Consider the following 115,343-nt stretch of genomic DNA (forward strand, 5'->3'; position numbering starts at 1 on the left):
CGTCCGGACAGTGACCCCGGACGGACGGGTGATCATCCTGAACGACAGGTCGACGACCACGGAACCCGACCTGTCGAAAGATTCCACCAACGGCCCGATCACCGTCGGATCGAGCGACGGTTCGGACGTGAACTGGCGAGTTCTCACGACGGTCCGCGACGGCACGACCACGACTATCGGTGTGCGACTGACGGATAACGAGCAGACCGTCGACGACTTGGTCGGTCTGCAACTCGGCATCGGCCTGGTTGTCCTGCTGATCCTGGGCGGCGGAGCGTATTTCGTGGTTCGTCGGAGCCTTCGTCCGCTGGTCGAGGTGGAGGAAACTGCCGCTGCCATTGCCGCCGGCGACCTTCATCGACGCGTTCCGGAGCGTGACGACCGCACCGAGGTCGGCCGACTGTCCGTGGCGCTCAACGGAATGCTCGCGCAGATTCAACACGCATTTGCGGCGACCGAGGCTTCGGAGGAATCAGCACGGCGTTCCGAGGAGAAGATGCGTAGATTTGTCGGCGACGCGAGCCACGAGTTGCGCACACCCTTGACGACTATTCGTGGATTCGCCGAGCTGTATCGCCAAGGGGCCATGACCGATACGGAAACGCTGATGAACCGGATCGAGGGCGAGGCGTCGAGGATGGGACTTCTGGTCGAGGATCTGCTGATGCTGGCCAGGCTCGACGAACAGCGACCGCTCGAGAACGCGCCGGTGGATCTGCTTGCAGTTGCGGCTGATTCGGTGCAGGCGGCGCGTGCGATTGCACCGGATCGAACTGTCAAACTTCAGATGACCGGCGGCCCAGGGCTGCCCGAGGTGCACGGTGACGAGGCCAGAGTGCGTCAGGTCGTCGCCAATCTGGTGGGCAACGCGATCAAACACACCCCGCCGGATGCGCAGGTCACCGTTCGTGTCGGTACGACCGAGAACTCCGCGGTGGTCGAAGTTTCGGATACCGGTCAGGGTTTGAGTGACGAGGATGCCGCGCGTATCTTCGAGCGTTTCTACCGCGCGGACACCTCTCGCACCCGCGAGACCGGGGGCGCCGGTCTCGGCCTGTCCATCGTCTCGGCTTTGGTTGCAGCGCACGACGGAACCGTCGGCGTCGAGACGGCCCTCGGGCAGGGAACGACGTTCCGCGTCGAATTGCCGCGTGACCCGAAGGACGACTGACGAGGACTTACGGGCGCTGTTTCTCAGAAGTAGGTGTGCACCGTGCCGACGACGCGGTATTCCGAGTCGACCTCGGGAATCAGTGACCACTTGTCGAAAGTGGTGCACGGATGCGAGATTCCGCAACCGAGCAGATCGCCGACGGTCACGTCGAAGTCAGCCGGAACGTCGACGTACGCGTGCTGGTCGTTGAGCGCGGTGATGGTCAGTTCTCGCGCCGAGCGGTTGGATCCGTCGCGTCGGCGCCACAGGACGATGGGAAAGCCTGCGTCGGAACCGACGTCGCGACGCCCGAAACCCAGGATCGCGCGGCCGGGTTCCGGAATCGACAGCACGACAGCCCAGACTTCTGCGGCTCCCTGCAGAGTTCGCGGACCGTCCGCCCACGGCGAAGTCTCGGCATAGAGACCGTGATCATGGGTGATGTAACAACCACTGCGCAGTACGACGCGTACGCCGTTGTCGAGCGCCCACCGGCCGGCCAGTTCGCGCACCACGAGATCGTGAAATGCACTGCCGCCGAAAGTGACCAGCGGCCGCGGAGCCTTCGCGGAGTTGTTCTCGAACAGGTTCTCGGCCGCACAGATTTCCGTGAACACCCGCGCGGATTTGAGATACGAATCGACGGAGATACGGCGGGCGGCTACCGAGGCTCCTGGCATCATGCCCTCGAACCCCTCGACTCCGGTGAGAATCAAGGAAGGAGCCTGCGACGCTGCGCGTGCAACATCGAGTGCCTGCTCGACGGTGCGAGCGCCGGCGCGCCCGCTGTCGTAGCCCAACTCGACGAGAACCCGGATACGGCTGGCCGGTGAGACTTTCGCGATCAACTGTTCCATCAGCCGGACGCTCTCGACGGAGTCGACGAGGGTGGTGACGAAGAAATCGGGATCGGTGGCCTGGGCGTCGCAGATCCACCGAATGCCGGCGGGATCGAGAACCTGGCTGGCGATGACGATGGTGTCCACACCGAACTCACGCAGGATGCGTGCCTGCGCAACGGTTGCCGCCGTCATAGCCCATGCCCCGGCGTCGAGTTGCCGACGAACCAGTTCGGGGCTCATCGTGGTCTTCGCGTGGGGCGCCAGGTCCACATCGTGATCGGAGCAGAACTGCGCCATGAGGTCGATGTTGTGCGCGATCGCTGCACGGTTGAGTGTCATCACCGGCAGCAGGAGGTTGCCGTCGAGTGCCGAGATCCCCAGCGGCTCGAGGTCGGAACCGTCGCGACCTTCGAGGTCGGTGCCGAAGGCCTTGTGCTGCCAACCGATCGGGGGGTTCGCGAAATCCGTCATGGCATCGATTGTGCCGTTGATTGCAGACGATGTGTTCATGTGTGGTGACTTTCTGTCAGAACTATGCAGGTCAGAAGGTGATTCGGCTACGAGCGGCGTACCGGGCGACCGGGCAGCGCGTCCTCGACCACGACACCGCCTTCGACGACGGGTACTCCGCCGACCAGCACGCGGCTGATTCCGCTGGAGGGACGGGTGCCGTCGATGTAGGTGGCGTTGTCGGTGATCCGCTCGGGATCGAAAACGAGGATGTCGGCGTCGCTACCGGGGCTGATCCGACCTTTCGTCGCCATCGAGGGAACCGACTCCTCGAGGATCTGCGCGGGGATCAACGAGCAGCGCGCGATGATCTCCGACAACGACAGCAGTTGACGCTCGCGATACAGCGTACGAATCGCACGTGCGTAGGTGCCGGCGCCGCGGGGATGACCGAGTGCTTTTTCGGGCAATGGCCACTGCAAAGCATCGGCGGGTGTACGGCCGGGCCAGGTCAGTGGCATCGCGTCGCTCGCGATGGCGGCGCGATCGAAAGTCATCGCCCGTTCGAGGAATTCGCGCTGCACGGTGTCGTTTTCGTCGAGGAACTCCACCAGTACCAGCCCACCGGGGTCGGTGGCCCGAAGGTGTTCGAGCTGTTTGCGGTCCGCGATACGTTCACCGGTGGGCACGAATGTCAGCGACCGTGGTGTCAGATTCATCAGGTGCAGCTTGTCCGGATCGAGAAACGCAGCTCCGACGGCCGTCGACCCGGAACCGTACGGATACGCCTCCGTCGTGACGCGTGATCCGGCTGCCTGGACCTGCGCCACCACCGACAGCGCGTGGTCGACGTGCATCCCCGAGGTGCTGTTGACGTGGCAGTAGTGCATGTGTGCACCGGTTTCGGCTGCTGCACGGGCGATTTCGACGGCGCCGTCCACCGGGCTCGACGGATCGGCCGAGATGAGCGGGCGCGCATGGGTGTAGGTGGGGACACCGGCTCGGGCCGCGAGATCCGCCACCTGCAAGTACTCCACCGGATCGGATTTCGGGGCGTACCCGACGACGACGCCGATGCCGAGAGCGCCTGCGGCCAGATCGTTTTCGAGGAGTTCGAGAATGTGTGCACGCTGGGAGGCGGTGGGCTCGCCCTGCCAGCTCGGGGAACCGAGATGGTGCAGGAGAGTCCTGATGTCGCCGTCGGGATCGGCTCCCGAGAGCTCGATCATTCGGGCGTGCGCCCACGACGTCGCGTAGCCGTAGTTGATCGGGCGTCCCTCGGCACCGGCTCGCGCATATGCTTTCGCGACGGGAATGACGCCGGCCTCCAGCTCGAGGGCCGTCGTGACTCCGTCCAATGCTTGAAGTCGCTGCTCGGCGATTTCCTGCCCGTGGCTGTGCAGGTCGATGAATCCGGGGCAGATCACCTGACCGGTCACGTCGATCGTCTGCCGGGCTTCGATCGCGTCGTGACCCCACGCGGAGACCTTGCCGCCGGTGATCGCGATACCCCGAACCTCGTCGGTCCCCGATGCGGGATCGACGACGCGGCCGCCGGTGAACACGATGTCGTGGACCTGCATCAGCGCTGCACTCCTGTCGTTGGTCGAACCGCCTGGCCCGGCGAATGTCCCGATGGTTTCACGGCTCGGGTAGCGGAATCTGGTGTGAACGTCCCAAATGGAGGCCGACTCACCGTTCGACCGGACAAGAAACGAATGCAGCCGAGTGTGAAGGTGAAAGCGAAGTTATCAATTCGGCCGATTGAGATCGATGGAGGACAGGAATGCACGTCTATATTTCGGTGGACATGGAGGGTATCGCGGGTATCGCGACGCTCGATCAGACGATCCGTGGCGGTGGCGGCTACCACCGTGCGCAGATGCTCATGACCGCCGAGACCAACGCTGCGATCGCGGGTGCGTTCGACGCCGGTGCGACGAGCGTCCTGGTCAACGACAGCCACGGAACGATGGACAACCTGCTTCACGCAGACCTGGATCCACGGGCGCGTCTGATCTTCGGAACACCGAAGATGCAGTGCATGGCGGAGGGACTGACGTCCGATCACGACGTCGCACTGTTTGTCGGCTACCACGCACCTGTCGGCGGCCCCGGCGTTCTGGCGCACACGTTCTCGAGCTTGTTCGCCGACGTCCGCCTCGACGGTAAGTCCGTCTCCGAGACCGACGTCAACACCCTCTATGCCGCCACGCAGGGCGTTCCCGTCGGGTTGGTGACGGGTGACGACATCATCTGTGGCCTGGTGGATGCGGCCTCGCCGACAACCGAGACCGTCGAGGTCAAGAAGGCGCACGGATGGTCGGCAACCAATTCGCTGCCGCCTTCGCTGGCGTGCGAGCAGATCCGAGCAGGCGCCGAGCGTGCAGTGCGCAAGGCCGACACACTGAAGCCGGTCGAGCTGCGTGACGAATGGACCCTCGAGATCGTTCACCCCACCACGACGGGAGCCGAACTCGCCGAGGCTGTTCCCGGCTCGCGACGGATTTCGGACCGCACGATTTCGCACACGCTCGGTAGCGTCGACGACATTCTCGGTCTGATCACTGTCAATGCTCGGCTCGCAGCCGCAGGTGTCTCGACGATCATCGCAGTCGCCAATCGCACGTAATGAAGTAGCGACTCTATCGCGAAATGCCGCCGACGCCGTGTGCGTCGGCGGCATTTGTCATCTCCTGGGGCAGAACATGTTCCGAACAACCAAACGTTGCTTCGGGTATTGGTGAAACGGACCAATGCGGTAGACGTGTTCGCTGTCACACTTCATCAGTCTTTCAATGTTCCAGTCCATGCGGCACAAGACAATTCGGGAGGCTTGATGAAGGCGGAACGCGTCACAGTGGAAGAATCATCGCGGAGGGTCGACGGTTCGGTTCGAAACATGATGGACAACAAGTCGATTCGTCGCACGACCACCGTTACAGTGGGGCTGCTCAGTACTATCTGGTTGATCGACATGGTGGATCGCGTCATGATCGGACTTGCGCTTCCGATGATCGGCGACGAATTCTCGCTCAGCAGTACGCAGTTGGGTGGCGTGGTCTCGGTCTTCGCGATCTTCTACATGCTCGGGCAGGTTCCCGGCGGAATGTTGGCCGACCGCTTCGGACCCAGGCCGCTGTTGATCGTTGCTTTGATCCTGTGGTCGGTGTTCACAGCATTGACAGGGTTCGCGTGGGGGCTCATCTCGTTGATGGTCATGCGTGCGATGTTCGGCATCAGCCAGGGGCTCTTTCCGGCGGCGTCGTTCAAGGCTTTGGCTGAGCGGACGCGCCCGAAAACCAGAGCGACCGCGATGGGTTTCATGCTCGGTGCCAACAACCTGGGCCCCGGCGTCGCGCCGCTGATCATCGCGCCGGTCCTCATGGCCGTGGGGTGGCGTGACGCGTTCTGGCTGGTGGCGATCGTCGGCGCCGTGATCGGCACGGTGGTGTGGTTGGTGCTGCCGGCGCCGTTGGATACGGAAATATCGGAAGATCCGGAGGCTGCGCTGCAACCCCTCGCGAGTGAGCATTCTCGCGCCGCGGTGTTCAAGTCCGCGTCGGTGTGGAAGTTCGCGATTCTGTTCTGTCTGGCCAACATGTCCGCGTACGGGCTGATGACCTGGGTGCCGAGTTATCTGCTCAACGACAAGGGACTATCGCTGATCGACACGGGAATCTTTGCCGCGATCCCCTTCATCGTCACGGCGCTGGCCACGATTGTGGGCGGGCGGTTGGTGGACAAGTACTTCCACGACCGGGCTCGGATTCTTCTGGTTCCGTGTATGGCCACGTCGGCCGTCCTGTTGTTCCTGATGACGACTGCTGACACCGTCGCGATGTTCACGTTCTACGAGACCTTGGCTCTCGGCATCAGCGGTCTGTGCTCGATGTCGATCTTCGCGATGCCGTTGCGGGCACTTCCCTCCGAATTCCTCGGTTCCGGAATGGGTTTGATCAACGGGTGTGGTCAGTTCGCCGGTTTCATCACTCCGCTCGTGATGGGATGGATGGTGGACCAGTTCTCGTACATGGCTGCATTCGGAGTCCTGGTCGGAGCGACGAGCGCTGCCGCATTGGTGGCCATGATCGTTCCGCAGACCCCGGCGAAATTCTGAGAAGGAGACCGAAGATGTCGGCAACGGACGGCACACGAAAGATCGAAGACGACGTCGTCACCGATTTTTCCGAGAAGATGAGTTACGGGGCCTACCTCGGACTCGACACCCTTCTGGATTCGCAACACCCGGTGAGCGAGCCCGAACACCATGACGAACTTCTGTTCATCATTCAGCACCAGACCAGCGAGTTGTGGCTCAAGCTGTTTCTCCACGAGATACGGGCGGCCAGAGCGGCGATCGTTGCCGACGACATCCGCGTCGCATTCAAGCGGATCGCACGCGTCAAACACATCCAGGCCACTCTCACCGAACAGTGGTCCGTGCTGGCGACACTGACACCGGCGGAGTATGCGGAGTTCAGGGGCGTTCTCGGCAACTCCTCGGGATTCCAGTCGTACCAGTACCGCGCCGTGGAATTCGTGCTCGGAAACAAGAACGCGGGCATGCTGAAGGTGTTCGAATCGGATCCGTCCGCCCATCGATTGTTGGAGACCCTGCTCGGGGAGCCGACACTGTACGACGAGTTCTGGCGGTACTTGTCCAGGCAAGGTTACGACGTTCCGGCGTCGGCTCTCGAGCGAGATGTCAGCGCGCCCTACGTGCGAAACGACGAACTGATTCCGCTGGTCAAGGCAATCTACGAGAACGTCGAGCAGCACTGGACCGCGTACGAGGCGTTCGAGGAGTTGGTCGACCTCGAGGAGAGCTTTCAGCTGTGGCGGTTCCGGCACCTTCGGACCGTGCTGCGAGTGATCGGCATGAAGAAGGGGACCGGCGGTTCGAGTGGCGGTGCCGGGTTCTTGCAACGTGCGCTGGAGTTGAGCTTCTTCCCCGAACTGTTTGCCGCCCGAACCGAGATCGGAACCTGACGCACCTGCTTGTTGCACCCAGCTGTTCGTGACACACGACGAATCCGAGCCCGAAGGACAGGAGTCTTGGACAAGATCCGACAGGGTCGCTTCGACCAAGCTTGACTGCGAAGTTGCAAGTCGGTGACAGGAGAGCGTCGGAGTGGACAAGAAATCAATGGTGGCGGACCTGGCGGCGTTGGTAACCGCCGAGTCGCCCAGTTCCGATCTCGGCGCAGTCGATGCATGTGCGGACGTGGTGGCCGAAATCGGCGAACGTCATCTTGGAAGCGCTCCCGAACGTATCCGCATCGACGGTCGCCAGCACTTGCGCTGGTCGTTCGGCGCGGAGCCGAAGGTGATGCTTCTGGGCCATTTCGACACCGTCTGGCCGCTCGGAACGCTCGCGGAGTTGCCGTGGTCGGTCACCGACAACATCGCCACCGGACCCGGAGTCTTCGACATGAAGGCCGGCATCGTTCAGCTCTTCCATGCGTTGGCGTCTCTTCCGTCGCTGGACGGGGTGGTCGTGCTCCTCAATTCCGACGAGGAAATCGGCTCCCCGACCTCGCGCGCACTGATCGAGGACCAAGCACGTCAGGTCGACGCGGTGCTGGTCCTCGAAGCCGCGGCCGACGGCGCGGTGAAGACAGCGCGCAAGGGAATGTCGCTGTACTGCGTCGACATCGAAGGACGCGCAGCACACGCCGGACTGGAACCAGAGCGAGGCGTGAACGCTGTCGTGGAACTCGCACATCAGATTCAGGCCGTGGTGGAGCTCGCGGACCCGTCGGCAGGAACGTCGGTGGTGCCGTCCGTGATCAGTGGCGGTACCACCACCAATACCGTTGCAGCGCAGGCGAAACTGTGGTGTGACGTTCGCATGTGGTCGGCGAAGGAACAGGAACGCATCGATCGTTCGATCCGCGCACTGACGCCGGTGCTGGCCGAGAGTCGAATTTCGGTGTCCGGAGGACCCAACCGTGGGCCCTTGGAGTCCGTGTCGTCGGAGAAGCTGTACTTTCTCGCTCACCAGGTCAGCAGCGAGAACGGGCTGGGAATGCTTCGCGACTGCGCTGTGGGCGGCGCCTCGGACGGAAACTTCACTGCCGCAGTCGGAACTCCCACGTTGGACGGCCTCGGCGCCGTCGGCGGTGGTGCCCACGCAGCGACAGAACACGTAGAGATAGATCAGATGATCCCGCGCGCCACCTTGTTGGCCGGTCTGGTGACTCGAATCCTGGAGGGAGGACTGTGACGATGACGTCGCCGAACAATGTCCAACGCAAGACCGTTCAACCATTCGGAGGTGTATCGCCTTCACGGATGCGGCAAGCTATCAGCCAGGCCGAGCAGGCCGCTCTGCTTGCATGTGTGACTATCGAAACCGTCACCGGACATGCCGAGTTGGAACAGGTATTCGGTCTGTTCGAGAAGGTATGGCAGCCGGAGAGCGGTAACCCTCCCGTCCATCGGGACATGATGAAAGCGCTCGCGCACTCCGGTAACTACGTCGCCGGCGCTTTTCGTGGCGGAGATCTGATCGGCGGCTCGGTCGCATTCTTCGAGGAACCGCAACATCGTTCGTTGCATTCACACATCACGGGGATCCTCCCGAACGTGCAGAACGGGCACATCGGCCTCGCGTTGAAACTGTTCCAGCGAGCATGGGCACTGGAACGGGGAATTCTCCACGTGCGGTGGACTTTCGACCCGCTCGTCGCGCGCAATGCCTACTTCAACGTCTCGAAACTCGGTGCGTTCCCGATCCAGTATCTGCCGCGTTTCTACGCGCCGATGAACGACAGTCTCAACGGCGGCGCAGACAGCGACCGGTTGCTGATCGACTGGGAAATCGGTAGCAGCAAGGTTTCCGACGTCGTCGCCGGTTCGGGAGAGGTCCCGACTCCCGAGTCGTTGGGAGCCAGCGAACTGTTGTCCATCTCCGAAGCCGGCCTGCCCGTGTTGAAGTCGACGAAGAATCGTTTCGTCACGGTGGCTACACCGAATGACGTGTACGCACTACGTAAGTCGGATCCGGCGGCAGCGAACGACTGGCGTCTGGCAGTCCGCGAGACTCTCGGCGGTGTGCTCGCCGAGAACGGAGTGGTTCTCGCTGTCACCAGGACCGGAAAGTATGTCCTGGACCGTGCGCCGGGAACACAGGCAGGCAGGACAACAGCGGAGGTTACCTCGTGAAGATCGACGGAGTTGAATTACGCCGGGCAGCACTGCCGTTGAAGGCGCCGTTCCGGACCTCGTTCGGCACGGAGACCACCAAGGACGTGCTGTTCGTCAAGGTCGTCACCTCCGAGTCGGAGGGCTGGGGCGAGTGCGTAGCGATGTCCGAGCCTCGCTACTGCTCCGAATACACGGACGGCGCCGCCGAAGTACTTCGCAAGTTCCTGATCCCGTCTCTGGGCGAACTCACCGATCCCGACGTGCACGCACTGAGCGCCGCGATGGAACAGTTCGCCGGACACCCGATGGCCAAAGCGGCCTTGGAAACCGCTTTCCTCGACGCCGAGTTGCGCGCCTGCGGGACGAGCATGTCTTCGTACCTCGGCGCAGTAGTCGATCGCGTACCGGCCGGTGTCTCGGTGGGTATCAAGAACTCGATCGACGAACTGCTCGAGGAGGTAGGCGGCTTCCTCGATGCCGGATACCTTCGGATCAAACTGAAGATCGAACCGGGCTGGGACATCGAGCCGGTTCGCGCGGTCCGCGAGCAGTTCGGCGAAAACGTACTCCTCCAAGTCGACGCGAACACCGCGTACACCCTGGCTGACGCGCGCCATCTCCAGCGGCTCGACGACTTCGACCTCCTGCTGATCGAGCAGCCGCTTCCCGAAGAGGAACTACGCGGCCATGCCAGGCTGGCCGAGATGATGCGGACGCCGGTCTGCCTCGACGAGTCGATCACCTCCGCCAAGGTCACCGCCGACGCATTGGCCATCGGTGCGTGCAGCGTGGTGAACATCAAACCGGGACGTGTCGGCGGCTATCTCGAATCGCGCCGTATCCACGACGTCTGCAAGGCCAACGGAATTGCCGTGTGGTGCGGCGGAATGCTCGAGACCGGAATCGGTCGAGCCGCCAACGTTGCTCTTGCCGCGCTCCCCGGATTTGTCCTACCAGGTGATACGTCGGCTTCCGACCGGTACTTCGCCGAAGACATCACCGAGCCGTTCGTTCTCGACAACGGTTACGTGAAGGTCCCGGAAGGACCGGGTATCGGCGTCGAACCGATCCCTGACCTGCTCGAAGCGATTACCACGTCGGTCGAATGGATCGGCATGGATCGGTTTTGACGAATCACTATGACACACTTCGTTCACAGGACGAAGGAGTGATAGACGTGGGCACCGTACGACCTCGCATCAGTTTGGTGCGGCTTCTCGAAGACGTGGGAACTACGGTGCTGAATCCGGTTGTCGGTGACCCGGAGGCGGTCGAGGAGATCGCTTCGGTGGTCATTCACGACCCCGACGACGACTCACCCTCGACGCCCGACTCCATGGTGCTGCTGGTCGGCATCACCGGCGGTGAACGTATCGCGGAGTCCGTCGCAGGACTGGCCGAGCGCGGAGTGCGAGTGGTGGTCGCGCGAGTGACCACCGAGGTCAGCGACGCAGACCGCGAATCCATCATGTCCTCGGGCGTCGTCGTGTTGACGTTGGCCCGCGGAGTCTCGTGGGTTCAGCTGACCAGTCTGCTTCATTCGGTGCTCTCGGCACGGAACGAAGTCGGGCACATCCATTCACGCGGGGGTGGTCCGGCGGGCGATCTGTTCGCCTTCGCCAACGCCGTCAGTGCGCTGCTGGACGCGCCGATCACGATCGAGGACCGAAGCTCGCGGGTCATCGCCTTCTCGGGCCGCCAGGAAGAAGGCGACGGTCCACGTATCGCGACCGTTCTGGAGCGGCAAGTTCCTGACCAGTACATTCGGGTGCTCGAAGAAGCCGGGGTTTTCGACCGACTCTATCGCAGCGACGATCCGGTGTGGGTCTCGGCCGAGACCCTCGGTACGAAAATGGGTCGTATCGCCGTGTCCATCCGGGCCGGCGACGAGTTCCTCGGCTCCATGTGGGTGGCAACCGGTGAGCCGATGTCCGAGGACCGGATGCGAGCCTTGCGCGATTCGGCCGGGTTGATCGCGCTGCAGATGTTGCGTTTGCGCGGCGGCGCGGACGCCGAACGTCGACTGCGCGCAGACCTGATCGCAACCCTTCTCGACGGTGGGACCGGTGCGGTCGACGCGATGAACCGCCTGGGTCTCGGAACCGGCCCGGCACTCGTAATGGCTTTGGGCCGAAGGTCTTTCGAAGGTTCGTCGAAACCCGATGACGCTGCCCACGTGGTGCGACTGACCGACGCTCTGGCCATGCACCTCGGCGCCGTCCACTCACAGTCGGCGGCTGCCTTGGTCAACGGGACCGGCTACGCAGTGCTGTCCGTTCGCGGGCATTCCCCGGCCGAAGCCGAACTGCAGGCGTTCCGTGTGGCTTCGGATTTCCTGGACCGTACCGGAGCGTCCGGCGACACGATCATCGGAATCGGTCGGGTCGTGACCAGGCCGGCACAGTTGAGCCGATCGAAGCGTGATGCCGAACATGCCCTCGAAGTGTTGTTGGCGGGACGAGCGTCGGGCAGCGTCGCCACTTTCAGCAGTGTCCACGTCGACGCCATTCTGCTGGAGATTGCGTCGGAAGCCGCAGCCGAAGGCTTTTCGGACCTGGGGCCCATCGAGGCGATCGCCAGCCACGATGCTGCTCATGCGACCTCGTTCGTCGACACTCTCGATGCGTGGCTCAACGCCTTCGGCGATGTCGGTGACGCTGCAGCGTCATTGCACGTGCACCCCAACACCTTTCGGTATCGGCTCAGTAAGCTCAAGGGTATGGCCGCGTTGGATCTCGACGATCCCAACGTCCGGTTCCGCTTGATGGTGCACCTTCGTCTGCGCGGTCCGCGCTAGCTCGAAAGCCGAAAAGTGCGGGTCGTGCTGATTTCTCAGCGCGACCCGCACTTCTGTCAGCGGGTACTGCTCAGCTGTCAGCGGGTACTGCTCAGCTGTTGCGGAGTGCTTCGACGGCGATGCGGCCGACGGTTCCGATCGAGGCGTCGATCTTCGGGGCGCGATGCGTGAGTTCGTGGGACTTGGTGAAGACGCCGACGGCGTAACGCTTGCCGTCGGGGTACGCCACGACACCGGCTTCGTTTCGTACCAATCCCAGCGTTCCGGTCTTGGCGGCGACGGTGACCTCGTCGGGGAACCCGGACGAAAGGCGGTGCGGCCAGACCTGCTTGCTCATGATCGTTCGGACTTCCTCACAGGCTGAAGCGGGCCCCGCTTCGTCCTTCCAGATTGCAGCCAGCAACATTGTGATCTCACGAGGAGTGCTGGAGTTGGAGCGAGCCGGATCCATGACGGAAATCGTCCGGAGAATTTCGATCGGGGGCATCTCCAGCAAGGTGCCCTTGTCGACGCCGAGGTCGTCGTAGACCGATTTGAACAGACCGCGGCAGTCACGAACCAGGTTGGTCTTCTCCAAACCGAGCCCACGCAGCGTCGCGACGATGTTGTCGAGTCCGAGACGCTCGTACAGGAAATCGGTGGCGGCGTTGTCGCTGAAGCTCATCATGAGCAGAGCGAGATCTCGCCAACTGGCCGTGACGTCGTCGGCGCAACCGCCGATACCGATGCCGCCGGAGCGGAACTCGGCGGTCACGGTGGCGTGCTCGGTCGGATCAAGGGTGCCGGCCGCAACTTCGCGGGCGTACTGCAGTACGACAGGAATCTTGAAAACGGAGGCGAGGATGACACCCTCGTCAGCGCCGTAGCCGAACTCTTCGCCCGAATCGATGTCGCGTGCGTGGACGAACGCATCGGTCTTCGCTTCGGCCAGTACAGCAGCGATCTCCTGCTGCGCGCTCTCAACGTACGTGGCGGTTTCGGTCATTCGAGAAGCCCTTTCGTCGGTATCCGTCTATCTGGGTTATTCGTGGATCTGACGATAGTGAGTCGACGACGGGGGGTCTTGTACGAATCGACGAAGGTTGGCGCACGGTTCGGTGCCGATACGCCGAATCAATCGATTGTCAGGGTGTTCCGGGGTCAGGACGCATAGGTTTCGAGGCGGCATCCGACCAGGTCGGCGACCTCGGTGCGGCGCTTGTCCGAGACCACACCGGCCAAGAGCAACGAGAACAACTCGTCGATACGATCGTTCAAATCGCTTCGTCGGGTGAGTACGTTCGATACCAGCTGAACGCCGGTGAACGCCGAGATCACCACGCGACCCACCGATTCCGGCTCCACGTCTTCGCGGATATCGCCTTCGAGCTTCGCGGTCTCGGCCAGTTTTCGAAGGTCGCGGATCCACGCGAGGTACGGGCCTTGCGAACCGTCGACAGAGGCCAATTCGAGGTTAAGCCGGACTCCCGCACGAACAATCGAGTCCGCGACGAGTTGGCGGCCCATCTCGTGGCACACCATGACGAGCTGTTCGAGTGCCGGTGCGCCCGTGGCGGCTACCGCGGAGAAAGCCGAGATCGAGATCTGGTGTTGCTCTTCCATGACGGCTTGGGCCAATTCGTCTTTGGACGAGAAGTGAAAATAGACCGCACCCTTGGTCATCCGTGCCGCGGACACGATGTCGTTCATGCTCGTGCTGCCGTACCCCGTGACTTCGAACCGATCAGCAGCGCCTTGAAGAATCTGTCGGCGACTGATCTTGGCACGTTCCTGCATTGCTCCCTTGTCCTCCGACTGTTAACACGTGAACTAGTTTTAGGGCCCTAGGTCCCGGACCGGCGCCCCACGGTAGCAGCGAAACTCGTGCTCGCGCGACAGCGCGAAACGGACTGTTCGGTGTGCAATCGCAGGTCACGGTCGGTAGGAGCGACAAATGCGACCGCCGCAGCCTCCGGGGGAGGCTGCGGCGGGGAGTCCAGTTATCGGCCAGCGAAATTCGGTCGAAGGTACGCGATCAACGAGTCGAGACGGTTGCCTCGAAGCCGAGGTCGCGCAGTGCCGACTTGAGTTTGGTCTGTGCCTCGTCGAGAGATTCGGGTGACGGCGAAGTGTCGGCGCCGCTGATGTCGAAGTTGCCCATGTCGTACGCGGGGAAGACGTGAACGTGAAGATGCGGAACTTCCAGACCTGCGATGAGGAGACCGGCCCGAGGTGCGTCGAACGCCTTCCTCACGGCCTGACCCAGGTTGCGTGCAACCGCGGTGACCTTGGCAAAGAGGTCAGGATCTACGTCCTGCCACTGATCGACCTCGGCGCGCGGTACGACAAGCACGTGACCTTGCGTGACCGGTGCGATGGTCAAGAACGCGACAACGTCGTCGTCCTCCCACACGAAACGTCCTGGTAGATCCCCGTTGATGATGGCGCTGAAGACTGAAGGCATACCCCGAGATTAGCCCGCGTCCGGTTGCCAGGAAACTCCCAGGCTGGACGCAGGTTCGTCGGAGCCGGCCCGACAAATCTAGGACGCATGACGACAGAAGCCATGCAGACCGCGGGCAGCACGGACGCAGGGGAGCTTTCCGCGACGACTGTAGTGCTGGACGTGGTCGTCCCGGTATACAACGAAGAGGCAGGCCTCGAGACGTGCGTGCGGCGCCTGCGCCGGCATTTACGCACACAGGTGCCATTTTCTGCACGAATTACCATCGCGGACAACGCCAGTGTCGACGGCACGTTGGCGCTCGCACGTTCCCTCGCCGAAGAATTCGACGACGTCCGGGTCGTCCACCTGGACGCGAAGGGTCGCGGCCGAGCATTGCGGCAGGTGTGGAGCGACTCCGACGCGGATGTGGTCGCATACATGGACGTCGACCTCTCTACCGACCTCAACGCCCTGATGCCGTTGATTGCTCCGTTGCTCTCCGGGCACTCGGACATCGCCATCGGTTCCCGGCTGGCACGATCGTCGCGCGTGGTGCGCGGCCCCAAGCGTGAGTTCATCTCGCGTAGCTACAACCTCATCCTCCGAAGCGCACTGCACGCTCGCTTCTCCGACGCCCAGTGCGGATTCAAAGCCATGCGCGTCGATGTTGCGCGGCAACTACTTCCGCTGGTGGAGGACACCGGGTGGTTCTTCGACACCGAACTGCTCGTGTTGGCCGAGCGAGCGGGCATGCGGATTCACGAGGTGCCCGTCGACTGGGTGGACGACCCGGACAGTCGGGTAGACATCGTCGCCACGGCAGTCGCCGACCTCAAAGGTGTCGTCCGTGTCGGACGAGCACTGTCGACCGGCTCGCTCCCACTGGCCGAGCTCAGGGCGAGTTTCGGACGTGAACCACTGGTTCCCGGAGTTCCTCGAGGAATGGTCGGGCAGCTCTCACGCTTTGCCGTGGTGGGAGTCATTTCGACGCTCGCGTATGCGCTGCTTTACCTCGCACTGCACTCGGTGATGGGTGCGCAGTGGGCCAACGCCGTCGCATTGCTGGTGACGGCAGTGTTCAATACCGCCGCCAATCGAGCCTTCACCTTCGGGATTCGCGGGTCGGAGGGATCCGCCCGTCACCAGATGCAGGGCTTGCTCGTGTTCGGGTTCGGTCTACTGCTCACCAGCGGATCGTTGTTCGTCCTCGACGTTGTGGCGCCTGACGCGTCCAAGCACGTCGAACTTGCACTACTCGTCATTGCCAATCTTGTTGCCACAGTGAGTCGATTCATCGCACTGCGCTGGGTGTTTCGCACCGCACAACCCGTAGGAGCTAATCGATGACCGCCACTGCAGAGAGATTGGCCGCACCGGTCCCGGCGCCGGAACCGCCACGTCAGGCGCGCTGGGAACCGTGGGCGCTCGGAGTGCTGTTGGTGGGCACCGGAGTCGCCTACATCTGGGGTCTCGGCGCCTCCGGTTGGGCCAACTCGTTCTATGCCGCTGCGGTACAGGCAGGTTCGGTGTCCTGGAAGGCCTTCTTCTTCGGCTCCTCGGACGCCGCCAACTCGATCACCGTCGACAAACCCCCGATGTCCCTGTGGTTGATGTCGCTGTCGGTTCGCATCTTCGGACTCAATTCCTGGGCGATGTTGGTGCCGCAGGCGCTGCTCGGTGTCGGGTCGGTAGCGCTGTTGTGGGGAACGGTGCGACGGTACTTCGGTGCGGCCGCCGGCCTCCTCGCCGGTTTGGTTCTTGCTCTCACTCCCGTCGCGGCGCTGATGTTCCGGTTCAACAACCCGGATGCCCTGCTGGTGCTCCTGATGATCGCGGCAGTGTGGGCGATGATGCGCGCGGTTCAGGATGGTCGCACCCGCTGGCTCGTGTTGGTCGGTGTCTTCTGTGGATTCGGTTTCCTGACAAAGCAATTACAGGTCATGTTGGTGGTACCGCCACTGGCGCTCACCTACCTGATCGCCGGTCCGCCTAAACTGGGTAAGCGGGTACTTCAACTGTTCGCTGCACTGGGCGGGCTGATCGTCTCCGCCGGATGGTGGTTGGCAATCGTCGAACTGTGGCCGGCCGACTCACGTCCGTGGATCGGTGGTTCGCAGAACAACTCGATTCTCGAACTGACGCTCGGCTACAACGGACTCGGACGCCTGAGCGGCAACGAGACCGGAAGCGTCGGCGGCGGCGGAATGCGCGGTGCTGGTGACGCTGCGACCGGTGCTGTCGGTGGTTTCCCCGGAATGGGCGAGGCCGCAGGTGGTATGGCAGCGGGAGGTATGGCACCAGGGGGCAGGGCAGGCGGTGGTATGTGGGGGAGTACCGGCATCACCCGATTGTTCGAATCTGCCCAGGGCGGCCAGATTGCCTGGCTGATTCCTGCCGCACTGATTCTTCTGGTGGCTGGAATCGTGCTGCGGGGCAAGGCGCCGCGCGTCGACACACAGCGCGCTTCATTCATCGTCTGGGGACTGTGGCTGTTGGTGACCGGACTGACCTTCAGTTTCATGGCGGGAATCTTCCACGCGTACTACACGGTTGCGTTGGCGCCGGCGATCGCCGCGCTGATCGGTTCAGGATCCGTATTCGCTTGGCGTCATCGTGACGTTCTCTGGGTTCGCCTCGTTCTGGCAGTGTCGTTGGCCGCAACCATTGCGATGGCGTGGGTACTGCTCGGACGTTCGCCTTCGTTCGTACCGTGGCTTCGCTGGGCGATTCTGGTCGTCGGCATCGTCGCTGCTGTGGCAGTGCTGATCCCGGCAGTGACGCGAGGTCGATTGGCTGCGGCAGTGATTCTCGCGGCGATCTTCACCGGTCTGGCGGGTCCGACTGCGTACGCGATCGACACGATCAACACTCCGCACACCGGTTCCATAGTTTCGGCCGGACCGAGCGTCGAAGGTGGAATGGGCGGGCCCGGCGGTGGTCGTGGAGGATTCGGCGGATTCGGTGGCATGGCTGACGGCGGTAACCGCCGGACGGACGGTACCGGGGCAGGAGCAGGGACAGGGGCAGGGACACTGGGGGTGCCGCCTGCGGGAATAGGTCAGATACCAGGGGGTGCAACAGTTCCGGGCGGCACCACATCGACCACTGACGGATCACGCGGCGCAATGGGCGGCGGAGCGGCCGGTGGTTTGCTTCAGGGCAGTACACCGGGAGCTGCGGTCGTGTCCACACTCGAAGAGAACTCCGATCAATTCACGTGGGTAGCAGCGGCAATCGGATCCAACAGCGCCTCGGGCTATCAGCTTGCGACGCAGTCACCGGTCATGGCTATCGGAGGCTTCAACGGGAGCGATCCGTCCCCGACCCTCGCGCAGTTCCAGCAGTACGTGGCAGAGGGCAAGATTCACTTCTTCATCGCCGGCGGGGGGATGGGTGGCGGTATGAACGCCGAAGGCACCGCTACCGCCATCTCGACGTGGGTGACCGAAAACTTCACCGCCACAACGGTGGACGGAGTGACCCTCTACGACTTGACGGTTGCAGGCTGAGCAACATGAACGCACGCCAGGTCCGCATCGGAGGTGCTCCCTCCGATGCGGACCTGGCGTGAAGTTGTATGCCCGAGGTTTGTCCTCAGGTTGTGAAGGTGGTGTTCGCCGGCCGCGGGTGCCGCTGCGGGTCGATCGACGGTGGTGGGATGAACCAGGGTTTGTTGTCGACGCCGATCCGGATCTCCCATTTGCCGACGAACCCGGATTTGCGATGCATCAACCGATGATGCGAACGGCACAGCAAGACCAGGTTGTTCATCACCGTCGGGCCGCCGTTGGCCCAGTGCCGGATATGGTGCGCATCCGTCCACGCCGGCACACACGTACAGCCGGGGAACGCGCAGCCTTTATCTCTCGCGATCAGCGCGACGCGTTGTTCGGCGCTGACCAACCGCTTCCCCGGTTTCGCATCGAGCGGCGCGCCGTGATCATCGAGCAGAACAGTGGACAGGAAGCAGTCGCACCCGAGGAGTCTGGTCTGCGATACCGACAGTGGTCCCAGCCACGGCATATGCCCGACATCGAGATCCGACACAGACCCGCCACCATCAGTGGGTGTCGCGGCGCAGTCCCGGTGCTCGGCCAGATCCCGGGCATTGATGTGAACGTTCACGTGCGGACGCTGACCACCATCCATACCGGTCTTGGCGCAGTCCAGATAGCGGCGGATCAGTTCGGTGAACCCGTCCGCGGTCCGCTTCGCCGCCGACCGAGCATCGGGGGTTCCATCGGGTGCCGGGGTCGGCATCGTCAGATTCGACAACGCCGACAACAACATTTCGCCGGTGAGGGCGTCGAAATCCCCACGCACCACCACCCGACCATTCAGCGTCGACGCGATGCGGAGTTCGTTGCGGTCGACGTCTTCGGCGGGCGGAATTTCATCGGATTCGAAGATTCGCTCCAACGTCGCGATGACGTTCCGCACCTTTGTGGTCGTTGCTTCCACACCTGACGCTGCAGCCAACAACAAGTCGATGCACTTCGGTAGCGCTTCCTCCGGCATTCCCTTCGGCGGCGACTCGCAGAACGCCACGATCAACACGGCGTGCTCGAACGAACAATCCCCGCAATCGAACCGGGCTGCCACTGCCGGAAACGGCCGCAGCGCCGCACCGAGGGCGGCGATCTTCTTCCCGTCCCGCACCTGCAACATCGTGTTCGCCGCCAACCACGCACCCACCCCGCGGCTCGCGATCACCTGATCATCCGGACGCAACGACAACTCGTCCACCACCGCCACCCGCACCGCTTCCAGGCGCAGAATCTCCGCACTCGCCTCGATAGCAGCAGCACGCAATTCCGCCGTGGTCAGCTGCCACAGACGTCCGCGTAACCCCACCGCAGAACCAGACACCACATCCGACAACAGAACACTCATTGAATCCCCCGATCCCCTACACAAAGCATACTCGAACATGCGTTCGAGTCAAGGATGGATTTCGGGGAGGCTAAGCGCTGATACTGTCGAGGTCGTGGACCAGGTCGCAGCAGGCGTCGAGTAATTCGCGATCATGGCTGATAAGTAGTACGCCGACGCCGGTTTCGGTGGCGCGACTCTTGATCAGCCGAACGAGCGCGGCCGTCGTGGCAGCGTCGAGCATCGCCGTCGCCTCGTCGCAGATGAGGTATTTCGGTTGTTGCGCCAGCGATCTCGCCAGGCAGGCTCGCTGCAGTTGGCCGTCGCTGACCTGGTGCGGTCTGCGCGACAAGAGATCGGGAGTGAGGCCCACTTCTGCTGCCAGTGCGGCCACATCGATTGTCCTACCGGCAATATCACCGGGTTGGCCGATGATCGAGGCGAGCGTCTGCCGAGGGTCGGTTGATGCGCGAGGTGACTGAAACAGCATGGACACCGTGCCGCGCAGTGCTGCGGGTACCGAGAATTTGGTACCCACAACGGGCGATCCGTCGATCCGCACTTCGCCTGACCACGGCGCGTCCAGTGAGGCGAGAATCCTTGCAAGTGTTGATTTTCCGGTGCCCGAAGGACCGGTCAGGCCGATCAGTTTCCCAGGCGGAATCTCGAGCGAGACGTTCTCGAGAACTGGCCGGTTGCGATGGTAACCGCTGGTGATTCCCAGAGCTTGCAGACTCATGTCAGCCCACCCTCCGCAATGTTCGGTATGTGCGTTCGCCGAGGGTCACCAGTTCGGTCGGGCCACCGGACTGTTTCGACTCCGGGCGTCGTAGGTGATAGACGCAGTCGTCGGGGAGGTCGGTGAGTTGCGGTGGCGAGCCCGGTATCGGATGCAAGCCGCGGGAAGGTAAGGCGCCGAGAAGGTCTCGGGTGTAGTCGTGGAGTGGATCCTGAAACACCAGGGCGGCCGGTCCGGTTTCCATGATGCGTGATGCGTACATGACGGCAAGTCGATCCGCGACTCCGCTGCGGGTAAGTGATGCAAGGTCATGGGTGATGAGCAGGACCGCCGCCCCGGCGTCCGCGCATTCTCGAAGTAGTTCCATGACGTGGTCGGTGAGTTCCCGGTCGAGGTTGGCGGTGGGTTCGTCTGCCACGATCACCGACGGATTCCCGGCCAGCGCACCGGCAATGGCAACGCGTTGTGCCATGCCGCCCGACAGTTCGTGCGGGTAGCAGTTCAGGGCCGAGGGGTCGAGTCCGACGCGAAGTGCCAAGGCGTCGCAAGTGTGATCGCCGCCGAGTGCGTCGATCGTTTCCTGTAGCTGCGATCTCGCGGTCCGGACGGGGGTGAGATGTGTTGCGGCGGATTGTGGAACGAGAGCCACGTACCGTCCGCGGAAGGGGGTGCCGGAGAAGACGTCGATCTCGACGTCCGGGGTACCGACGGTGACCGATCCGGTTCGAGAAGCGTTCGGCGGCAACATGTTCATGACCGCGGTGGCGATGATCGACTTGCCGCACCCGGATTCGCCGACCAGCGCGGTCACCGTGCCGGCTGGAACGTCGAGGTCGATGTCGCTCGCAGCGTGGACTACGGATCCGCCGCGCAGCGGGATCTTGACGGTGAGGGATTCGATGCGTAGGCCGGGGTTCACAGTCGTAGCTCCGAAGGTCGAGGGGGCGTGAGCATCGACCGCAGGGCCGAACCGGCGACTGCAACTGCGACGGTGGCGATCACGAGGACTGCGGCGGGGAATACCAGCGTCCACCAACCGCCGAGGAGCAGAGAACTGCGTGCCTCTTCGAGAAGCGTTCCGAGACTGGGCTTGTGCGGGGGTAGGCCGAAACCCAGGAACGACAACGTCGATTCGTGCCAGACGGCGTGGGGCAGCAGGAGAACGACTGCGATCAGGGCCTGCGGCGCCGTCGCCGGCACGAGGTGGCGCGTGATCACATGACGTCGACTTGCCCCCGCGAGAATGGCGGCGTCGATGTAGGGACGCTCACGCAGACTCAAGATCTCGGAGCGGATGATCCTGGCCACTTGCGTCCAGTGGGTCAGTGCGATCGAAAGCACGATGGCGGCGATGCTTCCACGGAACATCGCGACGATGACGATGCCGAGCAGTAGATGGGGGAGAGCGTTGACGGCGTCGGTGCCGCGCATGACGAACCTGTCGACCCAGCCTCCGACCAGTCCGGCCGTGGTACCGACGGCGACGCCGATCACCGTGGCGAGCAGTGCGCAGGCGAGTGCGATGAGAAGTGAGGTTCGAATCCCTGCAGCTATGCGCACGAACAGATCTCGTCCTGCCGAGTCCGTTCCGAACGGGTGATCGAAGGACGGGGCCAGGCGAGCCGCCGAGAAGTCTGTGACTCGGTCGTCGACGTCGGCCAACCATGGGACCAGCGCCGCGTACAGCGCAACGAGGATCAGCACGCCGAGGGCGATCTTGAAGCGTCGCTCAGCCATCGGTACTCACTCTCGGGTCGAGTACTGCAACCAGGACGTCGGCAAGTAATGAGCCGAGCATGACCGTCAATGTCGTACCGACGGTGAGGAACGCGAGAAGGGCCATGTCGAGGTCACGCGCAGACGACACGATGGCCCCGGCGATCCCTGGCCAACTGAAGACTTCTTCCACCAGAACTGCTCCGACTATCAGTTCGGGCAATCGCACGCCGACGATGTTGACGAACGGTGCCAGCGATGTGGGCAGTATGTGGCGTTTCGTGATGGTCGGCGTCGGGATTCCGCGCGCTACCGCGCCCGCGACAAACCCCTCGCTTTTCGAACCCACGACGGATTCTCGGACCGCGAGTAGGAGCCACGGCATCTGCGAGATGGCGAGGACCGTCACCGGCAGCACCAAGTGCCGGATCACCTGTCCCGGTGTGGGATCGGCACCCCCGTCGGTCAGTCCGGCGACGGGGAGCCAGCCGAGACTCAACGCGAAGAGGGCGATTGCCCCCAGAGACAAGACGAACGGCGGAAGTCCTTGGATTACGACGCTCAGCCCTGACACGGTCTTGTCCAGGATTCCTCCACTGCGGATTCCGGCGAGAACACCCAGGGCAAGCGAGGCGAGAATCGCAATGAGAAGTGAGATGCCCACCAGCAGCAGGGTCCATGGCAGACGTTCGGAGATGACTTGGGAAACAGGTTGATTGAACGACCTGGAAATCCCGAGATCGCCGGTGAATACTCCTTGGAGCCAATTCCAATACGTGCTGTACCAGGGGTTGTCGAAACCCATTTGGTCGGCGATCAGCGCTTTGTCCGCGTCGCTGGTCGTCATGTATCGCGTGCCTAGATAGCCGACCAACGGATCGAACGGTGAAATCGCAGCGGCAGCAAAGAGTCCAGCGGACACCACGACGATCACCGGCACGATGAACAACACCCGCCGACCGACCATCGTGAGGATGGCCTTTCGGCGGGAGTTGTCACGGTGGCCCTGCGTCGGCCGCGTGTCTGCCCGAACGTCGACCGCTGTCATTGCCCTCTGGCCCACGTCTGCAGTGACCACCACGGACCCCAGGTCACACCGTGTGAGTGTGGTTCGAGTACCGGCCCGGACATCTGCCAGTCGGAATCCTTCGAAATGTACGTATGGTCGAGGAACACGAGGATGACAAATCCGGGATCCTCGACGTACGCCTGCTGAACGTCGCGATACGCGGCGTCACGCGTTGCCTGGTCGAGGCTGCGGCGTCCTACTTCCAAGCCTGCGTCGACTGCTGGATTGGAGTAGTCGCTGGCGTTGTCGTAGATGCTGCCGACCCCGGGTGCGATGTACTTCGAGTTCAGCGCGTCGTACGCCTGCGTGTCGGGGTCGAAAGGTTCGTCTCCGCCACCGAGAAGTGTCGAATCCTGGTTGATTCGAGGGTCTATGCGGTCCCAGGAGAGCGCCTCGAGATCCACCTCGATGCCGACCGCAAGGGCGTCGGAGGCAAATGCCTGAGCAAGATCACGTCGAACGGTGTCGACGGAGTTGTACATGATCGTGAACTGCGCCCGCTGACCGTTTTTCGAACGGATTCCGTCGGCGCCTTCGATCCAGCCCGCTTCGGTCAGAATTCGCTCGGCCTCGGTCGGGTCGTAGGCGAAGGTTGCGTTCGGGTTGTACGAGTCGCCGTACACCTCGGGGATCGGAGTGGCGGCAACGCGGCCGTGTCCGCCCAGGACGTTGTCGATCATCGACTGGCGGTTGGCGGCGAGATTGAGTGCCATCCGCACGGCTTTGTCGCCTGCCACGGGATTGTTCGTCGGGAGTGAGAGGCCGCGCCAGTCTGCTGACTGGTGGGCCGTCACGGACATGTTGTCTTTGCCCGAAAACGTATTGGCAAGCAGTGGAGGGAGATTGGTGCCGTCGATCTCGCCGGACACCATGCGCTGGGCTCGGGTGTTGTCGTCAGGAACGTAGAGGAGAGTGAGTTTCTTGATCTCCGGTGCACCGTCCCAGTAGTTCTCGTTCGCCTCGAAGACCGCTCGATCCGGTGAGAGGTCGACGAGTGTGTAGGGACCGGTACCGACGGGCGCGGTGTTCAACGGCGACTCGGCGGCAAGCCCGGGTGTCGCGAGGGATTCCGACGGAACCATGCCGATCAGCATTTTCGTCAGCAGCGGCGCATACGAGTAGGCGAGGCGGAACTCGACTGTGCTGTCGTCGACGGCCACGACGTCGCTGATCATGTCGTACGACGACCGCGCTTCGGAGGCGGAAGCGGGATCGAGGATCGCCTTGTACGTGGCAACCACGTCGGCGGCGTCGAAGGTCGATCCGTCGGAGAAGGTGACCCCGTCGCGGAGTTTGACCGTCCAGACTGTCGCGTCGGCGTTGGCAGTGGGCATCTCCGCCGCCAGAGACGGCTCGAATCCCGGCATGCCGGTGCCTCCGGTGAGCCGGACGAGACCGTCGTACATCTTGGCTTCACCGGCGGCGCCGAAACCTGCGACCGGGTTGTAGCCGCCCAATTCGTAGCCGTCGGCCAGGACCAGGCCGTTGTCGTTGCCCGATGAGTCGGTGCCAGTCGGGCTACTGCACGACGTGATCAGAAGTGCGCCGATTGCGGCGGTTGCGGTGAGCGTCAGAACGCCTGGTTTGTGGAGTTTCACGGGTGTCCTTTCCTTGGTGGACAGGTGTCCGAAAACATCTGTTCACCTATTCAGGTATTCATATGATCGCATCTCGAAACGGATATTTCGCACAAAGGTCGAACGCTGGGACCTTGGCCCCGTCAGTGGCACTCCGAGAGCGCTGTTATCGCAGGCCGTAGTCTGTTCCCCGTGCGCGTACTAGTAATCGGCTCCGGAGCCCGTGAACATGCCCTCCTTCTCTCTCTTGCTCGCGATCCAGGTGTCACGGCCCTGATCTGCGCGCCTGGCAATGCCGGGATCGCAAAAATCGCCGAGCAGCACCCCGTCGACGTCGCTTCGGGTGACGCGGTTACCGCGCTGGCCCAGAAGGTCGACGCCGACCTCGTCGTCATCGGGCCCGAGGTTCCGCTGGTCCTCGGTGTCGCCGACGCGGTGCGTGCAGCAGGTATCGCCTGCTTCGGGCCGTCGGCCGACGCCGCCCGCATCGAGGGCTCCAAGGCTTTCGCCAAGGATGTGATGGCTGTTGCCGGCGTCAAGACCGCGCATAGCGAGATCGTCGACAATCCGGCCAAGCTCGACGAAGCGCTCGACCGCTTCGGGCCGAACTGGGTGGTCAAGGACGACGGACTTGCCGCGGGCAAGGGCGTTGTCGTCACGACGGATCGTCTCGCCGCACGCGACCATGCCGCGGAACTGCTCGAGACCGGACATCCGGTTCTCCTCGAATCCTTCCTCGACGGTCCGGAAGTTTCGCTCTTCTGCCTCGTCGACGGCGAAACCGTGATCCCGTTGCTTCCGGCTCAGGACCACAAGCGCGTCGGCGACGGAGACTCCGGACCCAACACCGGCGGCATGGGCGCGTACACCCCCTTGCCGTGGCTGCCCGACGAGATGGTCACGCAGATTGTCGACGACGTCGTCAAGCCTGTCGCTGCCGAGTTGGTGGCACGCGGTAGCAGCTTCTCCGGTCTTCTCTATGCGGGTCTGGCGATCGGAGTCGACGGCCCGGCCGTGGTCGAATTCAACTGCCGGTTCGGTGACCCCGAAACGCAGGCCGTGCTTGCTCTCCTCGAAACACCTCTGGGTGGCCTACTCAATGCGGCCTCGACCGGAACACTCGATTCGGTCGGTCCGTTGCAGTGGCGCGACGGTTCCGCTGTCACGGTCGTGATTGCTGCCGAGAACTACCCGGCGACTCCGCGCACCGGCGACGTGATCACCGGAGCCGACGCCGACGGAGTCCTGCACGCCGGTACCAAGAAGCGTGAAGACGGAGCCGTCGTCTCGGCCGGTGGACGTGTGCTGAGTGTTGTCGGAGTGGGCAAGGATCTGACCGAAGCGCGCGACGACGCCTACGCAAAGATCGCCGACGTCAAGCTTCCCGGCGGTCATTTCCGCAAGGACATCGGACTCGGCGCCGTCGAAGGTCGCATCTCTCTTCCCTGACTCGTTCTTTCGGAGGGCCGGTGAACTTTCTGTTCATCGGCCCTTTTCGTGGAAAATCAACGGTTCCTTCAAGTTACCCACGAGTATGGACTTCTCGTTCGGTTTCTCCCGGTATATCTCAGCGCGGGGGTCACGGAAAGAGAAGGGCACACTTGAGCATTCGCGCTGGATCCAACGAACGGCACGCACGTACCAATTCCACGCTCTCGCGTAGAAACTTCTTGGCAGCAACAGGATTAGCTGTGGGGGCCGCCGCGCTCTCGTCCTCGTGGACCACGGCGGCCGCGGCGCCCAGGCGAGCATTGAACGACGGAGACCGTGTCCCCGCGCTCGTGATCGGCAGCGGATACGGCGGGGCCGTTGCGGCTCTTCGGTTGACGCAGGCCGGAATCGACACACACATGGTCGAAATGGGGAAGTCGTGGACCACGCCAGGGTCCGACGGCAAGGTCTTCTGCCCGATGCTCTCACCTGACGGCCGTTCCTTCTGGCTCAGAGACCGTACAGTTCAACCGGTTTCACACTTCTCCGGCGGCTCGGTGGACAAGAACATCAGTCGCTACGTCGGTGTTCTCGACGCCGAGGACTTCGGCGGGATCAAGGTCTACCAAGGTCGAGGGGTCGGCGGCGGATCGTTGGTGAACGGCGGCATGGCCGTCACACCCAAGCGCAACTATTTCGAAGAGATCCTGCCCGGAGTCGATTCCAACGAGATGTACTCGACGTACTTCCCGCGGGCCAACGCTGCGCTCGGAGTCAACAACATCGACCCGGCTTGGTTCGAGTCGACCGAGTACTACAAGTTCGCACGGACCGGGCGAAAGACCGCTGAGAGATCCGGTTACACAACAACGTTCGTGCCGAATGTCTACGACTTCAACTACATGAAGCAAGAAGCTGCTGGTCAGGTCACCAAGTCTGCCCTGGTGAGTGAGGTCATCTACGGCAACAACGCGGGAAAGAAGTCGCTGGACAAGACGTACCTCGCTGCGGCATCCGCCACCGGCAAGCTCACGATCTCGGCGCTGCACGTCGTGACCTCGGTTGCGCCGGCCGCGACCGGCGGTGGCTATCAAGTGGTGATGAATCAGATCAACGAGCAGGGCAACACCGTCGGCACCAAGACGGTGACAGCCGACAAGGTCTTCTTCGCGGCGGGCAGTATCGGTACCAGCAAGCTTCTGGTCTCGATGAAAGCGCAAGGGCAACTGGCGAATTTGCCGGGTGCTGTGGGGCAGGAGTGGGGTCACAACGGCAATGTGATGGTGGGCCGTGCCAATCACATGTGGGACGCGACCGGCGCGAAGCAGTCGGCGATCCCCGTGATGGGTATCGACAACTGGGCCGACACATCCGCTCCCGTCTTCGCGGAAATCGCGCCCTTCCCGGCGGGTACCGAACTGTGGGTGAGTCTGTACTTGGCGATTGCAAAGAATCCGCAACGTGCTCAGTTCCAATTCAACTCGGCAACCGGCAAAGTCGGACTGAATTGGCAACGCTCGCAAAACCAGCCGTCGATCGACATGGCGAAGAAACTCTTCGACAAGATCAACAAGAAGGAAGGCACGATCTACCGGACCGACCTCTTCGGCCCGACGCAGACGTGGGGCGACCAGTTGACGTATCACCCCCTCGGCGGTTGTGTGCTGGGCAAGGCGACCGACGGCTATGGTCGTCTGCCGGAGTACCCGGGTCTGTACGTCATGGACGGATCCCTCGTTCCGGGCAATGTCGGCGTCAATCCGTTTGTCACCATCACCGCGCTTGCCGAACGGAATATCGAGAACATCATCGCGAACGACATGAACTAGCGGGGTAACTCGCGGACAGGTGCGGTGGGATCGGTTTCTGCCGCACCTGTTCGGTATGCCCAGGGGTTAGAGTCACGTGGACAGGCGACGCTCGACCCAGGGATGTAGACGTGAGGCGGACAAAGTCCGAGATCGACGGTGATTGGCTCCGGTGGGGCGTGCCGTCGAACGACGAGTTGGTGGTATCCGAACACGAATTGGACGACGAGCCTGAAGATTTGGTTCTGTGGGGTGGTGCGTCGAGTGCTGATCAACCGGTGACGTGGGAAACCCACTCACACCGATCGAACGAGATATTGTTCCCTCGTTCCGGCATTGTGGTTGTGCGCTCAGGCGCTCAGATGTGGACGTTGCTCCCGGGGCGCGGGCTGTGGATACCGGCACTGCTTCGACACTCGGTGCGCGTTGCCGCGGGTGCGCAATTCTTGACCGTGTATTGTGCTGTCGGACAAGGGCCTTCGCTCGGCGATCATCCGGTTGCGGTACATGGCACGCCACTTCTGTACGAACTGTTTCTGCATCTGAGTGCTCGCGAGATGTCGGACGATGCGAGGGGCCGCGCCGAGCGAGTGTTCTTCGACCTCGTTGTTCCCAGCGACGCGCGCGGGGCGATCAAGATTCCCGATGCGGGCCCGGTCGGCCGGATTGCGCGCGACCTGTTGGCTCGACCGGAGGACCCGCGCAGTTTCGAAGACTGGGCGAACGAGATCGGTGTCAGCACCAGCACTTTGGCTCGTCGATTCAAGGTGGACACCGGAGTCAGTTTCGGCCAGTGGCGAGTGCTGCTTCGGATGAACGTGGCGATGTCCCTGCTCGGCCAAGGGGCTGCGGTCGCCGACGTGGCAGAACGCATCGGATACTCGACGCCCAGCAGTTTCGTCGCCGCCTTCAAACAGTCCACCGGTGTCACGCCGATGGTTTTTCGAAAGAACGCGGATCGTTGATCCGATTTCGACATTCTCTGACAAAACTCCGCGATTGCGTCAACTGCTCATCCACTACCGTTACCCATGTAGGCGAGGCTTACTTTACTTTCCGGGTTCGGGGTTCTCCCGAAACCCGCTCGACAGCATGGGGCAGAAGTGATCGATTTTGTTGCGCCGCGTTCGAAACGCGGTAGCAGAGCCATCTTCATGGCTGTGGCAGTGGCACTTTCGACGGTGCTGGCTGCGTGTGGCACCTCGACGACCGACACGACGGACGACGGTGAAGCGTGGACGTACGTAGATGCGCGTGGTCAGCAGATTTCGCTCGACAAGATCCCCGAACGCATCGTGGCGACGGCGGACACCGCGCCGGTACTGCTCGAATACGGCGTCGTTCCGGTCGGCATCATCGGCTTCTCCAGGCTGGACGAATCAACGTTGAATGCATTCGACTTCAGCGGAATTGCCCATGTCAGCGAGACCGACACGGACATCAGCGCCGAGAAACTTCTGGCCGTGGACCCGGATCTTGTCATCGACATCTGGAGTTCGTACAACGGTGGCAACTTCGGCAGCATCTGGGGTGGCGACATCGCTCGCGTCGAAGAGGTTGCTCCCATTGCAGGCGTCAAGATCACCGATGGGGCGCAAGCGGCGCTGGACAGCTTCAGTTCGTTGGTCCAGGGCATCGGTGGCACCGACACCTCGCCGGTCTACGCGGCGAAGCGGGACGAGCTGAGTGCGCTCGGCGCTCGGGTGCGCGAATTGGCTGCAGCGCGGACGAATATCTCTGTTGCATACGTGATTCCGTTGGAATCGAGCCTGGACTACGCCGTGCCGGGATGGACTTCACTCGGAAGTATTCTCGAAACGATGGGCGTCGAATTCGCCAAGCTCGACAGCGAGGACGGTTTCTGGGCATCGGCGAGTTGGGAAGAGCCAGGCATCTTTCCGGCCGATCTCGTTCTGATTCCGCCGACGTGGTCGGATGCGCCGGAACTCGATTCGCCGACGTTCACGAGGCTTCCGGCCGTGGTTTCGGGCCAGATCGCGTCGGTGGAACTGCGTACGGGGTACAGCCTGACGGGCATCACGGAGCAGATGAAGCGTTTTGCCGACGTCTACGAGAAGAGCGGGAACGTCACCTGAGCAGCATTACCGCGGCGCATGAACTCTCAATGATCGATTGACTCGGTCGAGGATGCCGATGGCAGCGGTCAGTGTGTCGAGGTCACCCTCGTCGAGACCTGTCAGTTCTTGGGCCAGGACGCCGATGCGAAGTTCGGACCGACGGTCTCGACGCGCGCTTCGCTCGTCCTTCACGAAAAGTGTGCTCACTCGGCCGTCCGTGGGGTCGGGTCGCCGCTCGATCAGGTCCTTGTCGGAGAGGGTGCGCACCAGTGTGCTGATGGTGTTCGGGCGCCGGGAGAGTCGATCGGCCACAGCCCCGATCCGAGTGCCCGGATGACGTGCTACATCGTGAAGTACTTCGGATTGTGCCTCCGGCAAAGTCGCGTCGGTGCCCGACGCATCCATGTATTCGCGCAGCGCTCGACGTAATTCGAATGCTGCAGCGATGAGTGATCTCGACGTTTCTTCTGCAGTGGGCACGCGATCAGAGTAGTGATCGATCTCGTGTGATCCACGCCCTGAAACTGTATCTGACACAGATATAGTTTACAGTTCTTGAAAGGATAGGGTCACCTAACCATGGCGGAAGAAAAAGCTGTCATGCTTCACGACGTACGGGACACGATCATGAATTTTCGAAAGAAGTCACGCAGTGCAATGCTGATCGGCGCGCTGGCATTGGCGGCAACTCTCAGTGGCTGCTCGAGCGAGGACGCTTCGACCACAGATACGGGGACCAGTGCGTCGGCGCCGACGGGCTCTGCGTTCGTCGCTCCGCGAGCAGTCCCGGCCGGAATGGGGAGCGGAAAGTCGGACGGCGAGTTTCCTCGCACCGTCTCTCACTTCAAAGGAGACACCACGATCGAATCGCAGCCGCAGAAGGTGGTGGTGATCTCGACCGGACAGGCCGACGCACTGCTGTCGCTCGGTGTCGTGCCCGCAGGTTCGACGCGTGGTGACGGTGCGGACCTGGTTCCGCCGTACTTGTCGGCTGCCTACCCGGAATTCCGTACTCAGCTAGGCGATGTCGTTGACGCTGGTGGTCGTTTCACCCCGAATTTCGAAGCGATCGTCACGCTCGATCCTGACCTGATCTTGATGAATGTTGCAGGAAAGGACGCTGATTCGCTCTACGACCAGCTTTCGGCTATCGCACCCACGGTGGCAACGCAGGGGACCGGTGTCTACTGGAAGCAGGACTTCCTGCTGGTAGCCGACGGAGTCGGAAAGACGCAACAGGCGACGGCGCTACTGGATACGTTCAACGCCGACGCGGCGGCGCTCGGTGCTTCCCTGTCATCGCCGCCCACGGTGTCTTTCACCCGACAGAACGGAAATCGCCTGCGCATCTTCGGTATTCCTTCATTCACCGGAAGTATCGCCCAGGATGCCGGTCTGGCGCGTCCGGAGTCGCAGCAATTCGACGACACTTCGAGAGACATCAGTGAGGAAGAGCTGAACGTGGCGGATGCTGATTGGATCTTCTACGGGGTGCAGGGCGGGGACCCGGCGACATTGACCAACGCGCCGTTGTGGGCGCAGTTACGTGGGGTGGCCGCCAATCATGCCGTTGCTGTCGACGACGACGTCTTCTACCTCAATACCGGGCCGACTGCGGCTCGTGAAGTACTGAAGGTTCTGCAGAGCACGCTGCAGCAGTAGTTGATTCGGCTTGTTTGTGCGTGCCGACGAACCGGAAGACGGCTCCTCCCACAGTGACCGCAAGCGTAGCGAGAACGGCTCCGGCAACGACGTCGGTGAGCCAGTGAGCTCCCAAGTAGAGGCGAGTGAGCGCGACGACAACGGTGACCGTCACGGCGAGAAGCATCAGAAGGCGTTTGACGGCCGGCGTTCGGTCGACGCTCACAACGAGAACCGCAATGCCGAAAAGCGCTGCTGTGCCGGTCACGTGACCGGACGGGAAGGAGTGGCCGGTCTCGAGAAGTACTTGGATACTGGTCGGCGGACGTTCGCGGCCGACCAGTGCTTTGACGACTGTGCAGGCGACTGCTGCACCGCCGACGGTTCCGATCACGATCAAGCCTGGAACTACCGAACGCGCTCGCCACGAGATGAGCACTCCGCACGTGATCCCGAGCAGCGCGGTGGCTACCGGGCTGCCGAGATCTGTGACTGCGACTGCGATCTGGTCCAGGGCGCCGCTCCGATGATCGACCATCCAGTTGGTCAGCGGTTCGTCGAAGCTCGTCAACCATCCGTTTCGATACACCTGGATCGAGAGCGTCACGAGTGCGAGCACGAGTCCGCAGGCGCGGAGCGCTGTTGACCGAACGCTGGACGCCCGGTAGATCGAACCGAAGGCGAACAGCGCGGCGGCAACCACGATTGCGGCAACCGCAATTTCTGCAGTGGTGCTCTCGGTCAAGACTTCGGTGACCACGTTTCGCACGGTCGACACAGTTGCTGGCATGAATGCAGTGTGACGATCCGAAGCTGAAGAAATGCTGAACGGAACTCGGTCATGGGCCTACCGTCTGCTCTACTGGGTGCATCCGAACAACTGCGTGTCGACGAAACGGGGCCGGCGGTGCGAGTACTGGTAGTCGAAGACGAAGTGCGCCTGGCCGAGACGATCCGGCGGGGATTGGTAGCCGAGGGATTCGTGACCGCAGTGGAACTCAACGGGGACGACGGCTTCGCGACTGCCTGCAGCGACGAATTCGACGTGATCGTTCTCGACATCATGTTGCCGGGCAAACACGGATACGACATCGTGCGGGACCTACGCGCCCGGGAGGTCTGGACGCCGATCCTCATGCTCTCGGCGAAGGACGGCGAATACGACCTCGCTGATGCTTTCGACCTCGGTGCCGACGATTACCTGGTCAAACCCTTCTCGTTTGTCGTACTCCTAGCGAGGCTCCGCGCACTGGTCCGGCGCGGCGCTCCCCAGCGTCCATCGATACTCACCGTGGGAGACCTGTCCCTCGACCCCGCGAAACATCAAGTGATCAGAGCGGGAATCGAGTTGACGCTGACGCCACGCGAGTACAGCGTTCTCGAGTTCCTCATGCGCAACAACGGAGTGGTGGTCACCAAGAGCGAGATCGTTCGCTCCGTCTGGGACACCAACTACGAAGGTGACGAGAACATCGTCGAGGTCTACATCGGATATCTACGGAAGAAAGTCGACCTCCCATTCGGAACCCGCAGCATCGAAACCATTCGAGGCGTCGGGTACCGCTTTGTCGGCACTGCCTGATCGTCAGTCGGTCGGTAGCGGAATCGTCACCTCGAATCGACTCCCGCCGCCGGCACTCTCGTCGACGGTGATGGTTCCGTGATGCGCCACAACGATTTCCGACGCGATGGAGAGCCCGAGTCCGGAGCCACCTCCCTGCCTCGACCGCGGCTGGTCGAGGCGGACGAAGCGTCCGAAGATTCGTTCGCGTTCTGCTGCAGGGATTCCGGGCCCGTCGTCCTCGATCACGATCTGGGCGTCGTGGCCGTCTTCGGAGCATTCGAGATGCACCATGGTCTCGGCGTGCCGCACTGCATTGTCGACCAGGTTGCGAACCATACGCGCCAACGCTCTCGGGTCCCCGGAGACGCGAACCGGAGCAACACGGGCGGTGACCGCGATCTCCGAGATACCGTCGATCCGCTTCTGCTCGGCGAACAGAATGTCGTCGAGGTCGACGTCCACGACGGTACCGGCGGATTCGAGTTCGCTTTCGTCCGAGCGCGCGAGAATCAAAAGATCCTCGATCAATTGCCGCATCCGGCGCGCCTCGGGGAGTAGTGCGTCTTCGATCAACGCGTCGTCGAGGAGATCCGGGCGTCGGTGTGCCAGTTCCAGAGCCGTCGTGATCGTGGACAGCGGACTGCGCAACTCGTGTGAGGCGTCGCTGACAAATCGTTGTTGAGCAAGTGCACCCTCGTCGAGGCGCGCGAGCATGTCGTTCATTGTTGTTGCCAGCCGGGCTATCTCGTCGTTCCCGGACGGAACCGGAACTCGTTCACCCTGGCGCCCACTCGAAATCGAGGCAACGCGAGCGCGGATGCGTTCCACGGGAGCGAGAGCCGAACCCACCAGGCGGTACGTGGCGAACGCGGCAAGTCCCAGAACCAGGGGCCCGGCTATGGCCAGCAGAACGGCAACAGTGGTCACCACGGTTTCAACGGGTTCGCGGTCGGCGCCGACGAACACGGTGACCGGTCCGGTCGGCGTCTGCGCGCCGCGTCCGATCAGCCAGTAGTCTTCGTCGTCGGACTTCTTGACCCTCCCGTAGGCGTCCGACTCGTCGGGGCCGAGACGCTGTTCCGACAGCAGGCCGCTCTCGGTTCCGGGAGACTGGGCCGCTATTCGATGATCGGCGTCGACGATCTGAACGATTCCGACCTGACTGTCGGTGGACAGGAGTGACGGGTCGAGATCGGCTGGGCTCTTTCCGCCGAGTTGCTGGACCAACTGCGTGGCGCGAGCTTCGGAGCTGTTCAGTGCGGACAGATGGAGGGAGTTCGCCAGAACGAAAACCAGTGCAAGCCCGGCGATCACCAGGCAGAAGGCGATCACGAGCGTCGATGCCACGGTTGTCCGGGCACGCACGCTCCACCGGGACGGGTGCAGAATCGACTCGCCGATGACGTTCATGGCGTCCAGTCTGTACCTTCGCGGCTGTGTACATGCAAAGGCTGTGCATATGCAAAGGCTGTGCATATACAAGGACGGGTGACGCGGCCTCGTGATCGGACCGCGTCACCCGTCTAGAGGATCAAGCCACTCGCTTGGCTGTTCGGCCGCCGAATTCGAGCATCACGGCGCGTCCCGTGTCGTCGGTGACGAAGCGCCCCAACGTCCGCGTGGTGTCGGCGCGCGAAGCGAAGTCGAGGTCGTTGAGGAAGGCGATCGGGATCGCCGGCGGCCAGACGATGTCCTCGTATTCGCCGAGGTCCTGCGCACTGCCCATGCGGACGCCGATTCCCTCGTCGCCGGGGGCGACGGTCATCGTCAGGTTGCCGGCCTGGTACTTGCCCAGGACGGCGTCGACGGCCGACGGAGCGGGTTCGACCACGTCGAGAGATGCCGGAGCGGGCAGTTCCGCGAGGTTTGCCATGCACCAGTCGACGATCTTCTTGCCGATTCCGCCGCCGAGTGCGTTGGTGAGCACGGTGACGGCGAAGTTCTTCTCGGGCACCGTCAGGAACTCGGAGACCTGGAGGTTGCTGACGTTTCCGCCGTGCCGCACTACCTGGGTGGTTCCGTATCGAGTCAGCAGCCAGCCGATACCGACCTCCTCGAACATCATCGCTGCGGGACGTTGCGGCTTCTGCATCAGCAACCGGGTGGACTCGTCGAGCGGCTGTCCCTCACCGGGGTGTTCGCCCGAAAGTGCGTAGCGTGCCCAGACGAGCTGATCGCGCACCGAGGACCACATTCCGCCGCAGGGCGTCATGCCGCGGTCAAGCCCCGTCTCGTTGGACACGAACGGCTCACCGTCGCGGATGTAGTGGCCGAGTGCAAACCGGTGAGTCATCACGTCCCAGGGCAGGAACGCCGAGTTCTTCATGTCGAGTGGGTCCAGAACGCGCTGCTTGACCAACTCTTCGAAGGTCAGTCCGCTGATCTTGGCCACGACGTATCCGGCGAGAACGAACCCGGAGTTGCTGTAGGAGAAGACTTCTCCGACGGGAAATTCCTGTCGCAGTTCTTTCAGCCGTGAAATCGACCGGCCCAGGGCGTCTTCGCCCCAACCGGCCGAGAGGCTGGCGTCGCCGGTGAATCCGCCGGTGTGCGTCAGGAGGTGACGCATCGTGACGGTGCGGGTGGCTTCGTCGTCGGCGAGGGTCAGTTCGGGGACGTACTCGATCAGCGGGGTGTCGAGATCGAGAAGGCCGTCCTCGACCAGTGCCATCGCGGCAGTTGCAGCAAAAACCTTTGTGGTGGAACCGATCATGAACATCGTCTTGTCGGTGACCGGGAGCTGGGTTTCGATGCTCTCGATGCCGCTGGTGACGACGATGTCCTTGTCGCCATGCACAATTCCGACCGAGACGCCGGGGATGTTCGCCTCGACCCTCCACTGATCGACGAGTTCCTGAAGCTGTTCTTGCATCTTTGATTCCTCGAGTTCGCTGGCGTTCGGTGTTTCGGCGTTCTGTGTTTCCGTCATCGTATGTGTATCGGTCGTCGTCACGCGTTGACCCGTGGTAGGAAGCGGAATCCGACGTACACGCCGTCGCGGTGCGGCCGTACCGTCGTCCAACCGGCGGCCCCGGGTTGACGGGTGGTCCAGGTCCCCGGAATCTGGGACGGCACGAGAGTGGCTACCGTTGCAGGCTTCTTCGGAGCTGTTTCGTCTTCCTCGGGATTCGGGATGACGTCACCGATGACGGTGATCACGGCTTCGTCAGCGGACTCTCCACGGCGGAACTCGATTGCTATTCCGCCCGAGCTGTACTTGCCCAGAACCGAATCCGGAATCGACTCCACACTCGCGGGGTTCGGGGCGAGGGCTTGCGGAGGTTCGAGTCCGACCAATGCGGCTGCGGCTTCGGTGAAGAGATCACGATAGAGGCCGTCGGCCTTCCCGCCGCTGGTCAGCAACGCGATCGCGACATTGTGGCGGGGGAAGATGCGCAGATACGCATGCTGCCCTATGGTGCTGCCGTCGTGGCCGAAAATCTCTTCGCCCGACCAGGTTTCATGGAACCAGCCCAAGCCCCAACCCGACTTGTCCGGGAACAGATCGCTGATGTCGATTTCGGGTGTACGCATCGCGGCGGCTGATTTCTCCGACACGATTCGTACGCCGTCGACGCTCCGACCTTCGAGAAGACCGAGTTCGGCGAACGTGAGCAGGTCTCCGATGCTGGCGGTGATGCAGCCGGCCGGCCCCATCGAGCGCGTGATCGGCCAGACGGGCATCACGACGGAGTTCCCCGTATGACCAGCGGCCACAGAGTATCTCGGAGCATCTCCGGTCAACGTGAGTGTGTGCTCGAGACCGAGCGGGTCGATGATCCGCTCCTTGAGGATGTCGTCCCAGATGCCGCCGCGAAGAACCTCGACGATACGAGCTGCCAGGACGTACGCGGAGTTCGAGTACGCGAAGCCGTCCTCGAGTGGATGAACCTGGCGGAAGTCGCGCAGGCCCTCGACGTAGCGTTCGACGACGTCGTCTCCGCGCCCCTTGTCGATGAACAGGTCACCGTCGATTCCGTTGCGATGGTTCAGAAGTGCCCGAACCGTGATGCGGGCAGCTGTTTCCTCGTCCTGCAGTGCGAAGTCGGGCAGGATCGACCGGACGGTTGCGTCGAGGTCGAGCAAACCTTCGTCGACCAGTTGCATGACCAGCATTGCGGTCCACACCTTGGTGATGGATCCGATCTGGAACAGGGAGTCGGTGGAGACCTCGACCCCGGTGTCTGCATTGATCACGCCGGAAGCCACCGTCGTACGGGTGATTTCCTTGCCGCTGGAATCGAGTGTGAGAATACCGAATTGAGCACCGGTGACGCCGTAACGCTCACACAGTACGTCCAGTGAACGCTTCCAGGCATCGGCTCCGGCAGAGGCGTTGGCCAGGCCGGTCTTGGGCAGCTTCGCGGAGGTGTATCGCTTGACCCACTCGATGAGCCGTGTGCTGTAGTCGATTCGGTGCGAGATCGAGCCGTTGACGAGGAACCCGTGGCTTGCACCGGGATACGCCACCAGTCGGGTGGGTACATGCTGCTGGCGCAGTGCGGCGAACCAGGCCTCGGCCTGGCCCAGCGGGCACCGCTCGTCCGACTTTCCGTGCAGGATCAGCGTCGGGGTCACCACGTTCTTCACGGCGGCAAGCGGTGAGGCGGCCAGGAGCCCCGCGGAGTTCTCGGGAACAGTGGTGCCGGTCGCGAGCGATGCGAGGTGCGGACCGAAATCGCAGACCCCGGCCATGGCGTTGAAATCGCAGATCAGGCCGCCGGCAACCGCGGCGGCAAAACGATCTGTTGCCGACGTCAGGTGACACGTGCTGTATCCGCCGTAGCTGTACCCGGTGATCGCCAGTCGGTCCCCGTCGACAAGTCCCTCGGCGACGAGCGCGTCGATCGGCTCGAGGAAGTCGGCTTGGTCCGAGGTACCCCAGGCGCCGTTGACGGCGTACATGAAGTCTGCACCGTACCCGTCCGATCCACGTGGATTGAGGGTCAGGATGCGCCAACCTTGCGCGGCGAGAACCTGGTGGGCGGGGTGATAGGTATCGGCAACGCCGGTCCACGCGTTGTGCGGTCCGCCGTGAATGTCGAGCAGAAGGGGTGCGGCGCCACTGGTTTCGGGAGCGGACAGCAACCAACCATGCACGGTACGGCCGTCGGAGATGGTGAATTCGCGTTCCTCGGCGGCAAACAGGGTCACCTCGGGGAGCGCTTCTGCGGTGAATTCTGTCAGCGTGGTGACATCGCCGCTGTCGAGATCGACGAGCGCGACCTCGCCGAAGGACTGCTGTGTGGTGATGATGACGGAGGCGACGCGGGCGTCACGGGCAACGGAGAGCGCCGAGACGACCTCGTTGGGATTGGCGACGAGGGAGCGGGAGGTACCGGTTTCGATGTCCGCTGCATACAGATGCGTCCATCCGCGATCGCGGAGGCAGAACACGATCTCGTCGCGAGTATTCGACAGTGCCGGTGTGCCACCGGGGTAACCAGGCGCACCGGGCATCACGTTTCGATCGAGATGAGCGGTGAGAGTGACGTCGACCGGTGTTTCGGTAGGGCCGGGGACGGACAGACGGATCAGGTCTGCAGTTCCGACACGGACCTCGGGGGTGCCGATGGCGACAACCGAATCTCCGTTCGGGTGCCACAGTGTTGAACCCTGCACTCCGGTGGCGTGACCGAGTCGCTGCGGCGGAACCGACAGATCGTCGACGAGGATGCGGTAAGCGCTGAAGGTGAGGTTCAGATCGCTGTCCGGTTCGAGATTGGCGGTGAAGGCAAGCGCCGTGCCGTCGGGTGACCAGGACGGCACGTCTGCATTCCAATCACCGTCGGTGAGCCGCCGAACCGCCTTCGTCTCCAGATCGACGGTGTGCAGGTGGCGCCGGAAGGTGCCGAGCCAACCGGCGCCGTCCACCTTGTATCCGAGCCGGTCGGTCACGATGGGTGCATTCGGATCGGTGGAGTCCGAACGTGAGACCACTGCGGCGAATGCAATGGCTTTGCCGTCCGGGCTCCAGGCCGCTGCTCCGGCGCCGAGGGGGAGTGATGCTGCTGTGGTGAGGGTTTCGGCCTCGCCGCCGGTGAGTGGGATCAGGTGCAGCTGCGCGGAGTCGCCGACCTTACGGAGGAAAGCGATCGAGGTTCCGTCCGGAGAGAACCGAGGGGCAGAATCGGCGGGCCCCGTAGTGAGACGGCGAGCCTGGGAATCGCGGGACACTGCCCAGAGCGATGTAGTTGCCTTTCCGGCAACAATTTCCGAGCGAACGAAGACGACCACGGTGCCGTCGGGAGAGAGTGCGGTTTCGGTGGGCGTGACCACACGGTGGAGGTCGTCGAGAACAAATGGACGGTCAGTCATGTAGATCCTTCGAATCGGAGAAATAGATGCAGACGTAAAGCTTTGTCTTCCGGCTTATTTCAGAACTCGGATGCCTGGGCCCGCCAGGGTGCCACCAATCGGCGCGTACAGGGACGTCGCACCGTTGAAGAACATGAAGTTCGGCGACGTGGACACCGGAACGACGTCAGAAGAGGTGAACAGCGCCTGTTCCGCTTCCTCCCATACCGAGCAGGATTCCTGGCCGGGCAGAACCGAGGCCTTCGCAGCCAGTTCGGTGTACTCGGGATTGTCGATCGATGCGAAGTTGACTCCCGCAGGCGGGACAGGGCCGGAGAAGTACGGAACGAAGATGCTGGGAGTGTCACTCTGGACGGTGAGACCGATCGAGATCGACCAGGACGTGAGGTCCTTTGCCGCGAACGTGTTGGAGATGATGAAGTTGTTGTCACCACCACGAAGTTCTACTTTCGCGCCGAGTTCCTGCCACTGCTTCATCGCGTATTCTGCTGCTGCAGAGGTGGTATCGCGGTAGTTGGCAAAGATGACGGTCAACTGCAGCGGTTGACCGTCCTTGGTCAGAACGCCGTCCGATCCGGGCTTCCAGCCGGCGTCGGCGAGGGTCTTCTTCGCCGCGGCCATGTCGAACTTCGGAACTACACCGGTCACACTGTCGTAATCACATGCTCGCGGATCGACAACGGCCAATGCCGTAGCGCGCGAACCCTTGCCACCGGTGTTGATGTCCGTGTAGTCGTCGAGATCGATTGCCTGCACGAGCGCGCTGCGCACCGCTTCGTCCTTGGTGGGAAGAGCAGCATTGTGGTTGAAGATGAACTGCCCGCTCAAGGTGTTCGACGTCATCGACTCCAGTCCGGACGCTTCCACACGTTCGATATCCGCACCGGCCACCGGTGCTGCGTTCACCGTTCCGGTGAGGACCAGGTTCGCCGTCGTCGCCGCGTCGGTCACGATCTTGATCGTGACGGTCTTGGGCACTCCGAGGGTGTCCGACGTGGTTTCGCCGTTCGGTCCCCAGTTGTATCCGTCGCGGCGCTCGAGCGTGACGTGATCGTTGGCCACTACTTCGGTGACCTTGAACAGGCCGGTTCCGTTGCTGCTGCTGCGAACACTGGCGGGGTCGTCGAGTGCTGCCTGGCATGCCAGTTTGAGAGCACCGATGCGCTCGAGCAGGAAGGGCGCAGGTTCCGCTGTCTTGATCGTGAGCTCGTCGCCGTCAGCGGTTGCTACCGCAGTTTCGGGTACCGACGCTCCCAGCCACGGCGAGCCGTTCGTCTTGTCGACGACCCAGTTGATGTTGTTCGCCGCTGTCTGGGCAGTGAACGTCGTGCCGTCTTCACACGTGATCCCCTTTTTGAGGGTGAAGTTCAGCGAAGTTCCGTTCTCGCTCCATTTTTCGGCCAGATACGAGCCCGCTGCACGGGTTTTGGGGTCGATGGCCAACAGCGAGTCGTTGGTATAGCTGTTGATTGCCTGCGTGGCAGTCAAGTTGGTGATCAGAGGATGAAGGTTGCCGGGGTCGGTGTTCACGATCGTCGTGAAACTGCCGTCCTTGGCGTAATCGCCGGAGGACTCCCCTCCAGGATCAGACGAACTTCCGCACGAGGCAACGGTGAGCACGCCGATCGTGACCAGAGCCGCGGTGGGCACTGAGCGAACTTTCATCTGATGCACCTTTTGATCGAAGGAAGTCGTTGATCAATGTTGCGCGAGAGACGTGGCCCAGGTCTCGTTCGATCGACTCACACTGAGCGCCTGAATCTGTCGGATCGTCACTATCGGCAGTCGTCGTTTTATGCGGAACCACAGTTCGGCTACCGTCGGGGTGTGCGCTCAGAATCTCGTCGATCAGATATTCAGACCTTCCATGTCATGGATGTATGGAAGGCCGCGACCGAACGTCAGCGGACACACGGCGACGTTCTGACGTTGGCTGCCGGTCAACCGTCGACTCCCGCGCCGGCACCGGTGCTACGTGCGACGCGAGAGATTCTGGGCACCGAACTACTCGGATACACCGAAACTTTCGGGATCCTGCCGCTACGCGAAGCTATTGCGCGCTACCACAGCGAGCGATCGGGGATTGCGGTCGACGCCGAAGACGTGGTGGTGACGACCGGTTCGTCCGGGGCGTTCACCTTGCTCTTCCTCGCCGCGTTCGACGAGGGGGACACCGTTGTGGTTGCTCGGCCCGGCTATCCCGCGTACCGCAATACCCTTGCCGCTCTCGGCTGCAACGTCGTCGAACTCGACTGCGGGCCGGCAACCCGATACCAGCCGACCGTGGACATGCTGGAGGCTTTGCCGTCGCCGCCTGCCGGTCTGATCGTCGCCAGCCCCGCAAATCCGACGGGCACGGTGATCTCGCCCGACGAGTTGGCCGCCTTGGCGGCGTGGTGCGACGAGCACGGAACTCTTCTGATCTCGGACGAGATCTACCACGGCATCGGATACGGCGATCAGCACACGTCGAGCGCCTGGGAGACCTCACGCGAATCTGTTGTGATCGGCTCGGTGTCCAAGTACTTCTCGATGACCGGTTGGCGACTCGGGTGGATGTTGGTGCCGACGTATCTGCGACGCCCGCTGCAGAGACTCGCGTCGAACATGACGGTGTGCCCGCCCGCGATCTCGCAGTACGCCGCGATCGAGGCGTTCTCGGACGAGGCGAAGATCGAGTTGGACGGGCACGTTCAGCGGTACGCCGTCAATCGTGAACTGCTGTTGACCGGCCTGCCGAAACTGGGCATCACCGAGTTGGCCCCGGCCGACGGTGCGTTCTACGTCTACGCGGACATCGGCCATCTGTGCGGCGACGAGGGCGCCACCGCGTGGTGTGCCCGGTTGCTGACAGATACCGGGGTCGCGCTGGCGCCGGGAATCGATTTCGACACCGTCCACGGAAACCGGATGGTCAGACTCTCGTTTGCAGGCGCAACTGCCGACATCCAGGAGGCACTGATCCGCCTCGAGAAGTGGCTCGGGTAACAAACAGCGGGGTCTTCGAGCTGTTTCGCCATGCGGAGGTGCCCCATGCTGGCACGATGTCGTGGTGTCTTCCGCAGCTACGCCCAAGGGTGAACGACGTCGCCAGGCTCTGGTGGCGTCCGCTGCTGAACTTTTGCTGGAGGGTGGGTTCGACGCAGTTCGTCACCGCGCCGTAGCCACCAGAGCCGATCTTCCGCTGGCGTCGACGACCTATTACTTCGATTCACTCGACGATCTGATCGCGTGTGCTGTCGAGCTCAACGGCAACGCCGACATGGAAGCGATGCGCGCCAGAGTGGCTGCGGTGACCCAACGTCGGCGGGGCGCGGAATCGACGGTCGAACTATTGGTCGAGTTGCTGCTCGGCGACGAAGAGAAGCGGCCGGAGAGTCGCGAACGATTGATCTCGCGCTACGAACGATTTGTGGCGTGTGCCCGGCATCCCGCACTTCGTGACGTGCAGCTGCGCCTTCGTGCCCAGCTCGACGAGCTGTTGACCGATGCGCTCCGGCGTTCGGGCCGGTCGGCTCCCGAGGGGCAACTGCGTCGTCTCGTCGCGATGGTCGACGGCGCGATGATCACGGCGCTGGGGGAGTACGACCCGGACCCGCGGGGGTTGGCCCGTGGAATGCTGTTGGAATCGATCGACGTGATGGCGCCGCCGGTCGTCTAGCTGGGGGGTGACAGCTGCTCCAGCTCGGGGGTAACAGCACTGCTCGGCCACCGTTAGACTGAGGCCTCGTGAGCCGCATCCCGAATGTCCTTGCCAACCGTTACGCCAGCCCGGAGCTTGTTGCTCTGTGGTCTCCCGAGTACAAGATCGTGCTCGAGCGCCAATTGTGGGTGGCGGTGTTGCGTGCGCAGGCAGAGCTGGGCATCGACATTCCGGCCGACGCGATCGCCGACTACGAGCGCGTCATCGACAACGTCGACTTGGAGTCCATCGCGGACCGCGAGCGGGTCACCCGTCATGACGTGAAGGCACGCATCGAGGAATTCAACGCACTCGCCGGACACGAACAGGTCCACAAGGGCATGACCAGCCGCGACCTCACCGAGAACGTCGAGCAGTTGCAGATCGTGCGTTCGCTCGAGCACGTCTACAACCACGGCATCGCCGTCGCCGCCCGCCTGGGTGAGCGCGCTGCCGAGTACTCGTCCATCGTGATGGCCGGCCGCTCGCACAACGTCGCAGCTCAGGCCACCACCTTGGGTAAGCGTTTCGCTTCCGCGGCCGACGAGCTTCTCGTTGCACTGACGCGTCTGCGCCAGCTCATCGACCGCTACCCGCTGCGCGGGATCAAGGGTCCGATGGGTACCGCTCAGGACATGCTCGACCTTCTCGACGGCGATGCGGCCAAGCTCGAGCAGCTCGAAGCGAAGGTCGCGGAGCACCTCGGATTCGCTCACGTACTGACCAGCGTCGGCCAGGTGTACCCGCGTTCCCTCGATCACGACGTCATCTCCGCGCTCGTCCAGGTCGGCGCAGGCCCGTCGTCGTTCGCACACACGATCCGCCTGATGGCCGGCCACGAGCTGGTCACCGAAGGCTTCCAGCCCGGTCAGGTCGGCAGCTCGGCGATGCCGCACAAGATGAACACCCGCTCGTGCGAGCGCGTCAACGGTCTTCAGGTGATCCTGCGCGGCTACGGCTCCATGGCAGCCGAGCTTGCGGGTGCACAGTGGAACGAGGGCGACGTCTTCTGCTCCGTCGTGCGCCGTGTCGCGCTGCCGGACGCGTTCTTCGCGATCGACGGCATGTTCGAGACCTTCCTGACCGTGCTGATCGAGATGGGTGCGTACCCGGCCGTGATCGAGAAGGAACTGACGCGGTACCTGCCGTTCCTCGCGACGACGCGAGTCCTCATGGCTGCCGTCCGCGCGGGCGTCGGACGAGAGACCGCACACGAGGCGATCAAGGAGAACGCCGTCGCAGTTGCACTGGCGATGCGTGAAGAGGGCAAGGAGCCCGATCTGCTCGATCGCCTCGCCGCCGACGACCGTTTGCCGCTCGACCGCGCTGCACTCGACGAGGCTCTGGCCGACAAGGCCGCTTTTGTCGGCGCCGCTTCGGCTCAGGTCGATGCCGTTGTCGCCGAGGTGCAGAAACTTGTCGACGCCAATCCCGAAGCTGCGGCGTACGCGCCGTCGCCGATTCTGTAAGGGCTACGCCCCGTGCGCCTTTTCGGTGGCCGTCACCACCGAAAAGGCGCACCGGGTCGAAAAGCATGAACTGCATCTTCTGTTCCATCATTGCCGGTGAGGCCGAGGCCAGTGTCGTCTACGACGACACGAATGTTCTTGCCTTCATGGATATTCGGCCGTTCACCTCCGGCCATCTCCTGGTCGTGCCGAAGCGCCACGCCAGTGGATTGTCCACGCTCGACCCCGACGACGGCGCCAGGATCTTTGCCGTCGCGCAGAAGATTGCCGCAGCGATGCGTACCGGCCCCCTCCCCATCGACGGGGTCAACCTGCATCTCTCCGACGGAGCTGTTGCGGGGCAGGAAGTCTTCCACGTTCATCTGCACGTCATTCCGCGCAATCGCGACGACGGGTTCGGTCTGCGCGCGCTTCCTCGCACACCCAATCGGGCAATACTCGACAGCACGGCTGCTGTCATTCGCGCCGCGCTGAACTAGAGGTTCACCCGGTGCGGGTGATTCGCGCCGAGGTTTCTTTCAGCACCATCTGGGTATGGCCGACATCGAACTGACGTATTCCTCCGGAGTGGTCCCCAGGGACGCAGAGCTTCCCGCTCGCGAGAACATCGCAACGGTGTTCGACGAGTTCGACTTCCAGACTGCGGTCCAGGCGTACCTGTGGGCCATCCCCATCGTCTCCTGGGCGCAGTGGATGGACGTGCATACCAACATCTTCGGAGCAACCGCGTCGGATATCGTCGTCTATCGATCGTATCGCGACCGACTGGGGCTGATCACCGCCAACGCGACGACGCCGTACATCTTGAACTTCTTCGATCTCGGTGTATCGGGGCCGTTGGTGATCGAACTGCCGCCGGGTCCGACAGCCGGGGGTATCGCGGATTTCTGGCAACGGGAAGTCGCAGTGCTCGGTGAGATGGGCCCCGACGCCGGCAAGGGTGGCAAGACAGTGGTGGTCGGCCCAGGCCAGAGTGCTGAAGACACAGGTGAATACACCGTCGTCCACTCCCCGATGATGCACATCATGTTCGGCTTCCGCACGCTCGATCCCGACCCGGCGCGTTCGAGTGCGTTGGTCGAGGCAGTGCGCGTCTACCCCTACGCCGATCGCGCGAATCCGACTCCCACTCGGCTCGTCTCACCGGACGGCAAGCCCTGGAGCGGAATTCAGCCGCGAGGTCTTCGCTACTGGGAGCTCCTACACGACATCGTGCAGGACGAACCCGTCGAAGAGCGCGACCGCTTCCCGATGGCGTGGCTTCGGCAGTTGGGGATAGAGAAGGGCAAACCGTTTGCCCCGGACGACCGCTTGCGGAAGATCTTGCAGCGGGCCGTCGAGGTGGGGGAGGTGTTCGCGCAAGCGAATGCATTCGTCAAGCGGTTCCCCGGCTCGCGCTACTGGCCCGATCGTCAGTGGGACTTGGCGATTGTTCTGGACAACTCTGCTCAGCGGGCGGACAACTACGACGAGTTCTACGAACGCGCGTCGTGGTTCTACGAGGCAGTCAGTTTCTCGGAGGCGATGAAGAGTACGACGCCGGGGCTCGGCCAGGCGTATCTGGGTAGTTACTCCGATACCGACGGCCACTGGTTGGACGGAGGAAAGAGTTACACACTCCACGTGCCCGCCGATGTCCCGGCAAAGCTCTTCTGGTCCGCGACGGTCTACTCGATCGACACCCGGTGCCTGGTCGACAACGAGCAGGGCAGAGGCGACCGTGGTTCGCGAGATCCCGATCTTGTTGTCAACGACGATGGTTCAGTGGATCTCTACTACGGACCTACTGCCCCGGAAGGGAAGGAATCCAATTGGGTTCAGACCATTCCGGGCCGGCACTGGTTCTCGTACTTCCGCTTCTACGGACCTCTCGAGCCCTATTTCGACCGGACATGGAAGCTTGGTGACATCGAGCCGGCCTAGAGCGTTGTCCGTCTCACGGACTGCCGATCAGTTCGACAACGGAGTCCAGAAGGGCACTGCGCCAGCACAACCAGTCGTGGCCGCCGTCGAAGATCCGATACGACACTTGTGCTCCGGCGGCCTCCAATGCCTGGGCGACCGCTGCGCTGTGCCCGACCATGTCGGACTCGTGCTTACCTACTTCGAGGACAACGCGTAAACCGTCCGGCACGCCGTCGCGCTCGATGCGTGCGGCTATGTCTCCGCCCGCCGGGCCGTCCTCGCCGCGCTTCAAACCCGTTGGCCACCAGAATGATCCGGACCCACTGGCGACCAGAGCGAAGTGTTCGGGAAATTCGAGTGCTGCGAACATCGAGGACAGACCGCCGAAGCTCTGCCCCGAGACGACGGTTCGCGTTCGATCAGATGACAAGGGTGCGACGGCGCGTACCTGCGGAAGCAGTTCGTTGACGACTGCACTCCAGTATTCGCGGTTGCACGGCAATTCCTTCGAACGACGTTGATTGTCAACGGAGTCGATCGCCAGCAGAACGCAGGATTTCAGTTTGCCGGTCTGGACTGCACGATCGAAAGCGGCACCCGCGGGCATGACCTCGGCCCAGTGGCGCCCGTCGAGAAGAATCACGAGTGGGCGTTCTTCGAGCGGTGTCAGCCCGTCGTCCACGGTCTCGTAGATCCACACCGGTCGTTCGACGCCTAGAGCCGAACTGTCCCAGGCGAGCTGCACCGACTTTCTGAAAACCGGAGCATCCCAGCCGAACTGGACCGGCGCCGAGGGCATCTCGGCGCCGGAGCGTCTTGTGTCCACGCCCGCGGAGAGCGGATTGAGCGGGTCGGCGATTCGGTGTTCGAGCAACCCCAGCCATCGGGTGCGGCGAGTCGTGTCTTCCTTGCCTGCTCCGGGATAGTCGAGTTCGTCGACTACGGACTTCGGTACCGGGATGAAGCTGTAACTACTACGCCAGGTGTTCGAGACTTCGGTGGCGTAGAACCACACCGGACTATCGCCGATCCTGTGCATCACGCTGAGCTGTTCCGCGTGGTGGTCGGTCAGCGAGTTTGCATCCAGGTAGACGCGCTCGACCTCCATCTCGTCGGGCTGCCGCCAGAGGAATGTGACCCGAACTTTCTGTGGATCAACGCTTTCGATGATCGGCGTGCCCTGTTGCACTATCCGGTTCCAGAACGTGTCGATGTCGGGCGAGGCCGCGAGGGAAGCGGACAGATCAGTCGCCGGCTGGGTTAGCATGAGCACAGCCTAACCTAATTTGATGGGCTTTTGAATTCGAGGAGTGGTCCGCCAGTGGGCGTCACAATGAAAAAATCACGCACCCTGAAGGTGCTCTCCGCAGTCTTGGTCGCAGGGTTCGCCCTCGCCGGATGTAGTTCTGCGGATGCCGATTCCGATGCTGACTCAGCTGTCTCGCAGGGTAATTGGCCGCGCACCGTGGAAACGCCGAAAGGCCCGGTGGAGATCACGTCGAAGCCGGAGAGAATCGTCTCGACCAGTGTGACGCTGACGGGCACACTGTTGTCGATCGACGCTCCGGTGGTGGCTACCGCATCGACAGGACCGAACACCGATGTGTCCGATGCGCAGGGATTGTTCACACAGTGGGGCGACATCGCGCGAGAACGCGGACTTGCCGTGTTGCCGATGGGCGGCGCGAACGCAGAATCCGTTCTGGCTCAGAACCCGGATCTGATCGTCGTCTCGGCGACAGGCGGTGACTCCGTCGTCGACCTGTACGAGCAGTTCACGGCCATCGCTCCGACGATCGTGGTGGACTACGGCGGAAGCAGTTGGCAGGAAGTTGCCTCTGTTCTGGGTAAGGCGACAGGTCTCGAAGACAACGCCGCGGCTACGGTCGCGAAATTCGACAACGCAGTAGAGGCTGCCAAAGCCGAGATCACGCTTCCACCGCAGCCGACCACCGCGCTGGTCTACTACGAGGACGGCAGCGGTGCCAATATCTGGACGCACGAGTCCGGGCAGGCGAAGTTGCTCACGGCGATGGGTTTCACTGTCGCCGACATTCCCGAGTCCGCGAAGAGCAGTGAGTCCATGGGCAAGCGTAAGGACATCATTCAGGTCTCGGCCGAGAACCTCTACGACGGTATCGCGGGCAACACCCTGATCTTGGTCAGCGCCGACGACGGCGCGGTGAAGGCGGTCGAGGCACTTCCCCTGTTGGCCCAGCATCCGGCAATTCGTGATCACCACGTCTACGCCGTGGGGCTGGACACCTTCCGTCTCGACTACTACAGCGCCACCAATATGGTGAACCGGTTAGTCGAACAGTTCAGCTGATCCATAAGTACTAGTACTTTCACCCGAACTAGTCCTTTGGTCGTAACCGAGAATCGAACATTCCCTTCACGTTCGTCGAATGTGGGACCAAGTGGTGCGCGCATGCCACCATGAACGTCAATCACTGGATGCGGAATGGGGAGTGGATGTTCGACTCGGCTGGTCAGAATGCCCCGGGGCAAGCCCTGACATCGCGAGGGTGGGGACGTTTCAACCTGAGCAACCCGGCTACGGCGGCCGTGATCGTCGGCCTGTTGAGCGTGCCCTGGGTATTCGGCCTCGCCAGTCTCAAGACTGAACCCGAGACGAGCAATCGAGTGCTGAGCGATCCGGCGACCGTCGTCGGCATCATGGGTTTCCTGACGGCGCTGACCGTGGTGGCGTGTGCGCGCCGTCGATACCCGATCGCGTACTACCTACTGACGCTGGCAGGATCCGGCGGGTTGATGCTCTTCCTCGGCAGTCGATCGCTCGGGGCAACGCCGCTTTTCTGGTTCGCGATCATGGCAGTGTCCATCCGGGTGACAGGCATGCGCTTGGCCGGACTGTTGGTCCTCGGAATGGCGATGGACGTGATCTTGGCGATGTATCTCACCGAACGGGACGGGCTGACGGTCGCCGAGGTTCAGGTGGGGGAGTTGCCCCACCTGTTCCTCGAACCGGCGGCAAACACCGTCACCAGTTTTCTGGTTGTCGCCGCCATGGGAAAGATCGTCGCGCGCCTGCGAAAGCAAGCTGTGGAGAACAGTCAGGCAGTAGCGGATCTGCACCGGGACCGCGAACGCAAGATCGCGAATGCCGTTGTCGCCGAACGTCAGGACATGGCACGTGAGTTGCACGACGTCGCGGCTCACCACATGACCGGCATGATCATCCAGGCCCGTGCCGCCGACAAGTTCTTCTCGAGCAATCCCGAACAAGCGCAAGCCCTCCTGGGCGGCGTCATCGAGCAGGGGCAGCGAGCCCTCAACAGCTTGCGGCAGATCGTGGGGATACTTCGCCTGGGTGAGGAAGACCCCGATTTCCCGACGCCCATGGTCTCCGACATCGACGAGTTGGTGGACGACTGCAGGCGCACCATCTCGTCGATCTCGCTGGAGAAGGTCGGCCGCTTCGACGACCTGGACAGCGGAGTTCAGTTGACCTGCTACCGCATCGTGCAGGAAGCGTTGTCGAACGTCCTTCGTCATGCGCCGGGCAGTGAGTCCAAGGTGTGCCTGAGCCGAGAAGCGGGCGCGGTGAGGGTACGGGTGATCAACACTCTCGGTAATTCTCGCCCGGCCTCCGACGGGCAAAACCTCGGAATTGTGGGAATGCGCGAACGCGCGACGCTCATGGGTGGTCAACTGGACGCCGGACCGAATTCGGAAGGTGAGTGGGCTGTGCAGGCACTGGTGCCGGTGAACGGGAGGATCAACGCATGATCGATGTCCTTATTGCGGACGACCAGCAGGTGGTACGGCAGGGTTTCGAACTGTTTCTCTCCGGTCACCCCGAAATTCGCGTCGTCGGGCATGCCAAGACGGGAGTCGAGGCGTACGAGCATGTGCGTGCACTGCGTCCGGATGTCGTGCTGATGGACATCCGCATGCCGCACGGCGACGGATTGACTGCGACCCGGGAGGTTCTTGCCGAGTTTCCGGCAACCCGCGTCATCGTGATCACCACGTTCGATCTCGACGAGTACGTATTCGAGGCACTCGACAGCGGCGCCGCCGGGTTCTTGCTCAAAGACGCCGATCCCGAGGAACTCTCGTCGGCAGTGTTGACCGTGGCCGAGGGTGGCTCGGTGCTCTCGCCGAGATTGACCTCGAGACTGATCGTGGAGTTCGCGAGGCGCAAGCCTGCACCCATGTCCACAGCGCGCTCCGGATCGGATCACGGTCTCAGTGCACGTGAAATGGATGTGGTGCAGTTGCTGTCACAAGGCTTGGGAAACAACGACATCGCCGATTCCCTCAGCCTCGAGCAGAGCACGGTGAAGTCGCACATCAGCAACATCTGCAAGAAGCTGCAGGTGCGTACCCGTGTGCAGATCGTCATCTGGGCGTACCGAAACAACGTGATCGCCGTATCGCGCTGACGCACGGGGCGCTGCGGCGCATCCGGCACGGCACGGGCAGAGAAGTGCACGTGCCCCGGGCTCGATCCCACGTCGAACCCGGGGCATCTGTTCGGCTCAGCCCAGCAGTTTGGCTTTGAGTGCCATGACAGTTGCCGCACTCAGGCCCAAGCCCTCGGTCAGGTAGCGATCGACCGACCCGTAGGTCTGGTCCAACTGTGCGAGGCCGGCATCGAGATAGCTTGCCTCGACACCCAATAGGGGCTCCATGTTGACCGCCATCTGCTCTCCCAAGCTCGCCGCAATGCCCGCGCGCGTGGCCTTCATGCCTTCGGCCGTGTACTCGTTGGTCAGGAGGTAGTCGTTCATGATCACCGAGCGGTCGACGCCGGCGATGCTCAGCAGGAGAAACGATGTCCAGCCGGTGCGGTCTTTGCCTGCGGTGCAGTGGAAGACCTGTGCGCCTTCGGTTTCGGCGAGGCCTGTGAGCAACTGCGCGAATCCGGCTCGTTCCGTCGCTCCGGTGACGAAGGCGCGGTTCATGTCCTGCATCATCGATCGAGAGTCCTCGGGGGACTTGATCTTCGCGACCATCTCGGCAATGTTCCCGGACAGGATCGGAATGTTCTCGTATGCAACCCCGTCGGGCAGGACATCCGGCTTACTGGCGATCTCGGGTTCGGTGCGCAGATCGTAAACCTTTGTCAGCCCAAGCTTTTCGAGAATGCTCATGTCATCGCCCTTGGGCGTGATCGCGTTCGCGCGGTAGAAGACCCCCTTGTTGACGGGCAGACCGAAAGTTCCCGAGTATCCGGCGCCGGTGCCTGCGACATCGCGGAAATTGTCGATCCCGGTCAGCCGCGGGGCATCTGGGGTCTGCTCGGCACTGCCGAAGTCGCTGGATCCGAAATCAAGCGAGCCGAACTGTGGAGCAGAGGGGGCAGGTTCGGCCTGTGCGATCGAGGCGCCGAAGCCGGTGATGAGAAAGCTACTGGTCAACGCAATGGCCGCGGCAGACCGTAGTGAGCAGGTACGCGTGGATCGGGACATGTGTGAGCCCTTCGTCGAGCGGAGAGAGTGGCGAGTCGATGAGGTATCGCGAAGGCAAGGTAGCGAGTTCGCGTGTCCGATTCGAGAGGAATCTTGCTTTGCTCCCTCTCAGTGGGAGGCGTGCTGCTGTGAGCGTGAGCGGCTCGGGAGGCGCAGTTCATTCCTCGAGACCTGTGTTTGTGCAAACTCCCGCCGCCCTGATATTGGTTAGCCTCACCAAATCAATTCCGGAGCAGTCCGGTGCGTTCAGATGGAGTTCAACATGCGGGTTCAAGGTCTGTCGCGGTTTCGCCGCGCAGTGGTGATCGGTGCAGCAGCTGCGCTGGCGGTCGGCGTCGCCGGCTGCAGCAACTCCGAGGAGGCATCGTCCGAATCGTCGACGACAGCCGCGAGCTCGCAGACCCGTGTCTTCGAGGCGCAGAACGGATCCATCGAGATCCCGAGCGACCCGCAGCGGATCGTGGCCTGCGGATATGCGGTCCTGCCGCTGATTCAGGCGGGAGCGAACCTGGCTGCGGTATGTGAGTGGACCCGTGAACTCGGCAACATGGACGACAAGACCAAGGCCGCTTACGAAGCTTTGCCGAAGGTCGCGCCCGACGGCAACGTCTCCCAGCTCAATTACGAGGGGATCGTCGCTGCCGAGCCCGATCTGATCATCATGGGCGTTCCCGCTCGTGTCGAAAGTCAGCTGGACATGGCTCAGCTCAAGGCTGCCGCTCCCGTCGTCTTCCTGGGACCGACGGTTCCAGCTGACTGGCGAGTGCTGGGCGAGCAGTTCGCCGACGCCGCGAACGTCTCCGACACCTACGGAGAGTTCAAGGACGACTACGACGCCAAAACTGCCGAGCTGGCCGCGAAGTACAAGGACAAGCTCGGCGCGCTGAGCTTCGGCGGCGTGTGCAACGTCTGCAAGCCGGAGGCAGGCACCTTCTCACGCGAGTACGCGTCTTCGTACACGACGAATCTCTTCGACGGACTGGGGCTGCAGTTCCCCGGCACCCCCGCAGACCCGGCCGACATCCACGTCGAACAGGTATCCATCGAGAAGATCGGCGAGAATCTCGGAAATGTCGACGTGATCGTCTACGGCCTCAACGCCGACGGCTCGATGTCGCCGCAGTTGCAGGAGCTGGTCAATTCCGAGCTGTGGAAGGAATTGCCCGCAGTGAAGGCCGGCAACGTCGTCCAGGTCCGGCATTCGTTGGCCGCGACCTATCAGACGGCCCTTCTGACGCTGGATTCGATCGACGAGGGCCTGTCGAAGTTGCCCGCAAACCAGTAGTTCATCGACTGTGACGGTGGCCTCTCGCCTGCTGGCGAGGGGCCACCTGCATATCCGGATGAGCAGGGCGGACAGCTCTCCGAACGGCGAGGACGCTTACCCGTCCCGGCTACCGGGGTTCTGTACGAACTGCGAACGCCCGATAGGGTGACCGGGTGCGTCCTACACTTGATTCCTACACTCATCTGGCCGGTGGCAAGGTCCGTGACCTTTACACGATCGACGACGAGCATCTGCTGCTTGTCGCGAGTGATCGGATCTCGGCCTACGACCACGTGCTCAGCACACCGATCCCGGACAAAGGCCGCGTTCTCACAGCGATGAGCGTGTTCTTCTTCAACGTCCTCGGTGGCACCAACCACCTGGCCGGCGAGCCCGACGACGATCGCATCCCGGAAGAGGTTCTCGGCCGCGCCCTCGTCGTGCGCTCCCTCGACATGGTTCCCGTCGAATGCGTCGTCCGTGGCTTCCTCACCGGCTCCGGCCTGGTCGACTACAACAACACCGGAGCAGTGTGCGGCGTCGCGTTGCCCGAGGGCCTCGTCGAGGCGTCGCGGCTGCCCGATCCCATCTTCACCCCGGCGTCGAAGGCTGCCCTCGGCGATCACGACGAGAACATCAGCTTCGATCAGGTAGTGGAGAAGGTGGGTCAGAAGCTGGCAGTCCAGCTTCGTGAGGACACCCTCGACGTCTACGCCCGCGCCTCCAACTTCGCGGCCGATCGCGGAATCATCCTGGCGGACACCAAGCTCGAATTCGGCCTCGACTCCGGTGGAAACCTGGTACTCGCCGACGAGGTGCTCACCCCGGACTCCTCGCGCTACTGGCCTCTCGATGGCTACGAAGCGGGCAAGGTGCAGCCCAGTTTCGACAAGCAGTTCGTTCGCGACTGGCTCACGAGCCCCGAATCGGGTTGGGATCGAAGCTCGGACACGACACCTCCGCCGTTGCCGCAGGAGATCGTCGACGCGACTCGTGCCCGCTACATCGAGGCGTACGAACGCATTTCCGGGTTGTCCTTCGACGATTGGGTCGGTCCCAGCGCATGAGCCTGATCCCGCCGGTCGCAAAGAAGGTCCCTGTCGAACGTACCCATCACGGACACACGTTCGTCGATGACTACGAGTGGCTGCGGGACAAGGACAACGCCGAGGTAGTCGCGTACCTCGAAGCCGAGAACGCGTACACCGACGAGCAGACGGCCGCTCTCGAGCCGTTGCGCGAGAAGATCTTCCAGGAGATCAAGTCGCGGACGCAGGAAACCGACATGTCGGTGCCCACTCGCATGGGTAAGTGGTGGTACTACTCGCGCAGTGTGGAAGGTAAGTCGTACACCGTCCAGTGCCGGTGTCCCATTGCCGGTGAAGACGACTGGACTCCGCCCAACCTGACGCCTGGCGTCGAGTTGGCCGGTGAGCAGATCCTCATGGACGGCAACGTCGAAGCCGAAGGGCACGAGTTCTTTTCGCTCGGGGCGTTCTCCATCAGCGAGGACGGCACGTTGCTCGCGTACTCGGTGGACATCGTCGGAGACGAGCGGTACACCTTGCGGTTCAAGAACCTCGAGACCGGCGAGATGCTCGCCGACGAGATTCCCGACACCGCACCTGGTGCCACCTGGGCGATCGATCACAGTCATGTCTTCTACATGACCGTCGACGACTCCTGGCGCCCGGACACCGTGTGGCGTCACAAGCTGGGAACGCCGCAGAGCCAAGATGTTTCGGTGTTCCACGAGCCCGACGAACGGTACTGGGTTTCGGTGGGGTCGACCCGCAGCGAGAAGTACCTGATGATCTGGGTCGGTTCCAAGGTGACCAGCGAAGGCTGGATGCTGGAATCGGCGAACCCGGAAGGCGACTTCCGCGTCATCATCCCGCGCCGCGAGGGCGTCGAGTACGGGGCCGAACACGCGGTGATCGGGGGAGAGGATCGCTTTCTCATTCTCCACAACGACGTCGTCGACGGCGTCAAGGCCGAGAACTTCGTGTTGGTGGAAGCTCCCGTGTCGGATCCGACGAACATGACGACGCTGATCGAGCACAGCGCGGACGTTCGTCTGGAAGAAGCCGAAGCCTTTGCCGGACACCTCGTGCTGAGCTACCGTCGCGAGGCGCTCACTCGGGTTGCCGTGTGGCCGTTGACCGCCGACGGCTACGGTGAGCGTCACGAGATCGACTTCGACGAAGAACTCTTCAGCATCGGTATGGGGTCCAACCCGGAATGGGCGCAGCCCACCATTCGGCTCGGATTCACGTCGTTCATCACTCCCGGGCAGGTGTACGACTACTACGTCGCCAGTGGTGAACTGGCACTGCGTAAGTCGCAGCCCGTTCTCGGTGACTTCGACGCGAGCAACTACGAGCAGCGTCGCGACTGGGCAGTGGCCGACGACGGCACCCGCATTCCGCTCTCGATCGTCAGGCGCGTCGGTGCGCCCGAAGGTCCCGCGCCGCTGTTGTTGTACGGCTACGGTTCCTACGAGGCGAGCATCGACCCGTCGTTCTCGGTTGCCCGCTTGTCCTTGCTCGATCGCGGTGTCGTCTTCGTCGTCGCACACGTGCGCGGCGGCGGCGAGATGGGCCGTCACTGGTACGAAAACGGCAAGACGCTCACCAAGAAGAACACCTTCACCGATTTCGTTTCCTGCGCACAGCATTTGATCGACACCGGTGTCACGTCGGCCGATCGAATGGTCGCCGACGGTGGTAGTGCGGGTGGACTGCTGATGGGCGCCGTCGCCAACCTCGCTCCGGAACTGTTCGCCGGCATCCTCGCCAACGTTCCGTTTGTCGACCCGCTGACGTCGATTCTCGACCCGTCGCTGCCGTTGACGGTCATCGAGTGGGACGAATGGGGAGATCCGCTGCACAACAAGGATGTCTACGACTACATGCGCTCGTACAGCCCGTACGAGAACGTGGAAGCCAAGGACTATCCCGCCATTCTTGCGATCACGAGCATCAACGACACCCGCGTTCTGTACGTGGAGCCGGCCAAGTGGGTTGCAAAACTGCGCGCCACGAAGACCGGTGACGCTCCGCTACTTCTCAAGACCGAGATGAGCGCCGGACACGGCGGTGTCAGCGGTCGCTACGAGAAGTGGAAAGAGGTCGCGTTCGAGTTCGCCTGGGTTCTGGATACCGTGGGCGCGAACTAGCTTCTGCACCAATCAGGTTCGGTGACCCTCAGGTTCGGTGACAAGTCAGGTTCTGCGGTAACGAACCTGAGGGCGTCCAGCCCGCCCGTACTCGGTCTCCCGGGTGAGCATGCCGTCGTCTGCCAGCTTTTCCAGGTAGCGCCAGGCTGTCACCCGGGACACTCCGACCGACGCTGCCACCTCGGCCGCAGTCACGGGACCTTCCGAATCCCGAACAGATGCAGCGACAAGTCCGAGCGTTTGAGATGCAAAGCCTTTCGGCGCCGCTGCTCGATCGTCGGACGTTCGTAGTGCGGACATCGCTCGGTCGATGTCGTGTTGGCTGACCGCAGACTCTCCAGCGGGCAGGGCAGCACGATATTCGAGGTAGCGCTCGAGCTTGTCGCGGAACGCTGCGAAGGTGAACGGCTTGAGGAGATAGAGGACGATCCCGCGAGCCACGGCGCTTCGAACCACCTCGAGATCGCGCGCCGAGGTGACCGCGATGATGTCCGGACTCGGGCGCAACCCGCCGAGGGCGGAAGCCACGTCGAGACCGCTGGCGTCGGGCAAACCGATGTCGAGCAGGACCAGGTCGATGGGCTGGTCGGTGGCGTTGGCCGCCGTAACTGCACGCACGGCGGCGTTCCCGGAATGAACCACGCCGTGGACCACGAACTCCGGCACACGCTCGACGTACGAACGGTGCGCCTGCGCGATCAACGGTTCGTCGTCGACTATCAGTACACGAATCATCGCGGTGTTTCCGCCTCGCGCAGAGGTATGCGGACTACCAGCATCGAGCCCATCGCCGGTTCACTGGTGAGCGTGCCGCCGTGCCGTTTCACCACTTGCGAGACGAGCGCGAGACCGAGTCCGCGAGAGCCGGATTTTGTGGAGTAGCCACGGCCCTTGGCCTTTTCGAGTGCTTCGGGTGTCATTCCCGGGCCGCTGTCGGCGACGGCAACAACCATCATCGAATCCTCTTCCATTACCGTCACTTCCACCCACGGAGACTCGCTCGCGCGCGATGCGTCAATAGCATTGTCCACGAGATTGCCGACCAGCGTGACCAACTCGCGTGCATTGAGCGAAGGAACCGGACCGAGCGCAGTGTCTTCCGTGATGGTCAGGTCGACACCGCGTTCGGTCGCTTCGCTCATCTTGCCGAGCAGTAGTGCGGCCAGTGCCGGCTCGTGGACCGCATTCATCAGACGATCTATCAGCTGTTGAGACACCCGCAATTCATTGGTGGCGAAGGCCACTGCGTCGTCGTTTCGCCCCAACTCGACCATCGTGATGATCGTGTGCAGACGATTTGCACTCTCGTGGGCTTGCGATCGAAGCGACTCGGCAAAACTACGTACCGAATCCAATTCCCCGAGTACGTTCTGCAGTTCGGTGTGATCGCGAATTGTCAGCACAGTGCCAATTCTGTTGCCCTCCCACTCAACCGGGTGTTGGTTGACCACCAGCACACGCTTGTCGGTGAGGTGCACTTGATCTTTTGCGGGAGAGGCATCGTCGACCCGCATGGTCTCGGGGATGGATGAAAGTGGCACGGGCCCTTCCGGTAGATCGAGGAGGCGACGTGCTTCGTCGTTGACGATATCCACTCGCGCATCGTTGCTTCGGCCTCGCCCGATCACCACCAAGCCCTCACCGATGCTGTGCAGGACGGCGTCGTGGTGTTCGTACATGGTGCGGAGTTCGTCCGGCGCCATCCCCAGGGTCTGTCGCCTGATACGCCGACTCACCAGAAGTGAACTCAGGAGGGCGGCAAGTAGACCGCCGCCGGCAACGAACAGGATGACCGGAACACTTTGGGCGAACTGCTTGCTGATCTGCTCGCGCGTGACACCGGCGGAAACCAGACCGACCAGGGTTCCACCGGAATCGTAAACCGGAGTGACTGCGCGGATCGACGGCCCCAGCGACCCGGCGTACGTCTCCGTGAAGGTCGCGCCGGCGAGTGCGCGGTCGATGTTCCCGGTGAACAGTTGGCCGATCAGTTCCGGGCTCGTGTGTGTGAACCGAGTGCGATCCGGCGCCATCACCACGATGAAATCGACGCCGGTTGCCTGTCGGATTTTCTCGGTCTGTGGTTGCAGAATCGCAGTCGGGTCCGGACTCTTCAGGGCCGCCGCCGTCGAATCCGACAGGGCGAGAGTCTGCGCTATCGAGCTCACCTGCCTGCGGATCGCGTCATCGCTGTCGCGGCGTTCGTCGACAACCGCGAGCGCAGCCCCCACGCCGATGACCAGCGCCAACAACGCCAATTGCAGGATCAGAATCTGCCTGGCGACGCTCATACGTCGGCCGGTCTTTCGTTCGACCATCGAGCGCCTCCTGAACGTAATGAACACAAACTTCCGGGCCCACCTGTTTGCAACAAGAATTCTCCACGACTCGAAGTGATCCCGATCACTTCACAGATATCCGATCCAAAGGACACCCCATGAGCAGCACGGCAACAGGGACAGTAGACGGTTCCCCACAGCCCGAGGGCACCAAGGCAAAGCGCGACAAGACGCATTGGCTCTACATGAGCGTCATCGTCGCGGTCATCGGCGGCATCCTCGTCGGTTGGCTCGCACCCGAGTTCGGTAAGTCCGTCGGTGTACTCGGCACGTTGTTCGTCAGCCTGATCAAGATGATGATCAGCCCGGTCATCTTCTGCACCATCGTGCTCGGCATCGGCTCGGTTCGAGCTGCGGCCAAGGTCGGCAAGGTCGGCGGCCTCGCACTCGCCTACTTCATCGGGATGTCCACCATCGCACTCGCGATCGGCCTGGGCGTCGGCAACCTGCTCAACCCGGGCAGTGGCCTGAACATCACGCCCAACGCGGCCTCCGTGGCCAAGCTTGCAGATCAGGCCCACAGCGCGGGCGGTACCTGGGACTTCATCGCGTCCATCATTCCGACGTCGATGCTGTCCTCCCTCACAGCCGGCAGCGTGCTGCAGACTCTGTTCGTCGCCCTTCTGGTCGGCTTCGCGATCCAGTCGCTCGGCAAGTCGGGTGAACCGATTCTCAAGGCCGTCGGATACATTCAGAAGCTCGTGTTCAAGATCCTGACGATGATCCTCTGGCTTGCCCCGATCGGTGCTTTCGGTGCCATCGCCAGCGTCGTCGGCCAGACCGGTTTGAACGCCGTCGTTCAGCTCGGAACCCTGATGATCGGCTTCTACCTGACCTGCCTGATCTTCGTCTTCGGTGTTCTCGGAACCCTGCTGCGCGCCGTCACCGGGTTCAACATCTTCAAGCTGGTCAAGTACTTGGCCCGTGAGTACCTGCTCATCTTCGCCACCTCGTCCTCCGAATCGGCACTGCCGCGTCTGATCGCCAAGATGGAGCACGTGGGTGTCGAGCGCACCACGGTAGGCATCGTCGTTCCCACCGGCTACTCGTTCAACCTCGACGGCACCGCGATCTACCTGACGATGGCGTCGATCTTCATTGCCGACGCCATGGGACAGCCGCTCGGTTTCGGTGAGCAGCTCTCGCTGCTGGTGTTCATGATCATCGCCTCCAAGGGCGCTGCCGGAGTCAGCGGCGCCGGCCTGGCCACGCTGGCCGGTGGTCTGCAGAGCCACCGCCCCGAGCTTCTCGACGGCGTCGGGCTCATCGTCGGAATCGACCGCTTCATGTCGGAAGCGCGAGCGATCACCAACTTCTCGGGCAACGCTGTCGCGACTCTCCTGGTCGGCGCGTGGACCAAGACGATCGACAAGGAACGCGTCGTCGAGGTGCTCGACGGCAAGATCCCGTTCAACGAGGCCACGATGCTCGACGACGAGGACGAAGAAGAGCAGCACAAACTCGAAACGGCTCCGACCGGCACCAAGCAGTCGTTTGTGAGCCATCACTAGATCCGTCCGCTCTGCTGAACGTTTGACCGCACAGCAGGCGCGGAACCCGGTCTACGATCAGTGATCCTGGTCGTAACGATGAAAGAGACCGCCGCACCAACCGTGCGACGGTCTCTTTCTGTTCGTGGGTGCTATGTGTACCAGGTCGGTTCGGGAATCTCGCCGGTCAGATAGCGGCTACCGACTTCACGGCGCTTGTACGCGAGCGGATCGTGAAGGGTATGCGTCCGGATGTTGCGCCAGTAGATGTCCAGGCCCACATCGTTGGACGTGGCTCTGGCACCCGTCAGTTCGAAGATCTTGTTGCTGATCTCCAAGGACACGTCGGCGGCGCGAAGTTTTGCGGCCGCGATCCGTACGGCAAGATCGCCGCGAGCCTGCTCGGTGAGGTTTTCGCGAGCGTCGTGGAGCACGGTGTCGGCCTCATGGCTGACCTGATCCACGAAGGCCTCCGCTGCCCACAGCTTGGATTGCAAGTCACCGTAGCCCTCACGGAGGTACCACTCGTCCGTTGCGATTTCGCGGTTGTCACCGCCGTACGGCCATGGACGCGTACGGGTTCGGGTGTACTCGGCCGCAGTGTCCAGTGCGCCACGGGCGATCCCGAGGTAGAAGTTCGCGAACACGATCTCGATGGCCGGGAAGTTCAGGGTGTTGTAGACCAGCGGTTGGAATTCCTTGTCGACAAAGCCTGCCGCGCTTGCCCAGTCGACCTCGACGTCGTTGATCTCGACACTGCCGGAATCGGTGAGGCGCTGCCCGAGGTTGTCCCAGTCTCCGCGGAAGACTATGCCGTCCTGAGCGGTCGGCACGATCGCGAACACATGCGTCGCAGTTCCGTCGATGATTCCCTCGAGCACCGTGAGGTCGGTGACTCGTCCTCCGGTGGAAAACGACTTCACACCGTTGAACACCAGGTTGTCTCCGCGGTCCACGACGGTGAGGTCGGTGTCTCGAGGATTCACCGCGCCACCGAAGAAGAATCGGTTGCTCGTGTACAGCTCCTCGACAGCGGAGATCTGCGGATCGGTACCGACCAATCTGGCTGCCCACGCCCACAGGTAGTGATACCCGAGCAGTTGTCCGATGGAGCCGTCGGCGCGCGCGATCTCCCGAACCACCTTGTAGGCGGTCTCCCATCGCTGCCCACCGCCGCCGAACTCGACCGGGCCCAGGAGCGTCACCAGACCACTGTCCTTGAGCAGCTGTACTTCTCGGAACGGTGGTTCGCCGGCTCGGTCGCGGGCGAGGGCGTCGGCGGCAAGGATGTTGCTCACCTCGCGTGCGCGGTCGATCCAGCCCGCGGATGTGTCGGGAACGCCGACGAAGACTTCGGTTTCACTGGTCACGGTCATGCCTGTTCATCCTTTTCGGTCGGTGCAGTCCCGATGGCCCACACGTAAATCGGTTCGGTTCCGTTGATTTCGTAGTCGCCGACAACTTTGGATTTGAAGACGACCGGGTTGTGGCTGGCGACGGTGCGGGCGTTGCGCCAGAATCGATCGAGATCGAGGTCGCGGCTCACTCCGGAAGCGCCGAGCGCGTCGAAGATCTTGGCCGTGGCCGGCACGACGAGTCCGATCGAGGCGACTTGTCCTCGCCCCGAATCGATTTCGGCCGCAATGTTGGCCGCCTTCTCTTCCTCGGGCGAGCCCGAGAATGCGGCTTCGTAAGCCCATTGGGACGACTGCGCTGCGTGCACTGCAACGGCCTCGGCGGCAAAGGCAGCTGAGGAGACCTCGCCGACCACTTGCTGAATCTGTGAATCCTGCGCGTATCTCGGTGCGTTGCCGTGACTGAAGGTTCGAGTGCGAGCGGCAACTCGGCGAGAGATCTCGGTCGTCGCGGCCTTGGCAATGCCGGCGAGGGTGGCGAGATGGAACAGTTGGTAGAACGCGGTCTGATATTTGAAACGCGTCGAGAAGTCGAAGATGTTCTCCGGCTGGACAATCGCGTCCTCGTAGACCGACGAACCGGAGCCAGTCGTCTGCTGGCCGAACCCGTTCCAGTCGTCGCTGTGCGTGACTCCGGGCTGTCTCGCTTCCACTGCGGCGATCACGAATGCGCCGGTGTCGGTGCGCTGTGAGTACAGGTCGATCCAATCGGCGAAAATGGAACCCGTGCTGTAGAACTTTGCCCCGTTCGCCAGGAAGTGATCGGCGTCGGGCGCCGGCGAGACCTTGGTGTTGGCTTCACCCAGTGCAACGTCGCCGATCTCGGTCCACGCGTTTCCGACCAACTGTCCCTCTGCAAAGCGTCGGAGCCAGGTGTCACGTTCCGGTCCGGGATCGGCGACCAGTCGATCTTCGACAAACGCGAAGTGTCCGCGTAGTGCCTGCGTGATGTTGGAATCGGCACTCGACAGTTCGACCAACAAGCGGATCAGCTGAGGGATGCTCGCGCCGGACCCACCGTGTGTCGTCGGCACCCGAACGGCGCCGAAGCCTGCTTTCTTGAGTGCATCGATCTGTTGAAAGGGAAGGACATGATCGCGTTCGCGTTCCACGACGCTTTGTGCGATGTTCGCGAAGATCGGACGGAATTTCTCTGCCAGCGTTTCGTAGTCGACCTCACTCTTGATCGGATCTGCAGACCGGGAAACGGCATTCGGCGTCAGTGCGGTGGTCATGGGAAGAATGCAAGCTGTAATCACCAGGGGCGTCGATCCTTCATCGCGACCTGATTCGAAGTGTTGTCAGTCCGCGCAAATCTCGGTTCGATGGCCTGCCGGGCAGTCGCAGCGGAAATCGAGTGGTCAGTGCGGTTGCTCGAGAAGGTGCTCGACGGTCCATCCACTCCATTCGACCGTTCCCCCGGAACCACAATCATGTCGGAACGGCTGCCCGGGAGGACCGGGCCGGACGACCACGCGAAAGTCTCTCTCCTCCAACCGAAGATCGACGGTCGTGCGTACTCCGTCGACGCTCTCGGTGATGCTCTCGAGTGCATCCGTTGCGACGATGTCGGTGGCGCGTCGGACGGCGTGCTCGGCGGCCTGAGCGGCCTGCGACAGTGCCGCCCGGCCGCGCAGGTGAGTCACCGCCAGTTCTCCGTTCAGGTACTTCTCGACTGCGTCCGTGGCGGAGTCGCCGTCCAGCCGACTGAAATAGACTGCGGCGGGCCACGCAATCATGTTGGCCGCGAAACGGTCTCCGCCGATGTGACTGCATTCCCACACGTCCGCGATCCCGGCAACGTCCAGTGCCGACACCACCGGACGGCCGAGTTCCGCGCAGCACGCATCCTTTTTTCCATGTGTGCACACTGCGAAGAGTGGTTCCGTGCGGGAGCGGCCGAAGTCGGGTTCCACTCCCGCGGCCATCGATTCGAACGGCAGTACCGACAGATCCTCGTATCGGTCCGCCGACCCTTCGCGCATCCACTGGCGGGTGCCGTCCGTCCATGCGAGTACACACGTCGGCGTGCGAACCCGACGGTTGCGGGTCCGCCGGATCACCACGAGGCGGATACGGCCCTGCGCTGCGTAGATCTTTTCGGTGAGCGCGCCGGGGAGAACGTCGTCGGGGGCGGACGCCGGCCAGGGGCCGGGGTGCTCGATCAACACCCACAGATGTGTCGTTCCGGCGCGACCGACCATCGGTTCGCCGGCAGTTGACGACTGCCGTGTACAGGCGTGAGGGCGTCGACTGGTTTGTGGATTGGCGACAAATTCCGAAAGGCACTGCATTGATGCCTTCCCCAGGACACCGTCGCCGTGGCAGGGAAGGGAAGACATGATGAGGCTCCAGTCTCGTAGGTTAGGCTCACCAGACTATTGGATGGTGAATCCTTTGCTCAGCCGTGGTGAATGCGCGTGGCTGTGACGGTCGGAAGCAGTCGGTAACAGGAGTGTTGGGAATGAAACGCAGTAACTCGCGGACGAAGTACGTGCTGGGTGGTTTTGTTCTCGCCGCCGTCGTGGCAACGACAACGGCGTGTGGAAGTGACGACACGACGGATACCGGCAGTCAGTCTGCCGACACCGTGCACGCGGTCACCCACGCCCGCGGAACCACCGACGTCCCGATGGATCCGCAGCGAGTTGTCGTGCTCGAGCCGGTTCAGCTCGACACGTCGGTAGCGCTGGGCGTGATCCCCGTGGGCACCGCGGTACTGAGCGAGACGACCGGTGTTCCCGCGTACCTCGGTGAGGAGGCCGCGGAGATCGAGATGGTCGGCACCGTCGCGGCACCGAACCTCGAGAAGATCGTCGCCCTGAGCCCGGACCTGATCATCGGAACGGAAACACGGCACGGTGATCTGTACGAGCAGCTCGCTGCCATCGCGCCGACCGTCTACATGGCAACCCAGACCGATCCGTGGCAGGACAACGTCCAGTTCGTCGCAGAGGCGTTGAACAAGACCGATCAGGCAGGCGAACTGCTCGGCGACTACACGGCACGCTGCGAGGAAGTGGCCGGCAAGCACAGCACCGAGGGCAAGACCGCTCAGCTCATCCGCCCACGCGACGACGTTCTGACGCTGTACGGGCCCACGTCGTTTGCCGGAAGCACTCTCGAATGCGCGGGACTCACGATTCCGGCACGCGACTGGGAGAACTCGATCTCCGTCGACCTCTCCCCGGAATTCGTCTCCGGAGCCAACGCCGACCTCATCCTGGTGACCTCCGCGAAACCGGCCGATGCAAGCACGATGCCGAAGGCCGTGGCGGACAACGCCGGACTCTTCCCGAACCCGCATCTGGTCGACATGTCCTACTGGATCACCGGCGTCGGACCGCTCGGCGGCCTCACCGTCCTCGACGACCTCGATCGCATTCTCGGAGCGTCGACGTAGCAGCGGACAAGAGTCGCTAAGTTGGAGCCTATGACAACTCCAGTACAGAACATCGCGATCAACACCCTCGGTGGCGTGCCCACCTCGTTGGGTGAATACGACGGCCGCGCCGTCCTCGTGGTCAACGTGGCATCCAAGTGTGGGCTGACCCCGCAGTACTCGGCGCTCGAGAAGCTGGCCGGCGAGTACGCGGATCGCGGTCTGACCGTGATCGGCATCCCGTGCAACCAGTTCATGGGGCAGGAACCGGGTACCGCCGAAGAGATCGAGACGTTCTGCTCCACCACCTACGGCGTCACGTTCCCGCTTCTCGAGAAGATCGAGGTGAACGGCGAAAACCAGCATCCGCTGTATGCCGAGCTCACCAAGGCGGCCGACGCCGAGGGCACTGCGGGAGACATTCAGTGGAACTTCGAGAAGTTCCTGATCGGACCGGACGGCACCGTCGTCAACCGCTTCCGTCCGCGGACCGAGCCTGACGCACCCGAGGTTGTCGCCGCGATCGAAGCTGCGCTTCCCAAGAACTAGTAGCTGCGCTTCCGAAGAATTGGTAGCTGCGCTTCCCGAGAACTGGTAGCTGCGCTGAAAACTGCCGCCGGATGATCATCCTGCGGCAGTGTGCTGTTCACCCACAGCTGCCACTATCGGCGTATGTCCGCAGAACTGATCGTGTCGGTATCCGGAATCAGAGACGAGACATGTTATCTCGCTGCCGGATTCGCTGACGAGATGGACGCTCGAGGTGTCCGCCTGTCGCTCCTGGTGGCGCCGCGACTGAAGGACAAATATCGACTGGCCGACGACGCGGTGACGACGGCTTGGCTGCGTGAGCGTCGTGAGCACGGCGACGCCATCGTTCTGCACGGCTACGACCAGGCCGCGACCAAGCGTCGTCGGGCCGAGTTCGCCACTCTGTCGAAGCACGAAGCAAAGCTGCGACTACTCGCTGCGGATCGAGTTCTCGAGCATGCCGGCCTTCGGACCCGGGTGTTCGCGCCGCCGCGCTGGGTGGCGTCGCCCGGTGCCATGTCGGTGTTGCCGGAGACGGGTTTTCGCACGATGGCAGGCCTCGGGGCAGTGCACGATCTGACCCGAGGCACCTTGCAGCGGGGACGGGTTTTCGGTATCGGCGAGGGCTTCAAGGCCGAGCCGTGGTGGTGTCGCGCATTGGTTCTCGGAGCCGGGCGCGCCGCCAAGCGTGGGGGACTGGTCAGATTGTCGATCACGGCCAAGCAGTTGGGAAACGAGGGCCCGAGGCAGGCAGTTCTCGACGCCGTCGACCTTGCACTCTTTCACGAAGCCACCTCGCAGGTGTATCGGTGGAACTCCCCGTCTCAGGAGCTCGGCGCTGCCTGAATTCGGTAGTTGGCAACTATTCGATAGCTACGAAATGGTGTCGTCTGTCCGGGTTGTCCGAGCAGGCTGACTCTTCGCCTTTCTTCCGTTTCTTGCTGGCAGTAGTGCAGAGTGGGTCAAATTTGCACAAAACGGACGTTGAATTCAAGTGTGGAGCCACCCAACTTCTTCGCTGCTAGAGTGCGTGCAGTTAATCTGCCGCTAGTAGATGGGTTGGGGTTTCACCATGCGCGCACGAGTGCTCACCAAGTCGGCCAAAGGTCTTGTCGCTGTGACTGTGGGCGTGGTCGTCTGCGGTGCGGTCGTCCCGACGCTCGCGTCTGCCGCTCCGACCGGCGTGGTCCACACTCTGCCGACGGGAAGTATCGACGGCGGATCGAGTGGATCGAGTGACGGCGTGCGCACCGCGACCGTCGACGACGAAGGCGAGCAACTCACGTTGCGACTCCACAAGATGAATCTGCGGGGACCCGACTTCTCGATGGCTGTGCAAGAAAGCGGCGGCGAGCTTTCCCACGTGGTGATCCCGGCGCCCCGTTCGTACATCGGCAGCGTGGAAGGGCATCCGGACGCAATCGTCTCGGCCATCGTCGACTCCGCTGGAACACTGCGCGGACAGGTGATTTTCGATCGGGGCGCTTCGATCGAGTTCGTCGGATCGAACGTGGTCGGTCGCAGCACCGCGCCGATCGATGCGAAGCCGCAGTGGCCGACCGCCTCCATCGCGACGGCCTCGGCAGCAAACGTCGGCAAGACGGTGAAGCAGTTCGTGGTGGGGTTGGACCTGAGCGGCGAGTGGTACTCCGCGCATGGTGAAGGCAGTCCCGCCGTCGCCCTGGACCGGGCCGAGGAATCCATGGCCAGAACCGCTGCGATCTGGATCAGAGACGTCGGAATCCGGCCGATCCTCGGTCGGGTCGTCCTTCGGGCAGATGCCGCCGACGATCCGTATTCGAGCATTTGTGAAAACCTCGAGCAGTTGGAAGAACTGTGGTCCGATCAAGTCGGGACCAGCGTCGATCAGGCGACTGTCGTGTGCAAATCCGGTGGCGGAAATGCCTATTACTCGAAGTTCGAACTCGATCACAGCTACGCGCACGTCGGTGCCGAGCCCGATGGCACCTTCAGTCGCGTCCTCCGCCACGAGTTGGGCCACAACTTCTATGCCGACGACTATCACGGCGGTGGCGCCGAGGGATCGACCATCATGAACGGCAACGACCTCTCGCGCTTCGACGGCACCGAATTTGCTGCCATCGTCGATGCTGCGGATGTTGCCTCGGTTCGACTCGACGATGTCGGTCGGTACACGGCAAGTCCGATCCCGCCGTACGCCGCACTCGACACCGCGCGGGTCCGCTCAGGTGGCGCGGTCAACGTCGACGCCGTCGCGAATGATCATGACAGCAACGGAGATTCGATCAAGGTGACCGGCGTCGAGGCGACATCACTTCTCGGTGGCACGGTAAAGCTCGAAAACGGTGAAGTTGTGTTCGAGGCCGGAACGAAGACAGGCACCGACAGGATTCTCTACACACTCACCGACGCAGCCGGCGGGACGAGCACCGGCTGGATCATCGTCGACGTGAGTGCGTGAGAACTGAATCAGGCGACTTCGACGCTCGACTCCTCGCCGAGAACTCGGAACTCGGTGCCGTCGGCAGCCATTTCCGAATAGCGACCGTAGAAAATACCTGTGGCTTCGTCGCGGATGATCGCTTGATGGATGGGAACCGCGACGCGCGGCGCTACCGCACGGAGGTAGTCGATGGCCTCCGAGATCTTGAGCCACGGTGCGGCGGCGGGGAGGGCAAGAACGTCGACCGTCTGTTCGGGGACGAAGAGGGAATCGCCGGGGTGCATGAACTGCGCCGGGTTGCTCGCGTCGCCGAGGAGGAACGCGGTGTTGTCGATCATCGGTAGGTCCGGATGGATGATCGCGTGCTCTCCGCCCGCTCCGGTCACCTCGACGTCACCGATGCTGAACCGGTCGCCCGGGCGGACTCCGGTCCAGCGTCCACCGAGCTTTTCCGCCGTCTGCGGATCGCTGTAGAGCACGGCGTCGGGGTTAGCTTCGGCCAGTTCGGGCAGGCGCGCGGGGTCGGCATGATCGGGGTGTTGATGTGTCACGAGGATGGCGTCGAGGCCGGTGATGCCTTCGAACCCGTGCGAGAAGTTGCCGGGATCGAAGAGGATCTTCGATCCGTTCAACTCCACGAGAACACAGGAATGGCCAAAATGTGTCAGTCGCATGATTTCGAGTATGCGCCGCCCTGAAGGGACTCGCAGGCGGCTCTCGCGGGTGTTGGCCGTCACGCCCCGATCACTCGATGCGAACCATCTCGGGTACGCCCGGTAAACTGGCCATCACCCGAGCGTTTCACTCCGGGTTCGCGCACTAGTACCGAGGAGCAGCACGTGGCCCGTGTCGTCGTCGAAGTCATGCCCAAGGCCGAGATTCTCGACCCCCAGGGACAGGCAATTGTCGGGGCACTGTCTCGCCTGGGCTTTGCAGGAGTATCCGATGTCCGTCAGGGCAAGCGGTTCGAGTTGGAGATCGACGGCAGTGTCGAAGACGCCGAACTCGAGAAGATCGCCGAAGGCCTGCTGGCCAACACGGTGATCGAGGATTGGACCGTCAGGCGAGTCGAGGCATGAGCGCACGTATCGGGGTAATCACGTTCCCGGGCACGCTCGACGACATCGACGCAGCCCGGGCTGTGAACCTGGCCGGCGGTGAAGCTGTCGAACTCTGGCACGGCGACGCAGACCTCAAGGGTGTCGACGCGGTTATCGTTCCCGGTGGATTCTCCTACGGCGACTACCTTCGCTGCGGCGCAATCGCACGTTTTGCTCCCGCGATGGGCAAGGTTGTCGAAGCAGCCAAGGGCGGCATGCCGGTCCTGGGCATCTGCAACGGTTTCCAGATCCTCTGCGAGGCGGGATTGCTCCCCGGTGCCCTGACCCGTAACCAGGGTCTGCACTTCATCTGCCGCGACGAGTGGTTGACGGTCGAAGCCAACAACACGGCGTGGTCCTCACGCTACGAGGCCGGCGCCCAGATCCTCATCCCCCTCAAGTCGGGTGAAGGTCGCTTCCAGGCGTCCGAGAAGGTTCTCGACGAACTCGAGGGCGAAGGCCGCGTCGTCTTCCGTTACTCGGAGGAGAACCCCAACGGTTCGCAGCGTCGCATCGCCGGCATCTCTTCGGCCAACGGCCGCGTCGTCGGTTTGATGCCGCACCCCGAGCACGCCACCGAGGCTCTCACCGGTCCCAGTGACGACGGATTGGGCTTGTTCTACTCGGCACTCGACGCGATCGTCACTGCCTGACCGCCTGCTGATTTTCACCACTGAACGCCGACCGGAAATCCGGTCGGCGTTCAGTCGTACGTGGGCCCGGTAACCAGGGCTACTGGCTGTAGGAACTGAGGAAGTTGCCGAGTCGCTCGAGAGCGGTCGAGAGATCGTCGGTGTTGGGGAGAGTCACCAACCGGAAGTGATCGGGTTCGATCCAATTGAATGCGCGACCGTGGCTGACCAGGATCTTCTCCGACTCCAGTAGATCGAGAACGAACCTCTCGTCGTCGACGATGCCGAACTTGTCGACGTCGAGCTTGGGGAACAGGTACAGCGCCCCGTCGGCCTGTTGGCAACTGATTCCGTCGATGCTGTTGAGCGTGCTGTGCGCGAGATCGCGCTGCGCTGTCAGCCGGCCTTGTGGAAGCAACAGGTCCTCGATGGACTGGCGCCCGCCGAGTGCGGTCTGGATCGCGTGCTGCGCCGGAACATTGGCACACATTCGCATGTTGGCCAGCAGTTTGATGCCTTCGATGAAACTCGACGCCCGCTCCAGTGGTCCGGTGATTGCCAGCCATCCTGCTCGGAACCCGCAGACGCGGTAGGCCTTGGACAGCCCCGAGTACGTCAGACACAGGACGTCTCGCCCGGTCATCGACGCAAGGTTTGTCATGGATCGGCCGTCGTAGACGATCTTTTCGTAGATTTCGTCGGCGAAGAGCATCAGGTCGTGTTTGCGCGCGATGTCCACGAAGCGTTGCAGCACCTCCGTCGAGTAGACGGCGCCCGTCGGATTGTTGGGATTGATGACGACAATCCCTCGGGTACGGGGAGAGATCCGAGCTTCCAGATCGTCGAAGTCCGGTGCCCAGCCCTGGCTTTCATCGGTGAGGTAGTGGACCGGCGTGCCGCCGGCAAGTGAAACCGAAGCCGTCCACAAGGGGTAGTCGGGAGCGGGAATCAGGATCTCGTCCTCGGGATTGCAGAGCGCCTGCATCGTCAGCGTGATCAGTTCGGAGACGCCGTTTCCGAGATAAATCTCGTCGACGGTGACATCGGTGATACCCCGCGTCTGGTAGTACTGCACCACCGCGGTGCGCGCCGAATACAGTCCGCGAGAATCGCAATATCCCTGCGCGGTAGGGAGATTGCGGATCATGGCCATCATGATTTCGTCCGGAGCTTCGAATCCGAAGGGGGCCGGATTGCCGACGTTGAGTCGCAGGATCGTGTGTCCCTGATCCTCGAGTTCTTCGGTCTTGTCGAGAATTCGCCCTCTGATGTCGTACCTGACATTCTCGAGCTTGCGGGCCTGATCGATGGGTGTGTTCACGCGGTTACGTACCTCTTCCGGTTCGGTTGGGCGAGTTGTGTTTCAGATGAGAAGGGCGCCTCAGTGTTCAGCTCTGGAAATGGACATTGATTCGCGATAGCGCTAGCGTCGGCGGGAGAGTAGCGCTACTATGTTTTGACATGTCCAATGATAGCAGTTCGAGGATCGTCGCAGCCTTGCGTGAATGGATCGCGACGGCTCCTCCCGGCGCGAAGCTTCCGTCCACTCGGTCGCTCGTGAGCCTGCACGGGGCCAGTCCCGTCACCGTGCAGAAGGCGCTGCGAACGCTGGTATCTCAGGGAGTCGTAGAGGCTCGACCCGGAGTGGGAACCTTCGTACGCGCGGCGCGCGTCGTGCGACCCAACGATTACGGGTGGCAGACAGCGGCGCTCGGATCGCCGAATTATCGGCTGCAACTGCCTATTGCGCTGCAGTCCACCTCCAACGACGTGATCGCGCTGCATTCCGGCTATCCGGCCCGAGAGCTGTTGCCGGAAGGTCTGGTTCGTGCAGCCTTCACCAGGGCGACGCGAACCGACGCCGTGTTCAATCGACCCCTCGCTGCGGGGCTTCCGGAACTGCAGTCCTGGTTTGCCTCCGAATTGGGTTCCGCCACTCCTGCCGGGATCACTCCGCCGGGGCCGAACGACGTGGTTGTACTTCCCGGCAGTCAGGGTGGGCTTGCGACGTCCTTCCGTGCGTTGGTGGGGGAGGGGCGGCCGTTGCTCATGGAATCGCCGACCTACTGGGGTGCGATCCTGGCTGCCGCGCAGGCTGGAGTCACGGTCATTCCGATCTCCAGCGGCGCCAACGGTCCTGATCCTGAAGAGCTTTCGCGTGCATTCGAACAGACCGGTGCCCGTGCGTTCTATGCACAACCGAGCTTCGCGAGTCCGACGGGAGCGCTGTGGTCGCCGTCGTTGGCTGACAAGGTTCTCGATACCGTCCGTCGGCACGGCGCGTTCCTCATCGAGGACAGTTCGGCGCTCGACTTCGGAATCACCGCAGATCCCAGCCCCATCGCTGCTCGCGACGACAGTGGACACGTCGTCTACCTTCGTGCACTGACCAAGAGCGTCTCGCCGTCGGTGCGAGTTGCCGGATTGATCGCCCGAGGCCCGGCCTACGAGCGAATTCTTGCTGATACACAGGCAGATTCGATGTATGTCAGTGGGATGCTGCAAGCGGTAGCACTCGACGTCGTGACCCAGCCGGCCTGGCGCACGCACTTGCGCAGGCTTCGTCACCAACTCGAGGGCAGACGCGATCTCCTCGTGTCGAGTTTGCGCGAACATGCGCCGGACGCTCACCTCGACGCCGTACCGCAAGGCGGACTCAACCTCTGGCTGCGGCTCCCGGACACCACGAATCTCGAACGCGTGGTGCAGGACTGCCGGTCGGCCGGCGTCATCGTCGGGGCCGGCGACGATTGGTTCCCGGCGGAACCGACCGGAAAGTTCTTGCGGCTCAACTACGCCGGACCGAACCCGGGTGAGTTCCCCGACGCTGCCCGCATCATCGGCCGAGCAATCACACAACATATGTAGAACTTCACCTCGCTGGTGGTTGACCTGAACTTCCGTTGAGGTTTTATCGTCGTATCCATGAACGAACAAGCGATGCAGCCACCGGCCAATCAGCCGATCGGATTCTGGACCGCGCGTGCCGGTGAGGCGATTCGTGCGCGCACGAGGGGAGCGCTGGAAGCGGTCGGCGTCACCCAGCCGCAATGGTGGGTCCTGCACCAACTTTCGCTGCACCCTGAAGGGATGGAGCGAGCTGCCCTCCTCCGCACGATCGGTCCGAACGAATCAACTGACGTGGTCGACGCGGCCGTCGACTCTGCCCTCGATCTGGAGTGGGCGCGTGAAGACGGGGCTGTCCTTCTCCCCACTGATGCGGGCTCCCAGCAGTTCGAACGCGCCGCGCGGATACAGCAGATGCTGCAGGAAGAGCGGATGCAGGGAATCAGCGAAGAAGAGTTCGTCATCGCCATCACGGTTCTGCAGCGAACCATCAAGAACGTGGGTGGCGACGCCTGGCACTGGTAGCCGCCACTACCACCGCCCGCTGCCGGGTATTACGGCTTCGATCAACTCGACGGCACGGGACACACCGCCCGCCGCTGCGAGCTCTTTTGCCAACTCTGTACTGCGTCGTCGGAACTCGTCCGAGCTCACCCGAGCCAACGCCTCACGAAGCTCTGCTGTCGTGACGGTAGCGCTGTCGACGCGTACTGCGACACCGGCGTCGACCAGCGAGTCGGCGTTGCCGAACTGATCGACGGCTTGCGGCACCGCGATCATGGGTGTGCCGGTCACGAGCCCCTCGCTGGATCCGCCCATACCAGCGTGGGTCACGAACGCGTCGGCCTGCTGCAGAATCGCGAACTGCGGTACCCATCGGTGTATTTCGACGTTGTCGGGCACTGGTCCGAGATCTGAGATCTGCACCTGCTTTCCGATCTGGAGGACAACGTGCCAGCCGTCCAGCTCGCCGAAAGCCTCGACGCAGGTACGGTAGAAATCCGGATGATCGGTGAAGGCTGAACCCAACGAAATCAACAGAAGTTTGCGGTCCGGATCCGGGTTCACCCAGGGTTGACTGCTCGGTTCGAGTGCTGGGCCGACAAACGTGTACACGTCACGGTTCACGCGATCGGCGTTGGGCTGCATCGATTCTGCGATCAGAACGATCGCACGCGGTGGGCGTCCGGTGAACTCGCGCGGGTCGACCTCGACGCCTTCGCTGCGGAAGAACCGGGCCTCCCGATCGAGGAGGTCGACGCCTCTCGGGTCGGAGCGAATCTCGTCGTACATCGGTGCGGCGTCGGCTTCGTAACCGTCCCAGGCGACGTACGTCGGCGACAGCTGGATGATGGGAACGTTCCACTGCTGAGCCAGTATTCGCGCTGGAACTCCCGCGATGTCGTAGAGGAAGAGGTCGGGACGGTCGTCGTCGTAGATTCGGCGCAGCTGCGGCAGCATCGACTCGTAGTCGTCCTGGAAAATCGTCAACTGATCGATCAGATCCCCGTCCCAACTCTTCTCCGGTTCGGCGCCGTCAGGGGAAGGAACGAGGCTGGGCAATGTGGAGACGTACGGTGCGAATTCGGCCCCGGTCGCCTCGATGACCTCACGCATCGACTCGTCGTTGGCGTAGGTGACGCGGTGACCGGCGGCGACGAGACGCGCGATGATCGCCAGGCTCGGATTGACGTGGCCAGGTGCCGGAATGCTCACCATGGCGATATGTCTGCGGGTCATCGATCACTCCTGCCGTCTGACTGTTGTCGAACGACAACTGTTCTGGAACAACTCCGGATACCGGACCGAGACTATCCACCAGGATAGGTAACGGCATCTGATTTTTTGTCGGGGAAGTACCGTGCACTCTCGAGTAGGACTACGCATCCGAGTGCCGGGATGGGCGAGCAGACTTCGAAGCATGAGCACACCGACAACACCTTCGAAGACCACTGCAGCCTTCTATCTTCAGGCCGGAATAGCCTTTGCCGTCAGTTTTGTCGGCACCCTCCTCGGAATTGCGTATCTTCCGATCGATGCGTGGCAACGCGGATTTCTCGGAATGTCATTGCTGTTCCTGGTCACCAGTACGTTCACGTTGGCCAAGGTGATTCGTGATCAGCAGGAGGCGTCGACAGTCAGGGTTCGAGTGGACGAGGCTCGACTCGAGAAGTTGATCGCCGAGCACGATCCGTTCAAAGCGGCAGCCTGAAACCTGTCGGCAAGGTGAGGATCAGCGTGCTGCCGGGAGGTTGTTCGTTTCGGAGCGCCAAAAGATCGCCGCCGTGTGCGAGCGCGAGGCTACGCGCAATCGTGAGCCCCAAACCGGAACCGTCGGATCGATCACCGCGATGGAAACGGTCGAAGACTGATTCGAGTTCGTCTGTGGGAATTCCGTCACCGGTGTCGGTGACGGACACCGAGACGTGCTCGCCTTCCCGCGCGAGTGTCACCGTCACCGAACCTCCGCTCGGAGTGTGCCGCAACGCGTTTTCGAGCAGGTTGGCGAGGATCTGGTCGATTCGTTGGCGATCGACCTCGGCCGTGATCGGTTGCGGAGGTAGCGCGGTAGTCAATTCGACTCCACGATCGGCGAAACGCGGCGCCGCTGCTGCCGTTGCGCTGCAAACGATGTCGTCGATATTCTCATCCCGGCGATCGAGTTCGAGAGCGTGTTCGTCGGCAGCGGAGACGTCCGCCAGATCACAAGAGAGCCGACGCAGTCTTTCGAGTTGATCGCGCATGACCGACCACGAAGAGGAGTCCGCGGGTAGGACGCCGTCCTCGATGCCGTCCACGTACGCAGCCAAAGTCGATACCGGAGTGCGTAATTCGTGGGCAAGATCGGCAAGCAGGCGTTTGCGGACCCGATCCGAATGATCAAGGCGTGCCGCCATGTCGGCAAAGGCAGTTTCGAGACGCGTGAAATCGGCATCTACGCCGGACCGGCCGATAGTCACGTCGAAGTTCCCGTCGGCGACGCTTTGCGCCGCCTCCGCCAGCGTTGAGATCGGGGCGGTGATGCGTCGGACGATGTAGACCGCGGCGATGCCGGCGCCCACCAGTGCGACTGCAATCCCGCACAACAGAGCGATGGTCATCGTCTGAGCGAAAGCTTCTTCGGTGTGGGTACGGACGTTCGAGTCTTCGATGCCGGCCATCATGAGGTGGTTGTGAAAGAGCGGGGCAGCGACGGCAATGGCGACTGCGGCGATGGCGAGGCAGGAGACGAACAGAACGACAAGCTGCGCGAGCAGCAGTTTTCCGCGTAACCCGAGTTTGTTCATGACGACCGCGTTCATGACGACCTCAGGGAGTATCCGACGCCCCTGACGGTCCTGATGAACCGAGGATCGGTCGCGTCGTCGCCGAGTTTGCGGCGTAACGCACGGACATGGACGTCGACGATGTGCTGGTCCCCGAACCAGGACGACCCCCACACCGAGGTGATGATCTCGGCCCGACTCCAGGCAGCGTCGGGTCGGGATGCGAGTGCGGACAACAGAGTGAACTCGGTGGGAGTGAGATCGACCAGGGTGTCGTCCACACGAACCGTGCGGGACAGGACGTCGATGTCGAGTCCGGGAGGCGTTGGCAGTACTTTCGGCAGCAAGCTCGACGCGCGTGGCCGTCTGAGCAGTGCTTTCACTCGCGCAACCAACTCGCGGGGGCCGAAGGGTTTGACCACGTAGTCGTCTGCGCCGGCTGCCAGCCCGGTTACCTTGTCCGACTCGTCACCGCGGGCGGAGAGCATCAGGACATACGCGTCGGAAAACGTGCGGATCCGCCGGCAGACTTCCAGACCGTCGAAGCCCGGAAGCATCAGGTCGAGCACGATCAGTGCGGGCTCGAAGTCGCGCACCGAACGTACTGCGCTCGGCCCGTCGTGGGCGAGGCGCACGGTGAATCCCTCGCGTGTCAGATAATTGGCGACAACCTTCGCAAGGGCAGTCTCGTCGTCGACGACAAGAACACGCCCCGGTTCCTCGCCAGGTCGTAGTTCGGCGCTCATCGAACCGAGGTTAGTCGACTGCGTGTGTGCATTTCTGTCGCGTGGTGATTTCCGTTCGACTGTGAAGATTCGATGAAGGAAGCCTGTTTGGGTCGGTTATCGGGCTTCGATGCGGATTTCCGCCGGTAACGTGGCAACTGTGCATTTGCAGCACTGTCGTCAAATCAATTGTGGTGCAGTGCATATCGAACAGAATCAACTCTCGGGAGTGAAAACATGTCTTTGACGGTCAGGAAGAGCGCCACGCGGTTCGTTCCGGTTGTGGCAGCGGCAGCACTGTTGATTGCCGGATGCTCGGACAACTCCGGGGAGAGTGTCAACCATTCTTCCGAAACAACCAGCGTCGCAGCACAGTCGGAGATTCCCGCGGGTGTCAATGCCGCCGACATCGAGTTTCTCGAAGGGATGTACCCGCATCACGCGCAGGCATTGGACATGGCCAGAATGGTCGACGGTCGAACCGACAATCCGGAACTTCTCTCGCTTGCAGCGCAGATAGAGGCAGCGCAAGGCCCGGAAATGGCTCAGATGACCGAATTCCTGACGAAGTGGGGACGCCCCGATCCTTCGTCGAGTTCGATGGAGGGCATGGATGATTCGGCGCATGCGGGACACGGCGTCGGGATGGCCGAGATGCCGGGCATGATGTCGGCCGACGACATGACCGCCCTCACCGACGCCAGTGGCGCGGAGTTCGACAAGTTGTGGCTGACGATGATGATCGAGCACCACAAGGGTGCCATCACCATGTCTCAGACCGAACTCGACAACGGGCTCGATCCATCGGCGGAGAAGATGGCAGAAGCTATCATCGCCGGTCAGCAGGCAGAAATCACTCAGATGGAAGCGATGTTGAAGGGGAGTTGAGCGATTGACGTTGGCCGCGTGACCTTGCTCGGTGGCTGAGCCGGGCATACGTTCGAGGCTGATGGCTTGACCGCTGCAGTGCCGGAATCACACGCGAGGGGATGACCGCCACATGGATCACAGTCAGATGGACCATAGCGAGATGGACCACAGTCAGATGAACCATAGTCAGATGGAGCATGGGGCACACGGTGGTCACGGGGATCACGTCGCACAGTTCCGGACGTTGTTCGCAGTCATGCTGGTAATCGCAGTTCCGGTTGTTGCGGCAGATGCGATGTTCGCTGATCTGGTCGGGTACACCCTTCCGGAAAACTCTCTGGTGGAATGGATCTCACCGGTACTCGGCACGGTGATGTACTTCTGGGGCGGCAAGCCGTTCCTCACCGGCGCTGTCGCCGAAATACGTTCTCGGCAACCCGGAATGATGCTTCTGATCGCACTTGCCATCACCGTTGCCTTCTTCGCTTCTTGGGCTGCAAGTCTGCACTGGGTGGATCACACTCTTGATTTCTGGTGGGAGCTCGCGCTCCTGATCGTGATCATGTTGTTGGGTCACTGGATCGAGATGCGTTCGCTCAGTCAGACTTCGAGCGCCTTGGACTCTCTTGCCGCTTTGCTGCCCGACGAGGCCGAACGGGTGGTGGGGGAGTCGGTGGAAACCGTGCCCACCGCAGCTCTGGCTACCGGCGACCTGGTGATAGTTCGCCCCGGCGCCCGAGTTCCCTCGGACGGAACGGTCGTCGAGGGAAGCGCCGACATGGACGAATCCATGATCACGGGCGAGTCGAAGACCGTCCGCCGGACTGTCGGAGATCAGGTGGTGGCCGGCACCGTAGCCACCGACTCGGCACTTCGGATTCGAGTCACCGCGGTGGGAGAAGACACCGCACTCGCCGGTATCCGGCGCCTGGTCGAGCAGGCACAGAACTCGTCGAGTCGTGCTCAGGTGTTGGCAGACAAGGCCGCTGCTCTGCTGTTCTGGTACGCACTCGGCGCGGCAGTGCTGACCGCGATCGCCTGGAGTATCTGGGGCACCCCGGAGAGCGCAGTCACCCGGACGATCACCGTTCTGGTGATCGCCTGCCCGCACGCGCTCGGGTTGGCGATTCCGCTCGTCGTCTCGATCGCGACGGAACGGGCGGCTCGGGCTGGGATCTTGATCACCGACCGCATGGCCCTCGAGGCGATGCGCAACGTAGACACCGTTCTCTTCGACAAGACCGGCACTCTCACCAAGGGTGAGCCCGCAGTGGTCGGCGTACGCGGTGTCGACGGGTATTCCGATGATGACGTGCTCAGCGCGGCAGCTGCCGTCGAGTTCGACAGCGAACATCCACTCGGGCGCGCCGTCGTCGCAGCGGCGCGGGAGTTGTCGCTCGACTTCACTTCGGGTTCCGACTTTCAGGCGCACAACGGGATCGGGGTTGCTGCGGACGTCGCCGGTGCACGCGTCGGTGTCGGCGGACCGGGGATGTTGAGATCGGTCGGGGCCACAGCGATCCCGGGGACCGAAGAGTGGCTGAGTGACGGGTCGACCGTCCTGCATGTAGTGCGTGACGAGAAGGTGATCGGTGCATTGGCATTGGCCGACGAGATTCGCCCGGAATCTGCATTGGCCGTCGACGCCCTCCACGCTCGCGGTGTGCGCGTGGCCATGGTCACGGGAGACGCGGAGGCCGTGGCCCATTCGGTGGCTCGCAGGCTCGGGATCGACGAAGTTTTCGCCGAGGTGCTTCCGCAGGACAAGGGAGCACAGGTATCTCGGCTTCAGGCTGCGGGCCACCGCGTGGCGATGGTCGGTGACGGGGTCAACGATGCGCCGGCACTTGCCCAGGCGGATGTGGGTATCGCGATCGGTGCCGGAACCGACGTGGCGATCGCGTCGGCGGGAGTTGTTCTGGCCAGCGATGATCCGCGTTCGGTAAGCTCGGTCATCGAGCTGTCCCGCGCCACCTACCGGAAGATGGTTCAGAACCTCTGGTGGGCAGCGGGATACAACGCGATCTCGGTTCCCCTCGCTGCGGGAGTACTGGCGCCCGTCGGGTTCGTGCTGCCGATGGAGGTCGGAGCAATCCTGATGTCGGTGTCCACTGTGGTCGTTGCCGCGAATGCTCAGTTGCTGCGCCGCTTGGACTTGCGGCAACCACCGGTGACCGCGCTCGAGTCGAGAGTGCTCACACCGCAGTAGTGAGCGGATGAAGGCGGACTACTGTCGGCTCAGGAACGGAATGAGCGCACGCAGCACAGCTTCGGAGTCCGCGACCGCGCTCGCGTGATCAGCCCCCTCGATCACGGCCAAAGCACTGTCCGGAATCATGGACTCCAGATGCTCGGTATCCGGCAGGCGCTCGCGATCTCTCGATCCGACGAACAACAAAGTCGGCGTGGCGATCCGGCGAAGCACGGCGTCGTCGATGCCCTGCTCCTTCTCCGCACGCCGCATGTAGGCCGCGAGTGCGAGGGGATCGTTGATTCGAAAGGCAGTCGCGGTCTGAGGATCCACCGGTTTGCCGCGTCTCGCGCCCCAACCGGTCAGAAATCCTTCGATACCGCCGCTTTCGAGTGCGTCGATGCAGCCTGGGAAGAACAATGCGTCGAACGCGCCCGTCATCGGTCGGCTACTACCGCCTCCGACGGTCAACGATCGCACCCGTTCGGAGTGCTCGACAGTCAGCGACATCACCGAGCGCCCGCCGAACGAGTATCCGAGGACGTGCGCCGGTTCGAACGGAGACTCCGTGTCGAGGATCTCCAGGAGATCGCCGACCACCAGATCCATTGCATACGAATCGGAGTCGTGTGGTTTGTCGCTGCGTCCGTGACCCCGCATGTCGACGAGAATCAGACGATACTGTTCCTGGAGCGCCTTGACGTACCCGAAGCCACGCCAGATGGAGCGAGACAACGCAGTGCCGTGCACCATCAACAGGGGTGGGCCGTCGCCCACGATCTGATAGGTGATCCGCGCACCGTCCACCGGATTTCTCACATCGTGCAACACCCGTCCAGTATGGGTGCCAGTTACTACGCACGTGAACTCGAGTAGCCGACCGGAGCCATTTCGACGTATGCCGGGAACTTTCACGAACAGTCGAGCAATCAACTCGGCTTCCCTCAGAGCTACCGGTCACCGCCCGGCCGGGCAGCACCCACTGTGCCAAGCAGTGCATCGGTGACGGGGTCTGCCGTGCTGACGCCTGCGGCTATGCCCCGAAGCAGAGCCTCGAAATCAGCGGCGACGACGGTGACCTCCTCGAACTCCGGCTCTCCCCCACGGACGACCTGACCGTCCGGAGCGAGCGCCAAGTACTCGTACCCATTGCGTACCGACAGCAGAACCGGGAGGTGAGCGGACCAGAAGGCGTTGATCGCCGCGCGCTCAGCGGGCCCGGAAGCGACCGCCAGGCTCTCGTGCCGGAACGCATTCCAGGGAAACGCCTCATCGCTGATACCAACTCCACCGGCATAGTTCTCCGCCGAGAGAAACCACACCTGGTCGTCTGAACTGGCAAGTACGGAGAACGAGCTCGCCCACACGACGAGTTGATCACAAACGCCGACCAGCGGTTGCGGAACTGGGGCAGAGGCCGATCGAGTAGGTTCTTCGCGAACCCAACCTGCAATCGACAGGGCGGCGGTTGCGTCGAGGTGAAGGCACATCGCCCCACAGTAAGGCCAGACCGTCTCGCGCCGATAGCGTCAACCGTCGACCTACTCGGGATCGACGTCCTGAATACCATTCTCGTCCATGCTGATCCACCGCGTTATACCGATGTCGCGAAGGAACGGCAGATCGTGACTCACCACCACCATGGCACCGCGGAAATCGGAAAGTGCCTGCGTGAGATGGGCGAGACTCGGTAGGTCCAGATTGTTGGTCGGCTCGTCGAGAAGAAGCAGCTGGGGCGCGGGTTCGGCCAGAAGGATCGTCGCCAACGCCGCGCGCAATCGTTCACCGCCCGAGAGCGCAGATGCCAACACATCGGAATCCGTTCCCCGGAAAAGGAACCGTGCCAACTGCCCACGAATTTCCTCGGCCGTTGCGTGTGGCGCAGCCAATGCGACGTTGTCCGCCACCGAGAGATCCTCGTCGAACACGTCGAGACGTTGGGGGAGCGCACGAGAGGCTACGAACGGAGTCGACGCAGCGAGTGCATCGAGCAACGTCGTCTTGCCGATTCCGTTGCGTCCCATTATCGCAATCCGCTCCGGCCCGGTGATCTGGAGCGATACCACTTGGCCGCTCCGCAACGTCACCTCGTCGAGCCGCGCAACCTGCTGCCCCGGATGAACCTCTGTAGCAGGAAGGTCCAGGCGGATCTCGCGATCGTCTCGAAGGAGTTCCTCTGCCTCCGACAGGGCAGACTTGGCCTCGTCCACCTTCCCGATATGGTTGAGGGCCAGCTTTCCGGCCGAAACTTGGGCTTGGCGTTTTCGTTCTTGCGCGATAATCAGTGGCACCCGCTTGTTCTCGAACATCTTCTGCCCATAGCGCTTACGTCGGTCCAGTTTTGTTCGAGCGTCGATCAGCTCGCGGCTCTGCTTCGCCAGATCGGCCTTGGCGTCGCGAACGGTGGCGAGTGCGTTTTCCTGCTCAGCGGTCACGACCTCCTGGTAGTGCGAGTAGTTGCCGCCGAACACGCGTAGATCCCCCCGACGTAGTTCGACCGTGTACTCCGCGGTGTCGAGCAGTTCCCGGTCGTGACTGACGATCAGTACGGTTCCCGGAAACTGTTGGACTGCAGCATGAACTCGTGATCGAGCGTCGCGGTCCAGGTTGTTGGTCGGCTCGTCGAGGAGCAGCACCTGCGGATTTTTCAGCAGCGTTGCGGTCAGGCCGAGTAGGACGGTCTCTCCGCCGGAGAGGGCGCCGACGGTTCGGCTCAGTGCCGCCGTATCCGGAACTACCTTCGCGAGGCCGAGTCGATGCAAGGTGGAGAGAGCGCTCTCCTCGATATCCCAGTTGTTGTCCACGAGTGCAAAATCGGTCTCGGATCCGTCACCGGTTTCGATGCGGTGCAATGCGTTTCGTAGTTCGTGGATATCGAGGATGTCATCCACCCGAACACTCGGATCGAGTGTGATGTCCTGACGGAGGTAGCCGACCTCGCCGGAAGCGGTCACGGATCCGGATTCCGGTGAGAGCTCTCCTGCGATCAATCGCAGCAGAGTCGATTTTCCCGATCCATTGAGTCCCACGAGACCGACACGGCCACTGGGGAATACAAAGTTGTTGCGGGAAAAGACTGATTCGCCGTCCGGCCAGGTGAAGGTGAGATCCGAGAGCGACAGAGAAGAATGGGATTGGGTCATGAGTACTCCAGAGGGTGCTTGGACTGTGCGCCCGGCTCAGCAACTGCTGATGGGTGCGAGTGCCTTCGCGAAATGAACCTCTAGAGGAGCAACGGCCCGTTTCCTGTTCTGTCGGGAATGATTCGTGTTTCAGGTTAGAGCACTCGAACGATCCCGCGCAATCGAATTATTCTGTGCTGTCGGTCTCGTCGGTGTTCGGTGCTCAGATTCTTCGGGCCTTCAGATTTTCGGACCCTCGGATCTCAGGTCGTCGACCTTCGACATCGCTTCTCGTAGCTCGGTGAGCCACTGTTCGCTGTGCTTGCCCGCCAACCGGACTGTCCACATGAGTGCATCCGCTCGCGAGCGAGCAACTCCCGCGTCCACCAAGGTGTCGAGAACCTTGCGTTCGGGCTGACGTAGTCGTGTCATCACCGGAACTGCGAGATGTGTGAACAGGACGGTCTTTTCGTCCAGGCGTACGCCCCAGGCGACCTTGCGTCCGTAGCGAGCCTCGGCCTCGTCCGCTATGCGCATCCGATCGGCGCGCGTGGTTTCGCGAAAGCGTGAGATCCTTCCGTCCGCGGCGGCCTCGCCACCGTCGACTGCGGGGAGTTCACCGATCACGACGATTTCTTCGCGGTCGACCTGGACGTCGGCGCTGCCGGTGAACCAGTCATCTGGAAGTCGACCGGCAAACCAGTCGGACGCATCACTCGCGTCGGGAACCGATGCCTGTTGCCAACCTCCGGGTCGGCCGAACCTGCGGTCACCGGAGCCTTGTGAGTTCTTCATGGCGTTCTCCTCGGAAAGCTGGTGGAGCCCTGATGTGCGTTTATTGCACTGATTACATGATTACACCGATAGTCGAACCGGCGCCACAAATTCGGGCATGATCGGAGTCGTGCGCCTTCCACATGCTCGTCAGAGCTTCCGAACTTTCCGTCGTCCCATGGCTGCCGTGGCTCTGGGGGCATTGGCCGCAGGATCGGTAGTTTCCTGCAGTTCTGGCCCTGACCAGCCGAAATCAGTGGCAGAGGAGTTCGCCTCCGCACTCACATCGGATGACGTGCAGGCGGCAGCAGCCCTGACCACCGATCCGGCGGCGGCGTCGACTGCGATTTCGGCTCTGATCGAGGGGCTGGGCAAGGACGAGGGAACATTCACCGTTTCCGACGCCGCCGAGTCCGGCGATTCCGCGGGGACGTTCACGCTCGACGCGGCGTGGAAGTTCGGTGAGGGGCAGGACTGGAACTACTCGACGCAGGGAAACGCGTCGAAAAGCGGCGACAACTGGCTGATCCAGTGGGATCCGGCGCTGCTCGCCCCGGACCTGACCTCCTCGACGACGCTGCGCTACACACCCACGACAGGTGCTCCGCCGTCGGTGCTGGACGCGGCGGGCCAGCCGATCATGGAGCAGCAGGTGGTGACGCTGGTCAATCTCGATTCCGCTGCGGTTCCACCGGTGGACACGGCAGCGGTGGCGGCCCTGCTCTCGCCTGTCGCTCCGACGATCACGGCGGCATCACTGAGCGGCGATCTTGCGTCGGCAAGCGGGAAGCCGGTCACCGCAATCACTTTGCGTGCCGAGGATCTTGCACCGATCGAGGAGCGGTTGGCGGCGATTCCTGGAGTGAGCTTGGCGCCGCAGGCTCGGTTGCTCTCGGTGGACAAGACTTTGGCGTCGCCGACATTCAGTGGGTTGTCCGATCTGTGGCAGGAGGGGCAGGACAAGTCCGCAGGCTGGGCGGTGCAGCAGGTGAAGCAGAACGGAACCGTCACCACCGTCGCCGGCCAAGACGGGCCGGTTGCTCCGAACATCGCGACAACCATCGACCGACCGCTGCAACTCGCGGCCGAGAACGCGCTCGCCGGGGTTACGCAACAGGCGGCGATCGTTGCGCTGCAGCCGTCGACCGGAGCGGTGTTGGCGGTGGCCCAGAACGCCCCCGCCGACGCACAGGGCCCGATCGCGTTGACCGGCCTGTACCCGCCGGGTTCGACGTTCAAGACCGTGACGACGTCCGCGGCCCTGCAAGCCGGCGTCGCTACACCGGACACCGTTCTGGCGTGCCCGGGTACCGAGAACATCGAGGGCCGTCAGATCCCCAATGACGACGAGTTCGACCTCGGATCGGTTCCGCTGCACACCGCGTTCGCGAAGTCGTGCAACACCACCATGGCCAGGATGGCCGTCGGTCTGCCCGCCGATGCTCTGCACAAAGCGGCGCTGCAGTTCGGGCTCGGCGTCGACTACGTCACCCCCGGCCTCACGACGGTGACGGGCAACGTCCCTGACGCGAACACGCCCGCCGAACGTGTCGAGAGTGCGATCGGACAGGGCACCGTGACCGCCACGCCTTTCGGGATGGCTCTGGTGGCGGCCTCGATCGCGAACGGAACGACACCCGCGCCGATGTTGGTCAAGGGACAGGCCGGTGTCGCGGATCAGACGGTGGCCCCTGCTCCCGCGGAGGTGACCGAACAGTTGCGGGTGATGATGCGCGAGACCGTCACAGGAGGTACGGCAACGTCGTTGCAGGACATTCCGGGGCTTCTGGGCAAGACCGGTACGGCCGAAACCGAAGGTGGTCCAGCACACGGGTGGTTTGTCGGAATCAAGGGAGATCTCGCATTTGCGGTATTCATCGCGGGTGCGGACAGCTCTTCACCTGCAGTGCAGGTAGCGGGTACTTTTCTGCGCTGAAACCTGTTTTCCGTTGCAGTTGGATCACACCGTCGTAGCTCAACCGTGACACGTTCGTAGGCATCCCGTGCTTGTTACTCGTGTGACAGAAGTAAAGAGTTACATGCATGGGGCCCGGAGGACAGCACAACCGTCGTGGAAAATATGTCGTTGCGTCGATAACTGCTGTCGTTCTGACAGTGGCGCTCGCGTCGTGTGTCATCGGTGGGGAGAAGAAATCCGACGCCGCCTCGGTGGTGGAGGACTTCGTCACCGCCCTCAACAACCACGACGCCGAAGCTGCCGCAGCGCTCACGTCGTACCCCAACGCCGCGCGGCCGTCGATCCAGCAGATGTTCGACGGGCTTGCCGCCAAGTCCACCGACTTCGACGTCGCTCAGGTCATGGACCTGGGTAGCGACTCCGGACTCTTCACTCTCGACGCGTCCTGGAACTTCGGTGAAGGCAAGGACTGGAGCTACCAGTCGCAGGGTGAGGTTCGCGATCTGTCGGTCGGCTGGCGTGTGTCCTGGGACCCGTCGGTCCTCGTTCCCGACCTCGGCAACGGTCGCACCGTCTCGTACACCCGCACGGACGCAGCGCCGCCGAAGGTAGTCGACAGCACCGGCACCCTGCTCATGAACGAGCAGACCATCAACGCGATCACTCTCGACCCGGCCACCATGCCGGACCCCGTGGACACCACTCGTCGCCTCGCCACGGTGCTCGAACCTGTCGCTCCGTTGGTCACTTCGGAGTCGATGTTGGCCGACCTCGCCGCCAACCCCGGCAAGCCCGTCACCGCCGTACTGCTCCGCGATCCCGACTACGCCTACCTGGAAAGCGATTTTGCGATCCCCGGCGTCGTCGTGGTCAAGACACCCAAGCTGATCGCCTCCGACCGTCGCATCAACTCGCCGTTGCTGGACCCGCTGCGGACCGTGTGGCAGGCCAATCGCGACGCCACCGCCGGCTGGGCGGTCAACCTGGTCGAGCCCAACGGATTCCCGATCAAGCAAGCTGGCTTCCAGGGACCTCCCGGCCCCGACGTTGCCGCGACTCTCGACTCGCACGCTCAACTCGCCGCGATCGAAGCTGTCGTCAGTGCAGGTACTCCCGCGGCCATCGTGGCGATCCGCCCGTCGGACGGTGCCATTCTGGCTGCAGCACAGAACAATCAGGCCATCGAACAGGGCCCGATCGCCTTCACCGGGTTACGCCCGGCCGGTGGCGCACTCGATCTGGTCCGTCTCGCATCGTCGATGCAGAACGGCGTCGACCCCGGCAGCGTGTCAGCCGAGCAGTTGGCCGACACCGGGCAGCAGCTCGGACTCGGCAACGGCTTCCACATTCAGGGACTCGAACAGCAGACAGCAGTGCTTGCCGCGAACCGTCCCGGCGTGGACCAGGCGATGAACAACGTCATGGCCAACAAGACGTCCAACGACGCGAGCGCGCCGACAGTGACTCCGTTCGGAATGGCGATGCTCGCGGCATCGATCGCCCGCGGCAGTGCCCCGCTGCCGATGATGGTCTTCGGACAACCGGCAACCGCCGACGTCGCGCCGACAGCACTACCCGGCGACGTCAACAATCGTCTGCGTGACGCCATGCGAGGCGCCGGCGGACTGGCTGGGTACCCGGACATGATGGCGGCCGGCGCAGCGAGCGGTGACGATCGCTGGTTCTACGGAGCGCGCGGAGACTTCGCGTTTGCAGTGTTCGTCGCAGACGCCGACGGTGGTGATCGAGCAATGCAGATGACGGACAAGCTCTTCCAGGAACTCGGCAAGCCTGCCGACAAGTAGTACCAAGCACCGCGAGTAGATTCCTGGTTCGTGAACCTGCTCGATTTCCTATTCCTCGTCGTAGCGGGATTCTTCAGCGGTCTAGTCGGTTTTGTCACCGGTCTTGCGTCGATCGTCTCGTATCCGGCGCTGCTGAGCGTCGGGCTCTCGCCGGTCAGCGCGAACATGACCAATACCGTCGCGTTGGTGGCCGTCGGCGTCGGCGCATTGGCGAACTCGTCCCGTGAAGTTGCCGATACCGGTCCGAAACTTGTTCGCTGGTCTCTCTATTCGGCTGCCGGTGGCATCGTCGGTGCCCTGATTCTGTGGTTGGCACCGGAAGGTTCGTTCGAATCCGTTGTGCCGGCGATGGTCGTGTTCGCCTCGCTCGCGCTGCTACTGCAACCGAAGATTCGTGAGCTGTCGGGCGGTGGTGACCGTCCCGGAATCTACTCGGCAGCACTGTTTGCCGTCGCGGTCTACGGCGGCTATTTCGGTGCCGGTGCCGGCGTCATCTTCCTGGCCGCGACGCTCATCCTCACTTCCGAAACGGTGTGGCGTGCAACGATCCTGAAGAGCTTCTTTCTCGGCATTGCCAATCTTGTGGCTGCACTCATCTTCGCCTTCTCCGGACAGGTGCATTGGGTGGCCGCGTTGGCGATGGCACTCGGCGCTTTGGCCGGAGGGTGGTGTGGCCCGCCCGTCGTCAAGAAAATCCCGCCATCGGTACTGCGTGTGGCAGTAGCGACAGCGGGATTCGTGTTGGCTCTGTGGTTGTGGGTGAAGTGAGCCCGTCTACTTCACGCCCTGCATCAGCTTCTTGATCCACGGCGAGGCAAGAGCAAGAATCACTCCGATTCCGATCGACGAGAAACCGATGATCAGGAAGAACGGGCGACTGTCGTCGATGTCGAAGTAACCGGCCAAGGTTCCCGCCATCGAAGAACCCAACGCAACGGACAAGAAGAACAACGCCACCATCTGAGTGTGGAAATGCTCGGGCGCGAGTTTGGTTGCAAGGGAAAGGCCGACGGGGGACAGGAAGAGTTCCGCGAAGGTGAAGAGCAGAAGCACGCCGGCCAGGCCGAGGAGCGGTGCACTGTTCGGTCCACCACCGGTGATCGGGATGAACGCCAGGAACGCCAGACCCATCGTGCCGGTACCGAGAGCGAACTTGATCGGCGACGACGGCTGACGGTCACCGAGTTTTGTCCACATCGCTGCAAACACACCGGCAAAGATGATGATGAACACCGGATTGATCGACTGCACCCACGTCGGTGGGAAGTCCCAACCGAAGAGATTGCGGTCCAGGAGTTTGTCGGAGATCACCGGCACAGTGGTGAACTGCTGCTGAAACAGCGACCAGAAGGCCGCGCTCGCGATGAACATCGGGATGAACGCAAAGACTCGACTGCGTTCGACCTTGGTCACCTTCTTGCTGGTGAGCATGAGGAGGAAGTAACCGACGGACGCGACGATCGTGAGTCCGACAACGACGTCGGACATGTTGTCGGCCGTGATCAAACCGGTGATCGAGGCGACCGCGACGACGACGATCGCGGCAATGCCGATCCCGATGTAGAGCGCGCGCTTGTCTGCGGGCAACGGGTTGCCGGGCTCGGCACCGATTCCGTGAAGATGCTTCCGACCCAGCGTGTACTGGATCAGGCCGAGAGCCATGCCGACCGCGGCGAGAGCAAAACCGGCGTGGAATCCCCAGGCGTCCTGGACGGCTCCGGTGAGCAGTGGGCCGACAAGACCGCCGATGTTGATGCCCATGTAGAAGATGGAGAATCCGGCGTCGCGGCGAACATCCTGTTCGGAATAGAGATCTCCGACCAGAGAGGTCGCATTGGCCTTCAGGCCGCCGCTGCCGAAGGCGACCATGACCAGGCCGACGCCGACACCCCACATACCGGGAAGAACCGACAAGGCGATGTGGCCGGCCATCACCAGCGAAGCACTGTAGAAGAGCGTGCGCTCGGAGCCGAGAAGTCGGTCGGCCACCCACGCGCCGAGAATCGTCGACAGATAGACGGTGCCGCCGTACGCGCCGACGATGCTGGTCGCTGCCGCCTGACTGATGCCGAGGCCGCCGTCGCTGACGCTGTAGTACAGGTAGTAGATGAGGATGCCTTGCATCCCGTAGAAGGAGAATCTCTCCCACATCTCGACGCCGAACAGGTTCGCCAGCGCAAAGGGTTGGCCGAAGAACCCCCGGTCTTCTTTCTCGCTACGTTCGACGGGCTCCGTAGTGTTGCTCATCCGAAAAGTGTCCTACGTGCTCGAGCATTTCGGGTAGTTCCGAGCCGTGGAGTTTGGTTACGACTTGGTGCGGATTTTCGATACCAGCGGAGCGAGTGCGCGCCAACCGAGAAGGAACGCGCCGAGGACCAGCGTCGCGACGACGATGAAGCTGAACTGGGTGCCCTGGCCACTCAACACTCGCAGGATCATGCCGATGACGACGGCGCCGAGCCAAACGACAATGCCGGTGGGAAGAAGGAGAACGGCGTTGAACTTGTCGCGGTACAGCGCGAACGTGGCAGCCCATCCGATCACCAGGCCGGTCAGGAAGGGCCAGGATGTCTTCGCCAGACCGGCGAGCGCGTTGGCTTCTTCGTGGGTACGGCGCCCTATCGCGCAGAAGATTATGACAAGAATGGCGTCGATCAGCAGGAATGGTGCGTACTTCTTCACGCTCACACCATACGACTGTGCGCCTTTATTAACCGCGGGCGGTTAATAAAGGCGCACAGTGCTGTTAGGCCTGCAGGCCGGCTTCGATCTCGAGGGTGATCGTGATCTTGTCGCCGACAACTGCTCCGCCGCCTTCGAGGGGCATCTCGATGGAGATGTCGAAGTCCTTGCGGTTGATGACGGTGGTGGCTTCGAATCCGGCGACGGGGCCCTGGCCCATGCCCGGGTTGACGCCGTTGAACTCGAGGTTCAGCTCGACCTCGCGGGTGACGCCGTGGAGCGTGAAGTCGCCGGCGAGGACGAAGTCGCTGCCCTTGGCGCGCACTGCGGTGGACTTGAAGGTGGCCTTCGGGAACTTCTCCACGTCGAAGAAGTCAGCGGACTTGATGTGGCCGTCGCGCTGCTCGTTCTTGGTGTTGATGGAGTCCACGGAGATCTCGGCCTCGACGGCCGGGGTGCCGTCCTCGGCAACGGTGATCGTTCCGGAGAACTCGTCGAACGTTCCACGGACCTTGGAGACCATGAGGTGGCGAACCGAGAATCCGACGGTGGAGTGGACGGTGTCGATGACCCAGGTTCCGGCGGTCAATGCGGGCAAGGTTGCGGTGGTCATGGAAGCTCCTGAATAAGTAGTTGAATGTTCAAGTTCTTGTAGCTTCAACTATGGACCCCGAGAAATCCTTCCGCAAGATCATGTGAGCTGCATCACAGTTGGTGTGCTTGCGGCATAGACCGCGTGAAGCGCCGATGCTGTCACCGACTGATGCACCGCAATGCCCCAGCGTCCTTCGCCGTTCACCACACACTCTGCGATGGTGACTGCCGAATTTGCACTGCCGGAAGATTCCGGGTTGCGGGGCAGTGAATGCTGGGTGAGCGAGACGACCTCGACCGCCGAGCCCTGTTCGGTCAGGATTTTGCTCAATGCCTCGATCGGTCCGGACGCGCTGGCTGCAGCGGTGACCTCGCGCCCGTCGCGTTCGATGGCGACGAACAACTGATCACCGTCGGCGGTGTGTTCCAGCGAGTACCGCCGCACTCCTCCGTTGTACCCGTACTCGCGCAGCAGCAGGTTCCACAGCTGATCGGCTGTCATTTCGGTGCCCGAGTCGTCGGTCTCGAGCTGCACCCGTGAGGCGAAGTCGATCTGCAGGCGGCGGGGGAGTTCAACCCCGTATTCGGTCTGCAGCAGATATGCGATTCCACCCTTGCCCGACTGGCTGTTCACGCGAATGACCGCCTGGTAGTCGCGGCCGACGTCGGCGGGGTCGATCGGCAGATAGGGGACTGCCCACGGCGTCGACCCCGGATCGACGCCGGCGGCCGCCGCACTCTCGTAGTGATGCGCGAAGCCCTTCTTGATCGCATCCTGGTGGGTTCCGGAAAATGCCGTGTACACGAGATCGCCGCCGTACGGGTGGCGCTCGTGGACGGGAATTCTGTTGCAGTACTCCACTGTTCGACGGATCTTGTCGATGTCGGAGAAGTCGATCTCCGGATCGACGCCCTGTGCATGCAGATTCAGCCCCAGTGTGACCAGGTCGACGTTGCCCGTGCGCTCGCCGTTACCGAACAAGCACCCCTCGACGCGTTGGGCACCGGCCAAGACTGCCAGTTCGGCGCACGCAACCCCGGTGCCGCGGTCGTTGTGCGGGTGGACCGAGAGGATCACCGAATCACGTCGAGCCAGATTCTGGTGCATGTATTCGATTTGATCGGCATAGATGTTGGGGGTCGCGATTTCGACTGTGGCAGGCAGGTTGTGGATGACCGGACGATCGGGACTGGCGTCCCAGAGTTCGGTGAGACTGTTGCACACCTGCAGGATGTAATCGGGTTCAGTGAGGTTGAAGACCTCGGGCGAGAACTCGAATCGCCATCCGTCGTGGCCTTCGCCTCCGCGGGCCACGTCTTGCGCGGCGCGGAAAATCATGTCGTGCAGCTCTTCTCGCTCCTTGCCGAGAACGACGTTTCGCCACGTCGGCGCCGTCGCCGTGTACATGTGGACGACCGCGTTCGGCAGTCCTTCGATCGACTGGTATGTCCGCTCGATCAAATCCGTACGCGCGGCGGTGAATACGACGATGGTGACGTCTTCGGGAACGAGATCGAATCGCACCAGGTCTCGCACGAAATCGAAGTCGGTCTGGCTCGCGGAGGGGTAGCCGACTTCGATTTCCTTGTAGCCGATCGCCACGATCAGTTCGAACATCCGACGCTTGCGTTCGGGGTCCATCGGTTCCGCGAGGGCTTGGTTGCCGTCACGCAGATCGACGGGCACCCACAGCGGTGCCGCGGTGGTGCGATTGGACGGCCAGGTCCGTTCGAATGCCGGAATCTCGACGCGATCCCACGCGGCGCGATAGCGCTCGGACGGCATGGGTGACGGCTTCTGGTTGTTCCAGTGGTTGGCGCGGGTAGTGCTCATCTTCGGTTTCTCCTGCGGTCGAGTAGAGAGACCGGCATGGCGAAACCCCGCGGAGGGGTGCCGGTCTTTCAGGCCCCGCCGCGGCAGTCGAGAAGGAGTGCTCCTGTAGCCATGCGGGCTACACTAGAACGAAATCACTTATCAGACAACCTGAGGAGTTAACGTGTCACCGATCGTCGAGCGTCGGCTGCTCACCGACCAGGCCGCGGAGTTGCTGCGAGCGCGGATCGTGAGCGGTGAATGGGAAGTCGGCGCCAAACTTCCAGGTGAAACCACGCTGGCGGCGCAGCTGGGAATCGGGCGGTCCACCATCAGGGAAGCGGTGCGGACTCTCGCGGGCCTCGGCATGCTCGAATCGAGACAGGGCGCCGGTGTCTTCCTGCGGAGTACGACGCCTCCGGATCAGTGGCCGCGCGTGCTCGAAGCCGAGGCGATCCTTCACGTCGTCGAGGTGCGGAACGCGGTCGAGATCGAAGCGGCTCGGCTCGCTGCGCAGCGCCGCGACGCCGTGGACGTCGCGGCTCTGAGGCAAGCGTTGGACGGTAGAACTGCCGCTGCGCACTCTGGTGACGCGGCCTTCGTCGACGCCGACATCGCCGTCCACCGAGCCGTGGTGGATGCGGCCCACAATCCCGTGCTGTCGGAACTCTTCGAGACTTTTGTGCCGCGTCTGCGGGCCGCGTTGATCGAGTTGATCGCGGTTCTCGACCTGCATCCCCACAGTCAGCCCGACGCGGACGAGCATCGAATGTTGGTGGACGCCATCGAAGCCGGTGACGCGGAGGCAGCGGTACGGATCAGCCGAGCCCACCTCGACGACATGGCGGCCGCGTTGCGACGCTAAACGCCCGGCTGTTCTCGACGTTCGAATTCGAGGTCCATCTCGAGGTCTTCGTGGTGCGTCGCGCGGAACGTGATCAAGAAGACGATCCAACCGGCGACAGCGACCATGATGAAGCTGACCATCCGATATACAAACCATGCCGCAATTGCCTGCGCTCCACTGGCACCGGCGATCGTCAGCGCGGTGATCAGTGCGGTGTCCACGTAGCCCAGCCCGCCGGGAAGCAGCGGAATGCTGCCGACTGCTTTGGCGGCGGTAAAAGCAATCAGGAGCCCCGCGAAGGAGGGTTCCGCGCCCACCGCCCAGCATGCGAAACCCAAACAAGCGACATCGGCGACACGATGGATGGCCGACCACCCGAATGCGATGACCGAGTCGGTGCGGCTGAGCTCGACCGAATCCAGTTGCTTGAGGATTTCGGACCAACGGTGCATACCGCGCCCGGTCGGGTTATTGCGAGAACGGTTGTACAGCGCCAGAACTCGGTGCCCGATGCGCTCGATGCTGCCGGGATTCTGGGCTATGTATCGCAATGCCAGAAACAGTGCTGCCATGCCGACGAGCGAAATCGTGAGCGTCACAGGGCTGACCTTGGTGCCGAACGCCGCTGCGCCGGTAGCGCCGAGTAGTGCCAGCGTCGCGGCGGCGATGACACCGCACATCGCCAACTGCCAGGATGCGACAACCGGTGTAGCGCCCCACTTTCGAGTCTGCTTGTACGTGAACGCAGTGGAGAAGACCTGGCCGGCAGGCAACGTCAGCGCCATTGCTGTACTGGCATAGATGACCGAGAGGTTCTTGAGGTGACCGGCAACCACACCGGCGGCATTGAGCAGACGTTGTTGAACGGACGCGTAACCGCTGAGTGAAATGAGTTGGGCCGCGACGCACGCGGCCACCCAACCCCAATGGATTTCGGTCAGGACCCGCCAGGCCTCACTTAGCCTGGGCCAGAGATATGCGCCTTCAACTAGCAGGAGGGCGATGAGCGCTATCCCGAGTACCCACTTCAGCCACCAGAAGCGCCCTCTGGCCCGACTGGTCTCGGCCACGGGCGGGCGTGGTCGTCTCAGTCGCCGTGGGGTGTTTCCAGGCTGAGCCATCGACTCACCCTAACCAATTTGATCCGGATCGACCTCTGGATACTTTTCGGGCCACGCCAGATGCGTCAGTCGTCGGCGCCCACGCAGTTGGACTTGCTCGCCGAGTTCCCACTCGGCCTGTTCCTCTTCGTCGGCGAAATACAGCGCGCTCGTCGACGCCAGCACTCGGCTGGGCCGAAGCTTCGCGAGCTCGGTGAGTCGCGACGCTTCGTTGACCGGATCGCCGATCACGGTGTACTCGAAACGTTCGGCAGCACCGATGTTGCCGGCGACCGCGAGCCCCGCGCTCACGCCGATTCCGACGTCGAGGCCGGTGATGTCGTTGAGCTTGAACCGCAGCTCGCGAGCCGCCGCGAGGGCCGCCGTCGGAGCGTCGGGGCGATCGAGTGGTGCACCGAAAATTGCGAGCGCCGCATCACCCATGAACTTGTTGACAAAACCGTGGTGGCGATCGATGACGTCGACGACCACACGGAAGAACTCGTTGAGCAGCTCGACCACTTCACCCGGCGGGCGCTCGGCAGCGGCGCCGGTGGATCCGACCATGTCGACGAAGAGAACTGCCACGAATCGAGTTTCGCCGCCCAGTTCGGTACCGAACTTCAGCGCGCGCCGGGCCACGTCCTCGCCGACGTGCTGACCGAACAGCTCACGCAACAGACGACGCTCGTCGGACTCTTTCATCATGCGGTTGAAGCCGACCTGGAGCCGGCCGATCTCACTGCCGTCGAACACCTCGACGCGTACGTCGGTGGCGCCGCGCTGCACTCGCTCGATGGCGCGTCGCAGTTGGCGGATCGGATCGGAGATCTGGGTAGCCGTCAGCATCGACAGTGCAAACGCCTGCACGATCGCCATGATCGAGATGAGCAGGATCGCCCACGCGAGCGAGTCGGGGGAGAACTCGAGATCGGTCGTGAGCTGCGTCGAGCACAGCAAGATGATGCCTGCGACGGGCATCAGCGTGCCGAGTCCCCAGGTCATCGCCAGCCGGGTTCCGACGCCCGGCGCCATGGTCCGATCGAATTCGCCCTCGCTCAACGCCTGGGCGGCGACCGGACGCAAGATGCGCTCGCCGAGCATGTAGGTGAACCCGAAGGTCGTGGTCGCGGCCATGCAGACCGTCACGATCACGGCGATCGCGAGTCCGGGCATCTCGGTGATGGTCAGGAACACGAAGATGATGCCGCCCAGAATCCACAGCACCAGGTGAACGATGGCCTGGCGAAGAGGCGCGTGAAGTGCCGCCATCTGTTCGGACCTCGTCGGTGGACCTCCGCGCAGCCGCCAGCGAATGACCGACTTCAACATCATGGCCGCCGCGGTGAGGCTGACGGCACCGGCGAATGCCAGGTACACGCCGAAGATCGCGAAGTTGCGGACCCGGTCGGCGACTATCGCGTCGGACTCCTGGATCGGCACGCCGTACCGGACGAAGGCAAAAACCAGGACCGCGCCGATCAGGTTGGCTGCGAGCATGGAGAGCATATAGAGGGGCCACCGGCTGCGGATGGTCACCGCTATTGCTCTGTATGAGGCCCGCACAGGGTTCAATTTAGCTGGCAGAGGTCGAAGTGTTGGTACGCGCGTCCGATTATTCGTCCGCTCACCTGTGTCGGCCGGTCCGGTTAGGCTCGCGATGTGAACGCAAACAGGGGGCGTGCGGAGCGAGCTTCGAGGATGAACAAACCCATCTCCGCCGACGCTCGGGCGGTGCATCCCGGCGTGCGCATCGCGGCGGAATGGTCGTGGCGCCTCATTGTGATCTTCGCCGGACTGTTGGTTCTCGGATACGTGGTTCTACGTCTCGAAACCGTGCTCATCCCGGTGGGGCTGGCTCTGTTGGCATCGGCTCTGCTGATTCCGGTGGTCGATCGGCTACAAGTGTGGGGTGTTCCTCGCTCGGCAGCGGTGATCGTTGTTCTGCTTGCCTCGATCGGACTGGTCGCGGGAATCATGACGTTTGTCGTCGAGCAGTTCATCGACGGGTTGCCGCAGCTCACCGACCAGTTCACGGCCAGCGTCACACAGATTCAGAACTGGCTCACCAGCGGTCCGCTTCACTTCAGCGAGGATCAGATCCGCCAGGCGGGTGATTCGGTCGTCAAGTCGGTCCAATCCAATCGTGAGTCCCTTACCAGCGGCGCCTTGACCACGGCGACGGTCATCGGCGAGATCTTCACCGGGGCGTTGCTGACGCTGTTCACCCTTATCTTCTTTCTCTACGGCGGCGACCAGATCTGGCAGTTCGTCACCCGGATCGTTCCCACCGACGCTCGACGTCGCGTGCGGATCGCCGGTTCTGCAGGTTTCGGGTCGCTGATCGGCTACGTGCGCGCCACGGTCGCGGTTGCCGCCGCCGACGCGATCGGAATCGGTGCCGGCCTCGCGATCCTCGGGGTGCCGCTCGCCCTGCCGCTGGCGTCGTTGGTGTTCATCGGCGCGTTCATCCCTATCGTCGGTGCATTTCTGACCGGTTTTCTCGCAGTGCTTGTCGCTCTGGTCACGAAGGGTTTTCTGACCGCTTTGATCGTTCTCGGGATCATCATCGGCGTCATGCAGCTCGAAGCGCACGTGATGCAACCGCTGTTGTTGGGTCGCGCAGTTCGCCTGCATCCGCTGGCAGTCGTTCTCGCCATTACCACGGGCATCGTCCTCGCCGGAATCGTCGGCGGGCTCTTGGCTGTTCCGATCGTCGCCGTCCTCAACACGGCGATTCGTTCCCTCCTCGCCGACGACCCGGACGTCGCGTACGCGGAGCTACACGTCGAGGACCCGGAGACTCCGCTGTTCCCCGCCGAACCCGACGAGCCGCGCGCCGAGCCTCGCGTCGTGAACCCCACGCCTCCCGATGACTGAGCCCACGCGCCGTCGCCGGCTGCACTACCAGCCGACCGTTCGCGAGGCGTCGGGCGTCGACACCGACCCGGATGCGCCGCTGTGGCGGGCGGCGCAGGCGTTTCGCCTCGTCACGCTGGTGTACGCGATCAGTTACCAGTTCGCTTCGGCCTCCGACTACACCAACTCTCGGCTCAGCTGGTTCTTCGTCGCTCTGATGGCCGTGTGGTCCGGGGTGTCGGCACTGCTGCTCGGGACCTCCGGTGCCGTGTTCGGGAAGACGCTGCCGCGGTACCAGGTGGTGATCGCCGATCAGGTGGTCGTCATCTTGCTGATGGCGTCGACGAGGCTGGTCTCCGACCACGAGTGGTATCAGAATCACCAGACGCTCCCCACCACGCTGTGGGCTACCAACGCCGTCATCTCCGCGGCAATTCTCGGCGGGCCGTGGCTCGGCATGGCGTCCGGAGTTGTCATTTCGGCGGCCAGCGCGATCATCCGCGATCAGGTCAACCTGGATCTCTGGCGCGATGCGACGGCTCCCGTTCTCGTATCGGTTGGTCTGGCGTTGGGCTTGGCCACCACCACTGCTCGGCGCTCGCATCGGCAACTCGAACAAGCCGTACGTCTGGCAGCGGCAACGGAAGAGCGTGAACGCTTGGCACGCGAAGTACACGACGGCGTCCTGCAGGTCCTGGCGATGGTGCGCCGGCGCGGAGCCGCACTCGGCGGCGAGGCAGCGGAACTGGCAGCTCTGGCGGGAGAGCAGGAGGTCGCGTTGAGAATGCTGATCTCCGAGCAGGTTTCGGGTGCCGCGGCAGACGTCGGCGGGCAGACAGTGGATTTGTGTCCGTTGTTGACCACACAGGCCAGCACGTCGGTGTCGGTGTCGACGCCCGCGCACCCGGTCGTGATCGAGCGCGATCGAGCCATCGAACTGGCTGCCATCGTCGACAACGCTCTGTCCAACGTCGGGCTCCACGCCGGGCCCGCGGCGAAGGCATACGTGTTGCTCGAAGATCTGCCGGACGAGGTGATCGTCAGCGTCCGCGACGACGGCGTCGGAATTCCCGAAGGCCGCTTGGCGCAGGCCGAGGCCGAAGGCCGCATGGGAGTATCGAAGTCCATTCTCGGTCGAGTGCAGGCGCTCGGCGGAACGGCGGTCCTGCAAACCGGGCCGGGGGAGGGCACCGAATGGGAGATCAACGTTCCGAAGGGGAAGAGTGAGCGTGACTGACGAACAGGGCGAGAATCCGGTGACGGTGATGGTCGTCGACGATCACCCGATGTGGCGCGACGGCGTCTCCCGGGACCTCGAGGCCGCAGGCTTCACCGTGAGCGCCACGGCGGAGGGTGTCGAGAGCGCACGCCGACGAGCCGCCGCCGTGCAACCGGCCGTGGTTCTGATGGACATGAACCTGCCGGACGGAAACGGTGCCGACGCTACCATCGCAGTGCTCGAGGTTTCGCCGAAAAGCAAGGTCCTGGTGCTTTCGGCGTCCGCCGAGCGTGACGACGTCCTTGACGCGGTCAAAGCCGGAGCGTCGGGTTACCTGGTCAAGAGTGCTTCGGTGGCGGAACTGCTCGAGGCCGTGCGTGCGACTTTCGACGGACAAGCCGTCTTCACACCCGGCCTCGCCGGATTGGTGCTCGGTGAGTACCGCCGGATGTCGACGGCACCGGCCGACGATCGCGCACCAGAGCTGCCTCGGCTCACCGACCGTGAGACCGAAGTGCTCCGCCTTGTCGCCAAGGGGCTGAGCGCGAAACAGATCGCCACGAGGCTCTCGCTCAGCCACCGGACCGTCGAGAACCACGTGCAGGCAACGCTTCGGAAGCTTCAGTTGGCCAATCGCGTCGAGCTCACGCGATACGCAATAGAACAAGGTCTCGAATAACGTTTATCCTGGAAATCATGGAGGCCAGGAATCTACGCGTATCCGATGCCGAACGAGAGCACGTCGGCGAGCTGCTGCAGAAAGCCGTCGGTCAAGGAATGCTCTCGCTCGGTGAGTTCACCGAGCGCATGGACACTGCCTTGGCCGCAAAGACGCGAGGTGAGCTCAACTCCGTTCTCGCCGATCTGCCGGGCATCACGCTGATCTCCGACTACGACCCACCCGCGTATCCGAATGCGGGTCAGCCGATGTACCAAGGCCAGCCGTATCCGGCGCCGACGTACCAACCCCAGCCGCCGCCGGTTCACCCGAGCCCGCCTTACCGCGCTCCCGTCGGAGCTCCGGTTGTCGGTACTTACGGAGCCGCCAACGCTGCCGTGATCCGTGGACGAATGGCGACGGTGACACGGAACGGAGCATGGATCGTTCCGCCAGCCGTCGTGGTCGACACCAGAATGTCCAGTGTGACTATCGATTTCACGCGCGCGGTGATGCAGACGCAGGTCGTGAACATCTCGATCGACGACTACGCCAGTTCGATTTCACTGATCGTTCCCGAAGAGGCGACAGTGGACATGAACGGTGTCGAGGCAGTCGGAGGAAGCGCGTCGAACAAGGTTCGTTCCGGCCCGCAGATGGGCCCGCTGCACCTGGTGGTGCACGGCAAGGTGCGATTCGGCAGTGTCACAGCAAAGCATCCCTTCGGTACCACGATCCGAAAGATGTTCGGCTCCTGACCTTTCAGTGATAGGCGCGGGTCAACATCTCGGCGACGCACACAGGTTTGTCGCCGTGTTCTCGTTCGAATGTCTGCGTCACCGTGATCTGGACACCGCCATTGATCGGTTCGACTTTGCTCAACGTCGCACGCATGCGGACACGAGAGCCCACCGGTAGCGGGGCAGGCAACCTGACTTTGTCGAATCCGCAGTTGAGAGCAAACGCAAAACCTTCGAGCGAGAACATCGCATAGGAGAACTTGGGTCCCAGCGACAGTGTGTAGTTGCCGTGCGCGATCGTTCCGCCGAACGGTGACTCCTTCGCGCGATCCACGTCGACGTGAATCCACTGATCGTCGCCGGTGACGCGGGCGAACTCGTCGATGGACTCCTGCGTGACCTCGTGCCAGTCGCTGACGCCCAACTCTTGGTTCAGGTTGGCGCTGAGGTCTTCTGCTCCGGTGAGTACAAGCATGAATCTTCTTTTGATCGGTAGGTGCTGACAGCGGTCAGTGACTTTCGATGCCGAATCCCACACCGTGTGTCTGTGCGATCTCGGCGGTGGCAACGAGATCGAATTCGATGCCGAAGTCGGCTTCTACCCGCGCTGCAACCGATTCCGCGGCGGAACCTGCTTCGGCCAGTAACTTCGGCATCAGTTCGAACAGGCCTTCCATCCCTCCAGGCGTGATGATTTCGAGTATCCGGGCTGGAACGTCGTCGGGATTCCACACGGCATGCCACTGGCCACGCGGTTTGAAGATCATGGCGCCGGCCTCCGCGTAGACGATCTCGTCTCCGACCATCGCTGCGACGCGGCCACTTTGAACCACCGTGTACTCGTCTTCCCGGCTGTGGCGATGGACCGGTGACGTCATCGAATGCGCGGCGATGCGGTGCTGCACAAGCGAGAATCCTCCCTCGGTTTGTTTGCTTCGGACCATCATCCGGACGCCGGTGGCCGCGAGGGTCCCGGCGAGGTCTTCGTCCGGTCCGAGGACGGTCGTCGTGGTGTGGTTTGTGGAATTCGGGGACATCGATTCGGTCCTTCGTCGTCGTGAGCGTCGTTGGCCGCGCTCCGGTTTGTCGATTCCCAAATCATGTACCAATCGGTCTAGTGATGCAAGGTTTTCTTGATTTCTGCACTTCAAGTGTTGTCGATATGTGTACTGATCGGTATATTGTACTTATGTCTACAAGGGATTTGTTGGTCGATGCCGCCGCTGACTTGTTGCAGCGGAAGGGCTACGCGGGAACGGGTGTGTCCGAAGTACTCTCGGCGAGCGCGACTACCAAGGGTTCCTTGTACTTTCACTTTCCCGGCGGCAAGGAAGAACTCGCAGGCGAGGCTCTGAGGCGACGCGGCGAGGCAATGGCCGATTTCATCCGACATCTGCTGGAGAGCTCACCCGATGCGGCCACCGCGATCTCGGCCTTCGCCGCAGCACTGGCTGCTCGGTTGTCGGATTCGGACTACGAGCGCGGATGCGCACTGGCCACAGCAACACTCGACGCCGCAACCGAATCCGAGGTCATCCGTGGGGCTTGCGCGGACGGATACAACTCGTGGCTCGCACTGCTGGCCCAGCGGCTCGAAGCAGACGGCTGGTCCCCCGAAGACGCAGAGTCGGAGGCAATTCTCGCTCTGTCCGCACTCGAGGGCGCGCTTGTGCTCGCTCGCGCGCGTCAGGATCCCGCTCCGCTTCACACCTCGGGTCGGCTGCTCTCCGAACGATTGCGGAACGCAGCGCCTCGGCGATAGCGCGTTGGATACGAGAAGCCCCCACGCTGATCGAGTAGTACTACTCATCTGATCGGTTCGGCCAGGCAGCAAGCTCGTATCCATGACCACACCGAGCTCTTCCGCTGTCGATCCGCGACTGGTGACAGCTCTGTCTGCCGAGTGCGACAGCATCGGCCGACAGTTGCGTCACATGGGCCAGAACCTGTCGATACTGCAGGCTCAGCTGGCCTCGACCGCCGTGCCCGCGCCGGTAGCTCCGGCACCGGTAGCTCCAGCTCCCGTCGTTCCGGTGCACCCGATGCAGCCGGTCCGTCCTCAGCAGAGCGTGCCCGCCTGGCAACCACCGGCGTATCCGGTGGCTGCGCCTCGGCAGCCCTGGTGGCAGCGCGATGGCGTCATCAGTCGACTCCTGGCCGCGGCCGGTGTTGCCGTCACCCTGATCGGCGTCGTGATGCTGCTGGTACTTGCCGCGCAGGCCGGATTCTTCGGACCGCCGCTGCGGGTACTCGGTGGCGCACTCCTTTCCGGCGCCTTGGTGTTTGCCGGTGTGCGGGTCCACGGACGCCCAGGCGGCAAAGTGGGGGCGATTGCTCTGGCTGCCACCGGTTTTGCGGGAATGTACCTCGACGTCGTCGCGGCGTCTGTTCTCTACGGTTGGGTGGCGACGCCGCTCGCGGTGGTGATCGCCTTCGGAATTGCTGCGGCCGGCGTTGCTCTGGCGGTGAAATGGGATTCCGAGTCACTGGCGCTCATGATCGTTCTGGGCGCAGCGGTGCTGGCTCCAGTACTGACGTCGGGAATATCGTTGACCCTCATCGGTTTCCTGTTCGCGATCCAGTCGGCGACGTTCTCCGCCCAGCTCGGTCGTGACTGGAAGTATCTGGGAATGGCGCGCACCGTACCGGTGGTTCTCGCACTGCTCGTAGCGACAGCGTCGGAGTCCATATTCAACGAATCCGGTAACAGCTCACTGCAATTGGTGATCAGTGCCGTCGTGGTTGCGGGTGTGGGAGTCGGCTGCGCGATGGCCCTGCAGTGGACGGGTTCGCCTTCGCGTGACGGTGTTGCAGGGGCGTGGTCCACCGCGACCTTTGTTGTCTCGACCCTTCCGCTGATGAGCGTCGGGGCCGTGCTCGGAAACACCGAATCCGCAGTGCTGTACGGAATTGCTGCGGCACTACTTCTTTCCGCTGCAGCGGCGGCCAAGCCTTTGCCGACGCAACTGCGATTCGGACTGGGCGCAACCGGCGCTCTTGCATTGTTGCTGTGCTGCTTGTCCGGGGCGACGGAATCTCTGGTCGTACCGCTGGTCCTCACCGTCGGCATGATCTTCCTCGGAGTCTCGCTCCACGCGGGTTCGCGTTTCGTCTTCGCTCTCGGAACCGCCTTTGCGGCCATCGGATCGATCGGATACCTCACGACGGTTCCGCCGGAAGCGTTGACGACCGCCCGTGCCGCATCCATGCAACTCGGTGCGATCACGGCACTCTCGAGCCTGACGACGATAGGCGCACTGGTGATGCTGGTGTGGGCGATTCACCGACTGAAGTTGGTCGCCGATACCAATGCGGCGGTTCTATGGGCGGCCGCAGGGTTCGGTGTCCTCTACGCGGTGACGTGTGCGCTCGTCTCATCAGGCGTCGAAATTTTCGACAGCGCAACCGGATTCGTTGTCGGACACAGCGTTGCCACCATCGTTTGGATGCTTGCCGCCACGTCAGCGCTGGTGCTCGGCCTGAACAACCGTCAGCATGCTCGCGTTTTGCTCGGAGCTGGTCTTGCTCTCACCAGCGCGGCAGTGGCCAAGCTGTTCCTCTTCGACCTGGCCACGCTCAGTGGGCTGGTGCGCAGCGCTGCCTTCCTGGTGGTCGGCTTGCTGCTCCTGCTGGTCGGGACACGTTATGCACGAGCCTTCGCCAAGCAGGAGCAGGTCAGCTCCGCTTCTGGCGAGCGATGAGCTCGCTGACACTGATGGCGCCTGCGTCGTCAGGTCGGTGCCTGCCGGTGGCGTTGTCGTCGCCGTCAGAGGCATCCGAGACTCGGGGCTCGGTGGGACGACGCTCCGGAGCGATCGGTGGAGGCGGCGACTGGGGGGTCGCCTCCACCGAGGTCGGGGTAGAGCCGTTGGTAGCCGAGCCGTTGGTAGCCGAGCCGTTGGAGGCACCGTTCCGGCCCGCACCGTTAGCGCTCGCACCGTTAGCGCTCGAACCGTTGGTACTTGAACCGTTGGTCACAGCTCCATTTGCCGCCGAACCGTTTGTACGCGAAGGCGTCCGGACCACCGGTAGCGGCCGTGAGGCCGGGGGAGTCTGTTCCCGAGCCCGCAGGTCCGACAACCAGCTCTCGATGGGACGCTCGGCCGGCGCCGCAGGCGTGGGGTTTCTGCGCTTGTCGCTGGCGTTCGGTTGCGGCCGGTACGAGGGATTGGGCACCGGTGCCTCGATCAGGTTCTGGGGGGCGCTGGCTGCACTCCCGATATCGAGACGGCGCCGCGGTGCGGGCTTCTCTGCGGCGGGAGCCTCCGTGTTGGGTGCCTTCACCGCCATTTCGCTGAGCGGAATGGGCTCGGTGAGTGGATCGGGAACGCGAGGTCCACTTTCCGGCTGTGCGGCCGGGGCAGGCGGCGGCATGACGCGCGAGGCCGCTTCGATCTTGCGCGGCTGACCCGGTCCGGCGATCGCACCGACGGGCGCGATCTGTGGGACGTTCGCGAGTACCAGCTCGTTGTCGAGGATCGGCTCACCGAGCCCGATCTTCTGCTGGATCCGCTTCATCCAGGCCGGAGCCCACCAGCAGTCGTCCCCGAGCAGTTTCATGGTCGCCGGGACCAGGAACATTCGGATCAGCGTGGCATCGATGATCAGCGCGGAGATCATGCCGTAGGAGATGTACTTCATCATCACCAGATCGGACAGGCCGAATGCACCGGTGACCACGATCAGGATCAGTGCGGCAGCGGTGATGATCCGGCCGGTATGTGCCGTGCCGATTCGGATGGATTCGGTAGTACTTGCGCCCTGCGCTCGCGCTTCGACCATGCGAGAGAGCAGGAACACTTCGTAGTCGGTCGACAGGCCGTAGACGATAGCGATGATCAACACCAGGACGGGAGACATGATCGGTCCCGGCGTGAAGTTCAGCAGACCCGAACCGTGCCCGTCGATGAAGATCCAGGTCAAGATTCCGAGTGTCGAACCCAGTCCGAGCGCGCTCATCAACGCAGCCTTGATGGGTAGGACGAGCGAACCGAACGTCAAGAACATCAGCAGCGTCGTCAGCAGGATGACCGACACGACCATCAGCGGCAGACGGTCGAGCAACGCGTCGACGCTGTCCTGCTCGATGGCCGGAGTACCGCCGACGAGAACAGTTGTGCCCTCTGGCCAATCCGCGGATCGCAGATAGTCGATGGTGGGACGTGCCTCGTTGCGCTCCGTCAGACCGGCTTTGAGGACGTTGACACCGTCCTTGGTCGCGACCTCCGGGGTGAACTTCTCGACCAGACCCGGCGCAGCGTTTGCGGTCTTGGAAATCTGACCGAGAGTGGTGTTGTCGGCTCCCTCGATGACGAGTCGAACGGGCTCGGTGCGATTGCCCGGGAAGAGTTCGTCGAACTGCGCCTGCGCGACACGCGTGGGGCTGTCCGGGGGCAGGTACGTCTCGTTGATCCCGCCGAACTTGATGCCCGTCAGCGGAATGATCATCAGCAGGAGAGCCGCGACGATCGGGACCGCGACCTTGAGCGGATGCTGCATGACCCAGCGGGTGAGCTTGCCCCAGAAACCGTTCTCGATTTCCTCGTTGGTCTTGGTCTGGCGCAGCTTCTTGAAGGTCAGCGCGTCGATCCGCTTACCGAGAATGCCGAGAATCGCGGGAAGAATCGTGATGGACGAGATCGCGGCAAGCATGACGGCAGCAATGGCGCCGTAGGCCACCGATTTGAGGAAGCCCTGCGGGAACAACAGCAGACCGCCGAGGCTGACGGCAACCATGGTCGCCGAGAACATGACCGTTCTGCCCGCCGTCATGACCGTTCGGCGTACTGCGGTCGGGGTGTCGTACCCCTCGGCTATCTCTTCTCGGAAACGGCTGACGATGAACAGTCCGTAGTCGATCGCCAGACCCAGGCCGACCAGAGACACCACCGGCGCAACAAACGCGTTGACCTCGGTGAAGTTGGTGATCAGTCGAATGATGCCGTTGGCGCCGATGACAGTGAGACCGCCGACGATCAGCGGGAGGGCAGCGGCGACGACGCCACCGAAGACGAAGAACAGCAGGACACCGACAGCGGGAATCGCGAGCATTTCCATGCGCTTGATGTCGTTGGCCATCGTGTCGTTGAGTGAATTCGCGACAGGTTGCAGGCCGGCGAGTTGCACGTCGACGCCGTCGATGTAGAACTGCGACTCGACGTCGCGGAAGTTGTTGGACACCGCGGTGTCGTTGTCGCCGGCGATCGCGATGCTGGTGACCGCGTGTTGCTTGGTCTTGTCCGCCAGGGCAGCCACCGAGAGACCGTTGTCGACCTTGAAGTACGAGCCGTTGATCTTCATGATCTGGTCGGGGTTGTCGGCGACGAGCCGCTGCAGATTGTCGATGACCTTCGCTTGGAACTCGGGGTCGTCGACGGTCTTGCCCTCCGGCGCCGTGTACAGCGCCAGAACGTCACCCGTCGTGCTGCGTCCGAACGTGCCGTCAGCGAGTTTTGCAGCCTCTACCGATTCCGACCCCGGATCGTCCCAGCCGCTCTGGCTGAGATGATCCTGCAGGCTCAGGCCGTACGCAGCGAGCCCGAGGAGCCCCGCCACCATGACAGCGATGACGGTGAAGCGGGCTCGATAGACGATGCTTCCCCAGCTGGCGAACACTGATCAACTCCTACTCGGCAACACTTTTTCGCCCGATGAGCAGGGCAGAAAGCGGTCGGAACGGCTGCAACCAGGCGCCCTCGTCGGGCAGGGTGTCCAGGCTTACCCGTGGCAGAGGCTCACGGAAGACACCTGGGATGTCCTCGAGATCGACGAAGTCCAAGATATCGGACGACACAGCCCAGCTGGCGTGTTCACGGAACCCGAGAACCTGGACCGGGATACCGGTTGCTGCGATGTCCTCGAGAGGTTCGCGGAACGCTTGGCCGTCGGCGGACGCGACCATGATTCCGGCGAGGCCCTCGCCGTACCTGAGCGCGATGTGCTCGAGCATGTCCGAATCGACATCACTGTCTTCATCGACCTTCGGCTTGGCGAACACCGCGAAACCCACGTTACGCAAGGCTTCGACCCAAGGACGAACGACGTCGGCGCTGCCGGAGGCGATGTTGGTGAAGACGGTCGCTTCGGGCTCGAGCGTGCCGCTGTTCTGTGCGGACAGTTCGGCGGTGCGAGAGAGCAGCCAGCGACCCAACGCGTCGAATCGTGGCCGGTAGGCGGCGGTAGGCCGGCCACCGAGGATGGCGCCGAGGCCCATGTCGAGGTTAGGGGCGTCCCAGACCAGAAGCACCCGCTTGGGGTGGCGGGAGTCACGACCGAAGTCGAGAGGAGATTCCGACGACGTCACGTCGTCGGATAGCTGTTCGCTGACGCTCATGCTCTGATCTTCCCCCATATAAGCTCGGTGATTGCACTTCCGACCTTATGGGCTTTGTCCTCGAACTTGGTGACCGGACGCTCGTGGGTCATCGGAGACTCCCAGTCGAGCGCGGTCAGCAGCGGCTCGGCATTGCCGGCTTCTTCGATCCATTCGGCGTACTCGGCGTGATCGGTTGCCACGTGCAGCACTCCGCCAGGCTTGAGGCGGTTCGCGATCAGCGCGAACGTCGGCCCCTGCAGCAGGCGACGCTTGTGATGGCGGGCCTTGGGCCACGGATCCGGGAAGAACACCCGGACACCCGTCAGCGACTCGGGGGCGACCATGTTCTCCAGTACGTCCATCGCGTCACCGCGCAGTACGCGGACGTTGGGAATCTCTTCACGTTCGACCTGCTGCAGAAGCTGCGCGAGCCCCGGGCGATACACCTCGATCGCGATCAGGTTCACGTGCGGCTCCGCCTTGGCCATTGCGGCCGTCGCGGTGCCGGTACCCGAACCGATCTCGATGATCAGGGGTGCTTCGCGTCCGAACCAGGCGTTCGCGTCGAGCGGTGTGTCCGAGACGTCGGCGCCGATGAGCGGCCACTGACGGTCCCAAGCCTGCTGCTGTGCGTCGGTCAGAGCACCCCGGCGAGAGCGAAAGCTGGTCACTCTCGGATGGAGACGGGACCCCTTGGTGTGGTCCGTCTGCCCCGTGTCAGGGGTCTGCGGTGCATGCTGATCGGCTTCGTTCACGAACCCATTGTCACGCATGACCCCCGTTTAGCGCAGACGGGTCTGAAGTTTGAGTTGAGACTTTCCGCGGAAAGTCCTGAATCCGCCGACTTCGGACAGTCGACGAAAGGGTGGTGTCACCTGCCGTCCTTGCCGAGAACCTGACAGAATCTCACCGACACGATGGGGACGTGGGGTGGGGATGAACACAGGATTTGCATGCCGTGATTGGTCACGAATGTTGCCCGCAGAATCGATCGACGACGCCTGCGCGGAGCCGATCGACCAGTTGCGCGCTCTGGCATATCGGCTGACGTCGATCGATTCGGGAGCCGCGGAGACGGTTCACTCCGTGCTCGGATCGCTGACTGCGCCGCTCGAGCTGGTGGTCGCCGGACGGGCAGGGGTGGGGCGGTCGTCGGTGGCGCGGATCCTGGGGCGCGACGACCGGTTCTCGCGCAGAGTCGTCGGCGCACCGGTTGTGTTGACCGAGTCGCGGGCATTCGACGTCCCCGGAACGTCGAACCCCGATCTGGGTCGTCGTTGCGTCGTCTACGTAGTGGTCGACGCGGTCCGCGACGTCGACCGCCGAGCGATCGCCCGAGTCTCGGATCGGGCGGTGGTGGCTGCGAACAAGGCCGACCTGTTCGGGCCGCGCTGGGACGAGGCACTGGGACGGGCGGCGGAAATCTCGGAGACCGTCGGCGTGCACACGGTTCCGGTGGAGACATTGACCGGGTGCGGCGTCGAAGAGTTGTTCGCGGCCCTCGGCCCTGTCCTGGAGACGCAGTGGTGGCGCCGGGTCGAGCGGATCGGCCCGGAGCTGACGCAATCTGCCTCGCGCAACACCGCCGGTAGAGACGAGATCGAGATGTATCTGAGGTCGGACTCCGCGGTGTTGTTCGGTGCCGCGGCGGCGATAATGAGCCCCGAAATTCGAGCCCTGCGTCAAGGCGAGCCTCCCGATCCTCGTACCGCCGACGACGCGGGCACGTGCAGTCGATGGTGGGGCCGGCTCGTGGACGAGTCGGAACAAGCTCCGCAACAAAGGGTCTCACTGATTCGCCGCGGGTATGTGCGTCGGTGGGCGCAGCTCGGGGGCGATCGCTCCGCTCCGGTAGCGACCGATGAATAGCGTTTCGGTACTTCCGGATTCGGTGCTGCGCGTGGTGCAGCGATGGAATCCGGCATCCGATCCGGGTCGCCAGGTCGCCGCCGAAACATCCAGTGGCACTCGCATTTACGTCGTCGGCCCGTCGAGGTGTGGACGGGAAGACGTCGCGCAGATGTTCAGTGCTTCGGATAATTGTTCGACAGTGACACGCGAGGTGGACGCCGACGTCGTACTTCTGGTCGTCGACGCCGCCAGTGTGATCGGGCGCGAGGATCTTCATCTCCTCGACGATGCCGCCGAGAGCGGAACCCCGGTGGTGGTGGCGCTGACCCGCGTCGACGTCTACCGAGACTGGCAGGCTGTGCGCCGGCGTGATGCCGAGATTCTCAATTCGCACTGCACCGCTTTTGCTCAGGCCCCGGTGGTCCCGATTGCGCCTGGTCAAGAGCAGTCGCTCGTCGAGGTCGTGAGACGGGTGGCACGGGAGAGGGAAGCAGGCGGTTCGGATTCCGGTGTCATCGCACAGACGCGCCGGATGATCGAGATGGAGATCCGGAATCTGCGTGACAGGGTTCCTGGGGCCGAACTGCGGGCCGAGCGATCACAGCTGCTCGCAGACCGTGACGGCCGGCGAGGCGAACGCCTGGTGCAGGTCCGAAGCAGACTGCAGCGAGCGCGCGGGGATCTGTTGCAACAGATCGCCGACGCAACCCGGGCGACGGTCGCGGGGGCACGTGCCTGGGTCGACGCGGCCTCGCGAGCCGAATTGGGCAGCATGCCGGTGCGGTTGCAGCACGAGGTCGACCATCACACCCGGGTCTTCGATGCCGCGATGGCGGCAGCGGTGGAAGTGGCGGGCACGACCGGGTACATACCTTCCCCACGGATTCCGGAGAACCCGCCGGGGCGTCAGCGAGGAAACGAGGAACGCGTGACAATTCTTGTCGGCGCGTCCGCGGGCCTCGGCCTCGGCCGGATCGCGGTGACTCCGCTGGAGATGATTCCGGCCCTGGAGTTCGCGAGCATCCCCGTGACGTTGGTTCTTGGTGGCGCCGCGGCCTGGTGGTTGGCGCGAACTCGCGCGCTGATGGCGGATCGTGCCCACTCCAGGTCGTGGATCGTCGAATCGATGTCGACCGTCCGCGCACAGTGGGAGCAGCGAGTGCAGAGCGTGCTGCTCGAGGCCGAAGCAGATCTGGGAGCGGCGATCATGGCGGAGAGCCGCGAACAGTTGGCGTCGGCGCAGGCCCGAATCGCGGAGATCGACGGTGAACTTCGTGAGCTTGCCGCGGCCAGATCGGGTCAACTGGCGTCGTGCGAGCGCGACCTCGCCGTTTTGAACGCCGCCTACTGACGTTTCGCGAGTGCGGAGTTCTCCACAGCGCCGCAATTTCGGCCACGACTGATCGTCGGGGTCTGGTAATACTGAGCGGACGGTTTCGGTAGGGGTTGCCGAAGCAGTAGGTCACCATCCAGTAGGGGGAGTAATGGACGCATTTCTGATCACGGCCGGACACATCGACGGGCACGGCTTCGACGCCGAAGCGCTCGATGCGGGGCGTATCGAGCCCGAGACCTTCGGGCCCTCGTCGGGACCGGTCGACGCCGGCGACCTGAACTTCGACGCCTTCGACTTGGACGGTGACGGAACGGTCGACAGCCGTGTCGTCCACACCGACGACGCCGTCGTGATCGTGTCCGATTTCGATCGTGACGGTAGCGCCGATCGCCTCACCATGATCGAGTCGGACGGGGATTACTCGGCCTGGGAATGCAGTCGAGACGACGAAGGCGCCCTCGTGTGGCAGAAAATCGATGCCGGAGCGCTCTGAAAAGCTTCCGTTTATGTGCTCTGAGCGCCGGGTAGGCACCTGAACACACCAACTGAATCGTTTCTGTGACATTTCTGACCGCACCCGATTACCTGCAGGTGAACAGCCAGCGTTAACCTCAATACATAGGACACCCGGCGTCCGTGAAATCCACGTGAGTGGATGACGCGGCTGGACCCCGTCGAGAGGGGGACACCGGGATCGACTGGTATCGGGGCGCTGCAGTTCGCATCCGGTGTCACGAGAACCCGGTTCCGGCTCACCCCAGGAGAGTTTGATGACCTCAGCGACCATTCCCGGTCTCAATGGAACTGACGGCACGCCCCCCACGCAGCACAAGGAACTGCTTGCATGGGTGCAAGAGGTTGCCGAACTCACCCAGCCTGATCGCGTCGTCTTCGCAGACGGCTCGGACGAAGAATGGGACCGACTGACAACGAAGTTGGTCGAGGCAGGAACCTTCACCCGCCTCAACGACGAAAAGAAGCCGAACTCTTTCCTCGGCAACTCCGATCCGTCCGATGTCGCGCGAGTCGAATCGCGTACGTACATCTGCTCGAAGGAAGAAATCGACGCAGGCCCCACCAACAACTGGATGGACCCCGCGGAGATGCGCACCCTCATGGGTGACCTGTACCGCGGTTGCATGCGTGGACGCACCATGTACGTCGTGCCGTTCTGCATGGGCCCCCTCGACGCCGAGGACCCGAAGCTGGGCGTCGAGCTCACCGATTCCGAGTACGTCGTCGTCTCCATGCGCGTCATGACCCGCATGGGCAGCAAGGTTCTCGACAAGCTCGGCACCGACGGATTCTTCGTCAAGGCGCTGCACTCGCTGGGCGCTCCGCTGGCCGAAGGCCAGGAAGACGTCGCGTGGCCGTGCAACGACACCAAGTACATCACCCACTTCCCCGAGGATCGTGAGATCTGGAGCTTCGGTTCCGGCTACGGCGGAAACGCTCTCCTGGGCAAGAAGTGCTACTCGCTGCGTATCGCTTCGGCAATGGCGCACGACGAGGGCTGGCTGGCCGAGCACATGCTCATCCTCAAGCTCATCTCGCCCGAGGACAAGGCCTACTACATCGCGGCGGCATTCCCCTCCGCTTGTGGCAAGACCAACCTCGCGATGATCCAGCCGACCATCCCCGGATGGCGCGCCGAGACCCTCGGTGACGACATCGCCTGGATGCGTTTCGGTGAGGACGGACAGCTCTACGCGGTCAACCCGGAATTCGGTTTCTTCGGCGTGGCTCCCGGCACCAACTGGTCGTCGAACCCCAACGCCATGCGCACCATCGACCAGGGCAACACGGTCTTCACCAACGTCGCTCTGACCGACGACGGTGACGTCTGGTGGGAAGGCCTCGAAGGCGACCCGCAGCACCTGATCGACTGGAAGGGCAACGAGTGGACGCCCGAGTCGGGCACCCATGCGGCTCATCCCAACTCGCGTTACTGCACCCCGATGTCGCAGTGCCCGATCATGGCTCCCGAGTGGGACGACCCGAAGGGCGTGCCGATCTCGGCAATCCTGTTCGGTGGACGCCGCAAGACGACGGTTCCGCTGGTCACCGAGGCTCGCGACTGGCAGCACGGCGTCTTCATGGGTGCAACGGTCGGCTCCGAGCAGACCGCAGCAGCCGAAGGCCAGGTCGGTACGGTTCGCCGCGATCCGATGGCGATGCTGCCGTTCCTCGGCTACAACGTCGGTGACTACTTCCAGCACTGGATCGACCTCGGCAAGTCCGCGGACGCGTCCAAGCTCCCCAAGGTCTTCTACGTCAACTGGTTCCGCCGCGGCGACGACGGACGCTTCCTGTGGCCAGGCTTCGGCGAGAACTCTCGCGTCCTGAAGTGGATCGTCGAGCGCATCGAGCACAAGGCTGCCGGCATCGACACCCCGATCGGCGTCGTTCCCACCGGATCGGCACTCGACATCGAAGGCCTCGACGTGTCGGACGCCGACATCACCGAGGCCCTCGCGGTCAACATCGACGAGTGGAAGGCCGAGATCCCGCTCATCGAAGAGTGGTTCGACTTCGTCGGCGAGAAGCTGCCGACCGGCATTCGTGACGAGTTCGAAGCTCTGAAGCAGCGGTTGGCCTGATAAACCGCCCCCGTATGTAGTGGCCTGATGCCGCATTGGTTCAATTTGATGAACCGATGCGGCATCGGTCGTCTGTATGCCCTTGCCTGTAGCCGTTATGCAGTTCAGCCGTTATGCAGTTCAGCCGTAAAGCAGTGATCAGCGAGCGGGTCGACACACTCGATCCTCAGGAGGACCAGATATGAGCGGGATCTACAACAACGTGACCGAATTGGTCGGGCGCACCCCGATCGTGCGGCTCAACCGTCTGACCGAGGGCGTGGACGCACAGGTCGCCGTCAAGCTCGAGTTCTACAACCCGGCCAACAGCGTCAAGGACCGGATCGGCGTGGCGATCATCGACGCCGCCGAGAAGTCCGGTGCACTCAAGCCCGGTGGCACGATCGTCGAGGGCACCAGTGGTAACACCGGTATCGCACTCGCCATGGTCGGCGCTGCTCGCGGCTACAAGGTCATCCTGACCATGCCCGAGACCATGTCCACCGAGCGTCGCGTGATGCTGCGTGCTTACGGCGCCGAGATCGTCCTGACCCCGGGCTCGGAGGGCATGGCCGGTGCAGTCGCCAAGGCCAAGGAAATCGTCGAGCAGACCGAGAACGCTGTCTCGGCCAGCCAGTTCGCGAACCCGGCCAACCCGGCCATCCACGAGGCCACGACGGGCGAAGAGGTCTGGGCCGACACCGACGGCGCCGTCGACATCTTCGTGTCCGGCATCGGCACCGGCGGCACCATCACCGGCGTCGGACGCACCCTTCGCAAGTACAAGCCCGAGGTCAAGATCGTCGGTGTCGAGCCCATCGACTCGCCGATCCTCAACGGTGGCCAGCCCGGCCCCCACAAGATCCAGGGAATCGGCGCGAACTTCGTGCCCGACGTCCTCGATCGTGAGATCTACGACGAGATCATCGACGTTTCGTTCCCCGATTCCATCGAGGTCGCTCGCGCGCTCGGCACCAAGGAAGGCATCCTGGGCGGCATCTCGTCCGGTGCCATCGTCTGGGCCGCACTCGAGTTGGCGAAGCGTCCGGAAAATGCCGGCAAGCTGATCGTGGCTGTCGTGTGTGACTTCGGCGAGCGTTACATCTCCACCCCGCTGTTCGAACACATCCGGGACTGAGACTTGTGAGTATCCTCGGGACAATTCGCGAGGACCTGCAGGCTGCGCGCGGTCAGGATCCTGCCGCGCGCAGCAATGTGGAGAACGCGCTCGTTTATTCAGGGCTGCATGCCATTTGGGCGCATCGGGTTGCGCATCGCATGTGGGTCGTCCCTGCGCTACGCGGCCCGGCGCGAGTGCTCTCGCAGCTGACGCGCTTCGTCACCGGCATCGAGATCCATCCGGGTGCCACCATCGGTCGACGGTTCTTCATCGACCACGGCATGGGCGTCGTGATCGGGGAGACGGCCGAAGTCGGTAACGACGTGATGCTCTATCACGGCGTCACTCTCGGTGGTCGCTCGCTCGAGCAGGTCAAGCGTCACCCGACGCTGGGTGACCGGGTCACCGTCGGCGCTGGTGCCAAGATCCTCGGACCTGTCGTCATCGGTGAAGGTAGCGCTATCGGCGCCAATGCCGTTGTCACCAGAGATGTTCCGGCCGAATCCATCGCGACGGGTATCCCGGCGGTGGCGCGGCCACGGACTACCAAGGAGAAACTGGTGGACCCGAACAGTTACATCGATCCTGCGATGTACATCTGAAGCTGTCCTTCTTCGATGGCCACCCTCGTGTAGACGACGGGTGGTCATCGGCGTCTGCTCAGGGTCGCGTCAGGCGCCACCCGAGACGTCCCAGTACGACGGCCGTCAAAGCACCCAGTATTGCTCCGATCAGGGGATAGCAGGCGAGAATTAACCACTGAGGCGATTTGTCTGGGAGCGCCATGTAGGAGATGTTTAGGCTCGACTCGTAGTCGCGACTCATCTGCACACCCCGGATCGGTTCGTACGCCCCCTGATAGACGATTGTCTCGTCGGGACTGGTCATCACGTCGATCAGACCGCCCACCAGGGGAATTCCCCCGACGACAAATCCCAGAACCGCCAGAATCACGATCAGTGCGCGCATCGAACGAGCCTATCGCCCGGCCGGAAGTTCAGACTGTGATCGACGGTTCTTCGGGCGTCGAAAGGGTCAGGATCGCCCGCACGACACGTGGGCTCTGCTCGAGTGAGCGTTCGAGTTCGCGCAGCGTGTGGGCCACACGGGATTCCGCGTAGTCACCGACCAGATCGACGCTGGCCACCAGGTACACCTGCCGCGGCCCGAGGTATTCCATGCGCAGGAACGTGATTCGGTTGATCTCGGGCAGTCGGGTTAGAG

At 62.8% G+C, this 115,343-nt stretch carries 101 protein-coding genes (1 of these 101 running past the window's edge); 55 read left to right on the top strand and 46 right to left on the bottom strand.

The window, feature by feature from the left end; all coding sequences use genetic code 11:
- A partial coding sequence (locus tag G8767_RS20855) for a HAMP domain-containing sensor histidine kinase (RefSeq protein WP_166811527.1) occupies nucleotides 1–1,171 on the top strand: 1,171 nt, incomplete at its 5' end.
- Nucleotides 1,172–1,194: 23 nt separating this feature from the next.
- Here G8767_RS20855 and G8767_RS20860 read toward each other — a convergent pair.
- Nucleotides 1,195–2,505 (bottom strand): alanine racemase, encoded by a 1,311-nt coding sequence (locus tag G8767_RS20860; RefSeq protein ID WP_166811529.1) that lies wholly within the window; start codon nucleotides 2,503–2,505, stop codon nucleotides 1,195–1,197.
- 47 nt (nucleotides 2,506–2,552) lie between these two features.
- Nucleotides 2,553–4,028 carry an amidohydrolase family protein gene (locus G8767_RS20865; protein WP_124568805.1) on the bottom strand — a complete coding sequence of 492 codons (1,476 nt, stop codon included), beginning with the start codon at nucleotides 4,026–4,028 and terminating at the stop codon, nucleotides 2,553–2,555.
- A gap of 203 nt (nucleotides 4,029–4,231) precedes the next feature.
- On the opposite strand from G8767_RS20865, the gene G8767_RS20870 reads away from it, so the two are divergent.
- The 7 genes from G8767_RS20870 to G8767_RS20900 all read left to right on the top strand — a co-directional run bounded on the left by G8767_RS20870 (nucleotide 4,232) and on the right by G8767_RS20900 (nucleotide 12,394).
- Nucleotides 4,232–5,077, top strand: a complete 846-nt coding sequence (locus tag G8767_RS20870) for a M55 family metallopeptidase (RefSeq protein ID WP_166811531.1) — start codon at nucleotides 4,232–4,234, stop codon at nucleotides 5,075–5,077.
- Nucleotides 5,078–5,284: 207 nt separating this feature from the next.
- The gene (locus G8767_RS20875; RefSeq protein ID WP_095971488.1) at nucleotides 5,285–6,565 is read left to right on the top strand and encodes an MFS transporter; all 1,281 of its coding nucleotides are present in this window, start codon (nucleotides 5,285–5,287) and stop codon (nucleotides 6,563–6,565) included.
- 14 nt (nucleotides 6,566–6,579) lie between these two features.
- A complete protein-coding gene (locus G8767_RS20880) occupies nucleotides 6,580–7,437 on the top strand; it encodes a tryptophan 2,3-dioxygenase family protein (protein WP_124568804.1) in 858 nt (285 codons plus the stop codon).
- A 142-nt stretch (nucleotides 7,438–7,579) separates the two neighbouring features.
- A complete protein-coding gene (locus G8767_RS20885) occupies nucleotides 7,580–8,674 on the top strand; it encodes a M20 family metallopeptidase (RefSeq protein WP_124568803.1) in 1,095 nt (364 codons plus the stop codon).
- Nucleotides 8,675–8,676: 2 nt separating this feature from the next.
- On the top strand, nucleotides 8,677–9,615 hold the full coding sequence (locus G8767_RS20890; RefSeq protein WP_206029604.1) for a GNAT family N-acetyltransferase: 939 nt from the start codon (nucleotides 8,677–8,679) through the stop codon (nucleotides 9,613–9,615).
- Nucleotides 9,612–10,727 (top strand): o-succinylbenzoate synthase, encoded by a 1,116-nt coding sequence (menC, locus tag G8767_RS20895; RefSeq protein ID WP_095971447.1) that lies wholly within the window; start codon nucleotides 9,612–9,614, stop codon nucleotides 10,725–10,727. The genes G8767_RS20890 and menC overlap by 4 nt, the downstream gene beginning before the upstream one ends.
- A 47-nt stretch (nucleotides 10,728–10,774) precedes the next feature.
- On the top strand, nucleotides 10,775–12,394 hold the full coding sequence (locus tag G8767_RS20900; protein WP_095971487.1) for a helix-turn-helix domain-containing protein: 1,620 nt from the start codon (nucleotides 10,775–10,777) through the stop codon (nucleotides 12,392–12,394).
- A gap of 91 nt (nucleotides 12,395–12,485) precedes the next feature.
- Here the strand turns inward: G8767_RS20900 and G8767_RS20905 are convergent, their stop codons facing one another.
- The 3 genes from G8767_RS20905 to G8767_RS20915 all read right to left on the bottom strand — a co-directional run bounded on the left by G8767_RS20905 (nucleotide 12,486) and on the right by G8767_RS20915 (nucleotide 14,837).
- A complete protein-coding gene (locus G8767_RS20905; protein ID WP_124568800.1) occupies nucleotides 12,486–13,379 on the bottom strand; it encodes a serine hydrolase in 894 nt (297 codons plus the stop codon).
- A 155-nt stretch (nucleotides 13,380–13,534) separates the two neighbouring features.
- Nucleotides 13,535–14,170, bottom strand: a complete 636-nt coding sequence (locus tag G8767_RS20910; RefSeq protein ID WP_166811533.1) for a ScbR family autoregulator-binding transcription factor — start codon at nucleotides 14,168–14,170, stop codon at nucleotides 13,535–13,537.
- A 238-nt stretch (nucleotides 14,171–14,408) separates the two neighbouring features.
- Nucleotides 14,409–14,837, bottom strand: a complete 429-nt coding sequence (locus tag G8767_RS20915; protein ID WP_095971444.1) for an HIT family protein — start codon at nucleotides 14,835–14,837, stop codon at nucleotides 14,409–14,411.
- A 102-nt stretch (nucleotides 14,838–14,939) separates the two neighbouring features.
- Between G8767_RS20915 and G8767_RS20920 the strand changes: the two genes are divergently transcribed.
- Both G8767_RS20920 and G8767_RS20925 read left to right on the top strand, forming a co-directional pair.
- Nucleotides 14,940–16,166 (top strand): dolichyl-phosphate beta-glucosyltransferase, encoded by a 1,227-nt coding sequence (locus G8767_RS20920; RefSeq protein ID WP_240952532.1) that lies wholly within the window; start codon nucleotides 14,940–14,942, stop codon nucleotides 16,164–16,166.
- Nucleotides 16,163–18,328 (top strand): glycosyltransferase family 39 protein, encoded by a 2,166-nt coding sequence (locus G8767_RS20925; RefSeq protein ID WP_166811537.1) that lies wholly within the window; start codon nucleotides 16,163–16,165, stop codon nucleotides 18,326–18,328. The genes G8767_RS20920 and G8767_RS20925 overlap by 4 nt, the downstream gene beginning before the upstream one ends.
- A gap of 85 nt (nucleotides 18,329–18,413) precedes the next feature.
- On the opposite strand, the gene G8767_RS20930 is transcribed toward G8767_RS20925, so the two are convergent.
- The 6 genes from G8767_RS20930 to G8767_RS20955 all read right to left on the bottom strand — a co-directional run bounded on the left by G8767_RS20930 (nucleotide 18,414) and on the right by G8767_RS20955 (nucleotide 24,813).
- Complete coding sequence (locus G8767_RS20930; RefSeq protein WP_166811539.1) at nucleotides 18,414–19,712, bottom strand: HNH endonuclease signature motif containing protein; 1,299 nt, start codon at nucleotides 19,710–19,712, stop codon at nucleotides 18,414–18,416.
- Nucleotides 19,713–19,782: 70 nt separating this feature from the next.
- A complete protein-coding gene (locus G8767_RS20935; protein ID WP_166811541.1) occupies nucleotides 19,783–20,430 on the bottom strand; it encodes an ATP-binding cassette domain-containing protein in 648 nt (215 codons plus the stop codon).
- A 1-nt stretch (nucleotide 20,431) separates the two neighbouring features.
- Nucleotides 20,432–21,349: an ABC transporter ATP-binding protein gene (locus G8767_RS20940; RefSeq protein ID WP_166811543.1), complete on the bottom strand. Its 918-nt coding sequence runs from the start codon at nucleotides 21,347–21,349 to the stop codon at nucleotides 20,432–20,434.
- The gene (locus G8767_RS20945) at nucleotides 21,346–22,167 is read right to left on the bottom strand and encodes an ABC transporter permease (RefSeq protein WP_166811545.1); all 822 of its coding nucleotides are present in this window, start codon (nucleotides 22,165–22,167) and stop codon (nucleotides 21,346–21,348) included. Before G8767_RS20945 ends, G8767_RS20940 begins: the two co-directional genes overlap by 4 nt.
- Nucleotides 22,160–23,194 (bottom strand): ABC transporter permease, encoded by a 1,035-nt coding sequence (locus tag G8767_RS20950; protein ID WP_166811686.1) that lies wholly within the window; start codon nucleotides 23,192–23,194, stop codon nucleotides 22,160–22,162. The genes G8767_RS20945 and G8767_RS20950 overlap by 8 nt, the downstream gene beginning before the upstream one ends.
- The gene (locus G8767_RS20955) at nucleotides 23,191–24,813 is read right to left on the bottom strand and encodes an ABC transporter substrate-binding protein (RefSeq protein ID WP_166811547.1); all 1,623 of its coding nucleotides are present in this window, start codon (nucleotides 24,811–24,813) and stop codon (nucleotides 23,191–23,193) included. Before G8767_RS20955 ends, G8767_RS20950 begins: the two co-directional genes overlap by 4 nt.
- A 171-nt stretch (nucleotides 24,814–24,984) precedes the next feature.
- Here G8767_RS20955 and purD point away from each other — a divergent pair, with 171 nt between their 5' ends.
- The 4 genes from purD (at nucleotide 24,985) to G8767_RS20975 (ending at nucleotide 30,127) form a co-directional block, all read left to right on the top strand.
- A complete protein-coding gene (gene purD, locus G8767_RS20960) occupies nucleotides 24,985–26,241 on the top strand; it encodes a phosphoribosylamine--glycine ligase (RefSeq protein ID WP_166811550.1) in 1,257 nt (418 codons plus the stop codon).
- 242 nt (nucleotides 26,242–26,483) lie between these two features.
- Nucleotides 26,484–28,052 carry a GMC oxidoreductase gene (locus tag G8767_RS20965; protein WP_200318017.1) on the top strand — a complete coding sequence of 523 codons (1,569 nt, stop codon included), beginning with the start codon at nucleotides 26,484–26,486 and terminating at the stop codon, nucleotides 28,050–28,052.
- Between the two features lie 110 nt (nucleotides 28,053–28,162).
- A complete protein-coding gene (locus G8767_RS20970; RefSeq protein ID WP_166811552.1) occupies nucleotides 28,163–28,996 on the top strand; it encodes an AraC family transcriptional regulator in 834 nt (277 codons plus the stop codon).
- A 189-nt stretch (nucleotides 28,997–29,185) separates the two neighbouring features.
- A complete protein-coding gene (locus G8767_RS20975; RefSeq protein WP_166811554.1) occupies nucleotides 29,186–30,127 on the top strand; it encodes an ABC transporter substrate-binding protein in 942 nt (313 codons plus the stop codon).
- Nucleotides 30,128–30,133: 6 nt separating this feature from the next.
- Here G8767_RS20975 and G8767_RS20980 read toward each other — a convergent pair whose 3' ends face one another.
- Entirely contained in the window at nucleotides 30,134–30,589 is a 456-nt protein-coding gene (locus tag G8767_RS20980; RefSeq protein WP_095971432.1) for a MarR family winged helix-turn-helix transcriptional regulator, read from the bottom strand.
- A 99-nt stretch (nucleotides 30,590–30,688) separates the two neighbouring features.
- Here G8767_RS20980 and G8767_RS20985 point away from each other — a divergent pair, with 99 nt between their 5' ends.
- Entirely contained in the window at nucleotides 30,689–31,771 is a 1,083-nt protein-coding gene (locus G8767_RS20985) for an ABC transporter substrate-binding protein (protein ID WP_240952510.1), read from the top strand.
- Here the strand turns inward: G8767_RS20985 and G8767_RS20990 are convergent.
- Nucleotides 31,707–32,540: a phosphatase PAP2 family protein gene (locus tag G8767_RS20990; protein ID WP_206029606.1), complete on the bottom strand. Its 834-nt coding sequence runs from the start codon at nucleotides 32,538–32,540 to the stop codon at nucleotides 31,707–31,709. The two genes, G8767_RS20985 and G8767_RS20990, sit on opposite strands and share 65 nt — an antisense overlap.
- A 117-nt stretch (nucleotides 32,541–32,657) precedes the next feature.
- Between G8767_RS20990 and G8767_RS20995 the strand changes: the two genes are divergently transcribed.
- Nucleotides 32,658–33,332, top strand: coding sequence for a response regulator transcription factor (locus G8767_RS20995; protein WP_166811690.1), 675 nt, complete (start codon nucleotides 32,658–32,660; stop codon nucleotides 33,330–33,332).
- A 3-nt stretch (nucleotides 33,333–33,335) separates the two neighbouring features.
- On the opposite strand, the gene G8767_RS21000 is transcribed toward G8767_RS20995, so the two are convergent.
- The 4 genes from G8767_RS21000 to G8767_RS21015 all read right to left on the bottom strand — a co-directional run bounded on the left by G8767_RS21000 (nucleotide 33,336) and on the right by G8767_RS21015 (nucleotide 41,297).
- Nucleotides 33,336–34,724: a HAMP domain-containing sensor histidine kinase gene (locus G8767_RS21000; protein ID WP_166811557.1), complete on the bottom strand. Its 1,389-nt coding sequence runs from the start codon at nucleotides 34,722–34,724 to the stop codon at nucleotides 33,336–33,338.
- 121 nt (nucleotides 34,725–34,845) lie between these two features.
- Complete coding sequence (locus tag G8767_RS21005; protein WP_124568787.1) at nucleotides 34,846–36,243, bottom strand: serine hydrolase domain-containing protein; 1,398 nt, start codon at nucleotides 36,241–36,243, stop codon at nucleotides 34,846–34,848.
- Between the two features lie 20 nt (nucleotides 36,244–36,263).
- On the bottom strand, nucleotides 36,264–39,632 hold the full coding sequence (locus tag G8767_RS21010) for a serine hydrolase (protein WP_166811559.1): 3,369 nt from the start codon (nucleotides 39,630–39,632) through the stop codon (nucleotides 36,264–36,266).
- Nucleotides 39,633–39,686: 54 nt separating this feature from the next.
- Complete coding sequence (locus tag G8767_RS21015) at nucleotides 39,687–41,297, bottom strand: ABC transporter substrate-binding protein (RefSeq protein WP_166811560.1); 1,611 nt, start codon at nucleotides 41,295–41,297, stop codon at nucleotides 39,687–39,689.
- Between the two features lie 162 nt (nucleotides 41,298–41,459).
- Here G8767_RS21015 and G8767_RS21020 point away from each other — a divergent pair, with 162 nt between their 5' ends.
- From G8767_RS21020 to G8767_RS21040, 5 genes are all read left to right on the top strand, one after another.
- Entirely contained in the window at nucleotides 41,460–42,620 is a 1,161-nt protein-coding gene (locus G8767_RS21020) for a pyridoxal phosphate-dependent aminotransferase (RefSeq protein ID WP_166811562.1), read from the top strand.
- 64 nt (nucleotides 42,621–42,684) lie between these two features.
- Nucleotides 42,685–43,293 (top strand): TetR family transcriptional regulator, encoded by a 609-nt coding sequence (locus tag G8767_RS21025; RefSeq protein WP_166811564.1) that lies wholly within the window; start codon nucleotides 42,685–42,687, stop codon nucleotides 43,291–43,293.
- Nucleotides 43,294–43,361: 68 nt separating this feature from the next.
- A complete protein-coding gene (gene purB / locus G8767_RS21030; protein WP_095971426.1) occupies nucleotides 43,362–44,783 on the top strand; it encodes an adenylosuccinate lyase in 1,422 nt (473 codons plus the stop codon).
- Between the two features lie 65 nt (nucleotides 44,784–44,848).
- Nucleotides 44,849–45,262, top strand: a complete 414-nt coding sequence (locus tag G8767_RS21035; RefSeq protein ID WP_166811566.1) for an HIT family protein — start codon at nucleotides 44,849–44,851, stop codon at nucleotides 45,260–45,262.
- Between the two features lie 55 nt (nucleotides 45,263–45,317).
- On the top strand, nucleotides 45,318–46,706 hold the full coding sequence (locus G8767_RS21040) for a DUF1254 domain-containing protein (RefSeq protein WP_166811568.1): 1,389 nt from the start codon (nucleotides 45,318–45,320) through the stop codon (nucleotides 46,704–46,706).
- A 13-nt stretch (nucleotides 46,707–46,719) separates the two neighbouring features.
- Here the strand turns inward: G8767_RS21040 and fes are convergent, their stop codons facing one another.
- Nucleotides 46,720–47,955: an enterochelin esterase gene (gene fes, locus G8767_RS21045; protein ID WP_166811570.1), complete on the bottom strand. Its 1,236-nt coding sequence runs from the start codon at nucleotides 47,953–47,955 to the stop codon at nucleotides 46,720–46,722.
- Nucleotides 47,956–48,021: 66 nt separating this feature from the next.
- Between fes and fepB the strand changes: the two genes are divergently transcribed.
- The 3 genes from fepB (at nucleotide 48,022) to G8767_RS21060 (ending at nucleotide 51,100) form a co-directional block, all read left to right on the top strand.
- Nucleotides 48,022–49,017 carry a Fe2+-enterobactin ABC transporter substrate-binding protein gene (gene fepB, locus G8767_RS21050; RefSeq protein WP_166811572.1) on the top strand — a complete coding sequence of 332 codons (996 nt, stop codon included), beginning with the start codon at nucleotides 48,022–48,024 and terminating at the stop codon, nucleotides 49,015–49,017.
- A gap of 110 nt (nucleotides 49,018–49,127) precedes the next feature.
- The gene (locus G8767_RS21055; RefSeq protein WP_234036671.1) at nucleotides 49,128–50,441 is read left to right on the top strand and encodes a histidine kinase; all 1,314 of its coding nucleotides are present in this window, start codon (nucleotides 49,128–49,130) and stop codon (nucleotides 50,439–50,441) included.
- On the top strand, nucleotides 50,438–51,100 hold the full coding sequence (locus G8767_RS21060) for a response regulator transcription factor (protein ID WP_166811574.1): 663 nt from the start codon (nucleotides 50,438–50,440) through the stop codon (nucleotides 51,098–51,100). Before G8767_RS21055 ends, G8767_RS21060 begins: the two co-directional genes overlap by 4 nt.
- A 96-nt stretch (nucleotides 51,101–51,196) precedes the next feature.
- Here the strand turns inward: G8767_RS21060 and G8767_RS21065 are convergent, their stop codons facing one another.
- Nucleotides 51,197–52,129, bottom strand: a complete 933-nt coding sequence (locus G8767_RS21065; protein ID WP_095971422.1) for a tyrosine-protein phosphatase — start codon at nucleotides 52,127–52,129, stop codon at nucleotides 51,197–51,199.
- Nucleotides 52,130–52,379: 250 nt separating this feature from the next.
- On the opposite strand from G8767_RS21065, the gene G8767_RS21070 reads away from it, so the two are divergent.
- The 3 genes from G8767_RS21070 (at nucleotide 52,380) to G8767_RS21080 (ending at nucleotide 56,574) form a co-directional block, all read left to right on the top strand.
- Complete coding sequence (locus tag G8767_RS21070; RefSeq protein ID WP_124568777.1) at nucleotides 52,380–53,414, top strand: ABC transporter substrate-binding protein; 1,035 nt, start codon at nucleotides 52,380–52,382, stop codon at nucleotides 53,412–53,414.
- Between the two features lie 155 nt (nucleotides 53,415–53,569).
- Nucleotides 53,570–54,463, top strand: a complete 894-nt coding sequence (locus tag G8767_RS21075; RefSeq protein WP_166811576.1) for a phosphoribosylaminoimidazolesuccinocarboxamide synthase — start codon at nucleotides 53,570–53,572, stop codon at nucleotides 54,461–54,463.
- Nucleotides 54,460–56,574, top strand: coding sequence for a S9 family peptidase (locus tag G8767_RS21080; RefSeq protein WP_095971420.1), 2,115 nt, complete (start codon nucleotides 54,460–54,462; stop codon nucleotides 56,572–56,574). The genes G8767_RS21075 and G8767_RS21080 overlap by 4 nt, the downstream gene beginning before the upstream one ends.
- A gap of 45 nt (nucleotides 56,575–56,619) precedes the next feature.
- Here G8767_RS21080 and G8767_RS21085 read toward each other — a convergent pair whose 3' ends face one another.
- Entirely contained in the window at nucleotides 56,620–57,309 is a 690-nt protein-coding gene (locus tag G8767_RS21085) for a response regulator (RefSeq protein WP_003945570.1), read from the bottom strand.
- Nucleotides 57,306–58,892: a sensor histidine kinase gene (locus G8767_RS21090; protein ID WP_166811578.1), complete on the bottom strand. Its 1,587-nt coding sequence runs from the start codon at nucleotides 58,890–58,892 to the stop codon at nucleotides 57,306–57,308. Before G8767_RS21090 ends, G8767_RS21085 begins: the two co-directional genes overlap by 4 nt.
- Before the next feature lie 119 nt (nucleotides 58,893–59,011).
- On the opposite strand from G8767_RS21090, the gene G8767_RS21095 reads away from it, so the two are divergent.
- A complete protein-coding gene (locus tag G8767_RS21095; protein WP_007734438.1) occupies nucleotides 59,012–60,424 on the top strand; it encodes a C4-dicarboxylate transporter DctA in 1,413 nt (470 codons plus the stop codon).
- A gap of 131 nt (nucleotides 60,425–60,555) precedes the next feature.
- Here the strand turns inward: G8767_RS21095 and G8767_RS21100 are convergent, their stop codons facing one another.
- The 3 genes from G8767_RS21100 to G8767_RS21110 all read right to left on the bottom strand — a co-directional run bounded on the left by G8767_RS21100 (nucleotide 60,556) and on the right by G8767_RS21110 (nucleotide 64,160).
- A complete protein-coding gene (locus tag G8767_RS21100) occupies nucleotides 60,556–61,779 on the bottom strand; it encodes an acyl-CoA dehydrogenase family protein (protein WP_166811580.1) in 1,224 nt (407 codons plus the stop codon).
- Nucleotides 61,776–63,053, bottom strand: a complete 1,278-nt coding sequence (locus tag G8767_RS21105) for an acyl-CoA dehydrogenase family protein (protein ID WP_166811582.1) — start codon at nucleotides 63,051–63,053, stop codon at nucleotides 61,776–61,778. Before G8767_RS21105 ends, G8767_RS21100 begins: the two co-directional genes overlap by 4 nt.
- 126 nt (nucleotides 63,054–63,179) lie before the next feature.
- Nucleotides 63,180–64,160, bottom strand: coding sequence for a sucrase ferredoxin (locus tag G8767_RS21110; protein WP_240952515.1), 981 nt, complete (start codon nucleotides 64,158–64,160; stop codon nucleotides 63,180–63,182).
- A 122-nt stretch (nucleotides 64,161–64,282) separates the two neighbouring features.
- Here G8767_RS21110 and G8767_RS21115 point away from each other — a divergent pair, with 122 nt between their 5' ends.
- The 4 genes from G8767_RS21115 (at nucleotide 64,283) to G8767_RS21130 (ending at nucleotide 68,174) form a co-directional block, all read left to right on the top strand.
- Entirely contained in the window at nucleotides 64,283–65,221 is a 939-nt protein-coding gene (locus tag G8767_RS21115) for an iron-siderophore ABC transporter substrate-binding protein (protein ID WP_124568775.1), read from the top strand.
- Nucleotides 65,222–65,251: 30 nt separating this feature from the next.
- Nucleotides 65,252–65,749, top strand: coding sequence for a glutathione peroxidase (locus G8767_RS21120; RefSeq protein ID WP_124568774.1), 498 nt, complete (start codon nucleotides 65,252–65,254; stop codon nucleotides 65,747–65,749).
- 123 nt (nucleotides 65,750–65,872) lie between these two features.
- Nucleotides 65,873–66,577, top strand: a complete 705-nt coding sequence (locus tag G8767_RS21125; RefSeq protein ID WP_019747074.1) for a DUF2334 domain-containing protein — start codon at nucleotides 65,873–65,875, stop codon at nucleotides 66,575–66,577.
- Between the two features lie 226 nt (nucleotides 66,578–66,803).
- The gene (locus G8767_RS21130) at nucleotides 66,804–68,174 is read left to right on the top strand and encodes an Ig-like domain-containing protein (RefSeq protein ID WP_166811584.1); all 1,371 of its coding nucleotides are present in this window, start codon (nucleotides 66,804–66,806) and stop codon (nucleotides 68,172–68,174) included.
- An 8-nt stretch (nucleotides 68,175–68,182) separates the two neighbouring features.
- On the opposite strand, the gene G8767_RS21135 is transcribed toward G8767_RS21130, so the two are convergent.
- Nucleotides 68,183–68,830, bottom strand: a complete 648-nt coding sequence (locus tag G8767_RS21135) for an MBL fold metallo-hydrolase (RefSeq protein WP_095971412.1) — start codon at nucleotides 68,828–68,830, stop codon at nucleotides 68,183–68,185.
- Between the two features lie 165 nt (nucleotides 68,831–68,995).
- On the opposite strand from G8767_RS21135, the gene purS reads away from it, so the two are divergent.
- Nucleotides 68,996–69,235 (top strand): phosphoribosylformylglycinamidine synthase subunit PurS, encoded by a 240-nt coding sequence (purS, locus tag G8767_RS21140; RefSeq protein WP_003945817.1) that lies wholly within the window; start codon nucleotides 68,996–68,998, stop codon nucleotides 69,233–69,235.
- Entirely contained in the window at nucleotides 69,232–69,909 is a 678-nt protein-coding gene (gene purQ / locus G8767_RS21145) for a phosphoribosylformylglycinamidine synthase subunit PurQ (protein ID WP_003945887.1), read from the top strand. The genes purS and purQ overlap by 4 nt, the downstream gene beginning before the upstream one ends.
- 79 nt (nucleotides 69,910–69,988) lie before the next feature.
- Here the strand turns inward: purQ and G8767_RS21150 are convergent, their stop codons facing one another.
- The gene (locus G8767_RS21150; RefSeq protein WP_095971411.1) at nucleotides 69,989–71,209 is read right to left on the bottom strand and encodes a pyridoxal phosphate-dependent aminotransferase; all 1,221 of its coding nucleotides are present in this window, start codon (nucleotides 71,207–71,209) and stop codon (nucleotides 69,989–69,991) included.
- A gap of 140 nt (nucleotides 71,210–71,349) precedes the next feature.
- Here G8767_RS21150 and G8767_RS21155 point away from each other — a divergent pair, with 140 nt between their 5' ends.
- Nucleotides 71,350–72,756, top strand: coding sequence for a PLP-dependent aminotransferase family protein (locus tag G8767_RS21155; protein ID WP_166811586.1), 1,407 nt, complete (start codon nucleotides 71,350–71,352; stop codon nucleotides 72,754–72,756).
- Between the two features lie 57 nt (nucleotides 72,757–72,813).
- Nucleotides 72,814–73,260: a MarR family winged helix-turn-helix transcriptional regulator gene (locus G8767_RS21160; RefSeq protein WP_166811588.1), complete on the top strand. Its 447-nt coding sequence runs from the start codon at nucleotides 72,814–72,816 to the stop codon at nucleotides 73,258–73,260.
- 6 nt (nucleotides 73,261–73,266) lie between these two features.
- Here G8767_RS21160 and G8767_RS21165 read toward each other — a convergent pair whose 3' ends face one another.
- On the bottom strand, nucleotides 73,267–74,475 hold the full coding sequence (locus G8767_RS21165; RefSeq protein ID WP_166811590.1) for a macrolide family glycosyltransferase: 1,209 nt from the start codon (nucleotides 74,473–74,475) through the stop codon (nucleotides 73,267–73,269).
- A 181-nt stretch (nucleotides 74,476–74,656) separates the two neighbouring features.
- Here G8767_RS21165 and G8767_RS21170 point away from each other — a divergent pair, with 181 nt between their 5' ends.
- Complete coding sequence (locus tag G8767_RS21170; protein ID WP_003945505.1) at nucleotides 74,657–74,947, top strand: YiaA/YiaB family inner membrane protein; 291 nt, start codon at nucleotides 74,657–74,659, stop codon at nucleotides 74,945–74,947.
- Here the strand turns inward: G8767_RS21170 and G8767_RS21175 are convergent.
- Together G8767_RS21175 and G8767_RS21180 are read right to left on the bottom strand one after the other, a co-directional pair.
- Nucleotides 74,931–76,037, bottom strand: a complete 1,107-nt coding sequence (locus tag G8767_RS21175; RefSeq protein ID WP_166811592.1) for an ATP-binding protein — start codon at nucleotides 76,035–76,037, stop codon at nucleotides 74,931–74,933. The two genes, G8767_RS21170 and G8767_RS21175, sit on opposite strands and share 17 nt — an antisense overlap.
- Nucleotides 76,034–76,747 (bottom strand): response regulator transcription factor, encoded by a 714-nt coding sequence (locus tag G8767_RS21180; RefSeq protein WP_166811594.1) that lies wholly within the window; start codon nucleotides 76,745–76,747, stop codon nucleotides 76,034–76,036. The genes G8767_RS21175 and G8767_RS21180 overlap by 4 nt, the downstream gene beginning before the upstream one ends.
- A gap of 216 nt (nucleotides 76,748–76,963) precedes the next feature.
- Between G8767_RS21180 and G8767_RS21185 the strand changes: the two genes are divergently transcribed.
- On the top strand, nucleotides 76,964–77,614 hold the full coding sequence (locus tag G8767_RS21185) for a DUF305 domain-containing protein (protein ID WP_166811596.1): 651 nt from the start codon (nucleotides 76,964–76,966) through the stop codon (nucleotides 77,612–77,614).
- A gap of 157 nt (nucleotides 77,615–77,771) precedes the next feature.
- The gene (locus G8767_RS21190) at nucleotides 77,772–79,805 is read left to right on the top strand and encodes a heavy metal translocating P-type ATPase (protein ID WP_240952517.1); all 2,034 of its coding nucleotides are present in this window, start codon (nucleotides 77,772–77,774) and stop codon (nucleotides 79,803–79,805) included.
- A gap of 18 nt (nucleotides 79,806–79,823) precedes the next feature.
- On the opposite strand, the gene G8767_RS21195 is transcribed toward G8767_RS21190, so the two are convergent.
- From G8767_RS21195 to G8767_RS21210, 4 genes are all read right to left on the bottom strand, one after another.
- A complete protein-coding gene (locus tag G8767_RS21195; RefSeq protein ID WP_095971403.1) occupies nucleotides 79,824–80,594 on the bottom strand; it encodes an alpha/beta fold hydrolase in 771 nt (256 codons plus the stop codon).
- A 143-nt stretch (nucleotides 80,595–80,737) separates the two neighbouring features.
- Nucleotides 80,738–81,277: a hypothetical protein gene (locus tag G8767_RS21200; RefSeq protein WP_166811598.1), complete on the bottom strand. Its 540-nt coding sequence runs from the start codon at nucleotides 81,275–81,277 to the stop codon at nucleotides 80,738–80,740.
- Nucleotides 81,278–81,328: 51 nt separating this feature from the next.
- Entirely contained in the window at nucleotides 81,329–82,930 is a 1,602-nt protein-coding gene (locus G8767_RS21205) for an ATP-binding cassette domain-containing protein (RefSeq protein ID WP_166811600.1), read from the bottom strand.
- Nucleotides 82,931–83,149: 219 nt separating this feature from the next.
- The gene (locus G8767_RS21210; protein ID WP_095971400.1) at nucleotides 83,150–83,704 is read right to left on the bottom strand and encodes a hypothetical protein; all 555 of its coding nucleotides are present in this window, start codon (nucleotides 83,702–83,704) and stop codon (nucleotides 83,150–83,152) included.
- A gap of 157 nt (nucleotides 83,705–83,861) precedes the next feature.
- Between G8767_RS21210 and G8767_RS21215 the strand changes: the two genes are divergently transcribed.
- The 3 genes from G8767_RS21215 (at nucleotide 83,862) to G8767_RS21225 (ending at nucleotide 88,174) form a co-directional block, all read left to right on the top strand.
- Nucleotides 83,862–85,619, top strand: a complete 1,758-nt coding sequence (locus G8767_RS21215) for a penicillin-binding transpeptidase domain-containing protein (RefSeq protein ID WP_166811694.1) — start codon at nucleotides 83,862–83,864, stop codon at nucleotides 85,617–85,619.
- A 107-nt stretch (nucleotides 85,620–85,726) separates the two neighbouring features.
- A complete protein-coding gene (locus G8767_RS21220; protein ID WP_166811602.1) occupies nucleotides 85,727–87,406 on the top strand; it encodes an NTF2-like N-terminal transpeptidase domain-containing protein in 1,680 nt (559 codons plus the stop codon).
- Between the two features lie 30 nt (nucleotides 87,407–87,436).
- Nucleotides 87,437–88,174, top strand: a complete 738-nt coding sequence (locus tag G8767_RS21225; protein WP_047889121.1) for a sulfite exporter TauE/SafE family protein — start codon at nucleotides 87,437–87,439, stop codon at nucleotides 88,172–88,174.
- Nucleotides 88,175–88,180: 6 nt separating this feature from the next.
- Here G8767_RS21225 and G8767_RS21230 read toward each other — a convergent pair whose 3' ends face one another.
- The 4 genes from G8767_RS21230 to G8767_RS21245 form a co-directional block, all read right to left on the bottom strand.
- Nucleotides 88,181–89,653 (bottom strand): peptide MFS transporter, encoded by a 1,473-nt coding sequence (locus G8767_RS21230; RefSeq protein ID WP_047889122.1) that lies wholly within the window; start codon nucleotides 89,651–89,653, stop codon nucleotides 88,181–88,183.
- 57 nt (nucleotides 89,654–89,710) lie between these two features.
- Entirely contained in the window at nucleotides 89,711–90,088 is a 378-nt protein-coding gene (locus G8767_RS21235) for a DUF3054 domain-containing protein (protein ID WP_047889123.1), read from the bottom strand.
- A gap of 64 nt (nucleotides 90,089–90,152) precedes the next feature.
- Complete coding sequence (locus tag G8767_RS21240; RefSeq protein WP_050655476.1) at nucleotides 90,153–90,701, bottom strand: YceI family protein; 549 nt, start codon at nucleotides 90,699–90,701, stop codon at nucleotides 90,153–90,155.
- Between the two features lie 78 nt (nucleotides 90,702–90,779).
- Nucleotides 90,780–92,516: a 2-isopropylmalate synthase gene (locus tag G8767_RS21245; protein ID WP_166811604.1), complete on the bottom strand. Its 1,737-nt coding sequence runs from the start codon at nucleotides 92,514–92,516 to the stop codon at nucleotides 90,780–90,782.
- Between the two features lie 163 nt (nucleotides 92,517–92,679).
- Between G8767_RS21245 and G8767_RS21250 the strand changes: the two genes are divergently transcribed.
- Nucleotides 92,680–93,360: a FadR/GntR family transcriptional regulator gene (locus G8767_RS21250; RefSeq protein WP_007734477.1), complete on the top strand. Its 681-nt coding sequence runs from the start codon at nucleotides 92,680–92,682 to the stop codon at nucleotides 93,358–93,360.
- Here the strand turns inward: G8767_RS21250 and G8767_RS21255 are convergent.
- Both G8767_RS21255 and G8767_RS21260 read right to left on the bottom strand, forming a co-directional pair.
- A complete protein-coding gene (locus G8767_RS21255; RefSeq protein ID WP_166811606.1) occupies nucleotides 93,357–94,463 on the bottom strand; it encodes a YbhN family protein in 1,107 nt (368 codons plus the stop codon). The genes G8767_RS21250 and G8767_RS21255 overlap by 4 nt on opposite strands.
- 9 nt (nucleotides 94,464–94,472) lie before the next feature.
- Nucleotides 94,473–95,951, bottom strand: coding sequence for an adenylate/guanylate cyclase domain-containing protein (locus tag G8767_RS21260; protein ID WP_003945952.1), 1,479 nt, complete (start codon nucleotides 95,949–95,951; stop codon nucleotides 94,473–94,475).
- Nucleotides 95,952–96,143: 192 nt separating this feature from the next.
- On the opposite strand from G8767_RS21260, the gene G8767_RS21265 reads away from it, so the two are divergent.
- From G8767_RS21265 to G8767_RS21280, 4 genes are read left to right on the top strand one after another with little or no spacing between them, the layout of a single operon-like run.
- Entirely contained in the window at nucleotides 96,144–97,322 is a 1,179-nt protein-coding gene (locus tag G8767_RS21265; protein WP_124569042.1) for an AI-2E family transporter, read from the top strand.
- Nucleotides 97,315–98,538, top strand: a complete 1,224-nt coding sequence (locus G8767_RS21270) for a DUF5931 domain-containing protein (RefSeq protein WP_166811608.1) — start codon at nucleotides 97,315–97,317, stop codon at nucleotides 98,536–98,538. Before G8767_RS21265 ends, G8767_RS21270 begins: the two co-directional genes overlap by 8 nt.
- A gap of 28 nt (nucleotides 98,539–98,566) precedes the next feature.
- Nucleotides 98,567–99,199 (top strand): response regulator transcription factor, encoded by a 633-nt coding sequence (locus G8767_RS21275; RefSeq protein WP_152965808.1) that lies wholly within the window; start codon nucleotides 98,567–98,569, stop codon nucleotides 99,197–99,199.
- Nucleotides 99,200–99,216: 17 nt separating this feature from the next.
- Entirely contained in the window at nucleotides 99,217–99,936 is a 720-nt protein-coding gene (locus G8767_RS21280) for a DUF1707 domain-containing protein (protein ID WP_007734485.1), read from the top strand.
- Between the two features lie 4 nt (nucleotides 99,937–99,940).
- On the opposite strand, the gene G8767_RS21285 is transcribed toward G8767_RS21280, so the two are convergent.
- Nucleotides 99,941–100,393, bottom strand: a complete 453-nt coding sequence (locus G8767_RS21285) for a MaoC family dehydratase (RefSeq protein WP_050655484.1) — start codon at nucleotides 100,391–100,393, stop codon at nucleotides 99,941–99,943.
- Nucleotides 100,394–100,427: 34 nt separating this feature from the next.
- Nucleotides 100,428–100,955, bottom strand: coding sequence for a cupin domain-containing protein (locus G8767_RS21290; RefSeq protein ID WP_050655485.1), 528 nt, complete (start codon nucleotides 100,953–100,955; stop codon nucleotides 100,428–100,430).
- A gap of 152 nt (nucleotides 100,956–101,107) precedes the next feature.
- Here G8767_RS21290 and G8767_RS21295 point away from each other — a divergent pair, with 152 nt between their 5' ends.
- A complete protein-coding gene (locus G8767_RS21295) occupies nucleotides 101,108–101,680 on the top strand; it encodes a TetR/AcrR family transcriptional regulator (RefSeq protein ID WP_166811611.1) in 573 nt (190 codons plus the stop codon).
- Between the two features lie 82 nt (nucleotides 101,681–101,762).
- Complete coding sequence (locus G8767_RS21300; RefSeq protein ID WP_166811613.1) at nucleotides 101,763–103,619, top strand: DUF2339 domain-containing protein; 1,857 nt, start codon at nucleotides 101,763–101,765, stop codon at nucleotides 103,617–103,619.
- Here G8767_RS21300 and G8767_RS21305 read toward each other — a convergent pair.
- From G8767_RS21305 to trmB, 3 genes are read right to left on the bottom strand one after another with little or no spacing between them, the layout of a single operon-like run.
- Nucleotides 103,594–106,533: an MMPL family transporter gene (locus G8767_RS21305; RefSeq protein WP_166811615.1), complete on the bottom strand. Its 2,940-nt coding sequence runs from the start codon at nucleotides 106,531–106,533 to the stop codon at nucleotides 103,594–103,596. The genes G8767_RS21300 and G8767_RS21305 overlap by 26 nt on opposite strands.
- Nucleotides 106,534–106,543: 10 nt before the next feature.
- Nucleotides 106,544–107,251 (bottom strand): NYN domain-containing protein, encoded by a 708-nt coding sequence (locus tag G8767_RS21310; RefSeq protein ID WP_003945733.1) that lies wholly within the window; start codon nucleotides 107,249–107,251, stop codon nucleotides 106,544–106,546.
- On the bottom strand, nucleotides 107,248–108,006 hold the full coding sequence (gene trmB, locus G8767_RS21315) for a tRNA (guanosine(46)-N7)-methyltransferase TrmB (RefSeq protein WP_037132323.1): 759 nt from the start codon (nucleotides 108,004–108,006) through the stop codon (nucleotides 107,248–107,250). Before trmB ends, G8767_RS21310 begins: the two co-directional genes overlap by 4 nt.
- Nucleotides 108,007–108,205: 199 nt before the next feature.
- On the opposite strand from trmB, the gene G8767_RS21320 reads away from it, so the two are divergent.
- From G8767_RS21320 to epsC, 6 genes are all read left to right on the top strand, one after another.
- On the top strand, nucleotides 108,206–109,102 hold the full coding sequence (locus G8767_RS21320; RefSeq protein WP_166811617.1) for a GTPase domain-containing protein: 897 nt from the start codon (nucleotides 108,206–108,208) through the stop codon (nucleotides 109,100–109,102).
- Nucleotides 109,095–110,435, top strand: a complete 1,341-nt coding sequence (locus tag G8767_RS21325) for a hypothetical protein (RefSeq protein WP_240952519.1) — start codon at nucleotides 109,095–109,097, stop codon at nucleotides 110,433–110,435. The genes G8767_RS21320 and G8767_RS21325 overlap by 8 nt, the downstream gene beginning before the upstream one ends.
- 133 nt (nucleotides 110,436–110,568) lie before the next feature.
- Nucleotides 110,569–110,913, top strand: coding sequence for a DUF6802 family protein (locus G8767_RS21330; RefSeq protein WP_166811619.1), 345 nt, complete (start codon nucleotides 110,569–110,571; stop codon nucleotides 110,911–110,913).
- A gap of 277 nt (nucleotides 110,914–111,190) precedes the next feature.
- Nucleotides 111,191–113,020, top strand: a complete 1,830-nt coding sequence (locus G8767_RS21335; RefSeq protein WP_003945806.1) for a phosphoenolpyruvate carboxykinase (GTP) — start codon at nucleotides 111,191–111,193, stop codon at nucleotides 113,018–113,020.
- Nucleotides 113,021–113,201: 181 nt separating this feature from the next.
- A complete protein-coding gene (gene cysK, locus G8767_RS21340) occupies nucleotides 113,202–114,137 on the top strand; it encodes a cysteine synthase A (RefSeq protein ID WP_166811621.1) in 936 nt (311 codons plus the stop codon).
- 5 nt (nucleotides 114,138–114,142) lie between these two features.
- Nucleotides 114,143–114,721: a serine O-acetyltransferase EpsC gene (gene epsC / locus G8767_RS21345; protein WP_019747116.1), complete on the top strand. Its 579-nt coding sequence runs from the start codon at nucleotides 114,143–114,145 to the stop codon at nucleotides 114,719–114,721.
- A gap of 58 nt (nucleotides 114,722–114,779) precedes the next feature.
- Here the strand turns inward: epsC and G8767_RS21350 are convergent, their stop codons facing one another.
- Together G8767_RS21350 and G8767_RS21355 are read right to left on the bottom strand one after the other, a co-directional pair.
- Nucleotides 114,780–115,088, bottom strand: a complete 309-nt coding sequence (locus G8767_RS21350) for a hypothetical protein (RefSeq protein WP_166811623.1) — start codon at nucleotides 115,086–115,088, stop codon at nucleotides 114,780–114,782.
- A gap of 28 nt (nucleotides 115,089–115,116) precedes the next feature.
- Nucleotides 115,117–115,343, bottom strand: the 3' portion of a protein-coding gene (locus tag G8767_RS21355) for a cation diffusion facilitator family transporter (RefSeq protein ID WP_166811624.1). It continues 733 nt past the right edge of the window; the window shows 227 of its 960 coding nt (coding positions 734–960); its start codon lies off the right edge, out of view; its stop codon occupies nucleotides 115,117–115,119.

It is taken from the genome of Rhodococcus sp. IC4_135 (assembly GCF_011602025.1).
GTDB classification, from domain to species: domain Bacteria; phylum Actinomycetota; class Actinomycetes; order Mycobacteriales; family Mycobacteriaceae; genus Rhodococcus_F; species Rhodococcus_F baikonurensis.

Bases quoted from the DNA above. Each gene is read 5' to 3' on its own strand.
- G8767_RS21120 (WP_124568774.1), top strand. From the start codon at position 65,252: ATGACAACTCCAGTACAGAACATCGCGATCAACACCCTCGGTGGCGTG.
- G8767_RS20905 (WP_124568800.1), bottom strand. From the start codon at position 13,379: ATGACCGAAACCGCCACGTACGTTGAGAGCGCGCAGCAGGAGATCGCT.
- G8767_RS21200 (WP_166811598.1), bottom strand. From the start codon at position 81,277: ATGTGCCTTCACCTCGACGCAACCGCCGCCCTGTCGATTGCAGGTTGG.
- G8767_RS20915 (WP_095971444.1), bottom strand. From the start codon at position 14,837: ATGCCTTCAGTCTTCAGCGCCATCATCAACGGGGATCTACCAGGACGT.
- G8767_RS21185 (WP_166811596.1), top strand. From the start codon at position 76,964: ATGTCTTTGACGGTCAGGAAGAGCGCCACGCGGTTCGTTCCGGTTGTG.
- G8767_RS21265 (WP_124569042.1), top strand. From the start codon at position 96,144: ATGAACAAACCCATCTCCGCCGACGCTCGGGCGGTGCATCCCGGCGTG.
- G8767_RS21005 (WP_124568787.1), bottom strand. From the start codon at position 36,243: ATGACGGAAACACAGAACGCCGAAACACCGAACGCCAGCGAACTCGAG.
- G8767_RS21270 (WP_166811608.1), top strand. From the start codon at position 97,315: ATGACTGAGCCCACGCGCCGTCGCCGGCTGCACTACCAGCCGACCGTT.
- G8767_RS21230 (WP_047889122.1), bottom strand. From the start codon at position 89,653: ATGAGCAACACTACGGAGCCCGTCGAACGTAGCGAGAAAGAAGACCGG.
- G8767_RS21255 (WP_166811606.1), bottom strand. From the start codon at position 94,463: ATGGCTCAGCCTGGAAACACCCCACGGCGACTGAGACGACCACGCCCG.
- G8767_RS21330 (WP_166811619.1), top strand. From the start codon at position 110,569: ATGGACGCATTTCTGATCACGGCCGGACACATCGACGGGCACGGCTTC.
- G8767_RS21055 (WP_234036671.1), top strand. From the start codon at position 49,128: ATGAACGTCAATCACTGGATGCGGAATGGGGAGTGGATGTTCGACTCG.
- G8767_RS20925 (WP_166811537.1), top strand. From the start codon at position 16,163: ATGACCGCCACTGCAGAGAGATTGGCCGCACCGGTCCCGGCGCCGGAA.
- trmB (WP_037132323.1), bottom strand. From the start codon at position 108,006: ATGCGTGACAATGGGTTCGTGAACGAAGCCGATCAGCATGCACCGCAG.
- G8767_RS21155 (WP_166811586.1), top strand. From the start codon at position 71,350: ATGTCCAATGATAGCAGTTCGAGGATCGTCGCAGCCTTGCGTGAATGG.
- G8767_RS20890 (WP_206029604.1), top strand. From the start codon at position 8,677: ATGACGTCGCCGAACAATGTCCAACGCAAGACCGTTCAACCATTCGGA.
- G8767_RS21280 (WP_007734485.1), top strand. From the start codon at position 99,217: ATGGAGGCCAGGAATCTACGCGTATCCGATGCCGAACGAGAGCACGTC.
- G8767_RS20985 (WP_240952510.1), top strand. From the start codon at position 30,689: ATGGCGGAAGAAAAAGCTGTCATGCTTCACGACGTACGGGACACGATC.
- G8767_RS21165 (WP_166811590.1), bottom strand. From the start codon at position 74,475: ATGACCCGCAGACATATCGCCATGGTGAGCATTCCGGCACCTGGCCAC.
- G8767_RS21310 (WP_003945733.1), bottom strand. From the start codon at position 107,251: ATGAGCGTCAGCGAACAGCTATCCGACGACGTGACGTCGTCGGAATCT.
- G8767_RS21060 (WP_166811574.1), top strand. From the start codon at position 50,438: ATGATCGATGTCCTTATTGCGGACGACCAGCAGGTGGTACGGCAGGGT.
- G8767_RS21285 (WP_050655484.1), bottom strand. From the start codon at position 100,393: ATGCTTGTACTCACCGGAGCAGAAGACCTCAGCGCCAACCTGAACCAA.
- purQ (WP_003945887.1), top strand. From the start codon at position 69,232: ATGAGCGCACGTATCGGGGTAATCACGTTCCCGGGCACGCTCGACGAC.
- G8767_RS21040 (WP_166811568.1), top strand. From the start codon at position 45,318: ATGGCCGACATCGAACTGACGTATTCCTCCGGAGTGGTCCCCAGGGAC.
- G8767_RS21205 (WP_166811600.1), bottom strand. From the start codon at position 82,930: ATGACCCAATCCCATTCTTCTCTGTCGCTCTCGGATCTCACCTTCACC.
- G8767_RS21070 (WP_124568777.1), top strand. From the start codon at position 52,380: ATGGAGTTCAACATGCGGGTTCAAGGTCTGTCGCGGTTTCGCCGCGCA.
- G8767_RS20950 (WP_166811686.1), bottom strand. From the start codon at position 23,194: ATGACAGCGGTCGACGTTCGGGCAGACACGCGGCCGACGCAGGGCCAC.
- G8767_RS21095 (WP_007734438.1), top strand. From the start codon at position 59,012: ATGAGCAGCACGGCAACAGGGACAGTAGACGGTTCCCCACAGCCCGAG.
- G8767_RS21010 (WP_166811559.1), bottom strand. From the start codon at position 39,632: ATGACTGACCGTCCATTTGTTCTCGACGACCTCCACCGTGTGGTCACG.
- G8767_RS21080 (WP_095971420.1), top strand. From the start codon at position 54,460: ATGAGCCTGATCCCGCCGGTCGCAAAGAAGGTCCCTGTCGAACGTACC.
- G8767_RS21085 (WP_003945570.1), bottom strand. From the start codon at position 57,309: ATGATTCGTGTACTGATAGTCGACGACGAACCGTTGATCGCGCAGGCG.
- G8767_RS21100 (WP_166811580.1), bottom strand. From the start codon at position 61,779: ATGACCGTGACCAGTGAAACCGAAGTCTTCGTCGGCGTTCCCGACACA.
- G8767_RS21110 (WP_240952515.1), bottom strand. From the start codon at position 64,160: ATGTCTTCCCTTCCCTGCCACGGCGACGGTGTCCTGGGGAAGGCATCA.
- G8767_RS21260 (WP_003945952.1), bottom strand. From the start codon at position 95,951: ATGCTCTCCATGCTCGCAGCCAACCTGATCGGCGCGGTCCTGGTTTTT.
- G8767_RS20920 (WP_240952532.1), top strand. From the start codon at position 14,940: ATGCAGACCGCGGGCAGCACGGACGCAGGGGAGCTTTCCGCGACGACT.
- G8767_RS21220 (WP_166811602.1), top strand. From the start codon at position 85,727: ATGGGGCCCGGAGGACAGCACAACCGTCGTGGAAAATATGTCGTTGCG.
- G8767_RS20865 (WP_124568805.1), bottom strand. From the start codon at position 4,028: ATGCAGGTCCACGACATCGTGTTCACCGGCGGCCGCGTCGTCGATCCC.
- G8767_RS21015 (WP_166811560.1), bottom strand. From the start codon at position 41,297: ATGAAAGTTCGCTCAGTGCCCACCGCGGCTCTGGTCACGATCGGCGTG.
- fes (WP_166811570.1), bottom strand. From the start codon at position 47,955: ATGCTAACCCAGCCGGCGACTGATCTGTCCGCTTCCCTCGCGGCCTCG.
- G8767_RS21160 (WP_166811588.1), top strand. From the start codon at position 72,814: ATGAACGAACAAGCGATGCAGCCACCGGCCAATCAGCCGATCGGATTC.
- G8767_RS21335 (WP_003945806.1), top strand. From the start codon at position 111,191: ATGACCTCAGCGACCATTCCCGGTCTCAATGGAACTGACGGCACGCCC.
- G8767_RS20930 (WP_166811539.1), bottom strand. From the start codon at position 19,712: ATGAGTGTTCTGTTGTCGGATGTGGTGTCTGGTTCTGCGGTGGGGTTA.
- G8767_RS21175 (WP_166811592.1), bottom strand. From the start codon at position 76,037: ATGAACGCGGTCGTCATGAACAAACTCGGGTTACGCGGAAAACTGCTG.
- G8767_RS20910 (WP_166811533.1), bottom strand. From the start codon at position 14,170: ATGCAGGAACGTGCCAAGATCAGTCGCCGACAGATTCTTCAAGGCGCT.
- G8767_RS21090 (WP_166811578.1), bottom strand. From the start codon at position 58,892: ATGGTCGAACGAAAGACCGGCCGACGTATGAGCGTCGCCAGGCAGATT.
- G8767_RS20935 (WP_166811541.1), bottom strand. From the start codon at position 20,430: ATGAGTCTGCAAGCTCTGGGAATCACCAGCGGTTACCATCGCAACCGG.
- G8767_RS21130 (WP_166811584.1), top strand. From the start codon at position 66,804: ATGCGCGCACGAGTGCTCACCAAGTCGGCCAAAGGTCTTGTCGCTGTG.
- G8767_RS20870 (WP_166811531.1), top strand. From the start codon at position 4,232: ATGCACGTCTATATTTCGGTGGACATGGAGGGTATCGCGGGTATCGCG.
- cysK (WP_166811621.1), top strand. From the start codon at position 113,202: ATGAGCGGGATCTACAACAACGTGACCGAATTGGTCGGGCGCACCCCG.
- G8767_RS21325 (WP_240952519.1), top strand. From the start codon at position 109,095: ATGAATAGCGTTTCGGTACTTCCGGATTCGGTGCTGCGCGTGGTGCAG.
- G8767_RS21275 (WP_152965808.1), top strand. From the start codon at position 98,567: ATGGTCGTCGACGATCACCCGATGTGGCGCGACGGCGTCTCCCGGGAC.
- G8767_RS21105 (WP_166811582.1), bottom strand. From the start codon at position 63,053: ATGACCACCGCACTGACGCCGAATGCCGTTTCCCGGTCTGCAGATCCG.
- G8767_RS21115 (WP_124568775.1), top strand. From the start codon at position 64,283: ATGAAACGCAGTAACTCGCGGACGAAGTACGTGCTGGGTGGTTTTGTT.
- G8767_RS21290 (WP_050655485.1), bottom strand. From the start codon at position 100,955: ATGTCCCCGAATTCCACAAACCACACCACGACGACCGTCCTCGGACCG.
- G8767_RS21170 (WP_003945505.1), top strand. From the start codon at position 74,657: ATGAGCACACCGACAACACCTTCGAAGACCACTGCAGCCTTCTATCTT.
- G8767_RS21350 (WP_166811623.1), bottom strand. From the start codon at position 115,088: ATGCGCGCACTGATCGTGATTCTGGCGGTTCTGGGATTTGTCGTCGGG.
- G8767_RS21215 (WP_166811694.1), top strand. From the start codon at position 83,862: ATGGCTGCCGTGGCTCTGGGGGCATTGGCCGCAGGATCGGTAGTTTCC.
- G8767_RS21000 (WP_166811557.1), bottom strand. From the start codon at position 34,724: ATGAACGTCATCGGCGAGTCGATTCTGCACCCGTCCCGGTGGAGCGTG.
- G8767_RS20990 (WP_206029606.1), bottom strand. From the start codon at position 32,540: ATGCCAGCAACTGTGTCGACCGTGCGAAACGTGGTCACCGAAGTCTTG.
- G8767_RS21210 (WP_095971400.1), bottom strand. From the start codon at position 83,704: ATGAAGAACTCACAAGGCTCCGGTGACCGCAGGTTCGGCCGACCCGGA.
- G8767_RS21180 (WP_166811594.1), bottom strand. From the start codon at position 76,747: ATGAGCGCCGAACTACGACCTGGCGAGGAACCGGGGCGTGTTCTTGTC.
- G8767_RS21240 (WP_050655476.1), bottom strand. From the start codon at position 90,701: ATGACCACCGCAACCTTGCCCGCATTGACCGCCGGAACCTGGGTCATC.
- G8767_RS20975 (WP_166811554.1), top strand. From the start codon at position 29,186: ATGGCTGTGGCAGTGGCACTTTCGACGGTGCTGGCTGCGTGTGGCACC.
- G8767_RS21245 (WP_166811604.1), bottom strand. From the start codon at position 92,516: ATGAGCACTACCCGCGCCAACCACTGGAACAACCAGAAGCCGTCACCC.
- G8767_RS21135 (WP_095971412.1), bottom strand. From the start codon at position 68,830: ATGCGACTGACACATTTTGGCCATTCCTGTGTTCTCGTGGAGTTGAAC.
- fepB (WP_166811572.1), top strand. From the start codon at position 48,022: ATGAAAAAATCACGCACCCTGAAGGTGCTCTCCGCAGTCTTGGTCGCA.
- G8767_RS20880 (WP_124568804.1), top strand. From the start codon at position 6,580: ATGTCGGCAACGGACGGCACACGAAAGATCGAAGACGACGTCGTCACC.
- G8767_RS21035 (WP_166811566.1), top strand. From the start codon at position 44,849: ATGAACTGCATCTTCTGTTCCATCATTGCCGGTGAGGCCGAGGCCAGT.
- G8767_RS21065 (WP_095971422.1), bottom strand. From the start codon at position 52,129: ATGTCCCGATCCACGCGTACCTGCTCACTACGGTCTGCCGCGGCCATT.
- G8767_RS20860 (WP_166811529.1), bottom strand. From the start codon at position 2,505: ATGAACACATCGTCTGCAATCAACGGCACAATCGATGCCATGACGGAT.
- G8767_RS21125 (WP_019747074.1), top strand. From the start codon at position 65,873: ATGTCCGCAGAACTGATCGTGTCGGTATCCGGAATCAGAGACGAGACA.
- G8767_RS21300 (WP_166811613.1), top strand. From the start codon at position 101,763: ATGACCACACCGAGCTCTTCCGCTGTCGATCCGCGACTGGTGACAGCT.
- G8767_RS21190 (WP_240952517.1), top strand. From the start codon at position 77,772: ATGAACCATAGTCAGATGGAGCATGGGGCACACGGTGGTCACGGGGAT.
- G8767_RS21295 (WP_166811611.1), top strand. From the start codon at position 101,108: ATGTCTACAAGGGATTTGTTGGTCGATGCCGCCGCTGACTTGTTGCAG.
- G8767_RS20875 (WP_095971488.1), top strand. From the start codon at position 5,285: ATGAAGGCGGAACGCGTCACAGTGGAAGAATCATCGCGGAGGGTCGAC.
- G8767_RS21320 (WP_166811617.1), top strand. From the start codon at position 108,206: ATGTTGCCCGCAGAATCGATCGACGACGCCTGCGCGGAGCCGATCGAC.
- G8767_RS20945 (WP_166811545.1), bottom strand. From the start codon at position 22,167: ATGGCTGAGCGACGCTTCAAGATCGCCCTCGGCGTGCTGATCCTCGTT.